The organism is Bradyrhizobium sp. CCBAU 51753, assembly GCF_015291565.1.
Classification (GTDB): Bacteria; Pseudomonadota; Alphaproteobacteria; order Rhizobiales; family Xanthobacteraceae; genus Bradyrhizobium; species Bradyrhizobium ivorense.
The window spans coordinates 7,061,983-7,174,955 of the sequence record NZ_CP030037.1 but is presented as its reverse complement, the minus strand read 5'-3'; the positions used below and the strand labels follow the sequence as shown (position 1 = coordinate 7,174,955).

100 protein-coding genes, 1 tRNA gene and 1 pseudogene (2 of these 102 only partly in view) are annotated in these 112,973 nt (G+C 65.8%); 44 read left to right on the top strand and 58 right to left on the bottom strand.

Going from position 1 to position 112,973, the window contains the following annotated elements; all coding sequences use genetic code 11:
* Positions 1–2,000, top strand: the 3' portion of a protein-coding gene (locus tag XH93_RS32825) for a tetratricopeptide repeat protein (protein ID WP_194470632.1). Its footprint begins 79 nt before the window's first position; 2,000 of the gene's 2,079 nt are visible here — the last part of the coding sequence; its start codon lies beyond the left edge, outside the window; its stop codon occupies positions 1,998–2,000.
* 211 nt (positions 2,001–2,211) lie between these two features.
* Here the strand turns inward: XH93_RS32825 and XH93_RS32820 are convergent, their stop codons facing one another.
* Complete coding sequence (locus XH93_RS32820) at positions 2,212–2,412, bottom strand: cold-shock protein (RefSeq protein ID WP_139485765.1); 201 nt, start codon at positions 2,410–2,412, stop codon at positions 2,212–2,214.
* A gap of 261 nt (positions 2,413–2,673) precedes the next feature.
* Positions 2,674–2,865, bottom strand: a complete 192-nt coding sequence (locus XH93_RS32815) for a hypothetical protein (RefSeq protein ID WP_194470631.1) — start codon at positions 2,863–2,865, stop codon at positions 2,674–2,676.
* Between the two features lie 266 nt (positions 2,866–3,131).
* Between XH93_RS32815 and XH93_RS32810 the strand changes: the two genes are divergently transcribed.
* The 4 genes from XH93_RS32810 (at position 3,132) to XH93_RS32795 (ending at position 10,185) form a co-directional block, all read left to right on the top strand.
* Entirely contained in the window at positions 3,132–4,184 is a 1,053-nt protein-coding gene (locus XH93_RS32810) for a helix-turn-helix domain-containing protein (protein WP_194470630.1), read from the top strand.
* A 351-nt stretch (positions 4,185–4,535) separates the two neighbouring features.
* Positions 4,536–8,762 carry an S-layer family protein gene (locus XH93_RS32805; protein ID WP_194470629.1) on the top strand — a complete coding sequence of 1,409 codons (4,227 nt, stop codon included), beginning with the start codon at positions 4,536–4,538 and terminating at the stop codon, positions 8,760–8,762.
* A 35-nt stretch (positions 8,763–8,797) separates the two neighbouring features.
* On the top strand, positions 8,798–9,334 hold the full coding sequence (locus XH93_RS32800) for an invasion associated locus B family protein (protein WP_194470628.1): 537 nt from the start codon (positions 8,798–8,800) through the stop codon (positions 9,332–9,334).
* 155 nt (positions 9,335–9,489) lie between these two features.
* Positions 9,490–10,185: a hypothetical protein gene (locus XH93_RS32795; RefSeq protein ID WP_194470627.1), complete on the top strand. Its 696-nt coding sequence runs from the start codon at positions 9,490–9,492 to the stop codon at positions 10,183–10,185.
* 401 nt (positions 10,186–10,586) lie between these two features.
* Here the strand turns inward: XH93_RS32795 and XH93_RS32790 are convergent, their stop codons facing one another.
* The 4 genes from XH93_RS32790 to XH93_RS32775 all read right to left on the bottom strand — a co-directional run bounded on the left by XH93_RS32790 (position 10,587) and on the right by XH93_RS32775 (position 14,437).
* A complete protein-coding gene (locus XH93_RS32790; RefSeq protein WP_139485770.1) occupies positions 10,587–10,898 on the bottom strand; it encodes a cytochrome c in 312 nt (103 codons plus the stop codon).
* 10 nt (positions 10,899–10,908) lie between these two features.
* A complete protein-coding gene (locus XH93_RS32785; RefSeq protein ID WP_194470626.1) occupies positions 10,909–12,108 on the bottom strand; it encodes a molybdopterin-dependent oxidoreductase in 1,200 nt (399 codons plus the stop codon).
* A 185-nt stretch (positions 12,109–12,293) separates the two neighbouring features.
* Positions 12,294–12,530: a hypothetical protein gene (locus XH93_RS32780; protein WP_194470625.1), complete on the bottom strand. Its 237-nt coding sequence runs from the start codon at positions 12,528–12,530 to the stop codon at positions 12,294–12,296.
* Positions 12,531–12,700: 170 nt separating this feature from the next.
* Complete coding sequence (locus tag XH93_RS32775) at positions 12,701–14,437, bottom strand: adenylate/guanylate cyclase domain-containing protein (RefSeq protein WP_194470624.1); 1,737 nt, start codon at positions 14,435–14,437, stop codon at positions 12,701–12,703.
* A gap of 216 nt (positions 14,438–14,653) precedes the next feature.
* Between XH93_RS32775 and XH93_RS32770 the strand changes: the two genes are divergently transcribed.
* Positions 14,654–16,189 (top strand): glycosyltransferase family 39 protein, encoded by a 1,536-nt coding sequence (locus tag XH93_RS32770; protein WP_194475412.1) that lies wholly within the window; start codon positions 14,654–14,656, stop codon positions 16,187–16,189.
* 718 nt (positions 16,190–16,907) lie between these two features.
* Here XH93_RS32770 and XH93_RS32765 read toward each other — a convergent pair.
* Complete coding sequence (locus XH93_RS32765; protein ID WP_194470623.1) at positions 16,908–17,945, bottom strand: YcjF family protein; 1,038 nt, start codon at positions 17,943–17,945, stop codon at positions 16,908–16,910.
* Positions 17,942–19,405: a YcjX family protein gene (locus XH93_RS32760; protein ID WP_194470622.1), complete on the bottom strand. Its 1,464-nt coding sequence runs from the start codon at positions 19,403–19,405 to the stop codon at positions 17,942–17,944. Before XH93_RS32760 ends, XH93_RS32765 begins: the two co-directional genes overlap by 4 nt.
* Before the next feature lie 179 nt (positions 19,406–19,584).
* Here XH93_RS32760 and XH93_RS32755 point away from each other — a divergent pair, with 179 nt between their 5' ends.
* Together XH93_RS32755 and XH93_RS32750 are read left to right on the top strand one after the other, a co-directional pair.
* Positions 19,585–20,280: a hemolysin III family protein gene (locus XH93_RS32755; protein WP_194470621.1), complete on the top strand. Its 696-nt coding sequence runs from the start codon at positions 19,585–19,587 to the stop codon at positions 20,278–20,280.
* A gap of 241 nt (positions 20,281–20,521) precedes the next feature.
* Positions 20,522–21,316: an SDR family oxidoreductase gene (locus tag XH93_RS32750; protein ID WP_194470620.1), complete on the top strand. Its 795-nt coding sequence runs from the start codon at positions 20,522–20,524 to the stop codon at positions 21,314–21,316.
* Positions 21,317–22,066: 750 nt separating this feature from the next.
* Here XH93_RS32750 and XH93_RS32745 read toward each other — a convergent pair.
* From XH93_RS32745 to XH93_RS32735, 3 genes are all read right to left on the bottom strand, one after another.
* Complete coding sequence (locus XH93_RS32745; RefSeq protein ID WP_246799359.1) at positions 22,067–24,457, bottom strand: hypothetical protein; 2,391 nt, start codon at positions 24,455–24,457, stop codon at positions 22,067–22,069.
* A 303-nt stretch (positions 24,458–24,760) separates the two neighbouring features.
* Positions 24,761–26,389 carry a benzoylformate decarboxylase gene (gene mdlC / locus XH93_RS32740; protein ID WP_194470619.1) on the bottom strand — a complete coding sequence of 543 codons (1,629 nt, stop codon included), beginning with the start codon at positions 26,387–26,389 and terminating at the stop codon, positions 24,761–24,763.
* Between the two features lie 133 nt (positions 26,390–26,522).
* The gene (locus XH93_RS32735) at positions 26,523–26,714 is read right to left on the bottom strand and encodes a hypothetical protein (protein ID WP_139485778.1); all 192 of its coding nucleotides are present in this window, start codon (positions 26,712–26,714) and stop codon (positions 26,523–26,525) included.
* A 230-nt stretch (positions 26,715–26,944) separates the two neighbouring features.
* Between XH93_RS32735 and XH93_RS32730 the strand changes: the two genes are divergently transcribed.
* A complete protein-coding gene (locus tag XH93_RS32730; protein ID WP_194470618.1) occupies positions 26,945–27,862 on the top strand; it encodes an MBL fold metallo-hydrolase in 918 nt (305 codons plus the stop codon).
* A gap of 49 nt (positions 27,863–27,911) precedes the next feature.
* On the opposite strand, the gene blaBJP is transcribed toward XH93_RS32730, so the two are convergent.
* The 4 genes from blaBJP to XH93_RS32710 form a co-directional block, all read right to left on the bottom strand.
* Complete coding sequence (blaBJP, locus tag XH93_RS32725) at positions 27,912–28,799, bottom strand: BJP family subclass B3 metallo-beta-lactamase (RefSeq protein ID WP_194470617.1); 888 nt, start codon at positions 28,797–28,799, stop codon at positions 27,912–27,914.
* Positions 28,800–28,897: 98 nt separating this feature from the next.
* Positions 28,898–29,950 (bottom strand): histidinol-phosphate transaminase, encoded by a 1,053-nt coding sequence (gene hisC / locus XH93_RS32720; RefSeq protein WP_194470616.1) that lies wholly within the window; start codon positions 29,948–29,950, stop codon positions 28,898–28,900.
* Positions 29,951–30,233: 283 nt separating this feature from the next.
* Complete coding sequence (locus tag XH93_RS32715) at positions 30,234–30,617, bottom strand: tautomerase family protein (RefSeq protein ID WP_194470615.1); 384 nt, start codon at positions 30,615–30,617, stop codon at positions 30,234–30,236.
* Between the two features lie 111 nt (positions 30,618–30,728).
* Complete coding sequence (locus tag XH93_RS32710; protein ID WP_194470614.1) at positions 30,729–31,226, bottom strand: helix-turn-helix domain-containing protein; 498 nt, start codon at positions 31,224–31,226, stop codon at positions 30,729–30,731.
* Positions 31,227–31,340: 114 nt separating this feature from the next.
* Here XH93_RS32710 and XH93_RS32705 point away from each other — a divergent pair, with 114 nt between their 5' ends.
* A complete protein-coding gene (locus tag XH93_RS32705; protein WP_194470613.1) occupies positions 31,341–31,949 on the top strand; it encodes a VOC family protein in 609 nt (202 codons plus the stop codon).
* A 23-nt stretch (positions 31,950–31,972) separates the two neighbouring features.
* A complete protein-coding gene (locus XH93_RS32700; RefSeq protein WP_194470612.1) occupies positions 31,973–32,266 on the top strand; it encodes a putative quinol monooxygenase in 294 nt (97 codons plus the stop codon).
* Here the strand turns inward: XH93_RS32700 and XH93_RS32695 are convergent, their stop codons facing one another.
* The 4 genes from XH93_RS32695 to XH93_RS32680 all read right to left on the bottom strand — a co-directional run bounded on the left by XH93_RS32695 (position 32,267) and on the right by XH93_RS32680 (position 36,404).
* Positions 32,267–33,154, bottom strand: a complete 888-nt coding sequence (locus XH93_RS32695; protein WP_194470611.1) for an MBL fold metallo-hydrolase — start codon at positions 33,152–33,154, stop codon at positions 32,267–32,269.
* An 89-nt stretch (positions 33,155–33,243) separates the two neighbouring features.
* Positions 33,244–34,098: a MaoC family dehydratase N-terminal domain-containing protein gene (locus tag XH93_RS32690; protein ID WP_194470610.1), complete on the bottom strand. Its 855-nt coding sequence runs from the start codon at positions 34,096–34,098 to the stop codon at positions 33,244–33,246.
* A gap of 26 nt (positions 34,099–34,124) precedes the next feature.
* On the bottom strand, positions 34,125–35,225 hold the full coding sequence (locus XH93_RS32685) for a CaiB/BaiF CoA-transferase family protein (protein WP_194470609.1): 1,101 nt from the start codon (positions 35,223–35,225) through the stop codon (positions 34,125–34,127).
* A 9-nt stretch (positions 35,226–35,234) separates the two neighbouring features.
* Positions 35,235–36,404, bottom strand: coding sequence for an acyl-CoA dehydrogenase family protein (locus tag XH93_RS32680; protein ID WP_194470608.1), 1,170 nt, complete (start codon positions 36,402–36,404; stop codon positions 35,235–35,237).
* A gap of 179 nt (positions 36,405–36,583) precedes the next feature.
* Here XH93_RS32680 and XH93_RS32675 point away from each other — a divergent pair, with 179 nt between their 5' ends.
* Entirely contained in the window at positions 36,584–37,507 is a 924-nt protein-coding gene (locus XH93_RS32675) for a LysR substrate-binding domain-containing protein (protein ID WP_194470607.1), read from the top strand.
* A 158-nt stretch (positions 37,508–37,665) separates the two neighbouring features.
* On the opposite strand, the gene XH93_RS32670 is transcribed toward XH93_RS32675, so the two are convergent.
* Positions 37,666–38,259, bottom strand: coding sequence for a thiamine pyrophosphate-dependent enzyme (locus XH93_RS32670; RefSeq protein ID WP_194470606.1), 594 nt, complete (start codon positions 38,257–38,259; stop codon positions 37,666–37,668).
* Positions 38,259–38,816: a thiamine pyrophosphate-binding protein gene (locus XH93_RS32665; protein ID WP_194470605.1), complete on the bottom strand. Its 558-nt coding sequence runs from the start codon at positions 38,814–38,816 to the stop codon at positions 38,259–38,261. Before XH93_RS32665 ends, XH93_RS32670 begins: the two co-directional genes overlap by 1 nt.
* A 391-nt stretch (positions 38,817–39,207) precedes the next feature.
* Here XH93_RS32665 and XH93_RS32660 point away from each other — a divergent pair, with 391 nt between their 5' ends.
* Complete coding sequence (locus XH93_RS32660) at positions 39,208–40,935, top strand: adenylate/guanylate cyclase domain-containing protein (protein WP_194470604.1); 1,728 nt, start codon at positions 39,208–39,210, stop codon at positions 40,933–40,935.
* A 161-nt stretch (positions 40,936–41,096) separates the two neighbouring features.
* The gene (locus XH93_RS32655) at positions 41,097–42,050 is read left to right on the top strand and encodes an ABC transporter substrate-binding protein (RefSeq protein WP_194475410.1); all 954 of its coding nucleotides are present in this window, start codon (positions 41,097–41,099) and stop codon (positions 42,048–42,050) included.
* Between the two features lie 19 nt (positions 42,051–42,069).
* Here the strand turns inward: XH93_RS32655 and XH93_RS32650 are convergent, their stop codons facing one another.
* From XH93_RS32650 to XH93_RS32640, 3 genes are all read right to left on the bottom strand, one after another.
* Positions 42,070–43,917, bottom strand: coding sequence for a bifunctional 2-polyprenyl-6-hydroxyphenol methylase/3-demethylubiquinol 3-O-methyltransferase UbiG (locus XH93_RS32650; protein WP_194470603.1), 1,848 nt, complete (start codon positions 43,915–43,917; stop codon positions 42,070–42,072).
* Between the two features lie 212 nt (positions 43,918–44,129).
* Entirely contained in the window at positions 44,130–44,936 is an 807-nt protein-coding gene (locus XH93_RS32645) for an isocitrate lyase/phosphoenolpyruvate mutase family protein (protein ID WP_194470602.1), read from the bottom strand.
* Between the two features lie 50 nt (positions 44,937–44,986).
* The gene (locus tag XH93_RS32640) at positions 44,987–45,874 is read right to left on the bottom strand and encodes an alpha/beta fold hydrolase (RefSeq protein ID WP_194470601.1); all 888 of its coding nucleotides are present in this window, start codon (positions 45,872–45,874) and stop codon (positions 44,987–44,989) included.
* Positions 45,875–45,969: 95 nt separating this feature from the next.
* Here XH93_RS32640 and XH93_RS32635 point away from each other — a divergent pair, with 95 nt between their 5' ends.
* A complete protein-coding gene (locus XH93_RS32635) occupies positions 45,970–46,479 on the top strand; it encodes a MarR family winged helix-turn-helix transcriptional regulator (protein WP_194470600.1) in 510 nt (169 codons plus the stop codon).
* A 79-nt stretch (positions 46,480–46,558) separates the two neighbouring features.
* A complete protein-coding gene (locus XH93_RS32630) occupies positions 46,559–46,984 on the top strand; it encodes a hypothetical protein (protein ID WP_194470599.1) in 426 nt (141 codons plus the stop codon).
* An 85-nt stretch (positions 46,985–47,069) separates the two neighbouring features.
* Here the strand turns inward: XH93_RS32630 and XH93_RS32625 are convergent, their stop codons facing one another.
* From XH93_RS32625 to XH93_RS32615, 3 genes are all read right to left on the bottom strand, one after another.
* On the bottom strand, positions 47,070–49,316 hold the full coding sequence (locus XH93_RS32625; RefSeq protein WP_194470598.1) for a hypothetical protein: 2,247 nt from the start codon (positions 49,314–49,316) through the stop codon (positions 47,070–47,072).
* A 516-nt stretch (positions 49,317–49,832) separates the two neighbouring features.
* Entirely contained in the window at positions 49,833–51,107 is a 1,275-nt protein-coding gene (locus tag XH93_RS32620; protein WP_194470597.1) for a cytochrome P450, read from the bottom strand.
* Between the two features lie 214 nt (positions 51,108–51,321).
* Positions 51,322–52,593, bottom strand: a complete 1,272-nt coding sequence (locus XH93_RS32615; protein WP_194470596.1) for a cytochrome P450 — start codon at positions 52,591–52,593, stop codon at positions 51,322–51,324.
* Between the two features lie 659 nt (positions 52,594–53,252).
* On the opposite strand from XH93_RS32615, the gene XH93_RS32610 reads away from it, so the two are divergent.
* From XH93_RS32610 to XH93_RS32600, 3 genes are read left to right on the top strand one after another with little or no spacing between them, the layout of a single operon-like run.
* On the top strand, positions 53,253–54,392 hold the full coding sequence (locus XH93_RS32610; RefSeq protein WP_194475409.1) for a DUF898 family protein: 1,140 nt from the start codon (positions 53,253–53,255) through the stop codon (positions 54,390–54,392).
* A gap of 4 nt (positions 54,393–54,396) precedes the next feature.
* Entirely contained in the window at positions 54,397–55,506 is a 1,110-nt protein-coding gene (locus XH93_RS32605) for a M48 family metallopeptidase (RefSeq protein WP_194470595.1), read from the top strand.
* A gap of 37 nt (positions 55,507–55,543) precedes the next feature.
* The gene (locus tag XH93_RS32600) at positions 55,544–55,789 is read left to right on the top strand and encodes a hypothetical protein (RefSeq protein WP_194470594.1); all 246 of its coding nucleotides are present in this window, start codon (positions 55,544–55,546) and stop codon (positions 55,787–55,789) included.
* 368 nt (positions 55,790–56,157) lie between these two features.
* Here the strand turns inward: XH93_RS32600 and XH93_RS32595 are convergent, their stop codons facing one another.
* On the bottom strand, positions 56,158–57,303 hold the full coding sequence (locus tag XH93_RS32595) for an ABC transporter substrate-binding protein (protein ID WP_194470593.1): 1,146 nt from the start codon (positions 57,301–57,303) through the stop codon (positions 56,158–56,160).
* 271 nt (positions 57,304–57,574) lie between these two features.
* Between XH93_RS32595 and XH93_RS32590 the strand changes: the two genes are divergently transcribed.
* Positions 57,575–58,564 carry an alpha/beta fold hydrolase gene (locus XH93_RS32590; RefSeq protein ID WP_194470592.1) on the top strand — a complete coding sequence of 330 codons (990 nt, stop codon included), beginning with the start codon at positions 57,575–57,577 and terminating at the stop codon, positions 58,562–58,564.
* Between the two features lie 201 nt (positions 58,565–58,765).
* On the opposite strand, the gene XH93_RS32585 is transcribed toward XH93_RS32590, so the two are convergent.
* Entirely contained in the window at positions 58,766–59,761 is a 996-nt protein-coding gene (locus XH93_RS32585) for a LysR family transcriptional regulator (protein WP_194470591.1), read from the bottom strand.
* 427 nt (positions 59,762–60,188) lie between these two features.
* Positions 60,189–60,941: a siderophore-interacting protein gene (locus tag XH93_RS32580; protein ID WP_246799357.1), complete on the bottom strand. Its 753-nt coding sequence runs from the start codon at positions 60,939–60,941 to the stop codon at positions 60,189–60,191.
* Between the two features lie 154 nt (positions 60,942–61,095).
* Between XH93_RS32580 and XH93_RS32575 the strand changes: the two genes are divergently transcribed.
* On the top strand, positions 61,096–61,914 hold the full coding sequence (locus XH93_RS32575; protein WP_194470590.1) for a helix-turn-helix domain-containing protein: 819 nt from the start codon (positions 61,096–61,098) through the stop codon (positions 61,912–61,914).
* A 235-nt stretch (positions 61,915–62,149) separates the two neighbouring features.
* Here the strand turns inward: XH93_RS32575 and XH93_RS32570 are convergent, their stop codons facing one another.
* Together XH93_RS32570 and XH93_RS32565 are read right to left on the bottom strand one after the other, a co-directional pair.
* Entirely contained in the window at positions 62,150–62,950 is an 801-nt protein-coding gene (locus tag XH93_RS32570; protein ID WP_194470589.1) for a DUF2927 domain-containing protein, read from the bottom strand.
* A 93-nt stretch (positions 62,951–63,043) separates the two neighbouring features.
* Complete coding sequence (locus XH93_RS32565; protein WP_371814834.1) at positions 63,044–63,613, bottom strand: L,D-transpeptidase; 570 nt, start codon at positions 63,611–63,613, stop codon at positions 63,044–63,046.
* Positions 63,614–63,838: 225 nt separating this feature from the next.
* Between XH93_RS32565 and XH93_RS32560 the strand changes: the two genes are divergently transcribed.
* Together XH93_RS32560 and XH93_RS32555 are read left to right on the top strand one after the other, a co-directional pair.
* Positions 63,839–65,386, top strand: coding sequence for an acetolactate synthase large subunit (locus XH93_RS32560; protein WP_194470588.1), 1,548 nt, complete (start codon positions 63,839–63,841; stop codon positions 65,384–65,386).
* Positions 65,387–65,491: 105 nt separating this feature from the next.
* A complete protein-coding gene (locus XH93_RS32555) occupies positions 65,492–66,028 on the top strand; it encodes a hypothetical protein (RefSeq protein WP_139485812.1) in 537 nt (178 codons plus the stop codon).
* Positions 66,029–66,314: 286 nt separating this feature from the next.
* Here the strand turns inward: XH93_RS32555 and XH93_RS32550 are convergent, their stop codons facing one another.
* Complete coding sequence (locus XH93_RS32550; protein WP_139485813.1) at positions 66,315–66,533, bottom strand: hypothetical protein; 219 nt, start codon at positions 66,531–66,533, stop codon at positions 66,315–66,317.
* A gap of 173 nt (positions 66,534–66,706) precedes the next feature.
* Positions 66,707–67,078: a DUF4118 domain-containing protein gene (locus XH93_RS32545; RefSeq protein ID WP_194470587.1), complete on the bottom strand. Its 372-nt coding sequence runs from the start codon at positions 67,076–67,078 to the stop codon at positions 66,707–66,709.
* Positions 67,079–67,284: 206 nt separating this feature from the next.
* Between XH93_RS32545 and XH93_RS32540 the strand changes: the two genes are divergently transcribed.
* Entirely contained in the window at positions 67,285–67,665 is a 381-nt protein-coding gene (locus XH93_RS32540; RefSeq protein WP_210340409.1) for a hypothetical protein, read from the top strand.
* Between the two features lie 20 nt (positions 67,666–67,685).
* On the opposite strand, the gene XH93_RS32535 is transcribed toward XH93_RS32540, so the two are convergent.
* Both XH93_RS32535 and XH93_RS32530 read right to left on the bottom strand, forming a co-directional pair.
* Complete coding sequence (locus XH93_RS32535) at positions 67,686–68,471, bottom strand: DUF427 domain-containing protein (RefSeq protein WP_194470585.1); 786 nt, start codon at positions 68,469–68,471, stop codon at positions 67,686–67,688.
* Positions 68,472–68,892: 421 nt separating this feature from the next.
* Positions 68,893–69,129, bottom strand: a complete 237-nt coding sequence (locus tag XH93_RS32530) for a hypothetical protein (RefSeq protein ID WP_139485817.1) — start codon at positions 69,127–69,129, stop codon at positions 68,893–68,895.
* Between the two features lie 1,661 nt (positions 69,130–70,790).
* Between XH93_RS32530 and XH93_RS32525 the strand changes: the two genes are divergently transcribed.
* Positions 70,791–70,928: a hypothetical protein gene (locus tag XH93_RS32525; RefSeq protein WP_172627081.1), complete on the top strand. Its 138-nt coding sequence runs from the start codon at positions 70,791–70,793 to the stop codon at positions 70,926–70,928.
* A 431-nt stretch (positions 70,929–71,359) separates the two neighbouring features.
* Here the strand turns inward: XH93_RS32525 and XH93_RS32520 are convergent.
* From XH93_RS32520 to XH93_RS32510, 3 genes are all read right to left on the bottom strand, one after another.
* Positions 71,360–71,434: transfer RNA gene (locus tag XH93_RS32520), tRNA-Val, on the bottom strand.
* Positions 71,435–71,581: 147 nt separating this feature from the next.
* The gene (locus XH93_RS32515; RefSeq protein ID WP_194470584.1) at positions 71,582–72,865 is read right to left on the bottom strand and encodes a hypothetical protein; all 1,284 of its coding nucleotides are present in this window, start codon (positions 72,863–72,865) and stop codon (positions 71,582–71,584) included.
* A gap of 141 nt (positions 72,866–73,006) precedes the next feature.
* Positions 73,007–73,612, bottom strand: coding sequence for a DUF1134 domain-containing protein (locus XH93_RS32510; RefSeq protein ID WP_139864041.1), 606 nt, complete (start codon positions 73,610–73,612; stop codon positions 73,007–73,009).
* Positions 73,613–73,763: 151 nt separating this feature from the next.
* Here XH93_RS32510 and XH93_RS32505 point away from each other — a divergent pair, with 151 nt between their 5' ends.
* The gene (locus XH93_RS32505) at positions 73,764–74,228 is read left to right on the top strand and encodes a YHS domain-containing (seleno)protein (protein WP_194470583.1); all 465 of its coding nucleotides are present in this window, start codon (positions 73,764–73,766) and stop codon (positions 74,226–74,228) included.
* On the opposite strand, the gene cysQ is transcribed toward XH93_RS32505, so the two are convergent.
* Complete coding sequence (gene cysQ, locus XH93_RS32500) at positions 74,229–75,056, bottom strand: 3'(2'),5'-bisphosphate nucleotidase CysQ (RefSeq protein ID WP_194470582.1); 828 nt, start codon at positions 75,054–75,056, stop codon at positions 74,229–74,231.
* A gap of 258 nt (positions 75,057–75,314) precedes the next feature.
* On the opposite strand from cysQ, the gene chpT reads away from it, so the two are divergent.
* From chpT to XH93_RS32470, 6 genes are all read left to right on the top strand, one after another.
* Entirely contained in the window at positions 75,315–75,959 is a 645-nt protein-coding gene (gene chpT, locus XH93_RS32495; RefSeq protein WP_139864044.1) for a histidine phosphotransferase ChpT, read from the top strand.
* 192 nt (positions 75,960–76,151) lie between these two features.
* On the top strand, positions 76,152–78,875 hold the full coding sequence (locus tag XH93_RS32490; protein WP_194470581.1) for a hybrid sensor histidine kinase/response regulator: 2,724 nt from the start codon (positions 76,152–76,154) through the stop codon (positions 78,873–78,875).
* A gap of 77 nt (positions 78,876–78,952) precedes the next feature.
* Complete coding sequence (locus tag XH93_RS32485; protein WP_194470580.1) at positions 78,953–79,423, top strand: chemotaxis protein CheW; 471 nt, start codon at positions 78,953–78,955, stop codon at positions 79,421–79,423.
* A gap of 61 nt (positions 79,424–79,484) precedes the next feature.
* A complete protein-coding gene (locus tag XH93_RS32480; protein WP_139485826.1) occupies positions 79,485–79,850 on the top strand; it encodes a PleD family two-component system response regulator in 366 nt (121 codons plus the stop codon).
* Between the two features lie 76 nt (positions 79,851–79,926).
* Positions 79,927–81,099, top strand: coding sequence for a chemotaxis response regulator protein-glutamate methylesterase (locus XH93_RS32475; RefSeq protein WP_194470579.1), 1,173 nt, complete (start codon positions 79,927–79,929; stop codon positions 81,097–81,099).
* Positions 81,096–81,962 (top strand): protein-glutamate O-methyltransferase CheR, encoded by an 867-nt coding sequence (locus XH93_RS32470; protein ID WP_194470578.1) that lies wholly within the window; start codon positions 81,096–81,098, stop codon positions 81,960–81,962. The genes XH93_RS32475 and XH93_RS32470 overlap by 4 nt, the downstream gene beginning before the upstream one ends.
* Positions 81,963–82,447: 485 nt before the next feature.
* Here the strand turns inward: XH93_RS32470 and XH93_RS32465 are convergent, their stop codons facing one another.
* The 4 genes from XH93_RS32465 to XH93_RS32450 all read right to left on the bottom strand — a co-directional run bounded on the left by XH93_RS32465 (position 82,448) and on the right by XH93_RS32450 (position 84,777).
* Positions 82,448–83,605 (bottom strand): glutathionylspermidine synthase family protein, encoded by a 1,158-nt coding sequence (locus XH93_RS32465; RefSeq protein WP_194470577.1) that lies wholly within the window; start codon positions 83,603–83,605, stop codon positions 82,448–82,450.
* A gap of 24 nt (positions 83,606–83,629) precedes the next feature.
* The gene (locus XH93_RS32460; protein ID WP_194470576.1) at positions 83,630–83,875 is read right to left on the bottom strand and encodes a hypothetical protein; all 246 of its coding nucleotides are present in this window, start codon (positions 83,873–83,875) and stop codon (positions 83,630–83,632) included.
* A 75-nt stretch (positions 83,876–83,950) separates the two neighbouring features.
* Positions 83,951–84,370 carry a hypothetical protein gene (locus tag XH93_RS32455; protein ID WP_194470575.1) on the bottom strand — a complete coding sequence of 140 codons (420 nt, stop codon included), beginning with the start codon at positions 84,368–84,370 and terminating at the stop codon, positions 83,951–83,953.
* A 2-nt stretch (positions 84,371–84,372) separates the two neighbouring features.
* The gene (locus XH93_RS32450) at positions 84,373–84,777 is read right to left on the bottom strand and encodes a DUF350 domain-containing protein (RefSeq protein ID WP_194470574.1); all 405 of its coding nucleotides are present in this window, start codon (positions 84,775–84,777) and stop codon (positions 84,373–84,375) included.
* A 278-nt stretch (positions 84,778–85,055) separates the two neighbouring features.
* Between XH93_RS32450 and XH93_RS32445 the strand changes: the two genes are divergently transcribed.
* The 3 genes and pseudogenes from XH93_RS32445 (at position 85,056) to XH93_RS42540 (ending at position 87,835) form a co-directional block, all read left to right on the top strand.
* Positions 85,056–86,228: a hypothetical protein gene (locus tag XH93_RS32445; protein WP_194470573.1), complete on the top strand. Its 1,173-nt coding sequence runs from the start codon at positions 85,056–85,058 to the stop codon at positions 86,226–86,228.
* A 13-nt stretch (positions 86,229–86,241) separates the two neighbouring features.
* A pseudogene (locus tag XH93_RS42545) lies at positions 86,242–86,640 on the top strand (protease pro-enzyme activation domain-containing protein); the annotation flags it as partial.
* Positions 86,641–87,142: 502 nt separating this feature from the next.
* Positions 87,143–87,835, top strand: coding sequence for a S53 family peptidase (locus XH93_RS42540; RefSeq protein WP_246799356.1), 693 nt, complete (start codon positions 87,143–87,145; stop codon positions 87,833–87,835).
* 64 nt (positions 87,836–87,899) lie between these two features.
* On the opposite strand, the gene ctrA is transcribed toward XH93_RS42540, so the two are convergent.
* Positions 87,900–88,601 carry a response regulator transcription factor CtrA gene (gene ctrA / locus XH93_RS32435; RefSeq protein ID WP_016848562.1) on the bottom strand — a complete coding sequence of 234 codons (702 nt, stop codon included), beginning with the start codon at positions 88,599–88,601 and terminating at the stop codon, positions 87,900–87,902.
* Between the two features lie 366 nt (positions 88,602–88,967).
* Between ctrA and fliI the strand changes: the two genes are divergently transcribed.
* The 4 genes from fliI (at position 88,968) to XH93_RS32415 (ending at position 92,546) form a co-directional block, all read left to right on the top strand.
* Positions 88,968–90,293 (top strand): flagellar protein export ATPase FliI, encoded by a 1,326-nt coding sequence (fliI, locus tag XH93_RS32430; protein ID WP_194470571.1) that lies wholly within the window; start codon positions 88,968–88,970, stop codon positions 90,291–90,293.
* A gap of 109 nt (positions 90,294–90,402) precedes the next feature.
* The gene (gene fliJ / locus XH93_RS32425) at positions 90,403–90,822 is read left to right on the top strand and encodes a flagellar export protein FliJ (protein WP_139863773.1); all 420 of its coding nucleotides are present in this window, start codon (positions 90,403–90,405) and stop codon (positions 90,820–90,822) included.
* A gap of 197 nt (positions 90,823–91,019) precedes the next feature.
* Entirely contained in the window at positions 91,020–91,565 is a 546-nt protein-coding gene (locus tag XH93_RS32420) for a sigma-70 family RNA polymerase sigma factor (RefSeq protein ID WP_139485837.1), read from the top strand.
* A 3-nt stretch (positions 91,566–91,568) separates the two neighbouring features.
* Positions 91,569–92,546 (top strand): anti-sigma factor domain-containing protein, encoded by a 978-nt coding sequence (locus XH93_RS32415; RefSeq protein WP_194470570.1) that lies wholly within the window; start codon positions 91,569–91,571, stop codon positions 92,544–92,546.
* A 263-nt stretch (positions 92,547–92,809) separates the two neighbouring features.
* On the opposite strand, the gene XH93_RS32410 is transcribed toward XH93_RS32415, so the two are convergent.
* The 4 genes from XH93_RS32410 to XH93_RS32395 all read right to left on the bottom strand — a co-directional run bounded on the left by XH93_RS32410 (position 92,810) and on the right by XH93_RS32395 (position 96,342).
* Entirely contained in the window at positions 92,810–93,010 is a 201-nt protein-coding gene (locus XH93_RS32410; protein WP_139485839.1) for a hypothetical protein, read from the bottom strand.
* A 322-nt stretch (positions 93,011–93,332) separates the two neighbouring features.
* Positions 93,333–95,459: a flagellar biosynthesis protein FlhA gene (flhA, locus tag XH93_RS32405; protein WP_194470569.1), complete on the bottom strand. Its 2,127-nt coding sequence runs from the start codon at positions 95,457–95,459 to the stop codon at positions 93,333–93,335.
* Between the two features lie 274 nt (positions 95,460–95,733).
* Positions 95,734–96,030, bottom strand: coding sequence for a hypothetical protein (locus XH93_RS32400; protein ID WP_194470568.1), 297 nt, complete (start codon positions 96,028–96,030; stop codon positions 95,734–95,736).
* Positions 96,031–96,132: 102 nt separating this feature from the next.
* Complete coding sequence (locus tag XH93_RS32395; protein ID WP_172627083.1) at positions 96,133–96,342, bottom strand: hypothetical protein; 210 nt, start codon at positions 96,340–96,342, stop codon at positions 96,133–96,135.
* 247 nt (positions 96,343–96,589) lie between these two features.
* Here XH93_RS32395 and XH93_RS32390 point away from each other — a divergent pair, with 247 nt between their 5' ends.
* Both XH93_RS32390 and XH93_RS32385 read left to right on the top strand, forming a co-directional pair.
* The gene (locus XH93_RS32390; RefSeq protein WP_246799355.1) at positions 96,590–97,048 is read left to right on the top strand and encodes a hypothetical protein; all 459 of its coding nucleotides are present in this window, start codon (positions 96,590–96,592) and stop codon (positions 97,046–97,048) included.
* 122 nt (positions 97,049–97,170) lie between these two features.
* Positions 97,171–98,445: an MFS transporter gene (locus XH93_RS32385; protein ID WP_194470567.1), complete on the top strand. Its 1,275-nt coding sequence runs from the start codon at positions 97,171–97,173 to the stop codon at positions 98,443–98,445.
* Between the two features lie 140 nt (positions 98,446–98,585).
* On the opposite strand, the gene XH93_RS32380 is transcribed toward XH93_RS32385, so the two are convergent.
* The 4 genes from XH93_RS32380 to XH93_RS32365 form a co-directional block, all read right to left on the bottom strand.
* The gene (locus tag XH93_RS32380; protein WP_194470566.1) at positions 98,586–98,990 is read right to left on the bottom strand and encodes a DUF4864 domain-containing protein; all 405 of its coding nucleotides are present in this window, start codon (positions 98,988–98,990) and stop codon (positions 98,586–98,588) included.
* An 82-nt stretch (positions 98,991–99,072) separates the two neighbouring features.
* The gene (locus XH93_RS32375; RefSeq protein ID WP_172627085.1) at positions 99,073–99,234 is read right to left on the bottom strand and encodes a hypothetical protein; all 162 of its coding nucleotides are present in this window, start codon (positions 99,232–99,234) and stop codon (positions 99,073–99,075) included.
* A gap of 54 nt (positions 99,235–99,288) precedes the next feature.
* Entirely contained in the window at positions 99,289–100,824 is a 1,536-nt protein-coding gene (locus XH93_RS32370) for a lysozyme inhibitor LprI family protein (protein WP_194470565.1), read from the bottom strand.
* Between the two features lie 67 nt (positions 100,825–100,891).
* Positions 100,892–101,440: a cupin domain-containing protein gene (locus XH93_RS32365; RefSeq protein WP_194470564.1), complete on the bottom strand. Its 549-nt coding sequence runs from the start codon at positions 101,438–101,440 to the stop codon at positions 100,892–100,894.
* Between the two features lie 149 nt (positions 101,441–101,589).
* Here XH93_RS32365 and XH93_RS32360 point away from each other — a divergent pair, with 149 nt between their 5' ends.
* Together XH93_RS32360 and XH93_RS32355 are read left to right on the top strand one after the other, a co-directional pair.
* On the top strand, positions 101,590–102,918 hold the full coding sequence (locus XH93_RS32360) for an aspartate aminotransferase family protein (protein ID WP_244626796.1): 1,329 nt from the start codon (positions 101,590–101,592) through the stop codon (positions 102,916–102,918).
* A 298-nt stretch (positions 102,919–103,216) separates the two neighbouring features.
* Complete coding sequence (locus tag XH93_RS32355; protein WP_194470563.1) at positions 103,217–104,482, top strand: D-amino acid dehydrogenase; 1,266 nt, start codon at positions 103,217–103,219, stop codon at positions 104,480–104,482.
* 9 nt (positions 104,483–104,491) lie between these two features.
* Here the strand turns inward: XH93_RS32355 and XH93_RS32350 are convergent, their stop codons facing one another.
* Positions 104,492–105,997, bottom strand: coding sequence for an MATE family efflux transporter (locus tag XH93_RS32350; protein ID WP_194470562.1), 1,506 nt, complete (start codon positions 105,995–105,997; stop codon positions 104,492–104,494).
* Between the two features lie 102 nt (positions 105,998–106,099).
* Between XH93_RS32350 and gcvA the strand changes: the two genes are divergently transcribed.
* Positions 106,100–106,978 carry a transcriptional regulator GcvA gene (gcvA, locus tag XH93_RS32345; RefSeq protein WP_194470561.1) on the top strand — a complete coding sequence of 293 codons (879 nt, stop codon included), beginning with the start codon at positions 106,100–106,102 and terminating at the stop codon, positions 106,976–106,978.
* Between the two features lie 398 nt (positions 106,979–107,376).
* Here the strand turns inward: gcvA and uca are convergent, their stop codons facing one another.
* The 4 genes in view from uca to XH93_RS32325 are tightly spaced (at most 3 nt apart) and all read right to left on the bottom strand, a layout consistent with a single transcriptional unit that may run on beyond the window.
* Positions 107,377–110,919 (bottom strand): urea carboxylase, encoded by a 3,543-nt coding sequence (gene uca / locus XH93_RS32340; protein WP_194470560.1) that lies wholly within the window; start codon positions 110,917–110,919, stop codon positions 107,377–107,379.
* Between the two features lie 3 nt (positions 110,920–110,922).
* Entirely contained in the window at positions 110,923–111,540 is a 618-nt protein-coding gene (locus XH93_RS32335) for an urea amidolyase associated protein UAAP2 (protein ID WP_194470559.1), read from the bottom strand.
* The gene (locus XH93_RS32330) at positions 111,537–112,382 is read right to left on the bottom strand and encodes an urea amidolyase associated protein UAAP1 (protein ID WP_194470558.1); all 846 of its coding nucleotides are present in this window, start codon (positions 112,380–112,382) and stop codon (positions 111,537–111,539) included. Before XH93_RS32330 ends, XH93_RS32335 begins: the two co-directional genes overlap by 4 nt.
* Positions 112,379–112,973, bottom strand: partial view of an ABC transporter ATP-binding protein gene (locus XH93_RS32325; protein WP_194470557.1) — the 3' portion only. It continues 239 nt past the right edge of the window; only the last 595 of its 834 coding nucleotides appear in the window; its start codon lies beyond the right edge, outside the window; its stop codon occupies positions 112,379–112,381. Before XH93_RS32325 ends, XH93_RS32330 begins: the two co-directional genes overlap by 4 nt.

The following is a 112,973-nucleotide window of genomic DNA, read 5'->3' as shown; positions in this document are numbered from 1 at the left end:
TGGGTACGGCGTCCGGAGCCCGGGCGGACGATCTCGCAGATTGCAACGGGCCGGTAGCGGACAAGGTCGAGGCGGCCTGCTCGGCGATCATCGGCGACACCGCGCGCCCCGTCGAGGAGCGCACCAAGGCGCTGTCGAGCCGCGCGCGCTTCCATATCGGCCGCGGCAACACCGATCAGGCCTTGAGCGATACCGAGGCCGCGCTGCAGCTCAACCCGCAATTCGTGCAGGCGCTGATCGAGCGCGGCTATCTGCGGCAGCGCAAGGGCAGCCCCGATCAGGCCCGCGCCGATTTCGATCGCGCCATCGAGCTCGAGCCGAAGTCTCCGTTCGGCTACCTCGCGCGCGGCAATCTGCGCGCCGACCAGCGCGCCTGGAGCGATGCGATCGCCGACTACGACCAGGCGATCAACTTGCGGCAGGATCTGCCGGCGGCGCGCGTCGGCCGCGCACGGGCCTATGTCGAGACCGGAAAGCCCGATGAAGCGCTGGCCGACGTCAACGTCGCGCTCGCCGTCAACCCGAATACGCCGAACGCGTTCTACTGGCGCGGCCAGGCCTATCGCCGTAAGGGCGACGTCGATCACGCGATCGAAGATTTTTCGCGCGCGATCGCCCGGGCGCCGCAGACCGAGCGCAACGCCTATTTCAACCGCGCCCAGCTCTACAGCGCCAAGGGCGATTATGCGCGCGCCATCGCCGATTTCGACAAGCTGCTGAGCTTCCTGCCCGACAACAAGGAGATCCAGCAGCAGCGCCAGCAGGCGGTGGCGATGCAGGCCGAACTGGCCAAGGCCGGCACTGCCGCGCCGCCGCCGGCAGCATCCGCACCCGCAGCGCCCGGCGCGCCGGCGGCGCGGCCATCGCGGCCGGCCGCAGCTTCCGCGAACCAGCAGATCGAGCAGGCGAAGCAGCTCATCGCGCAGCACAACTATGCGGCCGCCGTGACCACGCTCAGTCAGGTGCTGTCAGGCGATCCTCGCAACGAAGCGGCGCTGCGGCTGCGCGGCATGGCTTATTCTGTACTCGGCCGCCCCGCCGACGCGCGCAACGATCTCAACGAACTGGTCAAGCTCAGGCCGAACGACGCGCAGCTGTTGGCGCACCGCGCGATCCACGTGGCGGGCATGCGGCTGTTCGACGATGCGATGGCCGATGCGGACCGCGCGCTCGCGCTCGACCCGAACAATGCGCTGGCCTATATCGGCCGCGGCATGGCCAAGGCCGGCGCCGGCAAGGCGCAGGACGCGCTGGCCGACTACGATCGTTCGATCGCGCTCAATGCCAAGGACACGCTGGCCTTCACCGAGCGCGGACTGGCCTATGTCAGCCTGAACCAGATCGACAAGGCGCTGCTCGATTTCGACCAGGCGCTGGCGCTTGCACCGACCAATCTGCTCGCGAAGTCGTGGCGCGGGCTGGAGCTGCTGCTCAAGGGCCGTACCGACGAGGGCATGGCCGATATCAACGCCGTGCTGGAGCGTAACCCCGGCAATCCAACGGCGCAGCTTGGCCACGCGCTGGCAATGTTGACCTCGGCGCAATACGACCGCGCCGTCGCCGCGTTCGACCAGATCGTCGCCAAGGCGCCCAACGATCCGTTCGCGCATGTGCTGCGCGCGCGGGCCTATCTCGGGCTGAAGAAGACCGATGAGGCGATGAAGGACCTCAATCTCGTGCTCGACGCGCGGCCGGATTATCTGGCGGCGCTGACCTTGCGCGGCATCGCCTGGTCGGCGCAGCGCAATTACGACAAGGCGGTCGCGGATCTCGACCGCGCGATCGCGCAGAAGGAGTCGGTGGAGGCGGTGTTCGCCCGCGCCAAGGCCCATGAGGCGCTCAACCACACCGACAAGGCGGCCGAGGATTTCCGCAAGGCGACGCAGCTAGAGCCGGCCAGCGTGTTCGACGTGATGGCGCAGGCGGAGTCACGCCGCAAGCTGCAGGAATATTCGAAGAAGCTGCCGTGCGGCTCCGGCCAGAGCGGCACCTGTCTGTGACGCGCAACGCAGCAGCAAGGCGGCGCGGCTCGGGCGGCTTCGCGCAATGCTGCGCACCGGCACGCCGGCGAGGGCGGCTACAATGAAATCCGGCGTCGTGGCGCGCGGGCGTGGTGCCCGCCCCGCCGAACGTCGCGTTGTCTGGGTTGTTGGCTCGGCCTCACTCCCGAATGGCGTCCGAGAGTGCGCCGTTTGGTCTGGCGCGGCCGCGCTAGACCTTCAGGTTCTCAGCCGATGTCTTGCCGCGATTTGCAATTTCTTCGTACTCGACCGACTGACCTTCGTTGAGCGTCTGAAGACCAGCCTTTTGAACTGCAGAAATATGCACGAAAATGTCCTTGCCGCCCGATGAGGGCTGGATGAATCCGTAACCCTTGGTCGGATTGAACCACTTCACGGTACCTTTGGGCATTCCAGTCGTCTCCGCGGAATCAAAACGAAACAGACCCGCCGGTCCCCGCACAACCGGCGCGTCCGCGCCGCACAGGATAGCAGTTTGAAATAGACTGGATAGATCAAACGACGGTGTGATTTTGCCCGGAACCCCCTGCTTTCGGGCGGTTTGGCGCCGCACTGCCTGTTTCGTGGTCAATTGATGCGCTGCAAAAGCGGACGGCTTCGCGCCGGCCGGCGCCCGGATGCGGCGCGCCCTCGGCTCTTTTCGGTGTCCAACTCAGGCACGCCCGGCGGTGATCGGCGCCGCGTCGCGCGGCCGGAATCGATCCTGCGAAAAGCCGCGCGCGCGACTGCGCGCGGCGGCGATGCGCCAGATCGAGAAAAATTCTCGAAGAATCATCGGAACATGCACGAAACAATTTCGCGGCATGTGTAGGCACGCAACGTCGCCGAATTCGTTGCTGATCAAATCTGGATGTTCCTGCGAACGGGTAGTTTGTTTCTGTGTTTCTCGTCACACTGCGAGATCAAAAAGGTGGGTGCCTCGCGGCGAGGTTCCTGCTCGGACACGACAGGGAACAATGTCCATCGTCAGCAGGATCACGGGGAGCGGCGCAACGGCGCGACGTCCGCGCCGCCGTGGCGTGATTCGTGGCTGGCCAGCGGCGGTTGCTGTCGGCCGGCCAACAACAAGCTGCGGCGGCTGCGCTCGTTCGCGGCGTCAACTGAAGACACATGCAAGACGCACATCAAGAAGACTATCAAGAAGCGGATCACGTCCTGGCACCTCCCGCCGAATATTTGCAACATGCGCCCCTGCCGCGCGAGCCGCGCGACATCAGGGACAGGACCCCGGCGCGGCCGCGGTTCTTCTCGACCCGGCCCTATGAGCCGTCAGAGCAGTTCGACGTCTGGAAGACGCGCATCAGCCGGCTGGTCGAGGTCGGCCCGCCCGAGGACCACGATGTCGCGCAAGGCTTTGCGGTGGAGTACATGACCTGCAACATGGCCGACATCGTGCTGACGTCGGGGTATTTCGCCGCGCAGACCTTTGCGCGGGTGCCGCGCGCCGCGCCGATCGATTATTGGTGGCTTTATCTCGGACGGTCCGGTGAAGCCTGGTTCGAGAGCAGCGACCGCCACCTTCACGCCGGGCCGGGCGCGATGTTCCTGGTCTCGCTGGACAAGGAGTTCCGCGGCCGCATCACCGGCTACGACGGCCAGATCTTCGCTCTGCCGCGCAGCGCGTTCACGGCCGTGGCGGATGAGCTCGACAACGTCCACACCACCATCCTCTCCGGCGGTCTGATCGAGCTGTTGGCCGATCATCTGCGCAATCTGGAAGCGCGGGTGCACGAGATGGAGGCGGATGAGTTCCGCCATGCCGGCCGGGCCACCGCGGCGATGATCGCCGCCTGCATCCAGCCGACCGCGACCAGGCTGGAGCGGGCACAGGGCGCGATCGATTCCGTGCTGTTCGAGCGCGCACGCCTGCACATCGAGAATCACCTCGGCGAATTCGACCTCACCCCGGAACGGGTGGCGCAGGGGCTGCGGATCTCGCGCTCGAATCTCTACCGCGCCTTCGAGAGCGTCGGCGGCGTCGCGCGCTTCATCCAACGCAAGCGCCTGCAGGCGGCCTATGCCGATCTGATCGCGACCGGCAACGCCCAGGTGCAGGAGATCGCCTATCGCCACGGCTTCCGCCTCGCGTCGGATTTCACCCGCGCGTTCCGCCGCGAGTTCGGCATCAGCCCGCGCGAGGCGCGCGAGCGCGCCCGCCTCTGATTCGGGTTTCGGTTGCATCGCGCGGTGGAACCGCAGGTGCACACCGCAAATCGTTCAACTTGTGAGACGCTGTGCCAGCTATTTGGACGGGGTGCTGGGTGACGGCGGCAAATTCGTGGCTATGATTCATCAATATCATGACTCGGGTGTTGTGATGGGGATCGGCAACGGGTGCGTGTTCTTTGATCGTGCCCGTCTCTTTCAATCGTATCGTTGGATGAAGGTGGAAAGTGCCGGCGTGTTGCGCCGCTGCTGTCGCTTGTTCCTGTCTGCGCCTAGCCCGGCTGTGGGGTCGTACAGCCGGCGGCACAATGCTCCGGGGGCATAGGGGCAGACAGTCAGGGGGCGCAAATGCCAACCACGCAGGTTTCAACTCCATCGTCGATCTCGGGACGTCGGGCGGGCTTTGTCCGCAACTGGGTTGAAGATGCCAGTGCGGGTCCACGCGCGCTGCGCCGCCGGCTGATGGCGGTGCTGCGTTCGGCCCACCGTGTCCTTGGCATGAACCGACACCGATTGGGCCTCGGGACGTTGGGAATTGGCGGAACGACCGTTGCGACGACGCTTGGCGCGTTCGCCGTTGTCATAGTCGCCGCCTCGCCCGCAAGCGCTGGAAGTGTGCAGCTTGGCGGTGGAAGTGCGACCGGCACCGATTCCGTAGCGATCGACACCGGATCGGTGGCGAGCGGGCTGCGCGCTATCGCGATTGGTAGTGGAGCATCGGCAGCCGGATTAGATGCCGTTGCCCAAGGCACGGGCACCAGCGCAGCCGCTCAGAACGCCGTCGCGATCGGCTTCCAGTCGATCGCTTCACAGCTCAACTCCGTCTATCTTGGCTCGCGCACGGCTCCGGGAACCGGTGCCCTTGCCACCAGCGCCATCGGCATCGGCACGGATGTGACGGCATCCCAGGTCGACGCCATTGCGCTTGGACGTCAATCCATTTCGTCGGCACAATACGCTGTGGCTCTCGGCCTGAACGCGCAGGCATCGGGCACTGGCGGCGCGATGGCGCTGGGCCAGGGCACGATCTCGAGCGGAACTAATTCGGTCGCGCTCGGCGTTCAATCCAACGCTACCAATGCGGGCGCCAGCGCCCTCGGCACCTTCGCCGTTGCCTCCGGAGCGAACTCTACCGCGCTCGGCGTCAGCTCCTTATCCAGCGGCAACTTTGCGATGTCCGGCGGCTGGGCGTCGGTTGCAAGCGGGGTGCGGGCCGTGACGTATGGCGCGCAGTCGCAGGCAGCCGGGGACTTTTCGGTTGCGCTGGGTACCAATGCCGTCACCAACGGGACAAGCGCGGTTGCGATCGGACAGGGCGCAGGGATCGGCTCGACGGCCGGAAGCTCCGGTTCGGTCTCGGTCGGCATTGGAGCCGGCCAGTCCGTCGGCGGCGTCCAGAACGTCGGCGTCGGCGGCGGCGTCAACACCACGATGCGCGGCGCGGGGTCGGGTGTCACCGGCGCACGCAACGTCGCCATGGGAACCGGCGATGGTACCATTGCCTATGACGGCACGACGTCGGCCGCCGCGGGCAGCCTCGTCACGGGCAACGACAACATCGCGCTCGGCACCAATGCCGGCATTGGCGTTGCCAGCAATGCAACGACCTCGATCGGCTTGAACGCGAACGCGTCGGCAACCAATTCCATAGCCATCGGCACCAGCTCGGTAGCCAATTCGGCCAATGCGGTTGCGATCGGCACCAACACCTTGGCGACCGGCGGCCAGGCGGTCGCGGTCGGCGCCGGCAACGTCGCCAGCGGCAACGGCGCGGTCGCGATCGGCGATCCCAACACCGCGACTGGCAATGGCGCAATCGCGAGCGGCCTCAACAACACCGGCACCGGCGACGGCACGGTTGCGATGGGCAACACCAACATGGTGGGCGGCGGCGGCCAGGCCGTCGGCACGCCCGGCACCCAGGCGCAAGGCGCGGTCGGCATCGGCTTCCAGAACACCGTCACCGGCCAGGGCGCCGTCGGCATCGGCGACCGCAATATCGCCAGCGGCGTCAGCGCCATCGCCATGGGCAGTCAGGCCAACGCTTCGGCCGCCAATGCCATCGCGCTCGGTGGCGGCGCAACCGCGACCAATGCGGGCGCCGTTGCGCTCGGCAACGGCAGCGTCACCGCTGCGGCGGTCGGCACGTCGAATACGGTGATCAACGGCACGACGTATACATTCGCCGGCACCGCGCCGACCTCGACCGTCAGCGTCGGCGCTGTTGGCGTCGAGCGCACCGTCACCAATGTCGCGGCGGGACGGCTCAGCAACTCGTCGACCGATGCGATCAACGGCTCGCAGCTGTTTGCCACCAACCAGGCGGTCGACGGCCTCGCCACCACCGTCAACAACATCACCACCGGCGGCGGCATCAAGTATTTCCACGCCAATTCGGCGCTGGCCGATTCGAATGCCGTGGGCACGGACTCGGTAGCGATCGGTCCGGTCTCGACCGCAACGGGGACCAATGCGGTGTCGGTCGGCAACGGCGCCACCGCGACCAATGCCAACGATGTCGCGCTTGGCGCCGGCAGTCAGACCGCCGCGGCGGTCGGCACGCCCGGCATGACCATTGGCGGCACGGCCTACAGTTTCGCCGGCACGACCCCGACATCGACGGTCAGCGTCGGCGCGGTTGGCGCGGAGCGCACCGTCACCAACGTTGCCGCGGGGCAGGTCTCCCTGACCTCGACCGACGCCGTCAACGGCTCGCAGCTGTTCGCGGCCACCACGGCGATCGACAGCCTCACGACCACCGTCACGAACGGCCTCAGGCACTATTACAGCGTCAATGACGGCGGTACGCCGGCTGCGAACTACGCCAATGACGGGGCGACCGGCGCCAACGCGATGGCCGCCGGCATCGGTGCCTCGGCGACATCGGCGGGATCGACGGCGGTGGGCTTCAACAGCCGGGTCACGGTGGCCGACGGCGTCGCGATCGGCTCGGGTTCGGTATCCGACCGCGCCGTCGCACCGGCCTCCGGCACCATCGGCGGCACCGTCATCCCCTTCAACACCACGGACAAGACGCTGCTCGGCGCGGTGTCGGTCGGCGACTCCACGAACTATCGCCAGATCACCAACGTGGCCGACGGCACGCAGTCGAGCGATGCCGTCACCGTGCGGCAGCTCACCGGCGCGCTGGCGTCGTTCGCGGTCACGCCGATCCAGTATTTCCATGCCAATTCGACGCTGGCGGATTCACTGGCGGTCGGTAACAACTCGGTCGCGGTCGGACCGCAGACCGTGGTCAACGGCGACAACGGCATCGGCATGGGCTTTGGCGCGATCGTGCAGCAGACCGCGCCGGGCGGCATCGCGATCGGCCAGAATTCGCTGGTCAGCTTTGCCGATTCGATTGCGTTCGGCACCAATGCGCAGGCCAACGGCATCCAGTCGGTGTCGATCGGTGCCGGTTCGGTCACCTCCAATCCCACCAGCGTCGCGCTCGGCCCCAACGCCAAGGCGACCGCGCAGGCCGGCGACGTGGCGCTCGGCGCCAACTCGACCACCTCGGCGGTGGTGGCGACATCGAGCACCTCGATCGGCGGCACCACCTACAATTTCGCCGGCACCACCCCGACCTCGACCGTCAGCATCGGCAGCGCGGGTGCCGAGCGCACCCTCACCAATCTGGCCGCGGGGCAGATCAGCGCCACCTCGACCGACGCGATCAACGGCTCGCAGCTCTGGGCCACCAACACCTCGCTCGACAGTCTCTACACGACGGTCAACAACATCACGAGCGGCGGCGGCGGCATCAAATACTTCCACGCCAACTCGACCGCGGCGGATTCCGCCGCGACCGGCGCGGAGAGCGTGGCGGTCGGGCCGCAGGCGGTGGCGAGCGGTGCCAACGCGGTCGCGATGGGCAACGGCTCCGCCGCGTCGGCCGACAATTCGGTTGCGATCGGTGCCGGCGCCCGGGCGACGGCGGCCAACTCGCTGGCGCTCGGCGCCAACGCCACCACCACGGCGAACCTCAGCGATGCCGCCTATACGCCTGTTGTCGGCAAGGCGGTCGCAGGTGTTGCCACGGGCGAAGTGTCGGTCGGCTCGTCCGGAGCCGAGCGCCGCGTCACCAACGTGGCGGCGGGCTCGGCTGCGACCGACGCGGTCAATGTCAGCCAGCTCCAGGCGCTCGCCAACTCGACGATCCACTACGACGGCGACGGCGCCGGCGGCACCACCAACAGGCTGACGCTGAACAGCGGCAACGGTGCGCCCGTGACCGTCAGCAACGTGGCGGCGGGCATCGCCGGCACCGATGCGGTCAACGTCAACCAGCTCAACAGCGCGTTCCAGCAGCTCAACGGCCAGATCGGCGAGGTGCGGCAGGATGCCTGGCGGGCTGCGGCGATCGGCATGGCCGCGGCCTCGCTGCGCTATGACGACCGGCCCGGCAAGGTCAGCGCCTCGGCCGGCGGCGGTGTCTGGCGCAGCCAGGGCGCGCTGGCCTTCGGTCTCGGCTACACCAGCGAGAACGGCCGTCTGCGCAGCAACGCGGCGGCGACCACCGCCGGCGGCGACTGGGGCGTCAGCGCCGGCCTTAGTCTGACGCTCAATTGATCCGGTGTTCGGCGAGACGGCTGGCATGGCTGGCTTTGACGATCTGGAGCTGTGCGGCGGCAAGTGTCGCCGCGCAGCCCGCACCATCAGGCTATGCCGTCAAACCGTCCGACGTGGTGATCCCCGAGGGCGAGACGCTCGGCGACTACCGGCGGATGATCCAGCCGTTCCGGAACTGGACGCTGATCTGCGACGAAAGCCTGAAGTCGAAGCGCCGGGTCTGCAATGTCACGCAATCGATCGTCAACGCGCAGGGCGTGTTGGCCTTCAACTGGTCGCTGGTGGCGACCGCCGACGGCAAGCCGCTGATGGTGATGCGCGTGCCCGCCGCTGTCGGCACCGGCCAGCCGATCGAGCTCGCGATGGGCGACAAGCCGGACCGCATCATCGCGCAGACGGATCGTTGCGATGCCGCCGGATGCTTCGCGACGATTGCGATCGGCGACATGCTGCGGCGGCACATCCGCGCCGCGACGCCATGCCGGGTCAGCTATCCGCTGCCGCAAGGGCAGCCCGTGGTGCTGGAGGCGCCGCTGGAGGGATTGTCGGTCGTGCTGTCGAAGCTGAAATGACGGCGATGCAGGTACGGCCTCTCCACGTCATTGCGAGCGAAGCGAAGCAATCCATCGGTCAGCATATGCGGAGCGATGGATTGCTTCGTCGCTATCGCTCCTCGCAATGACGGGACGGCATGGATCATGGGTATGAGGACAAGGACAAACGACCAATGCAACTGAATCGTACGTTCGTCCTGATCTTCGCCTCGGTGGTTACGGCGCTGGTCGTCGCGGCGTTCAGCGCCGCCGTGGTCGGCTACGCCCAGCAGGCCGCGCCGACGCAGCTGCAGCCGCCGCCCGGCGCACCGCAGCCCGCGAAAAAGCCGGTCGCGGCCAAGCCCCATGCCAAGCCGCAGGCGCAGACCCAGCCGGCTGCCCCGCCGCCCGCCGCTGCTGCCGCCGCCGCGCCGCCGGCCGCGGGGCAGCAGCAAGCCACCGTGTTCGACGACCACGCGCGGCAGGCCAACATCACCACCTGCGCCAGTCTGTTCGGCACGCTCGGCCGCGGCGTCACGGTCAATTCGACCTACACGGCGAAGTCGCAGTGGGATTCCAGGGCCGGCAACGTTCACTCGGTGCAGTCGCTGGTCGCGCTCAGCCAGCCGGCGCCGAACAACACCACCCTGCCGGCGGCCGGCGTCGTGTTCGCGGCGCCGGTCGGATCCGGCTGCGAGGGCAATCTGGTGCGGGTCACGCCGAATCCGCAAAGCTGTTCGGCGGTCGCAGCCGAGCTCGCCAAGCTCAACGGCCAGAGCGGCGCGCTCGGCGAGCTCTCGACCCTGACGCTGCCGAACGGCGCCCAGGTGATGCTGATCCCGGTCGGCAACGCCTGCGTCGCCGTCACCGCGTTGCGGATTGCGGGGTGAGGGTGAGGGGGTGTGAAGCAAGACTCGGGCAGATCATATCGCGAGAATGCGACGTCATGTTTGACCGCGCAGCTGCTGTTTCCCCGTCATCCTGAGGTGCGAGCCTCTTCGGCGAGCCTCGAAGGATGAATCGGCCCGGCTGGTGGCCGTCGATCCTTCGAGGCTCGCAAGAGCTCGCACCTCAGGATGACGGGTCTGACAGCCGCGTCGCGATTCTTTGCGTCGTCCCGGCGTAGGCCGGGACCCATAACCACCGAAGTTCGTTGTTGCGCGATGCTGGGGCCACAGCCCTCTTCAACAACCCAATCCTGTGGTTATGGGTCCCGGCTTTCGCCGGGACGACGGATCGAGAGAGCCGCGCGGTGCGGCTCTAGCCTTGGCGGTAGGAAGACCGCGGCGCCTCAATACGTCGCGGCGAGGTACTCCACGATCTTGCCGACATCGGCGTCGTCGATCGGTGCGCCGTAGACCTTGATCATCTTGGTGACCTCGGCCTGCCAAAAGTCCTTCTTGAACTTCTCGCCCTGCGGCTGGGTCTTGATGTAGTCGGGCGAGTGGCAGGCGGTGCAGTTGTTCTGCACGACCTCAAGGTTGGGACCGGGCTTGAGCGTCGCGGTCTCCTCGGGGAGCGTGTAGTTCACCGGTGCGGCGATGCTTGCGGCGATCGACAGCGTGGCGATCGCGGCGAAGGCGGGGATGAGCTTGCTGATCATGATGCCCTCCTCACGCCGCCGTGACGCGCACGGTTTCGACGACGTTGCGCAGATAACCGGCCGGATTCCACAACGGGTCCATCGGCTGGGTGTCGCCGGCATTGTTGGTGGCGCGCACCTTCAGCTCCGAGGGTCCGGCGGGGAGCTTCACCGGCAATTTCCATTCCCGGAAGGCGTATTTGCCGAGATCCTTGCCGAGCTTGGCCGGGGTCCATGTCTTGCCGCCGTCGGTCGACACCGCGACCTCCTTGATGCCCTTGCCGCCGTCGAAAGCGATGCCGCGCAGCAGGGTGCGGCCGGCCTTCACCTTGGCGCCGTCGGCGACGCTGGTGATGAACGAGCGCACGGTGAAGCGGTTGATCGGGATGGTCGCCTTCGGCGCGGTGCCGGGCTCGACCGCGTTGTTCGGCGTATCCGGAATCCGGTAGGCGGATTTCATCCAGAAGCCGTCGAACACGCTGTCGATCACGGTGATTTCATTGAGGTGCTTGACCCAATAGGTGCCGTAGTAACCGGGCACCACGAGGCGGAGCGGGAAGCCGTTGAGGAACGGCAGGTCCTCGCCGTTCATGCCGTAGGCCAGCATCACCTCGCCGTCGCGCGCGTGGTCGATGTCGAGCGCCTTGACGAAGTCGGGCGTCTTGTCGCTGACCGGCCCGTCCATGCCGTTGAAGGTAACCTGCTTGGCGCCGGCCTGCACGCCGGCCATGTCGAGCACGGCCTTCAGCGGCACGCCGCGCCAGCGCGCGCAGCCCATCGCGCCGTTGCCGAGCTGGCCGCCGGCGACGCGCGGATTGAAGAAGCCGCGGCTGTTGCCGGAGCATTGGTTGACGGCGACGATCTCGGTCGCCTTCATCTTCCGGATCTCGTTCAGCGACAGCTTCAGCGGCTTGTCGACCTTGCCCTTGATCTCCAGCGTGAACTTGTCGGGATCGAGGTTGTAGGGAATGTCGGCGAGGTGGTAGCGCACGAAGAAGGCGTTGTTCGGCGTCAGCGGGCCGTCGTTGAAGATAGCAAACGGCGTCTCGAGCTGCGGCGGGCGGCTGGTCAGGCCGATCATCGGGCGCTTCTGCGGATAGCGCACCAGCGGCCGTTCGCCGTTGCCGAACGGCAGCGTCACCGTGTCGAGCGCCCATGCGCCGCGTGATCCCAGCCCCGTCACCAAAGCGGCCATGCCGGCGCGCTTCATCAAGTCTCGTCGATCGAGCATTCCGCTTCCTCCGAAGCCAATCTATCGCGAGCCGGTCACCACCGGACTCATGCGAGCAAATGTCGCATCGGGGAACCCTGAGTCAATTGATCCTTCGCAGGTCCCACGGCCATCGCATTGCAGCAATGAAAAGCCCCGGCCACAGTGCGTGGCCGGGGCGTTTCGATCGAACCGTCAGGTTTCGATCAGTAGCAGACGTTCACGGTGCGGTAGCGATAGCCGTAGGGCGTCATCACCAGGCGGGTGACGTAGCAGCCGGAGTCGACGAAGCCGACGCCGATGCCGAAGCCCGGACCCCAGTAGTGATGATGATGCGGATGGAAGCCCCAGCCGAACGGCTTGGCGGAGGCGGCGGTCGGCGCCAGCGCGACGGCGCCGAGGGTGGCAACGGTAGCGAGTGCGAGCGTGACTTTGCGGAACATGGTCTTCTCCTTCAGATGCGCGTTGAACTCTGTCGCGGCGCGGTTGCAGTGTTACCCATCGCCGATCTGTCGTGCCCACCAGCCGGCACGTTCGAGATAGCTCGCCGGGCGCGGCTTCAGATGTGCGCCAGGTCACACTGTCAAGTCACACTGGGAGAAGGAGCGGCCGGTCAGGCCGCGACGGCGCGTCGGTTGGCAACCAGCGTCGACAACATGCGGGTCGATTCCACGGCGCGCACCAGCATCGGCTCGTTGCGGCCGCGGATCGCGACCTCCTGCGCGGGCAGGGCGTCCTCGGCGACACCCGCGAGGGCACGCACCTCGTCGGAGATCACGGCTTCGCAGGCAAGGCTCTTGGTCATGTCCTGCAGCCTCGCCGCGACGTTGACGGCATCGCCGAGCGCGGTGAACACCATGTGGTCGCGATAGCCGATGTCGCCGACGATCACCTCGCCGCCGTGGATGCCGATGCCGAAGCGGATCGGCTGGTGCAGATCGTGGCTGAGGAACTGGTTCAGCTCATCGATATTGGCCGCGATCAGCGCCGCCGCGCGCAGCGCCTGGCGGCAGGCCTCTTCGCGGCCGGTGGTAAGCCCGAACAGCGCCAGCATGCCGTCGCCGATGAACTGGTTCGGCCGGCCGCCAGCTTCCAGCACCGCCTGCGACACGGCGCCGAGGAAGCGGTTGACGATGAACACGGTGTCGAACGGCAGCCGCTTCTCGGCGAGCTGGGTCGAGCCGCGCATGTCGACGAACATGCTGACTAGGTAGCGCTCCTGGCCGACCCGCGCCGGATGGTCGGCGTGGGCATTCGCCGACATCGTGTGCGGCAGGAACAGCTGGAAGAAGGTCAGGTCGGCATTCGGCCGCAGCTGGCAGGCCAGCCGGATCGACGGGTCGTCGCTGCCGACCCGGTGCAGCACGAAGGCCTCGCGCGGCGACGGCTCCGGCAGCGCGGCGTGGTCGCCGATGATCCGGATGCGGCAGGTCGAGCAGCGCGCGCGGCCGCCGCAGACGCTGGCATGCGGCACGTTGTAGCGCAGGCTCGCCTCCAGCACGCTCAGCCCCTTCGGCACCCGCAGCGTGCGGCCGTTGCCGTAAGACAGCGCGATCATGCCGCCGCGGCGCTCGAGCAGCGCACGGCCGGCGCGCGCCACCAGCACGAGGCCGAGCAGGCCGAGATAACCGTAGATCAGATAGTCAGTGATGCTGTCGAGCATCTTGCCCTGCGCCGCGGTGCCGAACTTCGCGACCGACAGCTCCTGCTTGCGCCAGTCGGCATCTTCCCAATCGGACATCGTGGCGCGGCCGCCTTGGTAGATGCCAAGCATCGCCAGCGTCGGGATCAGCACCGCGGCGGCAAGCAGCAACGGCGCCGCGCGTTTGAAGAAGGCGCGCATCCGCAGCCAGAAATACAGCCCGATGCAGCCGTGCACCCAGGCGATCACCAGCACCGCGAGCATGGTCCAGAGCCGGTTCGGCGAGGCGATGAAGAACGTGTACAATTCCTGCGGATAGAGTTTTTCGTGCCCGTACAGCGCCTGGCCGAGCCGTACGCCGACGATATGGGCAATGATCAGCATCGGGATGCTCAGCCCGAGTGCGAGCTGCAGCGGCTCGATCGCCTTCCAGCGGAATTCGCGGCGCTGGTACAGCGCCCAGATGCCGAGCGCGGTATGCACCAGGCAGGCGCCGTAGAACAGGATGGCGACCGGGAGAAACTGCCAGAACATGGTGTGGTAGTGGACGCCGATCCCCATCGCGTCGACCGAGATGTTGCCGAGCGCGTGGTTGAGGAAATGGCTGACCAGATAGGCGAACATGATCGCGCCCGAGACGAGGCGGACCTGCCGCAGTCCGACGCCGCGGGCCATGTCCTGCAAATGTTCGCGCGAAGGGGAGGCCATGTGATTCATGATCGGCAAGTCTAGTGCTTAATTCCCGTGGTGAACACCACCGCGGCGCCGGGTGGGCGTGATGGCGGCGGCCGTAACACGTTGACACCCCAGCAAGAGTCGAACAAAAAGCGCGCCGTGACGATAGCCTCCGCCGATAACAACAACGTTAAGCCGCGCCGGTCGCGCGCGCCCGACTGGCGCGGCGTGATCGCCGTGATCGTGGCCATGACCGCGATGCGGCTGGTCTATGCCCACGCGCTCGATCTGCGTACCGACGAGGCCTATTACTGGACCTGGTCGAAGGAGAACGCGCTGTCGTTCCTCGACCATCCGCCGATGATCGCCTGGTTCATCCGCTTCGGCACCGCGATCCTCGGCGACACTAACCTGGGTGTCCGCCTCGGCGGCATCGTGGCGATGCTGGCGACGCAGCTCTTGCTCGCCGACATCGTCCGCCGCGTCACCCACAACAATGTCCGCGCCGTCGTGCTGGCGCTGCTGCTGCCGGAGGCGGCGCTGTATTACGGGCTGCTGATGGCCAAGGTCGCGCCCGACACCGCGCTGATCCCGTTTGCAACTGCGATGCTGTGGTCGCTGGTGCGGCTTGCGCAAAGCGACGACGGACGCTGGTGGCTCGCGGCGGGCCTGTTCGCCGGGCTGGCGCTGTTGTCGAAGTTCACTGCGATCATGCTGCTGCCGGCGGTGCTCGCGTTCGCGCTGGTGCCGGAGTGGCGGTGGCGCTGGCTGCGCAGCCCGTATCCGTACCTCGCGGCGCTGATCGCCGTCGTCGTTTTTGCGCCGGTCATGATCTGGAATGCCCAGCACGACTGGGCCTCGTTCCGCTTCCAGGCGGTGCGCGCCACCGCCGAGCGCGCGTTCACGCTGCGCACCGTCGGCGAGTTCATCGGCATGCAGTTCGGCCTGGTCGGCTTCGTGCTGCTGCCGGTGACGCTGTTCGGCACGGCGCTGACGGCGTGGCGCGGCTATCGTAGCCGCGAGCCGGTCGCGATCTTGCTGTCTTCAGCGGTGCTGGTGCCGTTTCTCTATTTCCTCTGGAAGTCGCTGACGCTGCGGGTCGGCGACACCTGGCCGATGTTTTTGTGGCCGGCCGGCTTTGCCGCCGTCGCCATCAACGTGACGCGAATGCCGTTCGAGGGCTGGTCGGTCGGACTGATCAAATCCACGGTGTTCTGGGCGCGGACCGCGATCTCCACGGGCATCGCTTTCGTCGTCATCGTGTTCCTCTACTACATGTTCGCGCCGTGGAATCTGACCGGCCACACCGATCCGATTGGCGCCGAGGCCGGCTACGACAGGCTGGCCGCGCGCGTCGAAGCGCAGGTGCAGGCGACCGGCGCGACCTGGGTCGCGACCTCCGACTATCGCACCTATGCGATGCTGCGCTGGTTCCTGCGCGGCAAGCTGCCGGTGGTCGAGATCACCGAGCGCGGCCGCTTCCAGGGCTTTGCCGATCCCGGCATGGCGATGATCAAGGGTCACGTCGGCCTCTATGTCGGCCGCGAGCCGGAGAACAATCTGGCGCTGTGGAACGAGACATCAGCGGTGCGCCAGCCGCTCGAGCGCGTCGTGCGCAGCTGGCGCGGCACGGTGATGGATACGTACGCGCTGGAGAGATTGAGCGGCTGGACGCCCGATCTGTCGCCGCCGCCGGACAGTACGTTCTTCCGCTGGCGTGTGCTGGCGTTCGTCTTACCTTCTCCCCTTGTGGGAGAAGGTGGCGCGCATTTGCGCGCCGGATGAGGGGTATCTCACCGCGGGGTCGGTGCTTGTGGAGAGATACCCCTCACCCGAGCGTGCACGTGGCTGACGACGGAGCTGCCCTCTCCCACAAGGGGAGAGGGCGCCATAACTGCCGCCGGCGCTATTCGTTCTCCGCTGGCGCGTGCTGGCGTTCCTCTTACCTTCTCCCCTTGTGGGAGAAGGTGGCAGCCGAAGGCTGCCGGATGAGGGGTATCTCACCGCGGGTTCGGTGCGCGTGGAGAGATACCCCTCACCCGAGCGTGCGCGTGGCTGATGGCGGCGCCGCCCTCTCCCACAAGGGGAGAGGGCACCATAACTGCCGCCGGCGCCATTCGTTCTTCCGCTGGCGCGTGCTGGCCTTCCTCTTACCTTCTCCCCTTGTGGGAGAAGGTGGCGCGCATATGCGCGCCGGATGAGGGGTATCTCACCGCGGGGTCGGTGCTTGTGGAGAGATACCCCTCACCCGAGCGTGCGCGTGGCTGATGGCGGAGCTGCCCTCTCCCACAAGGGGAGAGGGCGCAATCACTGCCGCCGGCGCCATTCGTTCTTCCGCTGGCGCGTGCTGGCCTTCTCCTTCTCCCCGCTTGCGGGGAGAAGGTCGGGATGAGGGGGAGTCTCGGCAGGGATGGTGAGAGACGGACTCGCGGAGACTCCCCCTCACCCGGATCGCATTGGCATGCGATCCGGCCTCTCCCCGCAAGCGGGGCGAGGCTGAGGCCTAGCGCGCGTCGTCTTCCTCCCGCTTGCTCAAAAGGTCCTTCGCGAGATCGGTCAACGCCGGCCGCGGCAGCGCGTTGAAGGGCATCGGGCGCGTCACCTCGATCGCGGCGAGGCCGAGTCTTGCCGTGAGCAGGCCATTGAGCATGCCTTCGCCGAGCCGCTGCGAGAGTTTTGCGGCGATGCCGTGGCCGAGCATCTGCTGGATCAGGCTGTCGCTTGCGGCGATGCCGCCGGTGATGGCGAGGTGCGCGATCACCTGGCGCAGCAGGCTGATCATGCCGAGCGCGCCGGGCCGGCCGCCATAGAGCCGCGCCAGCTGGCGGATCATGCGCAGGCTCGCCACGAATACGAACACCACGTCGATCAGCGCGCGCGGTGAGACCGCGGTGACGACCGAGACGCGCTGCGCCGCCGTCGACACCAGCCGTCGCGCTTCCTGGTCGAGCGGCGTCATCAATTCGCGCTCGGCGAGGCGGATCATGTCGGCGCCGTCGATGATGTCCTCGGTATGGCTCTGCAGCGCGCTGCGGGCGCGGGCGAGCTGCGGGGTGCGGTGCGCGAGTTTCAGCAGGTCGGCGACGACGGCCCGGCTCGCCTTGCGATCATCGCTGATCAGCACCTCGGCCGCACGCAGATGCAGCTTCTCGATGGTCGCAAGCCGCGCCAGGCCGACCAGCTCGCGCGCGGTGATGACGGCGAGCGCCACCGCGGCAATGACCGCAAAGCCGAGCCCGAGAAAGCCGAGGCCTTGATTGCGCGCAAAGAGATCCTCGACCAAATTGATGACGCCGAGCCCGGTGCCGAGCACCACGAGGCCCGCGACCGCGCCCCAGAACAGCGTGCCCCAGCGGAAACCGCGGCGCGTCGGCAGCAGCGGCGCATCCGCCGGCACCGGCAGTTGCGCGGGCTCGGCCTCGGGCACGATCTGGATCGTGCCGCGGGCGAGGCGGCTGGTGTCGTCGGGATCGATCAGCACCACGCCGGGATCGTCGAGCTTGAACGTCGCCGGCCGCCGTGGCGGCGTCTTCTCGTTCATTGCAGTCTGTCTCCGATCAGGAACTGGAGAGCGCGGTCAAGGCGGATGTGAGGCAGCACAGGCTCGGCATCGCCGTTTCGTTCCAGTTTTGGCGGGCGGAAGCGCAGGAAGCGGTAGTCGGCGCCGTCAGCGCCGGCGCTGGCGAGGCCGCGGAATGTCCCTTTGAACAGCTCTTCGGGGTTGTCCGGGAGGTCGCCCGGAAAGGTCGCAACCTCGGTCTCGCCATCGAGTATCTCGCCATTGGCGACCTCGCCCGGCGCCGGCGTGCCGAGGATCGACGGCAGCTTGTCGCGGCCGCGCTGCACCTGGGCCTCGCGGGTGGCGCGCACCGCGGCCAGCGCCACCACGTCGATCGCGGCGCCGGCATATTCGGCGCGCTCGGCGGCCTTGGCCACGATCCGGCGCAGCACCGCTTCGAGCCGGTCGTGGCTCTGGTGATGCAGGTGATCGGCCTTGGTCGCCGCGAACAGGATGCGGTCGATGCGCGGCCGGAAAAGCGTGCTAAGGATCGTGCTGCGGCCGATCCGGAAGCAGTCGAGAATGCCGGCCAGCGCGGCCTCGAGGTCATGCAGCGCCTCGGGCCCGGCATTGAACGCGGCGAGCGCGTCCGCCAGCACGATCTGGCGATCGAGCCGGGCGAAATGATCGCGGAAGAACGGCCGCACCACGACGTCCTTGTAGGCCTCATAGCGCCGCCGCATCATCGCCCACAGCGAGCCGTCGGGCGCGCTGCCGTCGACTGATACGTCGAGCGGCGCAAAGGTCAGCGCCGGTGTGTCGGCGAGGTTGCCCGGCATCAGGAAGCGGCCCGGCGGCAGCAGGCTCATCGCAAAGCGCTCGTCGCGGCAGCCGCGCAGATAGTCGGTGAACAGTTTGGCTTCGGTCAGCGCGGCCTGTTCGTCCGCCTTGGCCTCGGGCTGAAGCGTTGCCAGATGCGCGTGCCACTGCGTCGCGAGGCTGGCGCGCAGCGGCTCGCGCGACAGCGCAAGGCTCTCGGCGGCCCATTGCTCAAAACTCTTGTTCAGCAGCGGCAGGTCGAGCAGCCACTCGCCGGGGTAGTCGACGATATCGAGCGTCAGCGTACGGTCCGCGCCATTTTGCCGCTGGTATTCGATCACGAGCCGCAGCTCGGAAATGTCGGTGGTCGAGTTCGGCCAGCGCCGCTCCTCGACCAGGGTGCGGACGTGGTTCTCATAGGCGAAGCGCGGCACCGCATCGTCAGGTTGCGGTGCAAGATACGCTCGCGCGATCCGTCCCGAGGCGTAAGCCTCGAACACCGGGAAGCGGCCGCCACGCGTCAGGCCGTGCACCAGCGCCGTGATGAACACGGTCTTGCCGGCGCGCGACAAGCCGGTGACGCCGAGCCGCACGGTGGGATTGAAGAAGCCCTCGCCATAGTCGAGCAGCGCCCGCGCCGAGAGCCGGGCTTCCTCGACGATATCTGAGAAACTGGGGGTCATGGAGGGTTAACAAAAACCCGGCAGGAGAGGGCGGAATGAGGCAGGCGGATACCAGCAAGGTGGCGATTATCGGGCCAAAATCAAGCTTCACATTTCCGGCGCCTTTGCAGGCGAGGCATTGAACGCTTCGTCGCTCCAGCGATACCCATCCTAATCGGTCCAGAGGAAAGCGTACTGGCATGACGGTGTTCCGCCTGAAGCAACTCGCCTCGAACTCGATCCACGCGGCCGGCGCCGTGCTCTGGAATTACGACCGTGCCGAGCTGATCGCCGACGGCGTCGTGCATCTCGTCGGCATCTGCTTCGGGCTGATCGCCGCCACCGCGCTGATCGTGCTGACCGCGGTCTATGCCGGCCCGTTCGACGTCGCCGTGGTGTCGGTCTATGTCGCCGGCCTGCTGGCGATGCTGGTGCTGTCGGCGACCTACAATCTCTGGCCGGTGTCGCGCGCGAAATGGGTGCTGCGGCGCTACGATCACTCGGCGATCTATCTGTTGATCGCGGCGACCTATACGCCGTTCATCGTCCAGCTTCGGGACAGCTATGTCGCGATCGCGCTGCTGGTCGGCGTATGGTGCGTGGCGATCGTCGGCATCTGGCTCAAGCTGGCCTATCCCGGCCGCTTCGACCGTCTCTCGGTCGGGCTCTATCTTGCGATGGGCTGGAGCGGCATCATGCTCTACGACGCGGTGGTAAAGGCGCTGCCGGCGATGGCGCTCGGCTTCGTGCTGGCCGGCGGCATTCTCTACAGCCTGGGCGTGATCTTCCACTCCTGGCGCCGGCTGCGCTTCCAGAACGTGATCTGGCACTGCTTCGTGCTGCTCGGGGCCGCCTGCCACTATACCGCCGTGTTCGACGTCGTGCTGGCGAGCTGAGGCCCTCGCCAACCGCGTTGAATGGGCTATCATGCTCCGGATAAGGCCGTTCCGCTCTCTCACCGTCACCCTGAGGAGCCGTGAAGCGGTGTCTCGAAGGGTCGACGGCCACCAGCCGGGCCGTGCATCCTTCGAGGCTCGCCCAGCGGCGCAATTGCGCCGCTAGGCTCGCACCTCAGGATGACGGGACGCGCGGGGTAGGTGAGCAAAGTGCGCAAGCTAACATCTTGGGAGGATGGCCATGCAGGTCGCTGATAAAGTCGTGGTCGTCACCGGCGGTGGCAACGGCATCGGCAAGGCGTTGTGCGAGGCGTTTCATGCTGCAGGCGCGGCCAAGGTCGTGGTGGTCGATCTCGATCACGCGGCGGCCGAGAAGGTCGCAGCCAGCGTCGGCGGCGCCGCATTCAAATGCGACGTCGGGCAGGAGAAGAACGTTCTGCACGTGGTCGAGGCGACCGAGCGGATGTTCGGCCCGATCGCGCTGTTCTGCTCCAACGCCGGCATCGGCGGTGGATTCGATCCGCTGTCGGTCAACGCCGGCGGCACCTCGGATGAGCCGTGGTCGCGGAGCTGGGCGATCCACGTCATGGCGCATGTCTATGCGGCACGACACTTGGTGCCGCGCATGAAGGCGCGCGGCGGCGGCTACTTCCTCAACACCATCTCGGCGGCGGGCCTGCTCTCGCAGGTCGGCAGCCCGGCCTATTCGACCACCAAGCACGCGGCGGTCGGCTTCGCCGAAAACCTCGCGATCTCGCACCGCGCCGACAACATCAAGGTCTCGATCCTCTGTCCGCAGGGCGTCGACACCAACATGCTGCGCTCGATCCCGAAGGGCCCGCAATCCGGCGACGGCGATCTGACCGCGGAGCAGGTCGCGCGGGACGCGCTCAAGGGCATCGAGCAGGAGACGTTTCTGATTCTCCCGCACCCGCAGGTGCTCGGCTACATGCGCAAGAAGACCGAGAATTACGACCGCTGGATCGGCGGCATGGCCAAGATCCAGGCCAAGATGCGCGAGACGCACGGGAAGTGATGGCAGGCGAGGGCGGTGCTTGTTACGTGAGGTGAGCACGCCGGCCAGGCTCCCTCCCCCCTTGCGGGGGAGGGCTGGGGAGAGGGGTGGCCCCGGACGAGAAAAGCGCGAGGAGCCTCGCCTTCGCAATCTCGGCAGCGTGCCGTTGAGATTCACATTGAGAGAGCACGTCGTGTGGTACCCCTCTCCCTAACCCTCCCCCGCAAGGGGGGAGGGAACCCTTCCGCCGGTGCGTCCCTTACGTACGTCGACGCCGTAAGCCTACGACGTCAACGACTCACGTGAGGTGAGGACGCTGGCCAGGCTCCCTCCCCCCTTGCGGGGCAGGGCTATCGCATATGAAAGAAACCCGCGTGGAATCGATAGTTGTGCGAAGGCCGGATCGACCGAAGCTTTTCGGCATTCGCGGTCCGATTCCGATTTGTTCTCCATCCGATTCCAACGACCATCCGAGTCCCGCTCGTGCCACGCCAAGCCAAGTATCGGAAGAGACTCGGGAATTGCCATATGCGATAGCCCTACCTTGCGGGGGAGGGCTGGGGAGAGGGGTAAGCCCCGGACGAGATGATTGATCGAAACGTCTCTCTCTCTCTCAATCTCGACCACGCATCATCGAAAGCAAATCGAGAGAGCGCGCCGTGTGGTACCCCTCTCCCTAACCCTCCCCCGCAAGGGGGGAGGGAACCCTTCCGTCGGTGCGTCCCTTACGTGCGTCTACGCCGTAAGCCTTCGCTACTTCTTCTTGCTCTTCTACTTCTTCTTGCTTTTCTTCGGCTTCGCCGGTTTCTCGCTCAGCTGGCCGCCGATCTGGGCGATGCTGCAGGAGGGCAGGAAGTCTGCCGACGCGCAGATGTCCATCGCCTGCTGCGGCTCGAGCGCGGAGGTGTCGCGCTCCTTGCTCTCGCCGCCGCCGGCGACCCAGGCGCTTTCCCAGAGCACGGCGAGCAGATGCGTGCCGTCCTGCATCGCCGTGATCGTGCCCGCGCCGTACTTGTCCCAGAACATCGCCTTGGTGTCTTTGTGGTTCTTGATCGCGGCCAGATAGTCCCGCACCATGTCGGGCGGCGGCAGCGCCTCGAAGGTCTTGCGCATCAGATCGATGGTCGCCTTGGCGGCATCGAAGCCGCTGCCGATCCGCTCCGGCGCCTCCACGGCCGGCGTCTTGTTGAGGGCGGTGAGGATGTCCCTGCGGTGGGCATTGACCATGCCGTCTTCATAGGCGCTGTGCAGCCCCTGGCCGAGCGGGACGCGCTTGACGTCCGTGGTGCCGTCGCGGTGATGCACGGTGTGACTGGTGGCCTTTTTCGGATCGCCGTCATGCAGGTAGGAGATGTGCAGCGGCTGGCAGGAATCGCCGATGTAGTGGGTGAGCACGCCGGCGGCGCAGACGAAATTGGCCATCTCGTCGTTCTGCACGAACTCGACCATCTTGTCGAAGATCTGCCAGACCCGGAACGGCAGCAGGCCGCGATGCTCCATCGTGATCGGCTTCTGCTCCAGCAGATCCTCGACGCTGGAGTAGAACTCGTTCCACACCTTCGGGTCGATGTTCTTGGCATCCTTGCACAGCGTCAGCAAGTCGACGCCGTCCTCGTCGCGCACCTGGTCCATATCGGCGAAATGGTTCGGGCCCTCGAAGTGCCGCGTGTGGCCCTGATGGCCGTGCTTCCAGAAGAAATCCGGCACGTCGGCCATCGGGATAAAGTCGAGATCACCCATCTTCTTGAAGTCGCTCTTGAGGATGGTGCCGTCGTCATGGCTGATGATGGCGGCGTTGTTGTCCATCAATTCCTTCAGCTTCGGCACGGCCTCGGACAGCGCGCCGCTGACGCGGCTTGCGATGGCAAAATGCCCGACCGCGCCCCAGGTGTCCGGCTGGTCCAGATTCCAGTCTCTGACGACATCGACATCGAGCCGGTCGCAGATCGTGCTGAGGCAGGTGGCCAGCGCATAGGCATGCGGCTGCTGGCTCAGCGCCGAATACAGCCGGTTGGCGCCCCATTGCAGCGCCAGCGGCCGCGGCTTGTCGCTGGCGCCGAGACTGTCGACGCGGCTTGCGCCCTCGCTCGGCTCCAGCAGCCAGAGCGTGCCGGAGTCGCCGGGGACGGTGACGAACGGCGGCGTCGTCGGGGTCTCCTTGGTCGGCGTTCGCGGCCCGATGAAGAAGTCGGAAATGTATTCGAACCCGCCCTTCGACTTGTAGCGATAGAACAGCGCTTGGATCTCGCCGCTGATCCACTGGTTCGACGCGGCGCCATAGCCGCGGACGGTGCGGCCGAGCAGCGCCATCGGGAAATTCGCCGACGACAGGTCGACCATCGGGCCCATCACCGAGCCGTCCTGCAGCTTTGCGGTCCAGGCGTTGGCGTCCTTGATGTCGATCAGCCCGGCGTCCATGTTGACGTAGACCGACTTGCCCGGCCAGCTCGGATAGACGTCGGTAAACGGCACGCGCGTTGCCTGGTGCGATGACGAGGTGCCGATCGGCTGCGCGCGGCCGCCGAGCTGCGACGACAGCACTTCGCCGGTCTCGCCGGTGACGTGACGGTTGGTCAGCGCGTAGGCCTTGTGGCCGTCGGTGACGAGGCAGGCGACGGTCGCGAAATGATTGCGGTTCTGCACGTCGACGAACACCGGATGGCCGCTGCCGATGTTGTTCAGCGGATGCCGCTTCACCGCAGGCGCCTCCGGGCTCACCGGATCCTTCGGCGCCTCGATCACGCAGACCGGCACGCGCCGTCCGTCCGGCAAATACAGCGTCTTCGGCACCGCCTCGTCGGCGTTGTAGCGCCGCCCGCTGCCGAACTCGGTGGCCGCGATCCAGTCGTCGACGAACACCAGCACGGCCGGCCAGGAATAGGACCGCACCTCCGAATTGGTCAGCGTGCGCACGCCCTCGCCGCGAACGATCGGGGTGACGCCGGGCGGCGTGTCCTCCTTGCGGATCCGGTAGTAGCCGATCGCGGTCGCCAGCACCTTGGGATGCCGCATCAGATGCACATGGTACTGCTCGCGCGCGTCGAGCAGATCGAGCATCGAGAGTGCGTCGTATTCGGAACGCTCGGGCGAGTGGGCGCGGCTGGCGGAAGGGGCGGCGGCCGGTGCTGCGGCCTTGGCTGCGACGGTGGTGCTAGGGGGCATGACACTCTCCCAACGGGCAATGAAAATGCGCGGCGGGATTTGACATCACGGCGGGCAACAGGAGTGTGACGCCATCCACAAATTGCGAAAAATGATGGGCTGACCGGGGCGCACTACGCGGCAACTCAGCCCGGAGCGAGAATCGTAATCCCGTCATCCTGAGGTGCGAGCCCAGCAGCGCAATTGCGCTGCTCGGCGAGCCTCGAAGGATGAATCGGCCCGGCTGGTGGCCGTGCATCCTTCGAGGCTCGCCGATGAGGCTCGCACCTCAGGATGACGGATTACAGACCTGCGGGCTCGCCGCTAGCTCTTCTGCGCGTAGAGCAGCGGCACCGCGGAATCCACCATCACCTCGATCAGGCTCGTGCCCGCCGACGACAGGCCGCGCTTGTAGGCCTCAGCGAGCTCGGCCGATTTGGTCACTCGCACCGCATCGCAGCCCATGCCTTGCGCGAGCTTGACGAAATCAATGCCGGGCAGTTCGAGGCCCGGCACGTTGCGCACCTGCATCACCTGGCTGAACGAGCGCATCGCGCCGTAGCCGGAATTGTTGAGCACGACCACGGTCAGCGGCAGCTTGCGTTGCGCTGCGGTCCACAGCGCCTGGATCGAATACATCGCCGAGCCGTCGCCGATCAGGCAGACGGTGCGGCCCTCGCGGCGGCCCAGCGCCATGCCGACCGCGGCCGGCAGGCTGTAGCCCAGCCCGCCGCTCGCCATGGTGTAAAAACTGTCCTGGCCGCGCATCGGCATCGTCTTCTGCATCAGCGGCCGGTGCGAGGGGATTTCCTCGACCAGCGCGTCCTGCGGGCCCATCGCCGCGGCGAGCGCATGCAGCGCGTATTCGGCGGGGATCGAGTCGCCGGCCGCGGGCGCGGGCGGCAGGATGCGGCCGGCCGGCGCGGCGCGCTTGGTCTCGCCCAGCATCTCGAGCAGCACTGAGAGCGCCGGCTTCATGGTCGCGATGATGCTGTGGCCTGCGGGCGTGATCGCCGCAGCGTCGGCATCGTCGGTGATCTGGAAGATCGTGGTGGCGCCATCGAAGATCGCGGCGTGACCCTCTACATGGAAGGTGAACACCGGCGCGCCGATCACGACGACGAGATCATGCTCGCGCAGCGCGTCGGAGAGCTGGCCGGGCGCGGCATGCAGGAAACCGGCAAATTGCGGATGGCGCTCCGGGAATGAGCAGCGCGCCGAGAACGGGCTGACCCAGACCGCGGCCCTTGTCTTCTCGGCGACCTTCACCATCAGGTCGACCGCCTCCGCGCGATCGACGGCGGGGCCGACCACGAGGGCAGGGCGCTTCGCGTCGGCAAGCGCCGCCACCAGCGCCTGCATCGCGGAATGATCCGGGCCGATCTCGCGGCTGACCTGGCGCGCCTCGAGCGGCTGCGTCGCATGCGTCCAGTCGTCGATCGGCACCGAGACGAAGGTCGGCCCGCACGGCGGCTGCATCGCGACGTAATAGGCGCGCGCGATCGCGGCCGGCACGTCCTCGGCGCGGGCCGGCTCGACCGCGAACTTGACATACGGCCGCGGGAATTCGCTGGCGCGCTCGGCGTAGAGGAATGCCTGCAGCGGCATGATCGAGCGCGCCTGTTGGCCTGCCGTGATCACCAGCGGCGTCTGGTTGCGATAGGCGTTGTAGATGTTGCCGAGCGCGTTGCCGACGCCGGCCGCCGAATGCAAATTGACGAAGCCGGCATTGCGTGTCGCCAGCGCGTAGCCGTCGGCCATGCCGACGACGGCGGCTTCCTGCAGGCCGAGCACATAATCGATGTCGTCGGGCCAGTCGCTCAGGAACGGCAGCTCGGTGGAGCCGGGATTGCCGAACACCTTCTTGATGCCCCACGCGCGCAGCAGGCCGAAGGTGGCGTCCTTGACGGTGACGGTCTTGCCTTTCGCGGCGGCGGGTTTGCGGGACGACATCGGGCGCGGGCTCCCATTGCTGGTGTCTTATGGTGTTTTGCCTTCCGCCATTGCGCGGGGAGCACACGCGGAAAAGCAATCCACCTGTCGATGGATTGCCCGATAATGTCAAGCTGCGGGCGCTGCCTGCGCGTTACGCGTCGTTGAGCCCCGCCCCGCGATCCGACAACAGCTTCTGCGCCTTGGGCGTCAACTCGTAGAGATCGCCGTCCATTGCGACGTATCCCTCCTTGATGAGCCTGTCGACCTCGCCTTGCATGTCGTCGGCAAAGGCAATGGACTGGGCGATGTCGCGGAGAACCGCGACCTGTTCGTCTCTAAGCATGGCGTCCTCCGTCTGGGGCGAGGAACGCGCGACGTGCGATTGTGTTCCAGCGCCGGCCGCCGGGGGGCGGGAGCGGCGCCGGGATCGAGCTCTCGCCTTAGCAGCAATCGCTCTGCAACGACGACAATCGCTCTGGGGCAGCGGCGGATCCGGCTCGCTAAAAGTCGAAGCTACCGCCGGCGTGGCGTCGTCGACGCATCCGCAGGGCGGGCGGTCAGGAGGAGACACACATGGACCTCGACAACACTTCACACTCCGCTGGGCACAACCCCGAAGAACTGGTTCCGTCGCGCTACGCGCTGAAGATCGGTGAGATCGACGTGATGGTGGTCAGCGACGGCGTGCTGCCGCTGCCAGGCGCGATGCTGGCCCACAATGCCGATCCGGCCGTCCGGGCGGCATGGCTGAAGGACATGTTCCTGCCGTCGGACGCGTTCGATTGGGCGCTGAACGTGGTCGTGGTGCGCAGCGGTAGCCAGACCATCCTGGTCGACGCCGGGCTCGGCTTCGACCCGCAATTGAACTTGCCGCGGGCCGGGCAATTGACCAAGCGGCTGGAGGCCGCCGGCATCGATCTCGGCTCGGTGACCGACGTGGTGCTGACCCACATGCATATGGACCATGTCGGCGGGCTGATCGTCGACGGCGTGAAGGAGCGGCTGCGTCCGGACCTGCGGATCCATGTCGCGGCCTCCGAGATCGAGTTCTGGGAATCGCCCGATTTCTCCCGCGTCGCCATGCCGCCCGGGTTCCCGGACGCGCTGCGGGCCGCCGCCAAGCGGTTCACGAAGGAATACCAGAACCATCTGCGTACGTTCGATGATGAGCACGAGGTCGCGCCGGGCGTGGTCGTCACGCGCACCGGCGGCCACACCCCCGGGCACAGCGTGGTCCGCGTGGCGTCCGGCGGCGACCGGCTGATGTTCGCCGGCGACGCCGTGTTCACGGTCGGGTTCGAGCATCCCGACTGGTACAACGGCTTTGAGCACGACCCCGCGGAGGCGGCCCGCGTTCGGGTTCGTCTGCTGCAGGAACTGGCAAAGACCCGCAGCCTCCTGGTGGCCACGCACCTGCCGTTCCCGTCGATCGGCCACGTGGCGGTCGACGGCGATGCCTTCCGCTGGGTGCCGGTCTACTGGGACTACTGAGCGCTTGTCACGTAAGGGCCGAAAACGAGGGCGCGCTGTTTGGCGCGCCCTAATTGGCCTTGTGCAGCGCGGCCGTCTGCTTGGCGAACTGCTTGTCGAAATCCTGCTCCAGCCCGCCGACATAGGTCGCGTTCTCGCCGGGCTTGACGAACGGGTTTGCTGCACCGTCCTTCATCTGCGCGCGCTTGGCCTGCATGTCGTAGACCTCCGGATGCGGTCCGAGCAGCACGTCGACCTTCATCGCCTTGACCTTGGCGAAGGTCGATCGGTAGTCGTCGACGATGCCGGAATAGGTCGGGTTGCCGACCAAGCGATTGAGCGCCACCGTTCCGCTGCAGAAGAACAGCACCGTGCGGTCCTGGCCGCCGTCGCTGATGGTCATCTCCCAGCTGGTGCAGCCGGGCGAATGACCGGGCGTCGCATGCGCGATCAGCGTCACGTCGCCGAGCGTCACCTTGTCGCCTTCCTTGACGGTGCGATCGACCTTGACCGGCGGAAAGCCGAGATCGGCGTTCTTCTCGTCGCCGGGATAATAGCCGCCTTCCAGCAACGGCTTGTCGCGCTCGCCGGCGATCAGCTGCGCGCCGGTCTCCTGCTTGATCTCGGCAAAGCCGCCGGTGTGATCGAGGTGGGCGTGGGTGTTGAGGATGATCTTGATGTCGCCGGGCTTGAAGCCGAGTTTTGCGATATTGTCCTTGATCATGCCGGTCGACTGCGGCATCGCGGTGTCCATCAGGATCAGACCCTGCGACGTCTTGATGACGTAGACCGCGATCCCGTCGGTGCCGGCATAATAGATGTTGCCGATCAGGTTGAACGGCTCGAACGGCGCGGTCCATTTCTTCATGACGGTCGCCATGAAGTCCTTCAGCGACTGCGCCTGCGCGCCGGTCGTGATCAGCGCCAGGGCGCACAGTGCGGCTGCGAGCGTTCTCATGATTGCCTCCCCGTTCTTGTTGTTTGTGCACGCGGCGGCACTATGCGTGGCGCCGCTCCCGACCGCAAGCGACGGGCGCGGCGAACCGCCATGCACGATCAGAGCAAGTCACGCAGCAGTGCGATCAGGCGGCCGCATTCATCCTCGGTTCCGACCGTGATGCGCAAGAAATCCTCGATCCGCGGTTTCTTGAAATGCCGCACCAGCACGCCGCGCTCGCGCAGCCGGGCCGCGAGGTCGGCGCCGCGATGCCTGGGATGGCGCGCGAACACGAAATTCGCGTGGGACGGCAGCACCTCGAAGCCAAGCGTGGAAAGGTCATGGGCGAGCGCCTCGCGGCTTGTGATGATGCGCTGGCGCGTCTCCTGAAACCACGCATCGTCCTCGAGCGCCGCGGTCGCGCCGGCGATGGCGAGGCAATCCAGCGGATAGGAGTTGAAACTGTCCTTGACCCGCTCCAGCGCCTCGATCAGCGGCCGCTGCCCGATGGCAAAGCCGACCCGCAGCCCGGCCAGCGCGCGGGACTTGGACAGGGTCTGCACGACCAGCAGATTGTCGTGGCGTGCGACTAGCGGCACGGCGCTCTCGGCGCCGAAATCGACATAGGCCTCGTCGATCACCACCAGCCGGTCCGGACGTTCGGCCACCAGGGCCTCGATTGCGTCGCGCGGCAAGGCGATGCCGGTCGGCGCATTCGGATTGGGCAACAGGACCGCGCTGCATGGCCGTCGATAGTCGGCGAGCGCGATGCGCATCGCGGCGTCGAGCGGCACCTCCTCGTAGCGGACGCCATAGAGACCGCTATAGACCGGGTAGAAGCTGTAGGTGATATCGGGGAACAGCAGCGGCGCGTCGTGCTTCAGCAGCGCCTGGAAGCTATGCGCCAGCACCTCGTCGGAGCCGTTGCCGACGAACACTTCGTCCGGCGCGACGCCATAGCGCGCGGCGATCGTCTCGCGCAGCAATGTGGCGTGCGGGTCGGGGTAGAGCCGCAAACGATCCACCGCGGCGGCGATCGCGGCCAGCGCGCGCTGCGACGGCGGGTAGGGATTCTCGTTGGTATTGAGCTTGACGAGGCCGGCGATCTTCGGCTGTTCGCCGGGCACGTATGGCGACAGATTGTGGACGACCGAACTCCAGAACCGACTCATGATCTCCGACCCGAATGATGCGACCCGACTATGGATCGTATAGGCGATGCCGGGCCGCGATGAAAGTCAGCCTTTGCGCAGGGGGTGTAGCGTTGAGCAGCGGTGCAACACATTCGGTGTCGTCCCGGCGAAGGCCGGGACCCATAACCACAGGGGCGGATTGTTTAAGAGCGCTGTGGCCCCAGCGTCGTGTAACCAAGACGTTCGGTGGTTATGGGTCCCGGCTTTCGCCGGGACGACACTGCGTTTTTGGTGCCGCGCCCAGTCATACATTCACACTCGCTCAGGTCGCGTATTGGGCGATGCCGTGGCCGAACGACCAGTTCTCCATGGCGACCTCGACCAGGTTGATGACGACATCGTCGGCGCGTCCGCCCAGCTGGCTCTGGAAATCGTCCACGATGCGCTTGTAGAACGCCTTCTTCATCTCGACCGTGCGTCCGGCGTTCAGCGTGATCTGGATGAAGACGATGTCGTCGCTGTAGGTGTTGCCGAGATAGCTTTCGGCATAGTTCAGGTCGCCGCGATCGTGCTCGGTAATGATCTGAAACTTGTCGTTTTCGGGCACATTGATCAGGTCGGTCATCGCCTTGTAGACGATCTCGCCGAGGGTCTTGCGGTATTCGGCGGACTTGCCGCGCTTCAGGTCGATGCGAACGAATGGCATGTTGGTCTTCCTTGTTGCGCGGGCCTCGGCCGGACCGGTCCTGCGTGATTGGAAGCGCTGCGAAGGGCGATCGCTTCTGGAGCGTCGTCTCTCGCGCCGGCGCGCGGAATTTCAGCGGCTCGCCTTGAACGCCTCCCATCGCGCGTCGCGCTCTTTCTGGTATTTCGGCGATCGCTCCGCGACCACGTCCGCCCAGTGCAGCGGCTCGCCGCAGCTCTGGCAGACAGGGCCGAGCCCGGTCGGCTTGCCGCAACTGAGATGCGTGTAGTTCATGGAAAGGCCTTCCCTGGGCGACTTGCACCAGGTCTCGCCCCAGGCGCGCAGCGCGAACATGACGGGGAAAAACGCCTCGCCCTTCTTGGTCAGGTGATATTCGTGGCGCAGCGGACGCTTATTGTAGACGCGCCGCGTCACCAGCCCGTCGGCCTCCAGCTTCTTCAGCCGCGCCGCGATCATCTGCGGCGTGCCGCCGGTGTAGGCCTGGATCTCCTCGAAGCGGTGGTTGCGTGCGAACAATTCGCGCAGGATCAGCACCGTCCAGCGGTCGCCGACCACGGCTTCTGCACGAGCGACGGGGCAGAGCGTTTGGTCAGCTGTCTTGTCCTTCATGATCACGGTTTCTTCATTGGGCTTGTTACTATGAATTTCATAGTAACGTGGATATTGTCAAATGCGGATTCAACACGTGCCGTTGCGCGGTCATCACAATCCAGGGAGCGAGCTATGACCACCGAAACCAAGGCAGCGAGCGCTGCGACAGTCGATCTGAAGCTCGAAGTGGTGGTAATTCCCGTCTCGGACATCGATCGGGCCAAACAGTTCTATCAGCATCTGGGCTGGCGGCTCGATGCCGATTTCGTCAGGCCCGACGGCTCGCGCGCCGTTCAGCTCACGCCGCCCGGCTCGCCGGCCTCGATCCATCTCGGCAGCGGCGCACCGTTGCCGCGCTTCCTGATCGTCAACGATATCGAGGCGGCGCGCGCCGAGCTGATCGCGCGCGGCGCCGATGTCAGCGAGGTGTTTCACCGCGGGCCGCAGGGCCCGGTCAGCGGGCCGGACCCGGAGCGGCCGAGCTACGGCTCGCTCGCCACCTTCAACGATCCCGACGGCAATGTCTGGCTGCTGCAGCAGGTGACGCAGCGTCTGCCCGGACGCGTCGACGGCAACAGCACGACCTTCACCTCGTCGGCCGATCTTGCCGCCTCGCTGCGCCGCGCCTCCGCCGCGCATGGCGAGCACGAGAAGCGCACCGGCGGGCACGATGCGAACTGGCCGGACTGGTACGCCGAGTACATCGTCCGCGAGCAGGCCGGCAAGCCGCTGCCCGAGTGAGCTGCCAAGCAGGAGTAACTGGTATGCCCAAGCTCGCAATCATCGCCACCATCGACGTCGCGCCGGGGACGCGCGACAAGGTGCTGCCGCTGTTGATGGCACACCGCACCCGCTCGCTGAAGGACGAGCCGGGCACGCTCGAGTTCAATGTGCTGGTGTCGCGCGACGATGCTGCAAAACTGCTGCTCCACGAAGTCTACCAGGACGAGGCGGCGTTCGAGGCGCATCGCAATGCGCCGTCGATCGCCCAGTTCCGCAAGGAGAGCGCCGAATTCGGCGTCAAGGTTGCCGGGACATGGTGCACGCCGGCTGAGTAGCTACACGTTGGCGTCGAACACCGGCGCGTAGCCGCCGCCCTGCGCGCGGATATGCGCACAACGCCGGCCGCGGAAATGCGCCGGCACCACCAGCCGGCCGCTGTCCGCGGCCTCGGCAAGGATCTTGGTGCGCGTCTCGCGCGCCAACTGCGGGTCGGCGCAGGATGACGTCGACAGGCCGTGCTGGAAGATCTGCAGCGGATTGTGGATCGCATCGCCGCAAAAGATCGCGCGCTGCTGCGCCTGCTCCACCACGAGCCCCATCTGGCCGCCGGTATGGCCCGGCAAAGGGACGAGCCGCAGGCCCGGACCGGGCTCATAGCCGTCGTCGACCAGATCGGCGCGGCCGGCCTCGACGATCGGAATCACGCTCTGCTCGAGCGCGCGGGCATGGATCGGCGGCGCGCGTCCAGCATCGTGCTGCGCCATCCAGTCGGCGAGCTCGCGACGTCCGAACAGATAGCGCGCATTGGGAAAGGTCGGCTCCCAGCGTCCATTGTCACGCTGCGTGTTCCAGCCGACGTGATCGACGTGCAGATGGGTGCAGAACACCAGATCGATCGCGGCAGGATCGACGCCGGCGTGCCGCATGCGGTCGAGGAAGCCGCTGCCGCGCCGCTGGTGCCACCCCGGGATCTCGGGAATGTCCTTGTGGTCGCCGATGCAGCAATCGATCAGCAGGGTTCGTCCGCCGCTTCGCAGCACGAAGCTCTGGATCGCGAACCTGGCGAGACCCCGCGCGAGATCGACGAAGTCGGGCTCCAGCGTGCCGCGATGCGCCGCGATCAGGTCGGGATCGTAGCCCGGGAAGAATTCCGAGAGCGGCGCGATAAAATCGTCATCGTCGACGATGACGTCGACCGTCGTGTCGCCGATCGCAAAGCGCATGACAGCTCCTGTCCCGCAATCCGGTGCTACCCCGAGCGTAGCACGGCGGCGCTACGCTGGCGAATTGCGGGGAGGGAGCCGTCAGGTTCTCACCAGGTCGCTGTGCCCTTCATGGTCGGCTGGCCCTCGGCATTGGCGGTCCACAGCTCCATGGCGCCGTCCTTGTCGTTGGCGTTGATCGAGAACTCGCTGCCCTCGAACAGCGGCTGCACGCCGCGATAGGAAAACTTCTTCGGCGGCTTGCCGCCGCGCAGCTTTGCGGCGAGCTCGACGATGAAGGCGGCCTGCAGCGGGCCGTGGAAGATCAGGCCCGGATAGCCCTCGACCTTGGTGACGTAGTCGCGGTCGTAATGGATGCGGTGGCCGTTGAAGGTCAGCGCGGAATAACGAAACAGCAGCACCGGATCGGAGACGTGGCTCTCGCGATGCTGCGCGGCCGGCGGAGGCGGCGGCGCCTTGGCGGGTGCGGCGGCCGGGGTGCTGGTCATCTCGCGATACACGATGTCCTGCCGCTCGCGGATCGCAACGCCGCGCGAGGTCGTCACCTCGTGATTGACCGAGACGAAGCACAGCGTGCCGGTCGAGCCCGACTTCACCGTGACGTCGGCAATGCGCGAAGTCCGCTTCGCCTCGTCGCCGATCCGCAACGCGTCGAGGAATTCCAGTTCGCCGCCGGCCCACATCCGGCGCGGCAGCGGTACCGGCGGCAGGAAGCCGCCGCGGGTCGGATGGCCGTCCGGGCCGAGCTGCGACATCGGAAACACCGGCTGCGCCAGGCACCAATGCGTGGTCCACGGCGCGGCGTCGCCGGCCTTCGGCTCGCCGATTTCCTGGAACAGCGTCGCGCGCAGCCCCATCACCAGATATTTGGTGACGACGTCGGAGGCCTCCGTGCTGCGGCCGATCCACTGGCGGAGATGATCGAGGTCGATTTTGTCGCTCATGAGATTTTGCCCGAGCAGGAGAAATCTTAAGACCGTTTGATGCGCTCGCCGATCGCGGGCACCTTGCCGTAATGCCTGTCCGCGCCGACCACGATCGCGGCGGGGGCCGGATAGCTGACCTTGCCGTTCGGGGTGTCGACCTCGATGCGGCGCAGATGCGGGTGCTTGGCGAGGTCGTCCATGCTGTTGACCTCGGCGAACGCGATGTCCGCTTCCGCGAGCTTCGCCAGCAGCTGCTCGCGCGTCAGCCGGCCGAAGGCCTCGCCGACGATCCCGTCGGTCAGCGCGCGGTTGCGAACCCGCTCGACCATGTTGGCAAAGCGCGGATCGTCGGGGAGGGTGGGCTGATCGAGCACCTTGGCGCACAGCGTCTTCCACTCGCGCTCGCTCTGGATCGAGATCAGAATCTCCTTGCCGTCCCTGGAGCGGAACACGCCGTAGGGCGCGATCGATGGATGGGCGAGGCCGATACGTTTGGGCGCCTTGCCGTCCTCGGCATTGAGCAGCGGCACCGTGAGCCAGTCGGCCATCACGTCGAACATCGAGATGCGGATGTCGGCGCCTTGGCCGGTGCGACCGCGCCCGATCAGCGCCTCGAGGATCGCGGCATGCGCGGTGGCGCCGGTGGCGACGTCGACGATCGACATGCCGACCCGCGAGGCGCCCTCGGGGCCGCCGGTAATCGAGGCGAGGCCACTCTCGGCCTGAATCAGCAGGTCATAGGCCTTGCGGTCGGCGTAGGGACCGATGTCGCCGTAGCCGGTGATCGTGCACATGATCAGCTTCGGATAGTCCTTGCGCAGCCGCTCGCGCGCAAAGCCGAGCTTGTCCATCGAGCCGGGTTTGAGGTTCTGCAGCAGCACGTCGGCGCCCGCGATCAGGTCTTCAAGCTGCGCGCGGCCTTCCTTGGTGGCGAGATCGACCACCGCGGAATCCTTGCCGCGGTTGAGCCAGACGAAATAGCTGCTCTGGCCCTTCGCCGCGGCGTCATAGCCGCGGGCGAAATCACCCTCGGGCCGTTCGATCTTGATGACATGGGCGCCGGCGTCGGCCAGGCGCGACGAGCAGAACGGCGCGGCAACCGCCTGTTCGACGGCGATGATGGTCAATCCCTCAAGCGGCAGCATGATGCAAACTCAGTAGGAGCGGGGCATGCCGAGCACATGCTCGGCGACGAAGGAGAGGATCAGATTGGTCGAGATCGGCGCCACCTGATAGAGCCGGGTCTCGCGGAATTTGCGCTCGACGTCGTACTCCTCGGCGAAGCCGAAGCCGCCATGGGTCTGCACGCAGGCATTGGCCGCTTCCCAGGAGGCATCCGCCGCCAGCATCTTGGCCATGTTGGCCTCGGCGCCGCAGTCGAGCCCGGCCTCGTATTTGCGGGTGGCTTCCTTCACCATCAGCTCGGCCGCGCGCATCGAGGCGTAGGCCTTCGCGATCGGGAACTGGATGCCTTGATTTTGGCCGATCGGCCGGCCGAACACGCTGCGCTCCTTGGCGTAGTTGGTCGCCTTGGCGATGAACCACTTGGCGTCGCCGATGCATTCGGCGGCGATCAGGATGCGCTCGGCATTCATGCCGGACAGGATGTAGCGGAAGCCTTTGCCTTCGTCGCCGATCAGATTCTCCGCCGGCACCTTCATGTCGGTGAAGAACACCTCGGTCGTGGCGTGGTTCATCATGGTGCGGATCGGGCGAATCTCCAGACCCTTGCCCTTGACCTCGCGCATGTCGACGATGAACACCGACAGACCATCGGTGCGCTTGCGCGACTGCTCCTTTGGCGTGGTGCGTGCCAGCAAAATCATCAGGTCGGAATGTTCGGCGCGGCTGGTCCAGATCTTCTGGCCGTTGACGACGTAGTGGTCGCCGTCGCGGCGCGCTGTGGTCTTCAGCGACGAGGTATCGGTGCCGCTGGTCGGCTCGGTGACGCCGAACGCCTGCAGCCGCAATTCGCCCGTCGCGACCTTCGGCAGATATTTTGCCTTCTGCGCGTCATTGCCGTGCCGCAGCACGGTGCCCATCGTGTACATCTGGGCGTGGCAGCCGCCGCCGTTGCAGCCGGCGCGCTGGATCTCTTCCAGGATCGCCGCCGCCGCCGACAGCTTCAGGCCCGCGCCGCCATATTCCTCCGGGATCAGCACCGAGAGATAGCCAGCCTCGGTCAGCGCATCGACGAACTCCTTCGGATAGGCCATCTGGCGATCGAGCTTGCGCCAGTATTCGCCGGGAAACTGCGCGCAGAGTTTTGCGACGGCGTCGCGGATGTCGGAATGATCGTCGAGCTGCTGTTCGTGTGCGGTCATGGGTTCTTCTTGTCGCGAGGTTGTACTAGAGCGTTTTCGAGCGAAGTGGGTACCGGTTCGCGTGAAGAAAACGCGTCAACACTAGAATCTTGCGGGCTAAGCGCCCGTTGTGGGGCCCCGGTAAACTCCCTATGCTGTTTTGTTATAGCGTATGAACCTGCCTTCCAGGATTGGCAAGTATGGATTTCCGCCAGCTTAGGACCTTTGCGTGTGTCGCGGAACTCGGCAGCCTGAGCAAGGCCTCCGATACGCTGCGGGTCGCGCAACCGGCGCTGAGCCGGCAGATCAAGCTGCTGGAGCACGAGCTGCGCACCGAGCTGTTCACCCGCAACGGCCGCGGCATGGTGCTGACCGATGCCGGCCGCCTGCTGCTGGCGCGCACCAGCGGTATCGTGCGGCAGATCGACCAGATCCGCGACGACATCCAGTCCGCCGGCGGCGCGCCGTCGGGGCGCGTGGTGCTGGGATTGATCCCGACGGTGAGCTGCGTGCTGTCGGCGCGGCTGGCGCGTCGCACCGTGGAGCGCTATCCCGGCATCTCGCTCTGCATCGTCGAAAGCTACAGTGGCCATCTGATCGAGTGGCTGCATCGCGGCGAGATGGATCTCGCCGTGATCTACGGCCCGTCGGTCGATCTGCATCTGGCGGTGCAGAGCCTCGGCCGCGACTCGATCGTCGCAGTCGGCCCGCGCGGCAGCGGGCTGAAGCAGAAGAAGCAGGTCGATATCGGCTGGCTGCTGCGCCAGCGCCTGGTGCTGCCCAGTCATTCGCACGGCCTCCGTGCGCTGATCGAGCACGCAGCCGCGAAGCGCAAGCTCGATATCGACGTCAAGCTCGAGGCGGACTCGTTCCGGGTGCTGACCAGCCTGGTCGAGGAGGGGCTCGGATATACGCTGCTGCCGCCGTCCTCGGTGCGCGCCGAGGTCGCCGACGGCCGGCTCGAGACCGCGCCGCTGGCGCGGCCGGCACCGCGCCGCGAGCTGGCGCTGGCCGCGCCGGTCGAGCATCCCGGCTCCAACGCGATCACGCTGATTGCAAGACTGTTGCGCGACGAGGTCGCCGCGTGCCGCACCGACGGATCCTGGGATATCCAGCTCGCCTGAAGGCAGCTTCGTCGCTTTATCCCCGTCATTGCGAGCCAACGGGTCGGCGCAAAGCGCCGCCCGATGACAGGCTCCGCGAAGCAATCCATCGCGCCGCATGCGCGGAGGCATGGATTGCTTCGTCGCTGTCGCGCCTCGCAATGACGGGACTAGTTTTCTCATCGCACCGCGAAACCGAGATGGCCGCGGAAGCGGTTTTTCAAGTACGTGCCGTCGCGCGGCGGCAGCGCACGCTCGAGCTCGCCGGCTGCGATCCGGATCCGCGCCAGCCGCGGGCCGCCGCTGACGTCGCGCAGGCGCGCGCGGAATGCTTCGATGCCGGCCATGTCAGCGATGTCGCTGACCGTGCCGATGCCGGCGCCGCTCGCGATCACTTCCAGCTTCGCACCCAAGCCCGAATGGCTGGGCTGCATCCCGGTCTCGCCGAACTGGCCGTTGTCGAGCACCGCGATCGAGTGATTGCCGGGCTGCTTGGCGGCGATGGTCAAGAGACTGCCGATTCCCATCAGCTGCTCGCCGTCACCGGTGATGACCAGCACCGGGCGCTTCGGCTGCGCCAGCGCGAGCCCGAGCCCGACCATCGCGGCGCCGCCCATCGCGCCCCAGAGATAGAAATTGCCGGGATGCTCGCCGGCGGCGAACAGATCGTAGGACGAGGAGCCGAGCCCGGAGATCGCGAGCAGGTCGCCGCGCTCAGTGAGCAGCGCCTTCACCGCGGCGCGGCGATCGAGCGTTCCAATTGGCTCTGACATCAGTGCGTCTCCTTCGTCCACTTCTTGCGGCCGATCATCCGCTGCGAGATCAGCACCGCAACCTGCTGGTCGCCGTCATAGGCAAGCGTGGCGGCGGCCGAGATCACCTCCTCGGTATCCTCCGCCTTCTCCAGCCGCAGCACGGTGACGCCCATGATCTCGAACGCCTGCGGCGTCGCCCGGCCCATCGGGATCTGCCAGGGATTGAACTCGGCCCATTCGCCGCGCATCGTCACCAGCGTCAGGAACGGAAAGCGGCAGCTTGCCATCAGCGACAGCATGTTGACGCAATTGCCGACGCCGCTCGATTGCATCAGCAGCACCGCGCGCTCGCCGCCCAGCCAGGCGCCGGCGGACAGCGCCACGCCTTCCTCCTCGGTGGTCAGCACCGTGGTCTTGATTGCGCGATCGGCGTGCGACAGCTTGATCAGCTTGGAATGCCCCGCATCGGGCACATAGGACAGCTGCGCCACGCCAAATTCCTTCAGCGTGCGATAGATCGCGACCGGCCAGTCGGCGCCGGTCGCGTTGTCCTGGTGAACGGCAATTTGGTCCATCTTGGCCTCGGCTAGAGCGTTTTCAAGCGAAGTGGATACCGGTTCGCATGAAGAAAACGCGTCAAACAAAGAATCCGTCTCGATTCCATCGGGGCGGAAAGGCAGCGCAGTGGCGCGGCCTCACGCCGATGGCATAGCGCGTGAGCGGGCGTTACTCTCTTCGCATCTGTTTCGCGCAGCTATGCCGGGATTTTATAGCCCCGCGGAAACGGCGGCAGGGCGAGGTCACGAGGCTGTGTCATTTGGCGGGCTCGGCAGGCAGCCTCATTGCAGCCTAAAACGCGGTTCCCTATGTTTTGCAATGCAGAGTAGCGGCAGCGCCGGCCGGCACAGCAAAGGCGACATTTTTTCGGAATATTGATCGACCCGTCGCTTTTTCAGGTACCAGGGCATGATTGTCCGAGATCGGTTTCGCGGCCTGTTTCCAAAGTATTTCCTCGTGCTCTTCATGGCCGTCGCGGTCCCGCTTGCCATCAATGGCGTCGTCGAGGCCTGGTTCGGTTACCGCGATCAGCGCGCGCGGGTCGACCAACTGCTCGACGCCGAGGCGTCGTCCGCTGCCGCTGAGATCCATAACTTCATCCACGATATTTCCACCCAGCTCGGCTGGCTGGTCCAGCTGCCATGGACCGACGAGGTCGACGAGCGGCGGCGCACCGATGCGCAGCGGCTGCTGCGGCAGGCGCCGGCCATCGTCAGCCTGACATTGCTCGACCACAATGCGCTGGAGCGCCTCCACGTCTCGCGGGTCAGTCTCAATCGCATCGAGAGCCGCACCGACCGGTCGGCCGATCCGGCGCTGGTCGGCGCCCGCGCGACCCAGGTCTGGTTCAGCGACGTCAGCTACAACCGCGGCTCGGAGCCCTATCTGACGGTCGCGGTCGTCGGCAACCGGCCATCGTCCGGCGCGGTCATCGCCGAAGTCAATCTCAAGCTGATCTGGGATGTGATCTCGGCGATCAAGGTGGGCGAGACCGGTCTTGCTTTTGTGCTGGATCGGCCAGGCCGGCTGATCGCGCATCCCGACCTCAGCCTGGTGCTGCGCGGGGCGGAGGAGACGACCTCGCGGCCATTTCGCGCGGTACGCGACGCGATCGGCCCGGGGGCGGACTTTGCGACCAGCCAGGCTGCCGACGGACGCACCGTCGCCGTCAGCGCCGCGCCGGTGGCGGGCCCGGACTGGACCGTGGTGGTGGAGCAGCCGCTCTCCGAAGCCTACGCGCCGATCTATGCCGCCTTGCGGCGCACCGCGACGCTGCTCGCGATGGGCACCATCTTCGCCGGGCTGCTGGCCTATGCCTTGGCGCACCGGATGACGGTGCCGATCAAGCTGCTCGAGGAAGGCACCGAGCGGATCGGCGCCGGCGCCTTCGATCACCGCATTTCGCTGCAGACCGGCGACGAGTTTCAGCGCCTCGCCAACAGCTTCAACAAGATGGCCGGCGGCCTCGCGCTCGCCCAGCAGCATCAGGAGCGCATCGCCAAGCTGAAGCGCTTCCTCGCGCCGCAGGTCGCCGACCTCGTCGACCGCACCGGCGACGACAGCGTGCTGGACGGCCGCCGCACCGACGTCGCCGTGGTGTTCTGCGATCTGCGCGGCTTCACCGCGTTTTCCGCCGGCGTCGCCCCCGAGGAAGTCATGGGCGTGCTGTCGTCCTATTATGAGGTGCTCGGCAGGGCCATTGCGCAATATGAGGCGACGCTGATCAGCTTTTCCGGCGACGGCCTGATGGTGCTGGTCAACGCACCCGTCGCGGTCGAGCAGCCGGCGCTGCGGGCGGTCGACCTCGCGATCGAGATGCAGAAGCGCGTGCAGGAGCTGATCGCCGGCTGGCGAGCGCGCGGCTACCAGATCGGCTTCGGCGTCGGCCTCGCCGGCGGATCGGCGATCGTCGGCCGGATCGGCTACGAGGACCGGCTCGATTACACCGCGATCGGCACCGTGGTGAATCTCGCGGCCCGCCTGTGCGCATCTGCCGCAGACCGAGAAATCCTGCTCGACGTCGAGATCGCCACCAACGTTGGCGGCCAGCGCCCGCTGCACGATATCGGCAATCGACAAATCAAGGGCTTCGACGAGGCAATTCCGGTGTTTGGAATTTCGTTCGGGGCGCTGTAGCCGATGCCGCCGCGCTTATGCCCGGTGCATTGCGTTGGCGACAGGCCGGTCGCGGGATATGCTTCGATCGACGGCAGCGGGTTCGCAAAACAATGACAAGCGCTGATCCCAGTGCAGCAACGTCGCACCGGCGCGCCAGCCGGCGCGACGTCCTGTTGATGATGGCGGCCGCCGCGACCTCGACCACACCCTCGCATGCACAGAAGTCATCGATGCCGGTGATCGGCTATCTCTGCCCGGAATCGCCCGAGCTGTTTGCCAGCCGGCTCAGGGCTTTTCACCAGGGGCTTCGCGAAGCCGGCTTTGTCGAGGGCCGCGATGTCACGATCGATTATCAATGGGCGCATGGGCAATATGCTCGCCTGCCTGCGCTGGCCGGCGAACTGATCGCGCACAATGTCGATCTGGTGGTGGCGCCCGGCGGCGCGCCGGTCGCGCTTGCCGCAAAGGCTGCCGGCGTCACCAAGACCATCGTGTTCGAGATGGGCGGCGATCCCGTTGCGCTCGGTGTGGTCGACAGCCTGTCGCGGCCGGGCGGCAACATCACCGGCGTTTCCAGCCTGAGCGTCGATGTGTCGCCGAAGCGGCTCGAGCTGATGCACGAGCTGTTGCCGGCGGCGACCACATTGGGCGTCGTCGCCAACCCGACCAGTCCGACCGCCGGTTCGCAATTGCAGCGGCTGCGCGCCGCCGCCGAAACTCTCGGCGTCAAGCTGCTGGTGCTGAACGCAAGCAAGGAAGAGGAATTCGACGAGGTCTTCGCTGCCGTGGGCAGGGAGTCGGCCAACGCGCTGGTGTTCTGCTCCGATCCCTATTTTGCCTTTCGCAGCCGCCGATTGGCCGAGCTCGCGATCAAATACGGCGTCCCTGCTATCACCCAGACCCGGGACTTTCCGATGGCCGGCGGCTTGATGAGCTATGGCGGCGATTTCGTGCAGTCGCATCGCCGCGCAGGCATCTATGCCGGCCGGGTGCTCAAGGGCGAGAAGCCGGCCGATCTGCCGGTGCAGCTGGTGACCAAGGTCGAGCTCGTGATCAACCTGAAGACCGCCAAACTGCTCGGCCGCGCGTTCTCGCAGTCGGTGGTCAGCGGCGCGGATGACGTGATCGAATAGGCGGTCCTACGCTGTGTCTTCAGCGCGCGCTCTTGCCCGCCATGAACACATACATGTCCCAGAACGTCTCGGGGTGATCGACCTCGAAGCGGTGCCATTGCTCGAGATCGGTCTCGTCGGCCGTGCCTGACTGCTTGCGGAATTTCTCGAGCACCGTCGGGTCGTCGAACGGTTCGAAACCCTGGAAGGATAGATCATTGTCGTTCAGGAATGCCGCGATCTCCGGGATCGTGAGGCGGTGCTCCATGACGTTGAACAGCAGGTCGCGGCAGCCGCTGACGCTGTAGAAGTCGCGCGCGCCGATCAGCATCGGCCAGTGCTCGGCCTCGCGGAAGATCTCCTGGCGGCATCGTCTGATGTCGTCGGCGGTGGCGCGATAGCCGCGCGCGGCGATGCGGGCGCGGGCATCGACGATGACGCGGCGCGCCAGCTCGCTGTAGAGCCCGATGCGCATTCTGCCGCCCGGCCGCAGCAGCGAGACCAGCACCCGCCAGCCGGCGGTCGGCTCGGCAAGGTGATGCAGCACGCCGACCGATTCGATGTGATCGAAGCTGCGGCCGATCGTCCCCAGCTCCAGAATATCCGCCTGCGCATAGTCGATATTGCGCAAGCCGAGCTCGCGGGTCTTGCGCCGCGCATAGGCGAGGCTGGTCAGGCTGATGTCGACCGCGAGCAGGCGGGCGTTCGGATAGACCTGCGCGATCTGGATCGCGTGCGAGCCGGTGCCGCAGCCCGCGATCAGGATCTCCAGCGCGGCCTGCCGCTCCGCCGTCGGCGCGATCTTGCCGCGCGCCTGATCGGCCGCGAATGCGGTCAGCGGATTGATGGTCCAGCGCGGGTAGGGGTTTTCCTGGTACTGGTGCATCACCTGCACCGAGACGCTGTCCTTGATGGGCGTGAGCGCCGCAATGCGCGCGCGATCGGCCGCTTCCTCGAGCGGCTCGCGAAGCTGCACCCGCAGCAGGCCGGCCACGCTCGCCGGCCAGTCCCGGCGCAGCAGTGTTTCCGCCGTCGGCAGGGCATGCAGCGGAAAATACGCCGCGACCACCGCCAGCGTGAGCGGCGTGATGGTGGCCCCCGACGCCAGGTTCTGCAGCAGCCGATCGCGCAGCGCATCGGCATCGCCGCTTTCCGCCGCGCTCTGCGCATAGGCATATTCGCTGATGAAGCACTGCCGCGCCAGCGCGCAGGCGAAGCCGACGATGTCGTCGTCGACCGCGGCGCGATCCTTGCCCGGCGCGCCTGCCAGCCGCAGCAGCTCGGCGAGCGCATGTCCCAGCAGCAGTTCGAGCTGCATGCTCGGCAGCGTCGTCGCTTCCATCGCGCAGCGCAGGAAAAGATCCTTGGCCAGCGGGGCGATGCTTTCGCCGCCGAACAATTCGGCGGCCGTGATCGCCAGCGGCCACTTGCTCGCAATCCGCCCGACATATCCGGCGATCACGGGGCTTTGCAGGATGAAGGCGAGCGCCTTGTCTTCCATGCCGAGCGCCAGCGCCTTGCTGAAATGCGCGGCCGCCTTGCCGCGTTGACCGAGCGCCTGGTACGAATTGCCGGCATTGTAGTGGCAGGCGGCGTTGACCTCGTCCGCGGCGATCGCCTTCGCGAACAGTTTTGCGGCGCCCCGGTGATCGCCGGAGGCCTGCGCGATCAGGCCGAGCAGGTTCAGGCTCTGCACATGATCAGGCTCGCGCGCAAGAATGTCGCGGCAAATCGCTTGCGCCTCGTGGATGCGGCCCATCGCGCGCAACCGGCTCGCCTCGGCGGCGAGGTCGGCAATGCCGATGCCGGCCGCGAAGGCTGGCGCGTTCGCGCGTCCCGCGGAGGCGCCGCGTTGCTTCTCGGCCGCACGTCGTTCTTTTCGGTTCATGGTCCCGTCAACCGGCCCGAAGTGCTAGCGCCGCCGAACCGCGCACCGAAAAAACGGCGGCGGTCCGGGCGGCGCAATCATCGGGCAGACATAGGGCGGATCAGGATTGCAGCCAAGGATATTCTAGCGGATGGCGGTCGCCTCGATCCGAACGATGGAGCGCGATCGACGCGCGCCGCGCTCACCCGTTTGAGCGTGGTGATTGTCCGCGCTCAGCCGTTCGGTTGCAGGAGCGTGCCGTATTGCCTGCTTGCGGCGACCGTGGCGGCGGCCTGTCCGATCGCCCGCATCGCCGCCATCATCGGCCACGGTCCGAGGCTGATCCGCCGCACGCCGGCGCGAGCGAGATCTGCGATGGCGGGGATGCCCTGCGTCACCATGATGTTGACCGGCAGCGGCGTGCGCTGAACCAGCTGCTCGATCAGCGTGAGGTCGGTGAGGCCGGGGACGAAGATTCCGTCAGCGCCGGCCTCGGCGTAAACCGCTGCGCGCCGTGCCGCTTCCTCCAGGCACTGCTCCGGCGATCCGAACTTCAGCAGGAACGGATCGGTCCGCGCATTGATGAACAGATCAACGCCGAGCTCCTGCGCGGTGTCGCGCACGGCCCTGATCTTGGCTGCGTGCTGCTTCGGATCGACGAGCTGCCGCTGTCCCGCGGACAGCCCGTCTTCGATATTGATGCCGATGGCGCCGGCTTTCACAATCCCGGCCGCCGCCGTCGCGGCCGCCTCCGGCGTGTCGCCATAGCCCGCCTCCAGATCGATCGAGATCGGAACCGAAACCGCTGCCGTCATCCGCGACACCAGGCCGGCCACCATGTCGAACGGAACATGTTCGCCGTCGGCGTAGCCGAGCGCTGCCGCGACCGCCCCGCTGCTGGTCGCGACCGCCGCCGCCGTTTTTGCGATCGCCTTAGCGGTGGCGACGTCCCAGGCATTGAAGAGGACGAGCGGATCGCCCGCCCTGTGAAGACCGCGAAACGTCTCGGCGTATTGCTGCTGCTGTGTCCTGGCGTCCATTGCACGCACTCCTGTTCAGTGAATTTCGATCCTGCGGTCGGCACACGCGTTCAGTCGGGCGCGTGCGTCCTGAACCAGTCCATGATCAGGCCGGTGACTTCGGCCTCGCGCTCGAGGTGCGGGAAGTGGCCGACGCCGGGCAGCACAACGCGCCGATGTGGCCCCTTGAACAGCGGCTCTTCCTGCATTGAATACCGCGCGGTCGGATCGTTGCCGCCATAGATCGTCAATGTCGGCGTGTGCATGTCGTTGATCGGCAGCCGGCCCGCAACGCCCGCATCGACCAGACCGTTGTAGTATTTCAGCGCCGCCTTCATGGTGCCGGGAGCGCTCAGCGTCCGCTTGACCGAGCGCAGATGCTCGTCGTTCTGCAGAGCTGGCGACCACAACTTCCAGAGATAGTCGACGAACGGCAGTCCCTCGATGTTGACGGCCGCGTGGGCGCCGGGCACCGTGAAGAAATAGACATGGAAGACCGATCGAACGGCATCGGGATCGCTCCTGAGACTCGCGATCGTGATCGGGTGCGCGGTGTTCATGACCACCGCGGCCTTGATCGCCGCAGGCGCGGTGGCGAGCGCCTGAAAGGTGGACGTGCCGCCCCAGTCCATGCCGACGACGCGCGCCTGTCCGTCGTCGCTCAGCGCCGCAATCAGCGCTTCCAGATCCTTGCCGAGCTCGATCGGATCGAACACCCCGTTGGCCGGAATCTCGGTCGGCGCATAGCCGCGCAGGAACGGCGCGACCGCGCGATATCCTGCATCGGCAAACGCCTGCAACTGCTTGCGATAGGACCAGGCGTTGTCGGGAAAGCCGTGCATGAACATCACCAGGGGTCCGCTGCCCTGCTCGAGATAGGCGAACCGCACGCCGTTGGCTGTCACATATTTCAGAACCGGCTCGCTGCCGGTGACATCGGAAATTGCCAGTGCGCTCATCGTCGTTTCCTTTTTTATGTGCGTAACGCATATATGCGTAGCGCATATATCCGGTCAAGTTGTTTTTTGTGCGCTGCGCACATATTGTCGGCGGCATGGACACTGAAATCGCCAATTTGCTGGGGGCGCTGTCGCTCGCCGTGATGGACCGGATCGAGCAGGGCGCGCGCGAGGTCATCGGCCGTGGCGGCGAGACGCCTGCGGCGCTGGTCGTCATCGGCTATGGCGAGGGCATGACCAACGAGAAGCTGCGCCGCATCCTCGGCCTGTCGCATTCCGGAACGGTCCGCCTGGTGGACCGTCTGGTGTCGGATCAGCTGGTCGAGCGCCGGCCGGGCGATGACGCCAGGGAGGTCGCGCTGCATCTGACGCCGAAGGGCGCCGCGGCCCGGAAGGAACTGATGGCGTCGCGGATTTCAGCGGTTGCGTCGCTGCTGGACGTGCTGTCGCCGACGGAGACCAAGCGGCTCGGCACGCTGATCCGCGACCTGCTGGTGCGGCAGGATACCAGCGAGATGGATCGCTTCACGATCTGCCGGATGTGCGACGACAGGGTGTGCACGCGCTGCCCGCTGCCGACCACCAAGGGCAAGCGCGCGCGCTAACGCCGATCCATTCCCGTTGGCGGCAGATCATGGACCGCCAAGGGAACCTCACAGGAACGATGCATCGCCGGGCAGCTTGTTGGATGTCATCAACCGCGCAAGGCACCCCTGGATGCCGAATGTCCCCGATCGATCGCTTGCTGTCTGGTGTTTTGCATTTTTGCTTCTTTTGAGTGCTTGCGGCGAGAACAAGCTCGAATGCGATTCCATCGACACGCGCAATGCCGTGCTTCAGAGCGTTGCGGACGACCATCGCAATCCGCTGGTCAACTACGCCGCCAAGGAGTCGACGGCTAAACCGAATCCGGAGAACAGCAAGCCGCTTTACCTTCTCAGTGAGAGAATGGTCACGACCTCGACGAGTCCGGACAAGCGGACGTTGCAATGCAGCGGCGGCATTTCGGTGAGCGTGGGCGACGTGAAAGCCTCGAAGGAAATTGAGTTCACGGTGCAGCGCGCATCGGACGGCAAGATCTCCGTTTCGGTGGTGCCGTTTCAATTCTGACGCCGCGTGGCCGCGGCGCGCTCGCCGCGGCTGATCCAGCGCAATGTCGACAGTTGGCGAAAACGCGCGAGGCGACCTCGCTTCCCTATTCGTCCGATATCCATGACGGCGTCGTCGGAATATTCCATTGCAGGAACACTTCCGCGTAGGAATAGCCCAAGGTCGTGAACAGCAGCGCGTCGAGGTCCTGGCCGAGCGGCTTGCTTTGATCGCTGTCCGACGCGTATTGCAGCAAAGCTCCCTTGTAATTATCGCCCATCGTGTTCCACCACGTGTGTGTCGGGCTGACATAGACCGGTTTGCCCTTGTACGTGTTCCATTGCTGATCGTTGTTGACGACAATGAGATTGATTGCGGTGACGAGCGGCACGAACGCCTGAAGATAGGAATGCACGCACCCGTCGCGATAGGCCTGGAAGGAGCTCGGCACCTCGTTTGAACCCGCTTTGTAGTCGGGCGGATTCGCGGTCCACGTCCCGTTTCGGTAGAGGGCGCCGACCGTCGCCAAAATCCCGCCGTCCCTGGTCGCGGCTGCGGCGTAGGATGTGATCATGTCCTGCGTCGCGGCGAACACCTTGCCCAGATCATTGTCGACCTCTCCGAGCTTGGCGCTGATGTAGTACGCCGGATCGCTCACGCTGATGGAGTAGTCGGTGTTGCGAGACCCGAAGAACGCACACAGCAGGCCGACGACGGCCGCCGCTGCCGAAAACAGGCCCAGTACCGCTGCGCCTTCCGGCGCAGTGACTGCGAGGATCCCGCCGAGGCAAGTGAGCACAGAGCCGGCGCCGCCGGCGGTTACGGAGGCAATATTCAGGGCGTTGACCTGACGGGCGGTGCTGCTGATCAAGGTCGCGGTCGTCGGGATCACGAGCGCGTTTGCGACGTAACTTGCCGCCAGACTTTCGATCTGACTTTGCACGACGACGACTTGCGACATCGCAGACCAGAACGAGGCCGACGACACCAGATCGTTCAACTCGTTTTGCAGGTCGTTTTGAACGCCGCTCCACGCAGCCTTGTTCGAAAAGGTCGGCGGCACCGTCATCGTTGCCAGCGCGGTGACATAATCACCGGCCTGTGCTGCGGACATCTGGCTATATTGCGCCCGGATGTCGTTCGCGGTCGGGCCGCCCTTGATCAGGTCCTGGCTGATCTGGGAGTAGGCGGTGAGCGCGTCGCCGCTGTATGAATGGAGCGGAACGGCCGGCTGATCGAACACGCCGATGCCGACGCGGGTCATCTGCCACACCATGCTGCCGCCGGTATCGTTCAACGCGTAGGAACTCGCGTTCGGCGTCGTCAGCAGCAGGATGTCGGTGGCGGAGAGCGGGATCGCGTCCATGATGGACTGCGTCAGTCCGGCCGGATAAAGTGAGGGGTCGGCGCTGGCGAACGGATCGATCCAGGCGGGGTTGCGGCCGTTGACGGGATAGCTCGGGACCAACAGGGCGACCTCTGACTTCGGCTGCTGAAGATCGTTCGGGTTGAGATCGGAGACCACCTTCCAGACCGCGCCGTCAGGGGTCGTCTTGATCGTGCCGAGGGCAAATCCCGTCTCGATCGTCACCGCGCTTGCCGGGTTGCCCGCCTGGAACTCGACCAGGCTGTAGCCGCCAGCGCTCGCAACCGCCGACAGCACATAGCAGGCGGGAGCCGCTGTGGCATCGGTAACAATACCCTGAACGATTCCGGTTGAGCTGATCTGCTGCAACGAGGTGGTCTTGTTCGTCAGCACGTCGGCAAGCAATACCTGCCAGAGCGAGCCGTCCTGCTTGGTGAACCAGACCGTCTCGCCGATCGACCAAACTCCCTGCGGCTCGATGCCGGAGGTCGGTTGGTAGACCTGCATCATCGGCGGAAAGAATTTGTAGTTCTCGGTCAAGCAGAGCCAGTACAGCCCGTTGCTCGGAGTTGGCGATGTCGCAGACGCGGCGCAGACGAAGTAATGGCCGCCGCTCGCCGGATCGATGACGTAGGTCCATCCGTTGAATGCGGAGAGCTGGCAGTCGTCGGCGAGAGTCTCGAAGACGCCTGCCGCGCCCGAATGCCCGGATAGCGCGACCGGGTTGAGGCTGAAGTCGTACCGCATCCCGGTCGGCGTGCCGCCGTCGTCCAGGACGATGCAAAAATATTGCACGCCGGTCGTCGGATCCGGCGGAGAAACCGCGCTGAACCGTGCGGTGTTGGCGTCCCACGCGCTCATGCCGATATAGGGCAATGAGACCGGCACCGCCGCGGTTTTCAGAATGCGGTTCGGCGTGGCGTTGGTCCACGGGGCTGCTTGCGAATACACATCGAGTGCGGACGGCGTTGCGTGAAGGGATGTCATCGACAGGTTTCCTGGGCGAGTCTGGTTTCGTTGGGAAGCATTGGCACGGGGCCGCAGGCTTGTTACCTGCCGCCCGCACAGCCAAACCGGCCGGCTATATCCCTGATTGCGCCGCAGATGCGTTCAGCCGTGCTTTGCGATCAGGTCGCGAAAGGAGTTGAGGATCTTTTTTTGCGAAGAGCGTGGTGACTTTGTAGGCAGCGCTTGCAGAAAAGCCGGAAGCGTTCGTCGGAAATTATAGATGCATGTCAGGTTGGTTTGCAACTTCATGTTGATGACGTGGTCCCGCGAACGGCGGCAGGGGGCGTTGCTCCCTCGGGCCCCCATAAAAACGATGCTTCGCCGGATCGAAGCGAACGTTGCAATGCAGCGGCGGGATTTCGGTGAGCGTGGGCGACGTGAAAGCTTCGAAGGAGATCGAGTTCACCGTCCAGCGAGCATCGGACGGCAAGATCTCCGTCTCGGTTATGCCCTTTCAATTCTGAGTCGCGCCGCGTGGCCGCGGCGCACGCGCCGTCAGCCCGGGATCCGCACCGGCAGGGTCTCGATGCCGCGCACGAAGCTGGAATAGACCCGCTTCGGCTCGCCGACCACCTCGATGCGGTCGAAGCGCTTCAGCATCTCTTCCCAGACGATTTTGAGCTGCAGCTCGGCGAGCCGCATGCCGACGCAGCGGTGGATGCCGAAGCCGAACGACAGGTGGATGCGCGGCCGGGCGCGGTCGATGATGAACTCGTCGGGCCGGTCGATCACCTCGTCGTCGCGGTTGCCGGAGACGTACCACATCACGACGCGGTCGCCCTTTTTGATCGTCTTGCCGCCGACCTCGGTGTCGACAAGCGCGGTGCGCCGCATATGCGCCAGCGGGGTCTGCCAGCGGATCACCTCGGGCACCATGGTATCGATCAGCGCCGGGTTGTCCTTCAGCTTCTGGAACTGGTCGGGATGCTCGTGCAGCGCCAGCACCGAGCCGCTCATGGTGTTGCGGGTGGTGTCGTTGCCGCCGACGATCAAGAGGATGATGTTGCCCATCAGATTGTCGGGGTCCATGTGCCGCGTGGCGTCGCTATGCGCCATCATCGACAGCAGGTCGTTGCGCGGAGCGGAGTTGACGCGCTCGTTCCACAGCTTTGAGAAATAGGCGTAGCACTCGTCCATCTCGCGGCGGCGCTGCTCCGGCGATTCGACGACGCCGCTCTTCGGCAGCGCGGTCGAGACGTCGGACCAGCGCGTCAGCTTGCGCCGTTCCTCCCAGGGGAAATCGAACAGCGTCGCCAGCATCTGGGTGGTCAGTTCGATCGAGACGCGCTCGACGAAGTTGAAGGTCTCGTTGCGCGGCAGGTTGTCGAGCACGCTCTGCGAACGCGGCCGGATGAGTTTTGCGAGCTCGTCAAGATGCGTCGGGGTGAACATCGGCGACACGGTCTTGCGCTGATGCGCATGCTTCGGCTGGTCCATCGCGATGAAGCTCGGATAGTCGTAGCCCGGCGGCACGTCGCGGATCGAGATCCCGCCGAGCGTCGAATCCGAGGAGAAGATGCCGTGGCTGGTGTCGACATGCATGATGTCGTTGTACTTCACCACCGACCAGTACGGCTCGATCGGCGCGTTGGTGCAGTAATGCACCGGCTCTTCCTTGCGCAGCCGCTCGAACCACGGCCACAGCGTGTCGTTCTGGAACAGTCTTGGCGCGCCGGGATGAAAATCCTGCAGCGGCGTCGCATACGCTTCCTCGCGCGCCTGGCGCAGCAGCTCGGCGCGATCGGCACGGATTGCGGTCTGGACGTTCATCGTAGCTGGCTCCGGTGACGGTTCTCACCTCTCCCGCTTGCGGGGGAGGTCGCATTGCATCGAAGATGCAATGCGGGTGGGGGCTTTCTCCACGCGAAGGCTCCCGCTGGGGTGGCACCCCCACCCCAACCCTCCCCCGCAAGCGGGAGAGGGGGCAGACCTTCGTCGTGGTCACAGTTCGATTTCATTGCACTGCCGGGCTTGTGGCCGCCTCTCACGCGGCGATGCGGACTGGCAGCGTCTCGTAGCCCTTGATGAAGCTTGAATACACCCGTTGCGGCTCCCCGACCACCTCGATGGTGTCGAACCGCTTGAGGATTTCCTCCCAGATGATCTTCAGCTGCAGCTCGGCGAGCCTTAAGCCCACGCAGCGGTGGATGCCGAAGCCGAACGAGATGTGGGTGCGGGGCCGGGCGCGCTCGATGTCGAACTCGTAGGGCCGCTCGATCGCCTCCTCGTCGCGGTTGCCCGAGACGTACCACATCACGACCTTGTCGCCCTTCTTGATCTGGCGTCCGCGGAATTCGTAGTCGGCGAGCGCAGTGCGCCGCATATGCGCGAGCGGGGTCTGCCAGCGGATCACCTCCGGCACGAAACTGTCGATCAGCGCCGGGTTCGCCTTCAGCTTCCTGTACTGCTCCGGATGCTTGCTCAGCGCATAGATGCTGCCGGACAGCGTGTTGCGCGTGGTGTCGTTGCCGCCGACGATGAGCAGGATCAGATTGCCGAGGAAATTCTTCGGGTCCATGTTCCGCGTCGCGTCGGAGTGCGCCATCATCGAGAGCAGGTCGCTCTTCGGCGGCTGGCTCGAACGTTCCTTCCACAGCCGCGCAAAATAGCCGGCGCATTCCATCAGCTCGGCCTGCCGCTCGTCCTCCGTCGCGACAAGGCCGCCGGCGCCGGGCAGGGTGGTTGCGACATCAGACCAGCGCGTCAGCTTGCGGCGGTCTTCCCAGGGGAAGTCGAACAGCACCGCGAGCATCTGGGTGGTCAATTCGATCGAGACCTTGTCGACCCAGTCGAACACCTCGCCGCGCGGCAGATTGTCGAGGCATTCGGTCGAGCGCTTGCGGATGTTGATCGCGAGCTCGTCGAGATGCGTCGGCGTGAACATCGGCGCCACGGTCTTGCGCTGCGCCGAATGGCGCGGCTGGTCCATCGCGATGAAGCTTTCGCGGCGCAGATCCGGCGGCACGTCGCGGATGGTGATGCCGCCGAGCGCGGCGGCGGAGGAGAACACCGAATGGTTGGTCTCGATGTCCATCATGTCGTTGTAGCGGGTCACCGACCAGTACGGCCCGAACATCGAGTCCTTGCAGTAATGCACCGGGTCTTCGCGGCGCAGCCGGTCGAAATACGGCCAGAACGTATCCGATTTGAACAGCTCGGGATCGCCGGGATCGTAATCCGACAACGGCAGCGCATTGGCGCGCTCGCGCGCGGCATCCAGATTGACGTCTTTGACGAGATCGACGGTCCCGTGCATGAGCGGCTCCTCAACCGTTTCAGCAGCCGGGCAATGGGAAGGCAATGCCGGCGCAGATGTTTTATCGAATTACATTCCCATTCGCAGCTTTGCGCAAGGCCTTCGGCGCGCATTTGGCCGCATCGAACCAGTCCAAAGCGGCCAATTCCGGGCGCCATGCGGCGGCAGCGGAGAGCGAGGCTGTTTGAAACAGCGTTTGATTTGGCGTGATCTGCTCGTGAGGGCAGCAAAAGATTTGAGGAGCCGATCAACGAAGAGCGGAGCAAGCGGCACCCCTCTCCCCAACCCTCCCCCGCAAGGGGGGAGGGAGCCCTTTCGGCGTGCTCACCTCACATCGCAATCCGACTCTCAGCATCTAACTTTCGCCTTTGCTCGTAAGGGACGCAGGGTTGAACGGCTCCCTCCCCCCTTGCGGGGGAGGGTTGGGGAGAGGGGTGGCCGCGGGCGATGGCGCCAGTGATAGGCGCCGCGGCATCAACCACACGTCCAACGGCTCACGGATCGACAACGCCCCATCAATGCAAAAGCCACCGCATCCGGCCAAAAAACCGACCGCGCTCTCGACCTCGTGTGAAACCTGGATCACACTCGCAGCGACCAATCTGTGATTTTGATCCGCAGAGATTGCCGCCACGTTCGGAGTTGATCCCGTGAACGAGATGAGCTGGCCCCCGCAGCTGCCGCAGCCGCCGGTTCCGCCGCCGATGCCGGTGGCGTTTTCCGGGAAGCGCAAGGAATTCTTCCATTTGGTCGCCCGCGGCGCCGGGCTCGAGCTGATCACGCTCGGCTTCTACCGGTTCTGGCTCACCACCGACATCCGCCGGCACCTATGGTCGAACACCCAGATTGGCGGCGACGCGCCGGAATATACCGGCCGCGGCAAGGAGCTCCTGATCGGCTTTCTGGTCGCGATCGCGATCCTGGTGCCGATCTATCTCGGCTACTTCCTGATCGGCGTCGAGGCGGAGCACCTCAAAGCGTTCGCCTCGCTGCCGCTGGTCGCGTTCTTCTACATGTTCGGCCAGTTCGCGATCTACCGCGCGCGGCGCTACCGCCTGACGCGCACGGTGTGGCGCGGGGTGCGCTTCTGGATGAGCGGGTCGGGCTGGGTCTATGCGCTCAAGGCCTCGCTGTGGGGCCTGCTGGTCCTGTTCACGCTCGGCCTGGCGCTGCCGTGGCGCGAGGCGGCGCTCGAGCGCTACAAGATGCGGCATTCCTATTACGGCGATCTGCAAGGCGCGTTCGAGGGCCGCGGCTGGGAGTTCTTCAAGCGCGGCTGGTGGCTGTGGCTGCTGATGCCGTTCGCGCTGTACAGCACGATCTTCGCGCCGTTCGTCTGGGCGGCGTTCAAGGCGATCGAGTGGCGCTGGTGGCTGTCGGGCATCCGCTTCGGCGAGGTCAGGCTGGAATCCACCATGCGGCGCAGTGCGCTGATCGGGCTCTACTGGAAGGTGATCGGCTGGGCCGTCCTGCTCGGCACGGTGTTCGCGGCCTACGTTGCGCTCTGCACCGTGCTGGTCGCGAGCATCGACGGCTCGTCGATCGAAGACTTCTTCAAGACCGAGGCGTTCGCCAAGAGCATTCCGCTGCTGGTGCTGCTCGGCATCGGCTATCTCGCCTTCGCGCTCGCGATGAACGTGGTGATGCGGGTCTATCTGATGCGCGACTTCTGGGTCCGCGTGCTGTCGACGACCATCGTGCACAATCTCGAGGCCGCGGCGAGCGTCAGCGCGCGCGGCGAGCTCGCCAATGCGCTCGGCGAAGGCTTTGCCGACGGCCTCGACGTCGGAGGCTTCTAGCGCCATGACGCCGGATGGCGATGCCGCCAACGCCGCGCCCGCGGGCGCCACCTCGGTCTATTTCGACGGCACCTCGAACCGGCGGCGCGCGGTCGCGCCCAAACTGTCCGATGCGCTGGAGATCCGGGAGGATGGCGAAGTCCTGGCGCGCTGGGCCTATGCCGACATCCGCCGCGCCGACAGTCCGTCCGGCCTGCTGCGGCTGAGCTGCATGACCGCGCCGGCGCTGGCGCGGCTCGAGATCCGCGACGAGACGCTCGCCGCCAAGCTGGTCACGCTTTGCCGGCAGCTCGACGACAATCTGCCGAACCGCAAGGGCGTCGCCGCGATCGTCGGCTGGTCGCTGGCGGCCGCGGTGTCGATCGTGCTGGTGGTGCTGTTCGGCGTGCCGCTCGCCGCCGACCGCCTGACGCCGCTGGTGCCCGACAGTTTTGAGCGGCGGCTCGGGGACGTCGCCGCGGCGCAGGTCAAAGTCGTGTTCGACGGCAAGCCGTGCGACAATGCCGCCGGCCAGGCCGCGTTCGAAAAACTGGTCGGCGCGCTGCGGCAGTCCGCGGGGCTCGACAATTCGCTGCAATCGGGCGTGCTGGAAACGTCGGTCGCAAACGCCTTCGCGCTGCCCGGCGGCAAGGTCTATCTGTTCGATGGATTGCTGGCCAAGGCCGAAAGCCCCGACGAGGTCGCGGGCATTCTGGCGCACGAGCTTGGCCATCTTCGCCATCGCGATAGCATGCGTGAATTGATCCACAATGGCGGCACCTCGTTCCTGATCGGGCTGTTGTTCGGCGACATCACCGGCTCCGGCGCGCTGATCTTCGCCTCGCGCTCGCTGGTGACGTCGTCCTATTCGCGCGACGCCGAAACCAATGCCGACAGTTTTGCGATCGAGACCATGCACAGGCTCGGCCGGCCGGCGAAGCCGATGGGCGAACTGATGTTCCGCGTCACCGGCAAGGAAGCCGGCAAGGGGCTGTCGATCGTCTCCAGCCATCCGCTGACCGAGGACCGCCTCGCGCGCATGAGCAAGGCCGACGCCGGCGCCACGCTGAACGGCCCGCCGCTGCTGTCGGCGGCCGAATGGCAGGCGCTGAAGGGCATCTGCGGCAAGGGGTGAGGCAAAGCGTTCGAGGTCGTCGCACGGGAGCGCGCCGATGCCGCGTGACAGCAATTACTGGTTTCCGGCCAAGCGATACGGCTGGGGCTGGGGGCCTCCGGTCCGCTGGCAGGGCTGGGCCGTCATCGCGGGCTTTGCGATTTTGCTCGCCGCCGGGGCCGCGGCGCTGCTGCGGCATTCGCCGGCCGGCTTCATTGGCTATGCGCTGTTACTGACCGTCCTGTTCACCGGTATCTGCTGGTGGAAGGGCGAGCCGCCGCGCTGGCGCTGGGGCGGCGACTAATTTAGAGCGATGAGATTGGGCCGAGCTGGAGCGGCGGCGGAGGATTTACCTCTCCGTTGGGAGAGGTCGGCGCGCAGCGCCGGGTGAGGGGTTACGGTCTCTCGTTGGAGCCGCAGCCCCTCACCCGATTTGCTGCGCAAATCGACCTCTCCCCGTCGGGGAGAGGTGGACCGAATCCGCGGTCAAACCGATTCAACTTAACTAGAGCCCGCTATCGGGTGGATGAGGGGCGCGATTTCGGAATATTGGAAGAATAACCCTGACTTGCCCGACGTGTCAAGCGGCCTTGCCAAGCGCGGCCTTGCCAAAGCGCCGGCAGCCGCCGGCTACTTTGCATGGGGTTGTTTTCGCCATATTGGCGACGCGCGCTATTTCAGCAAGCGGAACTTGCCCTTCTCCACCTTGATCAGGAACGCGGAGCGCTCGTCATAGCCGTTGTGGTCGGTCGGGCTCATCGTCGAGAGGCCGTTGTTGAGATAGACGTCCTTGCCGCGCTCCAGCTCGTCGCGCAGCGCGGCACGGAATTCCGCGGTGCCGGGCTTTGCCACCTTCAGCGCGTTCGGCACCGCCCGCTTGAACAGCGACACGGCGTCCCACAGATGCGCGGCAAAGATATTCGGCTTCGCACCGTTGGCCTTCTCATAGGCCGAGACGAATTCGTCGCGCGCCTGCCGGAACGGATCGCTCTCCGCCAGATCGTCGGCGATGGTGAAGGCCTCGCCGGTGAAGATCGCGCCCTCGACATTGGCGCCGCCGAGCTTGATGAACTCTTCCGAGGCGATGCCGTGGGTCTGAAAGATCTTGCCCTGGTAGCCGCGCTCGCGCAGCGCCTCCTGCGGCAGCACCGCCGGCGTGCCGGCGGAGGCGATGAACACCGCCTCCGGGTTGGTCGCGATCACCTTCAGCGCCTGGCCCATCGCGCTGGTGTCGGAGCGCGCATAGACCTCGTGCGTCGTCACGGTAATGCCGAGCCCGGGCGCGAGTTTTGAGACTTCCTTGTAGTAGCCCTCGCCATAGCCGTCGGAGACGCCGATATAGCCCAGCGTCTTGATGCCGGACTTGGCGATGTATTTCAGGATCGCCGACGCCATCAGATCGTCGTTCGGCACCACCTTGAACGCCCAGCGCCGCTTGTCGTCGATCGGCTGCACGATCGCGGTGGCCGCCGCGAGCGAGATGATCGGCGTCTTGGCCTCATAGGCGACGTCGAGCATCGGCATCGTCACCGGCGTCAGCGAGGAGCCGATCAGGATGTCGACGCCGTCCTGGATCACCAGGCGGCGGGCGTTCTGCGTGCCCTTGGTCGGATCGGATTCGTCGTCGAGCGCAATGTAGGTGACCTTCTCGCCGCCGATCTCCTTGGGCAGCGCGGCGATCGCGCGCATCTGCGGCTGGCCGAGCGCCGAGCCCGGTCCGGAGCCGGACACCACGATGCCGACCTTGATATCGGCATGCGCGCTGGACGCGGCGAGCACCGCGCTCGCGAAGATAAGTCCGGCCATGGCCAGCTTCATTGCAATTCCTCCCCGGAAGTCCTTTGTGTCGTGTGCGGCCGATGATAGCCGACGGGTCGTCAGCTGCGCATCATATTGATTTGGCTGATGCCGTCTGTCCCACGGATTGGGGACATCGGGAGGCGATGTGACGCTGGTTTGACAAGTATCGGCTTACCAAGCGACACGGTGCACGCATGCGACCTGACAGCTTGGCCGGTTCGCGCTAGTCTCTTGCGGGCGATGTCGCGTTCTGCACGCGCGCGACGCGCATAATCCTGCGGAGGCGACCATGGGCAAACCGGCCGAGCGGATCATCAAGAGCAACGGCATCAACCTCAATATCGTCGAGCAGGGCGAGGGCCCGCTGGTCGTGCTCTGTCACGGCTTTCCGGAAAGCTCTTACTCCTGGCGTCACCAGATCGAGGCGCTCGCCGCCGCCGGCTTCCATGCGGTTGCCCCCGATATGCGCGGCTACGGCAAGAGCGACAAGCCCGAGGCGATCGACCAGTACACGATCCTCCATCTCGTCGCTGATCTCGTCGGGCTGCTTGACGGGCTCGAGGCTTCCACCGCCGTCCTGGTCGGCCATGACTGGGGCGCAGGTGTGGTCTGGCAGGCCGCGCGCCTGCGTCCGGATCGTTTTCGCGCGATGGTCAATCTCAGCGTGCCGTATCGGCCGCGCAGCCCGGCGCGCCCGACCAGTCTGATGCCGCAGACCGCCGACGCGCAGTTCTATCAGCTCTATTTCCAGGAGCCGGGCGTCGCCGAGGCCGAGTTCGAGAAGGACCCCCGATTGACCCTGGGGGCGATGCTGTACGGCGGATCCGGCGAAGGCGTCGCCGCGATCCGTGCGATGGGAGCCGCGAGTGGCCGACCGGCCGGCGTCGGCATGGTGCCACGCAGCGGCGGCTGGCTGCCGCCCAGCGCCCCGCCATTGCCGTCATGGCTCAGCGACGCCGAGCTCGAGATCTATGCCGGCGAATTCGCCCGCGGCGGCTTTCGCGGGCCGCTCAACTACTACCGTAACATCGATCGCAACTGGGAGCTGACGGCGGCCTTCGACGGCGTCAAGGTCACGGTACCGGCGCTCTACATCGCCGGCGACCACGACATGGTGGTGGCGTTTCCCGGCGCCGCCGAGCAGATCGCCAACATGAAGCAGCTCGTGCCGCAGCTGCGCGACGTCAAGATGCTGCCCGGCTGCGGTCACTGGACCCAGCAGGAACGCCCCGCCGAGGTCAGCCGCGCGATCATCGAGTTTCTGCACAGCCTCAACTGAACGGCAGCAGGCGTCACTTGACAGGACGGCGATATCACCGCCCATCTGGGCCGCGGTTGAGCCTCACGACTGCGCCGGACCCGCAGTCCAGGATGTGACGATGTTTGGCTCACTAAGTCGTCCCGGCGAACCGCGCTGCTTGCGGCAAGGCGCCGTTATTCTCCCTCTTCCCGTTCTTACGGGGGGCGCCGGGCACGCGCATCAGACGTTCTTCGCTACCTTCCGCGTGCGCGTCGGTCCGGCGCCGGTCACCGCGGGCTTGATGTTCCACGCCGCCCGCACCGCCGCGAAGGCCTGTGCGATCGCGCCTTCGTGGCGGCGCGCGGCGAGGCAGGCGAAGGAAAGGTCGCAGGTGACCTTCACCTTGTCGGCGACCACGAAATGATGCGGCCGCGACAGCCGCGGTGTCAGCACATTGTCGCGCGCCAGGCTGAGGCAGATGCCGGACTCGACGAAGTCGACCATCGACTCCTCCTGATCGGTATAGGCGACGCGTTTCGGCAACGCCCCGAGCGGCGCGAAGATGTCGTCGAGCAGCCGCCGATGGCCGGAATGCGTCGGGGTCGCGATCCAGGGCAAGTCGGCGAGCTCGGCCCAGCCCTTGCCCATCACCCGGTCGCTCCAGCCGATCGGCGCGATCACGCGGTAGTCGTAGCAGAGCAGCGGCGCCAGCTGGTAGCGGCCATCGCCAATGCTGCGCTCGGCATAGCTGTGATGGACAAGCTGGTCCGCCGGCGTGGCGTCGACATAGTAGCCGACGTCGAGCTCGCCGCGGCCGATCTGCGCCAGCACGTCGTCGCTGACGCCATGGCGCAAGAACACTTCGGTGCGCTGCGGTGAGGTGGCGAGGCTGCGCACGAACGGTCCGAGCCTGGTGAATTCAGGATCGAGGATGGTGCCGACGCGCAGCGTGCCGCGCTGCGCTTCCTTCAACTGCTCCGCGGTGGTCCTGAAATCGGACGCCGCCGCCACCGCCTTGTGCGCCAGCGGCAGCAGCGCGGCGCCGGGTTCGGTCAGCGTAAAGCCGTTCGGCGTGCGGTTGAACAGCTGCAGCCCGGTGCTCTCCTCCAGCGCCTTCAGTTGCAGACTGACCGCCGGCTGGGTCAGCCCCAGCACCGTCGCCGCGCGTGACACCGTGCCTTCGCGGGCGACGGTGATGAAGCAACGCAAGGCCTGGGTGCGGGGGAGCTCGCTCATTTGCAGGGCTTATAGCACAGTTTCGCCGGTATATCCGACCGGAACCGTGCGTAGAGGTCACGCCGCCGCGCGGCTGCAACCTCGGGCTGTCAGGCCGGCCGCCACGCGATCACGCCTGAAGTGCGGGCGCGAACCTCGGCCGCGGCCAGGCAGGTCGCGACCGCCTCATAGCCGGGCGCGCCGGAAACCGGCGTGACGGCAACCGGCGGGCTGTGATTGGCCGGGCGAGATGATTGACCGAAGCATCGCTCGTGCAATTCTGATCGCGTGTCGCCGAAGCCAATGTTGAGAGAGCACGCCGAGTGGCCCCCTCTCCCTAACCCTCCCCCGCAAGGGGGGAGGGAACTCTTCCGCCGGTGCGTTCCTCACGTGAGTGAAACGAGAGATGCGGAATACGAACGTGAAGAGAGGCGGCACTGCGAGTGCCCTAATCCAGCCCGCTCTTGCCCGGCGCCCAGTAGGCCTTTGCCCGGATGCGTGACGATGCGACGCCTTTCGCTTTCAGCGCCTGCCGGGCGCGCTGGATCGATGTTGCCTTGCCGGCCAGAATGTACTGCGCGCCGTCGGAGGCGAGCGGCCGCAGGTGGGATTCGATGTCGGTGAGGTGGGCATCTCCGGCGGTGCGTTCGATCAGCACGGCATCGCCCAGTTCGACGATCTGCAGCACCAGGCGCGACTCGGCAAGATCGCTCACTTCAAAGATGAACCGTGTGCGCCGACCACCGAGCGTGTCCTGCAACGCCTTGGCAAGGCCGAAGCAGGTTTCGTCGCCGAACAGCACGCAGGGTTCTGGGATGTCGGACAGGTCGATCGAATGGCGCGGGCCGAGGAAATCGAACGCCTGCTGCGGCCGCAGCGCGCGCATCCATCGGCTGCCCGGCGCATCGCCGTGCAGATAGACCAGGATCCGTGTCGTGCCGTCCTGCACATTCCACGAGATCGGCGTGTAGGTGCGGTTGGTCATGCCGGCGCCGATGCCGATCTGGATCTGCTGGCCCGGTATCCAGGCGGCGGTTTTCAGCGCATCACCCTCGAGCTCGATCAGGCGGAAGTGCCGCGAGAAGGTGTGGATGAAGGACACCCGTCCCGGGCGCAGAAACCAGCGCTTCAACAGACGCGTCAGTTTGCCGTCCTGCGGTTGCGGGCGCGGTTGATGGTCGGTGGATTCGGTGAGCGACAAGGCAGGGCTCCTCTTCGCGTTGGCGAGGGCGACGGCTTGGGATCTCACCGGTTAGGTAAGCTGCAGCGGCATTGGCGCCATTGGGGAGTTCTGACAGAATATTGCGAGATCCTGCCAGCGCGATTGAACCTCTCTAAACTTGGCCGAGCCCGCCATGCCGATGATCACGGACTTCAACAAGCCGTTCACCGATCCGGATACGTTGGCGGCGCCGGTGGTGACGATCGGCGCGACGGTGGTCACGGGCGAGATCGAGCTCGACTTTCACCAGCACCGCAAGGCGCAGCTCATTCTGCTGATGCGCGGCGTCCTGACCTGCGAGCTCGCAGGCGGGCTGTGGATCGTGCCGCCGCGATGCGCGATCTGGATTCCCGGCGGCGTGACACACAGCGTCAAGGCGGCCGGCTCGCTGGAGGGCTACAATGCCTTCATCGAGCCGGCGGTGGCGCCGAACCTGCCGGCGAATTGCTGCACGATCTCGGTGACGCCGCTACTGCGCGAGCTGATGATCCGCTCGGCGAGCTTTCCGCTCGTCTATCCCGAGGGGGGCCCGGAAAGCCATCTCGTCACGCTGCTGCTCGACGAGGTCGCCGCCGCAAGCGTCGGCGAGTTGCATCTGCCGATGCCGGCCGATAGCCGCCTGCGCAAGATCGCCGGCATGATGATGGACAATCCGCGTGATCACGGCACGATGGAGATCTGGGCCCGCCGCGCCGGCATGAGCGAGCGGACGCTGGCGCGCATGATCGTGCAGCAAACCGGCATGACCTTCGGTCGCTGGCGCCAGCAGCTCGACATCATGCTCGCGCTGCGCTGGCTCGCCGACGGCGCCACCGTGCAGCAGGTCGCGATCGACCTCGGCTACGAAAACGCCGGCAGTTTTGTCACCATGTTCAAAAAGGCGCTCGGCACCTCGCCCGGCCGCTACATGGCCGAGCGGCAGGGGTTGGTGTCGGCGAGTCCGCGGGCGTAGGTCGTGGTGGTGAATGAATGCGAAGCTGCGTCTCCAACCCACGCTGTCATCGCCCGGCTCGACCGGGCGATCCAGTGCGCCGCGGCCTCTCGGCTCAAGCATTACGATCTTTGGAATACTGGATCACCCGCCTGCGCGGGTGATGACACCGCTTTTTGACGCGGCGCATGAGTCTCGGCTTTCGCAGGGACGACAGCGGTGGGTGGAGCATCGCGCTCAAGCCGTCGCTACCACCTCACTCCAGATGGTTCACCTTCTTCACCCAGGCACGCACGTCGGTGAGCACGTCGGGGAGCAGGGCGCGGACCTCCTGCACGGTCATGCCGGGCTTGATGCGGGGGTCGTAGAGCAGGTTGAGCAGGTATTGGTCGTAGACGTCGAAATAGCCCATCGAGACGCTGTCGTTGAACATGGTCCACGGCACCGTCGCGGTGTCGTTGATCGGGCCGAGCGACTGCAGCAGCTCCTCATAGGCGCAGTCGAGGAAGACGAAGTCGCCATTGTCGACGGTAAGGATCACGTCGGAATGCTCGATCTCGTAGTTCTCGTTCTTGCGGAAGCCGGACAGGCATTGCGGGTCGAGCGAGGAGCGGATCTCCTTGGCGCGCTCGCGGCCGTAGAAGGTCGTGATGGTGCGATAGAGGTCGCGGTCGCGCACCAGCTTGACCACGACGTTGGCGGCCTCGCTGTCCTCGGTCATCGCGATGTCGAGATGCTGGACCTTGGCGCGGATATCGGCGACCACCTTGGCGAGTTGGGCCTTGCGGTTGGCGAAGCTGCCGTCGGCGAACACCCGCACCGGGCTGTCGTATTTTCTGATGCGATCGACCCGGCCGGCGAGGTGATATTCGGCGCCGAACGCGGTCTTCAGGAATCCTTCGACGATCTCGGTGTCGGTGAACACCTTCTTCTCGTTGCGCTGGCGTGCGACAACGGCTGGCACCTCGCCGGCGGCCGCCGGCACGATGGCATCAGTGCACAGTGCCGCGAGCGAAGCGGCGACGAAGAGCAGGATCGAAGGGCGGGATTGGCGCATTCTGACGACGCTGCCGCAACGCGTGCGGCAGCGCAAGGCGCGATCAGCGGTCATGCCGCATGGCCGTGCCGGGTTCCTTTGAACTCGACGCGATCAGTTCTTCACCACCACGGTGGTGCCGACCGAGACCCGATTGTAGAGGTCGACGACGTCGTCATTGGTCATGCGGAAGCAGCCCGAGGAGACCGCCTGGCCGATCGTCTCCGGCTCGTTCGAGCCGTGGATACGGTACAGCGTCGAGCCGAGATACATCGCCCGCGCGCCGAGCGGGTTCTCGACGCCGCCGTTCATGTGGCGCGGCAGATCGGGGCGGCGACGCAGCATCTGCGACGGCGGCGTCCACGACGGCCATTCCTTCTTCGCGCTGATGCGGTGGGTTCCGCTCCAGCGGAAACCGTCGCGGCCGACGCCGATGCCGTAGCGCAGCGCCTCGCCGCCCGGCAGCACCAGATAGAGCCGGCGCTCGGCGGTATTCACCACGATGGTGCCGGGCGCGTAATTGGTCGGATAGTTGACGGTGGTGCGCGGGATCGAACTTGCCCCGCTGCCGTAATAGGTCGAACCGCCGCCGAAGAAGTCGCGGAAATCAGTACTCTCGGCCAGAGCCTGGCCGGTGCCTGCCAGCACCGTGAGCGCGGCAAACATCAGGGCAATCGGGCGCATCGTCATCGTCCTCGCGAACAATCAAATACCAGGCCAGAAAGGCCATAATCGACGGCCTCGCGCAAGCGACGAAGCCGTGAGCCGTACTACTTTCCGGCAACACGGTTTAAAAAGGCAACACATCGGAAGCGATGGCTGCATTGCCCGGCCAAACCTTTGACGAAGCGAATGAACAATGGTTGATCTGGACCGGTCAGAAGAACATCTCGAAGCGGGAGCGAGGCCATGAACGGTGCGGAAAGCCTGGTGCGGACATTGGTTGCGGGCGGCGTCGACGTCTGCTTCACCAATCCGGGCACCTCGGAGATGCATTTCGTCGCCGCGCTCGACAAGGTCCCCGGCATGCGCTGCGTGCTCGGCCTGTTCGAGGGCGTGGTGACGGGGGCTGCCGACGGCTATTTCCGCATGAAGGGCACGCCCGCCTCGACGCTGCTGCATCTCGGGCCCGGCCTCGCCAACGGCCTTGCCAATCTACACAACGCCAAGAAGGCGCATTCCGGCATCGTCAACATCGTCGGCCAGCACGCGACCTACCACATCGGCTACAACGCGCCGCTGACCTCGGACATCGAGGGCCTGGCGCGGCCGATGTCGTCCTGGGTGCGCACCTCACCGGATGCGAAGTCGGTGGCATCCGACGGCGCCGCCGCGATCGCCGCCGCCAAGAGCGCGCCGCCGCAGATCGCAACCCTGATCCTGCCCGCCGATACCGCATGGAACGAGGCCGACAGCGTCGCCGAGGTGCCGGCCGACACCCAGCGCCCGAGCTATTCGCCGCAGGCGGTCGAGACCGCCGCAAGGGTCCTGCACGGCGATGCCGCGCAGACGCTGCTGCTCGTCACCGGCAGCGCGCTGACCGCGCAGGGGCTGGCGCTGGCCGAGCGCATCGCCGGCAAGACCGGCTGCACCGTGATGGGCCAGACCTATCATCCGCGCATGGCACGCGGCCGCGGCCGCTTCTCGATCAACCGCATCCCCTATGTGATCGAACAGGCGCTGCCGATCCTGCAGAAGTTTCGTCACATCGTGCTGGTCGAGGCCAACGATCCGGTGGCGTTCTTCGCCTACCCGAACAAGCCGAGCATGTTGAAGGCCGAGGGCTGCGAGGTGCATCGCGTGACGTCGTGGGGCGAGAACTCGGTTGCCGCGCTCGAGGCGCTCGCCACGGCGCTGCATGCCACCGCCGCCGACGTCAAGCCGCAGGCATTGCAGGAACTGGTCAAGCCGACCGGCGCGCTCAATCACACCACGATCGCCCAGGCGATCGCCTGTGCGATCCCCGACAACTCCATCATGGTCGATGAATCCGTCACCACCGGACGCGGCTTCTTCCCGCCGACCGCGGCCGCCAGGCCGCACGACTGGCTGCAGAACATGGGCGGGTCGATCGGCTTCTCGACGCCGGTCGCGACCGGCGCGGCGGTGGCCTGTCCGGACCGCAAGGTGATCTGCATGGTCGGCGACGGCAGCGCGATGTACACCATCCAGTCGCTGTGGACGCAGGCGCGCGAGGGCCTCAACGTCGTCACCATCGTGTTCGCCAACCGCATCTATCAAATCCTGCGCGGCGAGTTCGACGGCGTCGGCGCCGGCGAGCCGGGCAAGCGGGCGCAGGACATGCTCAAGATCGACCGGCCGACGCTCGGCTTCGTCGATCTCGCCAGGGGCATGGGCGTGCCGGGCGTTGCGGTCACCACCGCCGACGAGTTCAACAAGGCGCTGGCGGACGCCGTCGCGGAACCGGGGCCGCGGCTGATCGAAGTGCAGATGTAGAGCTTCTCATCTGGCGCACGATCCGAAAGAATGGAGACCGGTTTTCCAACGGATCATGCGCAATGAAATCGGCCGCGGCGGCGGTCTGGTTTGGTCGGAGGCGTCATGCAGACCGAGCTGAACAAGGTGATCGCCGCGCTCGCCGAGTTTTACGCGCAGGAGCATTTCCTGCTGGAGCGCGATCTCGGCGAGCGGACACTCACTCACCGCCTTGCGGTTTACGTCGAGCGGCAATTTTCCGGCTGGCAGGTCGATTGCAACTACGATCGGCTCGGCGAACGCACGCTGCGGCTGCCGCGCGGCTCGATCGTCTCGACCGACGACCATCTCGGCAAGTCGATTTATCCGGACATTGTCGTGCATCAGCGCGACATTCCCAACAATCTGCTCGCGATCGAGCTGCGCAAGGACAGCAATCACCAGCCGATCGAGCACGATCAGCACAAGCTGCAGGCTTTGACCGATCCAAATGTCTGGTTCGCCTATGCGACCGGCCTGCTGCTGACGCTCGCGCGTGACGGCGTGAGCTCTTCCGAGGTCTATGTCGGTGGCGTGAACGAGCGCGTGGTATCGCTGTGGTTTGCCGAGCAGCTGCGTGCGAACTCGCTTGCGGCGAGGCGTGACCACGGCGCGCAGCATTAAGCGTATTGCCGGATCATTACGGTGTTTTGCTGTGATAGCCCGTTTGGATCATGCGCGGCTGGTGCTGTCGCGTCAGAACAGAGTTGCGGCAGGTGGAGCAATTTCTGGGGCTGGTGGTCGTTTTTCAGTACGATCCGATGGCGGTGCGGATTGCCGGTTCTGTAACTTCATTCGCTCCCCCTGCCGCACTTCAATTCGCCGATCCGAGCCGTCGCTCGATCGCAATCCGCACAGCGAAAAGGCCGCCCGTAAGGCGGCCTTTTCTGTGCGTGCGGACGCGCGATTGTTATTGCTTGGTGGCATCCTCGCCGGATTTGGCGCCGGATTTCTTGGCGGTGTTCTTGGCGGTTTTCTTCGCCTTCTTCGGCGCCATCTTGCTCGCCTCGCCCTTCGACATGGTGTCACCGCTCTGCGCCGCTGGCGCGGGGCTGCCGGCCTTGTCTTGCGCTAGTGCGGTGGACGAGACGAAGGCAAGCGCGGTGGCGGCGAGGATCAGAGTTCGCATCGATAGGTCTCCCGTTTGTTGGTGTCCGGCAGGCCTTAACGGGACAGAATGTCGCAGGGTTCCGCTACACGGATCAGCAGTCCGTGAAGTGTATGTGAACGGCGGCGGCCGGCAGCCGTTGCCGGCATCATCGCTGACGGTGCGGGACGGGGGTCGCCGGGGGTGATCCGGGCTTACTTCCGCAGGATGACCAGCGCTTCGCGATAGAGCTGCGAGAAACAGACCAGCAGCGCGCTCGACAGCAGGAACGTCGAAAGCCGGTCATAGTCGGCCGCGGTGGGCCAGCTGAAATCGAAATAGGGCGGCATGAACATCCACCAGACGATCGGAACCGTGACGATGGTGGCAAACGCCCCGGCGGGCGCGCCGCCGAGCAGACCGGCAATCAAAATCGCCGGCACGAAGCCGGCGAAATAGAGCTGCAAGCCGAAGCTTGCGAAGATCTCCTGCATCGCGGCGGCAAGGGCCACGGCCAGCAGGGCCACCACGAACGTCGACCACGACCACGGCCGCAGGCTCAGAATGTAGTCATTGCCCTTACGCATCAAGATTTCCCCGCCCCCGCGAAGTTCCGGGAAGCTATCCGAGCATGCCTGTAAAAAAAAGTCCGTAGGAGTCCGTGGGGTGCGCCTGGCCGGGATCGGCCATCGCACCATTGGCCGCACCGGGGAACCCCGCGGTGGTCAAGCCCCTGCCGCATTGTCGCGCTTATTGCGCTGCGGCAGGGTGATCGAGGGACGACACCATGATGATGGGACTTCTGATCATTCTTCTCACCTTCGGCCTCGGCTACGGCGCCGGATTCGTCGTGCGCGGGATCGTCGCCCGGCGCCGGCGCCGGGCTGCGCGCGGTGAGGGTCGTCCGCAGCAGCGCAAGCCCGTGGCCGCCGCCGGCCGGGACGAGGCCATCAATCTCGAGGGCCTGCTCGTTGCCGCCAATGACGATGTCTCCGGCCGCCGCCGGCAACGGCCGGGCGCCGCGCAGCCGGCCGATCGCCACCCGCGGACCGACGAATTCGACGGCGCCGTCCGCGACCTGCTCGGCGAGCTCCACCGCCGGCCGGAGCAGCCGTCATCGCCCCGGCCGCGCGCCGTGCCGGTGAGCAACGCGCGAGGCCGGTCGGAAAGGTGATTTGAGCGGGATCTCGACGTTCAAGAGAACGGCGTGATCGGTCGATCCTGCAGCACCCCGTCGACGTACAGGTCGACATGCTCATTGTAGAAGCAGAGCAGATTTTCAATCTTCGGACACTCGGGAATTGGCGCCGGATAACTCCACACGATATCCTTGACGAGGTTGTCGCCGACCCGGGCGGACCAGTAGCGCGCGACGCCCTTGTACGGGCATCGTGTCACCGAGTCCGTGGGTTCGAGCAGATCCATGCGCGCGTCGAGCTTCGGGATGTAATAGCGGGTCGGCAGCCCGGTCTCGAACAGCAGGATGGGCCGGCGCGTTTCACCCAGCGTCACGCCGTCAATCTCCACGCGTACATGCCGCGAACTGTGGACGGTGTCGACCCGTGTGTACGGATCTCGGGGATGCACGAAGACCTGCTCATCCTCCTCGAACCACGCGTCCATCTCATTCCAGAAAAAGGTAAGGTGGCCCTCGAGTGCGGCTCGATCATCGGTCGGCTTGACGTAAGCGCGGGCCGCGTTGGGGGCGATGCGATCCCCCACGACCAGGCGCCAGCGAATGGTGTCCGCCCCTTGCTGTGGCTGCTCCAGGTGCTCCATCCGGACGTCCGCAATCGGAAACCAGTAGGCCGGCGGCCGCTTCGTTTCGTAGACGAGGAGAACGTGCTCGCTGTCCGCGATCAGCTTGCCGCCAAAATACGTCCGCACCCGGCGAGGGCTGCGTTCGATGTGTACGCCCTCCTTGAGCCGGGCCCGCGCCTCGGCGGATGGAACGACCGGTCGTGCGAGCGCCTCAGTCATCTCGAAGCTCCTTACGTTTGACCCTTGGATCCCGCGCGGGTGATCTCCGAGCGAGCGATCGTGCCGCAGAGCTGCATCCAGCTCACGGCAGATCCTACCAGATGATGATCGCAGCCGCTTTGGGCCGTTTGCCGCGATTGCTTCAGTCGTGCTGCACTTCTCGCGCCGGTGCGATCGGGAGCCGAATGACATCAGGGCCGCGGCTGGTGATCAGCCGCGTTTTATTCAGTCCGTAAGTGATTGAATGAAGCTGAGGAGGCGGCACAACGACTTCTCGCCGAGCACGCGAAATATTTCACCGTTGAAACGAGCGTGGAAGCTCGGATTGTCTGCGAGCTGGAGTGGGAGGATGATGAACCGCCTAACGTCAAGCGCTGAAGGAAGGCGTATTTGAATGGAAGAGGCCGCCCACTGAGCGGCCTTACTGCTTAGGGGCGCGTGTTTCAAAAATAAATGCGGCCTTGAAAATGGGGCCGGCCCCCGTTCGCACTTCGATTATCACGTCGGTCCGCTCATCCATCGGAGCCGCGTCTTTGGCTATCTCTGCCAAGGTGCGTGCGGCTTCAACCTCCGCCGCCTTCTGATCTGGGAACTCTATGCCCTCTTCGTCGGGGTAGAGCCCGGTCACGTCCCTGATGTCGAAGAAGTAGCGCGCCACTAACGCCTCCATCGGCCGTCACCGCGGGCAACAGCAGAGGCGCGGAGTTCGTTCCTAGGCTCAGCCGGAGAGCCAGCTTCCGAAGCGCGCGGCGAGGAATTCTGTTCACCCACGGAGAACGCCGGATTTAGGCCTCCGGCCTCCACGCCGGGGGCTTCTTATTGGGCAGACAGCACAACGCCGTCCGCTCGGAATACACGCGGACGGCGTTGGCCCTAGCCCCAGGAAGGAGTGCAAAATCCTGACAAGAGTAAGTCTGCACACCGTATGCCAAGGTTCATGTACCAAATCGGCTATCGCGCAGGAGTAATCCGGGTGAGCAGCCTGGATTGACGCATTCTCCCGGTACGATGAAGTCGGCGCTCCCCCGCCGGAGCGCCTTGTGGGGACGGCTCTGGCGCGTTGCCAGCCAGCCCCGGTGGAGCGCCGGGGCCGTTCTTTGAATTAGGGCATCATTTCTGACGCGCATAAGTAATGCAAACTAGCGATCCGAGCGCTAAGGTGGCCGTCATGACCGAGATCGATCACGCCGATGACGTTGAGTACAGCTACATGGTGCTGGTTGCGGCATCCTTCATTGTGCTCGTTCTTGGTTGCGTTGCCTTTCTGGGCGATTGATCGTCTTTTCTCTGCATGACGGACGTCCTTGGCCTCAGCGTGTACCCTCGCTGGGGCCGTTTCTTTTCTTCGGGATGTCCAAATGAACGAGGCCACAAACTGCGCCGGCCTTACACGGGTCTGATTTTCTTTTTCAGCAGCTTACGATTGATCAGTATCTCCGCGCGGCGCTTCGCAAGTTCTGTAAGGCGTGTGCGCACCGTGTGGCTGGTCGTTTCTCCATCGATCTCAATGATGATCTCGAATTGATCGTCGTATACGCGTTTCACGGCGAACGTGACGCCTCTATGGTTGAAGGTGCTCGGCATGCGCGAGAGATAGCAATCGTTGCGCGAAGCTTGCACCGGAATGCTACGGGAAATTGTCCCATTGCAGGAATGGAGCTATGCGAGGCCGCCAGTCTGAGGCGGCCTCGTGCAATCGTTCGTTCGCAAAGTGACGCGGGATTATGATTATCCTGTGTATATAGACTCCGGCGAGTTCCCGGCGCATGCTTTTGCCGCTTGGGTGGACTGCCGTGAAAGAGTACCGCATCTACATTCTTGACGATGACGGGCACATAGACGCGCCGTCAATCAACGTCAGATGCCTCACTGACGATGAGGCTTTGTCGGCTGCGCGCAAGTATCTCCATGAACACGTCGTCGAGGTCTGGTCCGGTAGCAGGCGCGTCGGTCGGTTAGAGCCGAGGAAGTAGTTCAAATTCAAACTGAGGCATACCAGCGCGTGCTGTGAGGCCGGGTCAGCCGTGGAACAAAAAGCCTGTCTGCTGTTGTGGACAGAATCTTTGGAACGGTCTGCCTTTTTCAGCGTCATGAATCCCGTCACCGAAAGGAGTACGGGGAACACGACGTGAGGTCTGCTGAATATCATCTACGCCAAGCAGAGTTGGCCTCCCGGCTAGCTCTAACTGAATCCGACCCAGCCAAAGCCACCGCCCTGCGGGTTCTCGCTTTAGAGCACTACGACAAGGCCGCCAAGGCGGGGTCCCCGCCGGGGCAAGCATCGCGAATACCGGTCCTAAGAGATCAGATGACCTGAATATGGTTGACCTTGATCAAGACGAGGCGGTCGCGTCGGGTGAGCGTATCGACATGACCGAACGCTACGACTGGATTTCCATTGCTTGCTTGATTTCGATCGCGCTCGCGATGGTGGCGACTGCGGCCTTGTTCCTGTAAGAGCTTGGCCGGCCGTGCCGTGGCACAAATCGCACCAGCGGTCGCCCAGCATGAGGAATAGGGTCCCAACCCCAAACGCAGGGGTTGTGTCATGAGAGGTGACCTACCTTTTAGCACGCTCATCGTGGCGCTCGGGCTGAGCCCCATCGCAATCATGGCTATCGCCCTATTGATGTAGGAAACGGAGGCCGCCTCAGTTGGCGGCCTCTAGGCGCTTCTTGTAGGGCCCCTTAAGTGACTTGTGCGGCTCAATGAAATTGTACCAAACGAAATACAGCGCCAGCGCGTGGCGCGCTCAGCGAACGGGAAGCGAACATATTCCACGGATTTTCCACGGGCGTTGCTACTTGGTTCTGCCCATTTCAGCCGATAATTGCAGAATGGACTAACCTCGATTGGCTCCAACAACGCAATGATTTCAGCAGGTTAGATGGTGGACGCACAAGGGATCGAACCTTGGACCTCTCCCGTGTGAAGGGAACGCTCTCCCGCTGAGCTATGCGTCCGGGATTGTGACGTGCGGTGGGCCGCTGGTCGGCGGCCGGTCGAACAAGGCGCTTCGTCAGAGCGTGCGATTTACGAAGTGCCGGGTGGGGGTGTCAAGCCAAGACCTGAGAAACGAGGCCTGCAAAACAACAAGAACCCGTCGGAAATCAGGCGCCCTGCTGGCGGGCGCGGGAGGCGTGGGACTGCAGCGCCCGGATGCGTTCGGCCAGCGTGCCGCCGCCCTCGGGCATTGCGCCGCCGACGGAGCTGCCATTGGCCGGCTTGGCGGCGGTCTTTCCCGGCACGGTCGGCTCGGCCGCCAGCATGGCCTCGATCGCCGAATTTGGGCCCTCGAGCTGGATCGCGAGCTTGGCGACCTCCGCGGCGATGTCGTTGATGCGCTCGCGCAGCAGCGCGTTCTCCATGCGCTCGGTGGCCCAGGAGCTTTCGGCCTGCTGCTGGATCGCGTTGATGTCGCGCTGCAGCTTGCTGCGCTCGTCGCGGGCGATCCGCAGCTGCTCCTCGGCCGCCGCCTTCTCCTGGCGCAGCCTCTCGAGCGCCGGCGACTTGCCGCCGCTCGACGCGGCGATCTCCTCGCGCAGTTCCTGCATGGTCCGCTCGGCGGCGGCGTTGGCCTGCTTGAGCTGGCCGTTCTCGTATTCGCGCTCGGCGAGCAGCTTGCCCTGGGTCACGAGCCGGGTCTCCAGGTCGCTGACGCGGTTGCCGAGCATCTCGGCTTCCTTGACCTGCGCCACCAGCTGGCGGTCGAGATCGGTGACGCGCTGGCTCAAATTCTCGACCTTGCCGCGCGCATCTGTCAGGTCACGCGTGACCGTCTCCGACTGGCTGCGCTCCTGGGCGAGCCGGGCTTCGGTCGCGGCAAAATCCCTGGCGGCATCGCCGACCCGGTTCTTCAGCTCCTCGACCTGGGTCCGCACCGCGACCAGCTCGATCTGGCGGCTGTCGGCGGTCATCGAGCGGTCGTTGAGCGCGGCATTGATCTTGCCGAGCTCGGCCTGCTTGTCGGCGAGCGCCTGCTCGGCGGCGCGCAAGAGCTCGGTCTTGGCGGAAAACTCTTCCTCGGTGGCGCGCAGCTGCTCCTTCATCGCCTTCTCGCGCGCCTCCAGCGCGAAGATGGTGGCGTTCTTCTCGCCAAGCTCGAGCTTCATGCGGTTGATCGCATCGGTCTTCTTGCCGAGCTCGGCGAGCTGGCTCGTGGTCTTGCTCTTGAGCTGGTCGACGCTCATCTCGAGCCGGCGCGCCGACATCGCGAACTCGGCGCGGAGCTGGTCCTTGTCGGCCTGGATCTCGGCCATCGACAGCGGGGTGGCCGCCTCGAGGCGCCGCGTCGTCAGCCGGACCGCGCGGTTGTGCACCAGCGGCACGATCATCAGGCCACACAGCATCGAGATCAGGAAACCGATCGCCGCGTACATGATCGGTTCGATCATGAAGGGTTGCTCCACAGAAGAAGGAATTCGTTAATCACAATGCCACGGCGGGCCGGCCCAAGGCCAGCCCGTTTGCCGCGTTAACGTTGATCGCTAACCGCGCTGGATCGCCTGCCGGCTATCCCCGCGGGGGGCGACGGCCTAGAACGGGTTCCAGGTCGCCCGCGGGGTGTATTTGAGGTAGCCGACATTGGCGCCGAGCCGCAAACCGATGCCGGAGCGGATCGGCACCAGCACGATGTTGTTGGAGGTCAGCGCGGTCATCCCGAAGCCGCCGACGATATAGGCCGAGCCGTCGATGCCGACGAAGCGCTGGTAGATCGCCTGGGTCGAGGGCAGGTTGTAGACCAGTGTCATGGTGCGCGCGCCGTCGCCGCCCCAGTCGAAGCCGACCGACGGGCCCTGCCAGTAGACCCTGAGGTCGCCGGCATTCTTGGTGTAGAGCGTGCCTTCGCCGTAGCGCAGCCCGGCCACGAAGGCGCCGGAGCCTTCCTCGCCGAGCACGTAGCCGTTGGGCAGGCCCCATTGGCTGACCGCGCGCTCGATCACCGAGGCGAGGCCGCGCGAAACGTTGCCGAAGAACTTGTGACCGGCGCCGACGAGCTCGTCGGGCCCGTAAGTATACGGGGTCGGTTCACGCTGTGGCGGCGGATATTGCGGCGGCGGAGGCTGCTGCGCGGACGCCCCCGCCGTCCAGCACATCAGCGCGGCGAAGCCGACCGCGGCAAGGCGTGATGCGAATCTCATTAAGAACCCCTGCTATCGAAATCCGGCGCTGCCCTTAACCAGACGCCAACAAGAACGGCTCTAGGTTGCACTCGGTGTCCCCTCGACTCGGATGTTATCGATATCAACTATGACGGCACAACGGCAGGAAAACTATGGTTGGTGCCGTCGAATGGCCTTTTTCGGCCTGTTGGCGGGCATTTTGGCGGCCGGCTGGCCCGACCCCGCCGCCCGGGCCGCCACCACCGAGCGCGTGGTGACGAACCGCTATTCGGGGTTAGCGATCGAGGGATTCGATCCCGTCGCCTATTTCACCGATGCCGCGGCGAGCCAGGGACGGCCTGAATTCGAGGCCGCCGAAGCCGGCGCGGTCTGGCGCTTCCGCAACGAAGGCAATCGCGCCTCGTTCGTGGCGTATCCGGAAATCTATGGTCCGCAGTTCGGCGGCTACGATCCGACCGACCTGGTGCGCGGCGTCGCCTGCGCCGGCAATCCGCGGTTCTGGGTGATATCAGGGAACAGGCTCTATCTGTTCAATCGGGAGAACAGCCGCGACGCCTTTGCGGCCGATCCGGCGCGCTTCCTGAAAGAGGCCGCCGCGCGCTGGCCCGAGCTGGAAGAAAATCTCGCGCAGTGATCAGGCCACTGCGGCCGGGTCGCCCCAGGCGATGAATTCCGGCACCAGAAAATCCTCGCGGCCAAGTCCGAAATGCAGCGGACCGCCGTTGGCGCCGGTCACCTTGCCGCCGGCCGCGACGACGACCGCGGCACCGGCCGCAACGTCCCATTCGGATGTCGGCGAGAGGCGGGGATAGATATCGACCGCGCCCTCGGCGACGCGGCCGAACTTGACCGCGGATCCCAGCACGGCGCGGACCGCGTTGCCGCGCGCGTCGATAAAGCCTTCGGTGCGCGGATCGCCATGCGAGCGGCTGACCGCCACCGTCCATGGCTGACCGCGCGGCGGACACGGACGGGTCCTGATCGGCACGCTTTGCGTCACAACGCCGTCCTTCAGCGTCAGCCGCTCGGCGCCCTTGCCGACGATGCCGCGCCAGATCAATCCGAGCGCCGGCGCCCCGACGATCCCGAGCAGCGGCGCGCCGTGGGTGACCAGGGCCAGATTGACCGTGAACTCGTCGCGGCCGGCGACGAACTCCTTGGTGCCGTCGAGCGGATCGATCAGGAAAAAACTGTCCTTGTAGGGCGGCTTCGCGAGATGAACGCGCTCCTCCGACAGCAGCGATATCCGCGGCGCCAGCCGGCCCAGCCCCTCCACGATGATGCGGTCGGCGGCGAGATCGGCCTCGGTGACCGGCGAACCGTCGCTCTTGCCGGCAACGTTCATCGTGGAACGGTTGACGGCGAGAATCGCCTGGCCGGCCCGGATCACCAGCTCGGTCAGTGATTCCAGCAGCGCCGCCGCGCTGTCGCAGCCGATCGCCGGCTGCTGGACCTCTTTCATGGCAGTCTCATATCCTGTTCGTCTCTTCCTGACATCTATGATACGATGACAATCGCATCATAGATGTCATCCCCTTGTTTGAGCATGATCTTTCCGGAAAACCGGTTTTCACTTTGCGCTAACGCGGCCGTTCCGGTCTGGATCATGCTTTAGCAGCCCCGCCGCAAGCTGGCAGCATCTGTCTGCGCGGTGTATCAAGCCGACAGGCATGCGTGATTCGCACTCCTCCCGCGGCGTGCGGCTTTCCAGGAACAATCAATGTCTGTCACTTCTCCCGGTCCCGCTCCCGATGCACTCGAACTCGCGGCGCTGTTGTGCTCCCGGGTCTGCCACGATCTCATCAGTCCGGTCGGCGCGATCGTCAACGGGCTCGAGGTCCTTGACGACAATCCGAAGCCGGAAGATCGCGAGTTCGCGCTCGACCTGATCCGCAAGAGTGCGAAGACCGCCTCGGCGCGGCTGCAGTTCTGCCGGCTGGCGTTCGGCGCGGCCGGTTCCTCCGGCGCGCAGATCGACCTCGGCGACGCCCAGACCATGGCGAAGGGCCACATCGAGGACGGCAAGGTCACGCTGACCTGGAATTTGCCGCGGCTGCTGCTGCCAAAAAATCGCGTGAAGCTGCTGCTGAACATGCTGGTGATCGCGCAGCAGACCATCCCGCGCGGCGGCGCACTCACCGTCGATCCGGTCGGCGACGGCGAGACGATGAGCTTCCGCATCACCTCGGCCGGTCTCAATGCCCGCGTGCCGCAGAACATCGTCGACCTGCTCAATGCGACGTCGTCGAACACCGTCGATGCGCATGCGGTGCAGCCGCATTACACGCGGCTGCTCGCGGAAGCCTGCGGGCTGAAGGTGACGCTGACGCTCGACGGCGACAAGGTGATCGTCGCTGCGGCATAAGGCGCATCGGCGGGCACTTTATTAATCAGGGGTTACTAGAGACCGCGCGATTGAATCGCGCGGTCTTATCTCTTTGTTGATCCCGTTCTTTTCCATTTGCTCAACCAAACTTAAACGCTTTGCGGCCAAGCTGGCCGGGTTCCGTCAGGCGCGTCGATGTCGCGCGCCGCTGCGTATTTGAAGGTTGGTTTCATGGACGATCTGTTGCGCGAGTTCCTGACGGAGAGCAGCGAGAGCCTGGACACGGTCGACAACCAGCTGGTGCAGTTCGAGCAGGATCCGAACAACGCCAAGATCCTCGATAACATCTTCCGCCTGGTGCACACCATCAAGGGCACCTGCGGCTTCCTCGGGCTGCCGCGGCTCGAGGCGCTGGCGCATGCCGGCGAGACCTTGATGGGCAAATTCCGCGACGGCATGCCGGTCAGGGCCGAAGCGGTGACGCTGATCCTGTCCTCGATCGACCGCATCAAGGAGATCCTTGCAGGGTTGGAGGCCACCGAGGCCGAGCCGGAGGGCAATGACCGCGACCTGATCGATCAGCTGGAAGCGATGGTCGAGCGCGGCATGGCCGCGATGTCAGCGTCGGCTCTGCCGATCGCGGCTGCTGGGGTTGAGGACGTCCCTGTCGTCGAAGCGCCGTCGATGCAGCCTGATGTCACCGAGGGCACGCTGGTGGTGCAGACGCTGGAGCGTCCGCTGCGTCCGGGCGAGGTCTCGCTCGACGAGCTCGAGCGCGCCTTCCGCGAGACCGAGACCGAAGTGGCCGCGCCGGCGCCCGTCGCCAAGCCGACCGCCGCAGAGCCCGAGGCCGCCAAGAAGCCGGCCCGCAAGGCGGCCGCCGAGAGCGACGTCCAGGAAGGCGACAAGATCGCCAACCAGTCGATCCGGGTCAATGTCGACACCCTCGAGCATCTGATGACGATGGTCTCCGAGCTGGTCTTGACCCGCAACCAGCTCCTGGAAATCTCCCGCCGCAACGAGGACACCGAGTTCAAGGTGCCGCTGCAGCGGCTGTCGAATGTCACCGCCGAGCTGCAGGAGGGCGTCATGAAGACGCGCATGCAGCCGATCGGCAATGCCTGGCAGAAGCTGCCGCGCATCGTCCGCGATCTCAGTGGCGAACTCGGCAAGCAGATCGAGCTCGAGATGCACGGCGCCGACACCGAGCTCGACCGCCAGGTGCTCGATCTGATCAAGGATCCGTTGACGCACATGGTGCGCAACTCCGCCGACCATGGTCTCGAGACCACCGCGGAGCGCGTTGCCGCCGGCAAGCCCGAGCAGGGCACCATTCGCCTAAGCGCCTATCACGAGGGCGGCCACATCATCATCTGCATCGCCGACAATGGCCGCGGGCTCAACACCGAGCGGATCAAGGCCAAGGCGCTCCAGAACGGTCTCGTCACCGAGGCCGAGCTGGAGAAGATGACGGAAGCCCAGATCCACAAGTTCATCTTCGCGCCGGGCTTCTCGACCGCGGCGCAGATCACCTCGGTCTCCGGCCGCGGCGTCGGCATGGACGTGGTGCGCACCAATATCGACCAGATCGGCGGCACCATCGACATCAAGAGCGTGGCCGGCGAGGGCGCCTCCGTCACCATCAAGATCCCGCTGACCCTGGCGATCGTGTCCGCCTTGATCGTGGAAGCCGGCGGCGACCGTTTTGCGATCCCGCAGCTCTCCGTGGTCGAGCTGGTGCGGGCCCGCGCCAACTCCGAGCACCGCATCGAGCGGATCAAGGACACCGCGGTCTTGCGGCTGCGCAACAAGCTGCTGCCGCTGATCCATCTCAAGAAGCTGCTCAAGATCGACGACGGCGCGACCACCACCGACGCCGAGAACGGTTTTATCGTGGTGACGCAGGTCGGCAGCCAGACCTTTGGCATCGTGGTCGACGGCGTGTTCCACACCGAAGAAATCGTGGTCAAGCCGATGTCCACGAAGCTGCGCCACATCGACATGTTCTCCGGCAATACGATTCTGGGCGATGGCGCGGTGATCATGATCATCGACCCCAACGGCATCGTCAAAGCGCTCGGCGCCTCCAGCGCCGCGGCGCATGACCTCGCCGAGGATCACAGCGCGGCGCACGCCAACTCCGGCGAGCAGCTGACCTCGCTGCTCGTGTTCCGCGCCGGCTCGAGCCAGCCCAAGGCGGTGCCGCTCAGCCTGGTCACGCGCCTTGAGGAGATCGCGACCGACAAGATCGAGCTCAGCAACGGTCGCTACATGGTGCAGTACCGCGAGCAGCTGATGCCCTTGGTGCAGATGGCCGGCGTCCAGGTGCAGACCCAGGGCACCCAGCCGATCCTGGTGTTCGCCGACGACGGCCGCTCGATGGGGCTCGTGGTCGACGAGATCATCGACATCGTCGAGGAACGGCTCAACATCGAGGTGGCGGGCTCGCAGGACGGCATTCTGGGCTCGGCCGTGATCAAGGGCCAGGCCACCGAGGTGATCGACGTCGGCCACTTCCTCCCCATGGCGTTTGCCGACTGGTTCTCGCGCAAGGAGATGCGGCCCTCGGCGGGCGCGCAGTCGGTGCTGCTGGTCGACGACTCGGCCTTCTTCCGCAACATGCTGGCGCCGGTCTTGAAGGCCGCGGGCTACCGGGTGCGGACCGCGCCGAGCGCGCAGGAGGGTCTTGCCGCGCTGCGCTCGGGCCAGAGTTTCGATGTGGTGCTGACCGACATCGAGATGCCCGAGATGAACGGCTTCGAGTTCGCCGAGAGCATCCGCTCGGACAACAATCTCAATGCGATGCCGATCATCGCGCTGTCGGCGATGGTGTCGCCGGCGGCGATCGAGCGCGGCCGGCAGGCCGGCTTCCACGACTATGTCGCAAAGTTCGATCGTCCCGGGCTGATCGCGGCGCTGAAGGAGCAGACCGCCGAGATGCGGCGCGCGGCGTAGAGCATGATCCGGAAAAGTGTGAAGCGGTTTTCCGATCAGATCATGCTCAGACAAAGGACTTGAGGGAAACAATATCGATGACCAGCAAGACCGAAGCAGGCGAAGGCGCGATGGCCGAATACGTCACCGCTGTGATCGGCGGGCAGCTGTTCGGGCTGCCGATCTCGCGGGTGCAGGACGTGTTCATGCCGGAGCGGCTGACGCGGGTGCCGCTGTCGTCGGCGGAGATCGCCGGCGTGCTCAATCTGCGCGGCCGCATCGTCACCGTGATCGACATGCGCGCCCGGCTCGGGCTGCCGAAGGCCGAGGACGGCCAGCCGCCGATGGCGGTCGGCGTCGACCAGCGCGGCGAATCCTATGGCCTCTTGATCGACCAGATCGGCGAAGTCTTGCGGCTGCCCGATGCCGGCCGCGAGGACAACCCGGTCAACCTCGATCCGCGCATGGCCAAGCTCGCCGGCGGCGTCCACCGCCTCGACGGCCAGCTCATGGTCGTGCTCGACGTCGATCGCGTGCTCGAACTGGTGCCCGACGCCAAGGCGGCGTGAGCCGGGCGAAGAACTGAAGAACTAGCCATCCCCTCGGGGGATGAGGAAGCAGAGGTCGCAGATGAGAACCTGTCTTGTTGTCGATGACTCAAGCGTCATTCGCAAGGTTGCCCGCCGCATCCTGGAAGGTCTCGATTTCCAGATCACGGAGGCCGAGGACGGTGCCAAGGCGCTCGAAGCCTGCAAGCGCGGAATGCCCGATGCCGTGCTGCTCGACTGGAACATGCCGGTCATGGACGGCTACGAGTTTCTCGGCAATCTCCGCCGTATGCCCGGCGGCGATCAGCCCAAGGTCGTGTTCTGCACCACCGAGAACGACGTCGCGCATATCGCGCGGGCGCTGCATGCCGGCGCCAACGAATACATCATGAAGCCGTTCGACCGGGACATCGTCACTGCGAAGTTCCAGGAAGTCGGTCTGATTTAAATCACCGCTTGATCCGGCGGCAGAAGCCTTCGGCTCAACGGTTGTTGTGCGTAGTGTTTGCGTCGCTGGTGAAGTCATGAGTATTGCGTTGACAAGTGCTGCGTCCCCGACGTCGACCCACACCGACAAAGTGCGGGTGATGGTGGTTGACGACTCCGTCGTCATCCGCGGCATGATCTCGCGCTGGATCGGCGCCGAGCCCGACATGGAGGTCGTGGCTTCGCTGCGCACCGGCCTGGATGCCGTCAACCAGCTCGAGCGGATCAATCCCGACGTCGCGGTGCTCGATATCGAGATGCCCGACCTCGACGGCATCTCGGCGCTGCCACAACTGCTCGCCAAGAAGCGCGACCTCGTCATCATCATGGCGTCGACGCTGACCCGCCGCAACGCGGAGATCAGCATCAAGGCGCTGTCGCTCGGCGCGTCCGACTACATTCCGAAGCCGGAAAGCACCCGCGAGGCGACTGCCGCCGAAACCTTCCGTCACGATCTGATCCAGAAGATCCGCCATCTCGGACCGAGGGCACGGCGCAGCCGGCCACACACCGCGAGCCCGCCGCTCGCGCCGAACCATGACAGGCCGCGTGCCGTGGTTCCGGGCACTGCGCCGGCAACGCCCGCCGCGCCGGCGCAACTCGCGCGCCGTCCGTTCGGGCTGCTGCCGCCGAAGGTGCTGCTGGTCGGTTCCTCGACCGGCGGTCCGCAGGCGCTGATGGCGCTGGTCGCCGAGATCGGATCGGTGATCGATCGCTTCCCGGTGCTGATCACCCAGCACATGCCGCCGACCTTCACCACCATTCTCGCCGAGCATTTGGCGCGCACCAGCAAGCGGCCGGCGCATGAGGCTGTCGACGGCGAGACCATCAAGGCGGGCCAGATCTATCTGGCGCCGGGCGGCCGCCACATGCGCATCGCCCGCCACGGCATCGACGCCGTGATCGCGCTCGACGACGGGCCGCCGATCAACTTCTGCAAGCCCGCGGTCGATCCGATGTTCACCTCCGCGATCGACGTCTGGCAGGGCAGCATCATGTCGGTGATCCTGACCGGCATGGGCTCCGACGGCATGCGCGGCGGCAAGGACATCGTCGCCGCCGGCGGCAGTGTGATCGCGCAGGACGAGGCCACCAGCGTGGTGTGGGGCATGCCTGGTGCTGCGGCCAACGCCGGCATCTGCGCCGCCGTGCTGCCGCTCAACCAGATCGCACCGAAGCTTGTACGCGTGTTTTCGGGAGACCGTTCGTGACGCCGCTGGACTATGAGTATCTGCGTAAGCTGCTGAAAGAGCGTTCCGGCCTCGATCTCTCGGCCGACAAGCAATATCTGGTCGAGAGCCGCCTGGTGCCGCTGGCGCGCCGCTCGAACCTCGCCGGCATTCCCGAACTGGTGCAGAGGATGAAGGGCGGCGCCGAACCGCTGACGTCGGAGGTGGTCGAGGCGATGACCACCAACGAGACCTTCTTCTTCCGCGACAAGATCCCGTTCGACCATTTGAAGGAGTTGCTGCCCGGGCTTGCGCAGGCACGCGCGGCGCGCCGCAGCCTGCGGATCTGGTGCGCGGCCTCGTCGACCGGGCAGGAGCCCTATTCGATCGCGATGCTGCTGAAGGAAATGACCGCGCTGTTCACCGGATGGCGCATCGAGATCGTCGCCACCGACCTGTCGCAGGCGGTGCTGGAGAAGTCCAAGGCCGGTCTGTTCAGCCAGTTCGAGGTGCAGCGCGGCCTGCCGATCCAGATGTTGGTGAAGTATTTTGTGCAGAAGGGCGAGCTCTGGCAGCTCAATGCCGACATCCGCGGCATGGTGCAGCACCGCCAGCTCAATCTGCTGCAGGACCTCTCGCATCTCGGCACCTTCGACGTGATCTTCTGCCGCAATGTGCTGATCTATTTCGACCAGGACACCAAAGCCGGCATCTTCGCCAAGATCGCGCGCATGCTCGAGCCCGACGGCGTGCTGGCGCTGGGCGCGGCGGAGTCGGTGGTGGGCATCACCAATGTGTTCAGGCCGTTTCCGGAGCGCCGCGGCCTCTACCAGCCGAGCAGCGCCGTCGCCCGCGCCGGCGCCGCGCCACACGTGCTGAAGGCGGTGGCCTCGGCCGCGCGGTGAGCAGAGGCGGGGCGGTCACAACTCTCTCCACGTCATTGCGAGCCAACGGGTCGCGCGAATGCGCGCCCGATGACAGGCTTCGCGAAGCAATCCATCGCGCCGTATATTCGGAGCGATGGATTGCTTCGTCGCTTCGCGCCTCGCAATGACGACAGCTAAGAGCGCTAATGCCTATCCCGTCACCCTGAGGTGGCCGCTTCTTCAGCGGCCCTCGAAGGGTCGACGGCCACAGTGGGGCCGATTCATCCTTCGAGGCTCGCCGAAGAGGCTCGCGCCTCAGGATGACGGGTTGATTTGCTCAACTTGCTCGGTGTCATCACCCGCGCATGCGGTGATCCAGTATTCCAGAGGCGGTGGTGATGAACCGAGAGGCCGCGGCGTACTGGATCGCCCGGTCCATGTGCGCAATTGCGCACAGGCCGGGCGATGACAGCGGTGGGTGAGGAAAAAGCTTCACACCTTGTCAGGATGACGGGGAAAGAAGACTACAAAATCGCGTGCGGCAGAAAGCGCGAGGTGTTGCCGGTGATCGGGTTCTCGTCCTCGCGGATCGACAGGCCGCACGGCGTGTGGTCGACCAGCCAGCTGCCGATCACCGGATATTGTCCGGAAAAATTCGGCAGCGGCGCCAGCGCCTGGCGGATGAAACCTTCGGCGCCGTAGGGCCCTTGCTGCTCGACCAGCGTGGTGCCGGCGCTGATCAGGGCGACGTTGGCGCCCTCGCGGGAATAGATCGGCTTGCGCACGAAGGAGGAGCCCAGCGATGCGGCCTGCGGGTCGTCCTCGAAATAGGCCGGCAGCAGATTGGGGTGGTTCGGAAACATCTCCCACAGCAGCGGCAGGATGCCCTTGTTGGACAGGATCGCCTTCCACGGCGGCTCGACCCATTGCGTCGGTGCGGTGGCGAGGTTCTTGCCGAACGCGTCGTGGAACATCCACTCCCAGGGATAGAGCTTGAAGGCGAGCCGGATCGGCCGGTCGTCGAGATCGACGAAGCGGCCGTCGTCGTTGAGCCCGATCTCCTCGATGTCGAGCACCGTCGTCTTCAGGCCGGCCTGGACCGCGGTGTCCTCGAGATAGGCGAGCGTGCCGGCATCTTCGGTATTGCCGGTCATGCCGGTGAGATGCAGCGGATGGGTGGCGCCGAGCGTCTTCCAGGCCTCGATCAGCCGGTCGTGGATCGAGTTGTACTGGTCGGCGCGCTTCGGGATGATGTTGCGCTCGATCGCCTGTTCGAGCCAGGTCCATTGAAACACCGCCGCCTCGAAGATCGAGGTCGGGGTGTCGGCGTTGTATTCGAGCAGCTTTGCCGGGCCGCTGCCGTCGAATTTCAGATCGAGCCGGCCGTACAGGCTCGGCTCCTTGCGCCGCCAGCTCTCGGAGATCAGCGCCCAGAAGGCTTCCGGGATCTTCAGCCGGCGCAGATAGCGCTCATCCTTGACGGCGCGTCCCACTAGCTCGAGGCACATCGCGTCGATCTCGCCGGTCGGCGCCTCGATCGCGCGCTCGATCTCGTCCAGCGTGAAGGCGTAATAGGCGCGCTCGTCCCAATAGCGTTCGCCGTCGATGGTGTGGAAGACGAAGCCGGCGTTCTCGGCGGTGGTCCGCCAGTCGTCGCGCTCGGGGCATGCGATGCGTTGCATGAGGTGGACCGTGTTCGCCGGGAGTTAGCTGCCGCCGTGCGAGGGATCGTCGTCGCCGAAGCGGGCGATCTTGCGCGGCGCGCTGCCGAAGCCGCCGGTGACGGCCTCGCGATTGGGCTTGTGCTTCGTTCCGGCCGCATGGTGGTGGCGACTGCGCGCGTCGGCCGGCGTGACGCCGACCGAGGCCGCGCCGACCGCGATGCTCCCCATCAGCTTCAGCCAGACGCGGCGCGAGCGTTTCATGGCGAGATCCTTCCCGATACGGAGCATGGTCGAGTTTCCTTCAGCTGCGCCTGCCAGGCAAGCGAAAGCGGATCATGCCACGCTCACGTGCCCGGGATTGTGTCAGCCGCCGCTCGAGCCGAACGCATGCGCGAACGAGCCGAAGCCGCCGCGGCTCACCGACGAACTCGAGGACGACGACGAGGATGACGACGAACCGCCAGAGGAGGAATCGCTGCTGAAGAAGCTGCTGCGCGACGAACTCCCGCTGCCGCCTCCGCCATGGCCGCCGGACGACGAACTGCGCGGCGCGCAGTCGGCCGGTTGCGGGGTGACGGGCGCGGTCACGCCCGGCTGCGGCGGCGGGACGGGCTGGCAGGTCTGCCGCGGCATCAGCGCGTAGGCGCCGCCGCCGACCGCGAGCGTGCCCATCACCAGCAGCGCGACATGGTTGGAGCGCTTGACGGGCGGGCCCTGCCGCGGCGGCACCGCCGGCACGGTCGGCCGGCGCTTGCCGAAATTGGGATCGGGTTTGCGCGACATCGTCAGTAGATCATGCAGGCCGCGTTCAGCGCGCCTGCGGCCAGCGAGGACAGTCCGAGCCAGATCGCCGGCGCCAGTTCGCCGGCTGCGATCCGCGCCGACAGGTTCGGCACCGGGATTTTGACAATGAAGAACACGATGATCTGCACGATCAGCGCGATCATGCTCCAGACCATGCAATCGATCACATTGGCGGAATGGGCGATGGCGCTGACCACCGGCAGCACGAAGCCGAGCAGGCTGAGGCCGAGCGCGATCGCGGCGGCCGGATCGTTGTCGCGGATCAGCTGGAATTCGTCATGCGGCGTGACGCGGGTGTAGACGAAGAGGTAGGCGACCACGGCGATCAGCGCCGTGCAGAAATACACCAGAAACGCCGGCAGGCCGGCGAGGGATTGCAGAATCATAAGGTGGCGCCCGAACTACCGCTTGCCGTTGTTCTATAGCCGATTGGTCGCAGATGGCGAAGCGCAGGTTCGATCTCCCCGCCCGTTGGGGCTGCGGACGCCGCGCGCCTCAAATGCTGCCCGGGCTGTGAGCCGCTTCACACGATAATCTGGAATCGTCATCTATACGAAATACAACCTGTGGTGAAATGCCGTCGGCTTGGCGACCGCCCGGCCACGCCCGGCCGGTCGACACTTGGCACGGCAAGCCCAACCCGGGGATTTCGAGGAGGACGACGATGAGAATACTGGTCAATGCCGCACTCGGCTGCGCCTTGTGCCTGCTTCCCGTTGTGCAGGCCGCGGCGCAATCAACGCCCAACCCGGCGATGAATGCGCCGGATCAGCTTGCCTGGCAGTTCTTCATCCAGGTGAACACCCGCGCCGGCGGCAGCAACGCCCTGTTCGAGACCTGGGCCAGCGACACCGACACGTTCAAGATGAATCCCGAGTTTCCGGCGACGGCGGCGCCGCTGGCGCTGCGTGAGCCCGCGGTGCCGGCGCTGGGACGGCTGGCGCTGCAGCGGGCGGGCAAGCTGCTTCCGGCAGTCCCGCCCGGCAAGGGCGTGCTGGAGGAGTCGCGGCGCAACAAGGACTCGTTCGACTTCATCGTCCAGAACAACCTGTACAAGGTGTCAGGCCTGCGCGCCGCCTTCGGCAAGACCATCTCATTTCCGGTCGGCGCGATGGAGGTCAAGGCAAACTGGATGTTGGTGACCGACATTCCCGAATTCAGCGGCGGCAGGGTGACGCTCGCCGATGTGCCAAAGGTGTATCACGTCAATACCGGCGCCGACGGCAAGCAATATGCCTTCGTCGCCATGCACATCATCTCCAAGGCGGTTCCGAACTGGACGTGGGCGACGTTCGAACACAAGTTCAATCCAGCGCGATGCGACATCATCGGCTGCCGGGATTCGTTCGGCGCGCAGACCAATCCGGTGCTGCCCAATGCGCAGCCGAACCAGGGCTATCCCGATTGCGTCAAGACTCCGGCGCTGCAGGCCATGATATCATCCGCCGACTGGGATCCGGCGTTTGCCAATTATTGCCTGAAGGGGTCGCAGACCGACTTCACGGACGCCACCGGGCTTGACATCCGTGTCGGCAATTCGGTCACCGAGAGCGGCTTCGTCGATCAATCCTCCTGCATCACCTGTCACGGCCGCGCGGCCTGGGACAGCAAGGGCACAGCGACCTCCTTCGCAGGGTTCGACGACAATGGTGCACCGCTCGGCCCGATCCAGCCGAGCTGGTACTGGAGCTTCTCCAGCCAGCCGCCGATCTTCCAGGGCATGAGCGGCCTGACGCAGATCGCGACCTCGGCCGACTTCGTCTGGTCGATCCCGTTCTGCGTGGTCGACGATACGCAGACCCCGCCGGTGCTCAACCGGAACTGCCAGGGCAAATGAGCGGTCGCGACCGGTGACGGGCCAAACGATAGAACTCGCCGGCAGCTATCGCGCCGCGCCGCCCGGCGCGACCGATGTCGGCGAGGTCGATCCCGACGAGCGCATCGTCCTGACCGTCTACCTGAAGCGGCGCACGCCCGACACCTTCGAGCCGGGCTGCGCCGAAGACCTCGCGCGGCTGTCGAAACCGGTCACGCGGCGCGCTCTGGCGGCGCAGCGCCGCCGCACCCACGCCCGCGCCGCCGCCCGCATCAAGAAGCTGGCGGCGAAGTTTCACGTCACGGTGCTCGAGATCGACCTGTCGCGGCGCATCGTCGTGCTGGAGGCCACGGCACGAACGCTGACGGAGGTGCTCGGCGCGACGCTTCGCATCTACGATGACGGCCGCAGCCGCTTCCGCGCCCGCGTCGGCTCCCTGGTGGTGCCAAAGGAGATCGCGCCATGGACTCGTGCCATCCTCGGCTTCGACCAGCGGCCGGTGTCGAGGCCGCAGCCGCGGTTGCGCGCACTCGCCGGTGCCGGTGCGGGTGCCGGACTATGGCCGACGGAAGTTGCAGCGCTCTACGGCATTCCGCTCGATCGCGACGTCTCGAAAGTCTGTGTCGGCATCATCGCGCTCGGCGGCGGTTACCTCGCCAGCGATCTGGCGCAGGCGCTGGCCGCCACGGGGCGCGCTGCGCCCAAGGTGATCGATCAGCCGGTCACGATCGGTGTGCCGCCCGGTGGCAACGCTGCGCCTGGCAATCAATTCGGCGGCGGCACGGTGTCGGACCAGGAGATCGCGCTTGATCTGCAGATCCTGGCAAGCCTGCTGCCGGGTGCGCGGATCGTGGTCTATTTTCGCCGGCAATACCATTCAGAGCCTGGTCGGCGCGATCAACCAGGCGATCTTCGACGCGGTCAACCGGCCGCAGGTGCTGTCGGTCAGTTGGGGCAGTGCGGAAATGTTCTGGAGCGCGTCCGCGCGCGACGCGATGCAGGGCGTGCTGGCCGACGCCAAGCGATTGAATGTCACGGTCCTGTTCGCCGCCGGCGACGAGCTCGCGACCGGAGGCCTGACCGACGGCAATGCGCATGTCTGGTTCCCCGCATCGAGCCCCTATGCGCTCAGCTGTGGCGGCACGCAGCCGGCCACCGCGGGACTGAATGAGGAAGTCGTCTGGAACGAGGGGGGCACCGGCACCGGTGGCGGGATCAGCGACGTCTTTCCGGTGCCGGCCTATCAATCCGGTCTGGCGCTGCCGCCCTCGGTCAATGATGGCGCGGTGCGGCGCGGCGTTCCCGACGTCGCCGCGGCTGCGGCCGGAACGCCGGGCTACCGCATCGTTCTCAACGGCAGTGTAATGATCAAGGACGGCACCAGCGCGGTCGCGCCGCTGTGGGCCGGGCTGATCGCGATCGCCAATGCCGGGCGCGACTTGCCGATCGGCTTCGTCAATTCCGCGCTCTACTCCAATGCGGCGCTGTTCAGGCAGATCGAACATGGCAACAACCGGGTGGACGGCAAGGGCTACGATGCAGGCCGCGGCTGGAACGCGTGCACCGGATTGGGCGTGCCGAAAGGCGCCGATCTGGTTGCAGCCCTGGGCGCGATCCCCGTGGCGTGACCATCACAAACAAAAACCCCGCCGGTGAGGGCGGGGTTCAGGTCGGGAGGATTGCACCGGAGGATCAGGCGGGGATGCGCTCGTCGGCCTCGTGCGGCTCGCGCAGCACGTAGCCGCGGCCCCACACGGTCTCGATGAAGTTGCGGCCCTCGGAGGCGTTGGCGAGCTTCTTGCGCAGCTTGCAGATGAAGACGTCGATGATCTTCAGCTCCGGCTCGTCCATGCCGCCGTAGAGGTGATTGAGGAACATTTCCTTGGTGAGCGTGGTGCCCTTGCGCAGCGAGAGCAGCTCCAGCATCTGGTATTCCTTGCCGGTCAGATGCACGCGCTGACCGCCGACCTCGACCGTCTTGGTGTCGAGATTGACCACGAGGTCGCCGGTCTGGATCACCGACTGGGCGTGACCCTTGGAACGGCGCACGATGGCGTGGATGCGGGCGACCAGCTCATCCTTGTGGAAGGGTTTGGTCATGTAGTCGTCGGCGCCGACGCCGAGACCTTTGACCTTGTCCTCGATGCCGGCGAGGCCGGAGAGGATCAGAATGGGAGTCTTGATCTTCGACACCCGAAGCTGCTTGAGCACGTCGTAGCCGGACATGTCGGGCAGATTGAGGTCGAGCAGGATGATGTCGTAATCGTAGAGTTTGCCGAGATCGACGCCTTCTTCACCGAGGTCCGTCGTGTAGACGTTAAAACTCTCGGATTTGAGCATCAGCTCGATCGACTGCGCGACGGCGCTGTCATCTTCAATCAGCAAAACGCGCATGCCAGTCCCCTTTAGTCGCCGCTCCGGGCGTCAGGTCGGCCGCACTTGCGGCACTCACAAAACGCCTTTGACAACTGATTCGGATCCTGACGAGCTATGGTTAACAAAAACTGATTCCTCCACGCAAGCTCTAACCGTGCAATTTTTGTCGAATCGCCCTAAGATATTGCGTAGAAGAAGCTTTTCCTACCCGCGCTCGTTCAGATTCCAGATTAAGAGCCGGGCCTAACCGACTCTCGCGACTCGCCCTTCTTCTGATGGGCAAGCGACCTCAGTCACCAAAGACAGTGACGCAATGATTAATGATGCGGGTAAACACGAAGTTAAGCGGCCGGGCCAAAATCGCGGAAACTTAAGGTTTTCGCAATGAAGGCCCTCGCGGAACAGATTACCGACATCGACGGCGTCAATATTTATGGCCGCGTGGTCGGCGTCCGCGGGCTGATGGTGGAGATCGCAGGTCCCATTCACGCGATGTCGGTCGGCGCCCGCATCGTAATCGAAGTCGGCGGCGGCCGCGTCATCCCGGCCGAGGTGATCGGCTTCTCCGGTGAGAACGCGGTGGTGATGCCGTTCGGCGGCCTCGAGGGTGTGCGGCGCGGCTGCCGCGCCGTGATCGCCAATGCGGCGAGCCAGGTGCGGCCATCGCCGGCCTGGCTCGGCCGCGTCGTCAACGCGATGGGCGAGCCGATCGACGGCAAGGGCCCGTTGCCGCAGGGCGCCTCGCCGATGCCCTACCGCAATCTGCCGCCGCCGGCGCATTCGCGCCGGCGCGTCGGGCCGCCGCTCGATCTCGGCGTGCGCGGGCTCAATACTTTCCTGACCTGCTGCCGCGGCCAGCGGCTCGGCATCTTCGCCGGCTCCGGCGTCGGCAAGTCGGTGCTGCTGTCGATGCTGGCGCGCAACGTCGATGCCGCGATCTCGGTGATCGGTCTGATCGGCGAACGCGGCCGCGAGGTGCAGGAGTTTTTGCAGGAAGATCTCGGCGAGGAGGGGCTGAAGCGCTCCGTCGTCGTGGTCGCGACCTCGGACGAGCCGGCGCTGATGCGGCGCCAGGCGGCCTATCTGACGCTGTCGATCGCTGAGTATTTTCGCGACGAGGACCAGGACGTGCTGTGCCTGATGGACTCGGTGACGCGCTTTGCGATGGCGCAGCGCGAGATCGGTCTGTCGGCTGGCGAGCCGCCGACCGCCAAGGGCTACACCCCGACCGTGTTCACCGAGCTGCCGAAGCTTTTGGAGCGGGCCGGGCCGGGCACGAGCGCCGGCACCATCACCGCGATCTTCACGGTGCTGGTCGACGGCGACGATCACAACGAGCCGATCGCGGACGCGGTGCGCGGCATCCTCGACGGCCATATCGTGATGCAGCGCTCGATCGCCGAGCGCGGCCGCTATCCGGCGATCAACATTCTCAAGTCGGTCTCGCGCACCATGCCGAAGTCGGCCGATCCCAATTTCCTGCCCTTCATCAACAAGGCCCGCCAGGTGATGGCGACCTATGCCGACATGGAGGAATTGATCCGGCTCGGCGCCTACCGGCCGGGTTCCAGCACCGAGGTCGACGAGGCGATCCGGCTGCACGAGCCGCTGGAGGCGTTCCTGCGCCAGGGCAAGGACGAGGCCAGCGGCCTCGCCGAGGGCTACCAGCAACTCGCTCAAATCCTTTCGGGTTTGGAAACGGAACGCTAACTTTGTCAGGCCATCATCGGCGCCACACCATTAGCGAAGCCGGCGGGGCCCAGCGGGGAGCCGGCTCTGTCCCGCGTTCAGTTTCGGGACTTCTGGGGAGTATGAGTCGATGAAGTCACGTGAAACGCTGATCCGCCTGAAGAAGTTTCAGGTCGATGAAAAGCGCCGCCGGGTCACCCAGATCGAAGGCATGATCGCCGACTTCCACCGCATGTCGGTGGAGCTCGAGCGCGAGATCCAGGTCGAGCAGGAGCGCGCCGGGATCAACGATCCCACCCATTTCGCCTATCCGACCTACGCCAAGGCGGCGATCCAGCGCCGCGAGAACCTGACCCGTTCCGCCGACGAATTGCGCGTCCAGCTCGAGGACGCCAAGGCGCTGCTGGCGGAAGCGTTCGAGGAATTGAAGAAGGTCGAGCTGCTCGACGAGCGCGACCAGGCGCGCGAGCGCGCCGAGGAGAGCGCCCGCGAGCAGGCCGACATGGACTCGATCGGGTTGATGCGCGCCCGTCTCGGCGTCATCGCCTGACGCGCTTCATCCACTGCCGACCACATCCGAGCCCGGGCCCTTGGCCCGGGTTTTTCGTTTTGAGGATGTCCACAACGGGGGCCACTGGTGGACCGTGGTGTCCCGAAATATGCTACGACCGGATCAGGTCTGGCGACCTGGCGATCGGCAGCGGTTGGAAATGAGGCGACGGGGGACGCGGGTTTTGGGGGCGCAAGATGCTGACGCCAGCTGAGCTGGTCTGGCTGATCGCCGCCGTCGCAAAGGGGGATCAGGCCGCCTTTGAGCGGCTCTACGCCGCGACCCGCGCGAAACTCTTTGGCGTCGTGCTCCGTATCTTGCGCAGGCAAGACCTCGCCGAGGAGGTCCTCCAGGAGGCCTACGTCAAGATCTGGAACAGCGCCGGACAGTTCAATCCAGCCCTGGCTTCCCCGATCACGTGGATGGCGTCGATCGCGCGCAACCGCGCCATCGACGTGGTGCGCAAGCGTGGCGAGGTCTCGCTGGAGGAGGAGCCGGCGGCCATGGAAGTCGCCGCGGATTCGCCCGATCCGCTGGCGCGACGGGAGATGACGGAAGAGTTGAAGCGATTGCTGGAATGTGTCGGCCGGCTGGAGCCGGATCGCCAGAAGCTCGTGCTGCTCGCCTATTACAACGGCTGGAGCCGCGAGCAGCTCGCCGCAAAGTTCGAGACGCCGGTCAATACGGTGAAGACCTGGCTGCGCCGCAGCCTGATGGATATCCGGGAGTGTCTTGGACTCTGAGTGATGGCCCTTAGCGAAGACCATATCGCGCTCGCGTCGGAATATGCGCTCGGCACGCTCGATGCCGGGGAGCGCGCCCAGGTCGAGAGCATGATCGCCGACGACGCCGAGTTCGCCGGCGTCGTGCAGGCGTGGGAGTTCAGGCTGGCTTCGCTGAACCAGATGGTCGGCGCGGTCGAGCCGCGCCCGGTGGTGTGGGACAACATCAAGGCCGCGCTCGGCCATTCCACCGAGCCGCAGGCGCCGCCGGTGCTGCCCGAGCAGCAGGCGCCGCCAGCGCTCCTGGAGCAGCAAGTGCCGTCGGTATTGCTGGAGCAGCAGGTGCCGCTCGTGCTGCAAGAAACGCCGCCACCCGCGCCGCCGTCGCCTCAGCCGCAGTTCGATCTCGACGAGATCAGGCAGGCCATCGGCGACGGCAACGTCATCGAACTCTCGACCCGCGTGAAGCGCTGGCGCCGCATCGCCTCGGTGGCGAGTGCGATCGCGGCGGCGCTGCTGGTGACGCTGAGCCTGCAGGTCTTGCAGCCCGATGCCCTGCCGAACGCGCTGCGGCCGAAGCCGCGCATCCAGACCGTGGAGGTGAAGGTGCCGGCGCCGGCGCTGACGCCGTCGTCGCAATATGTCGCGCTGCTGCAGGGACCGGCCGGCGGCCCGGCCTTCATCATGACCATCGACGGCGCGACGAAAAACTTTACCGTCCGCAAGGTCGGCGCCACCTCCGAGCCCGGCAAGAGTTTTGAGCTCTGGCTGATCTCCGACAAGCTGCCGCAGCCGCGCTCGCTCGGCGTGATCGGCGCCGGCGATTTCACCGCGCGCCCGGTGCTGTCGGGTTACGATCCCGACGTGATCAACGGCGCCACCTATGCGGTGACCGTCGAGCAGGCCGGCGGCTCGCCGACCGGCCAGCCGACCTCGGCGCCGATCTTCACCGGCAAGCTGATCGAGACGGTGCCGCCCGCATCGGACGCGCCGCCGCGGTAAAATTCTTTCCGTCATTGCGAGCGCAGCGAAGCAATCCATTGTCACCGAGAACGCGGAAAGATGGATTGCTTCGCTGCGCTCGCAATGACGTGGATAGCGCTCGATGTCGTACCGCACAAAAAGAAAACGCCCGTGGGGAGCGGGCGTTTTCAACAGTCAACTTGGGGGTAGTTGGGGGTCTTAAATATCCACGTAGCGACTTTGGGGGGCTGTAAAGAGACTACGTGAATTCCGTGAAACTCTCCTGTTTGCGAGCCTGCCGATCAACGGACCAGCGAGTTGCTCGAGCTTGTGATTGCAACCGGCTTGCCGGCCTTCATGACACGCGCCGTCTGGGTGTAACCCTCATCCGACGAGTTGTGCACCGCGATGCCGAAGCCGGCGACCAGGATACCAGCGGTCAGGGCAACCACGACGATCTTCAGATGCGTCATGCGATCTGCGCTATAGATCGAGTGGTTCATGGAAGTCTCCTGCCGCCTTCCTGCTCTTCGGAGATTTGTCGGTCGGCTGGGCCGGCCGGTTCAAAATCTCTCGCCCCGCTAACGTAGGATTCTCCGATTCCGTTCCCAAGAGGCCATCACAAGGCCGTGATGAGACGTGATCCGTTGCGATCAAAAGTGCCCCTTAGGGGCGTCCATTTCACATTAACATCCAGTAATATCAATCGCTTGTTCGAGCGGTGGAGTGCCAGATCCCAGATAGGGCCGTTCCGGACGGTTCCACAACAAATCAGTTGCCTGTGACGCAAAAGCACGCCGCGAAAAGCGGCTGATTTGCCTCCACTTAGACGCTGCCGACCGTCTTCAGCCGGGCGCGCGGATGGATCTCGGCCTGCGACAAAACGGTGGTCTGCGAGCGGAACCGTTCAACCAGCGAGCGAACGAAAGGACGGATCGCGGCCGACGTCACCAGCACCGGGGCCTCGCCTTCGCGCGCCGCCTGCTCGAAGGCGTTGCGGACCGCGGTCATGAACTCCGAGAGTTTTGAGGGTTGCATCGCCAGGCTGCGGTCGTCGCCCTGGCCCACGATCGACTCGGCAAACGCCTGCTCCCAGCGCGCTGACAGCGCGATCAGCGGCAGATAGCCGTTCGGCGAGGTGTTTTGCGCGCAGATCTGCCGCGCCAGCCGGGCCCGGACGTGCTCGACCATGGTCGCCGGATTGCGCGAGAACGCCAGCGCGTCGGCGATGCCCTCGAGGATGGTCGAGAGGTCGCGGATCGAGATGCGCTCGGCGAGCAGCAGCTGCAGCACGCGCTGGATGCCCGAGATCGTGACCTGGCCCGGAACGATGTCCTTGATCAGCTCGCCCTGTTCCTTCGGCAAGTCCCTCAGCAGCTTCTGCACCTCGCCGTAGGACAATAGGTCCGCCATGTTGGTCTTGAGCAGCTCGGTCAGATGCGTCGACAGCACCGTGGCGGCGTCGACCACGGTGTAGCCCTTCAGCGCGGCCTCCTCCTTCAGGCCGGCATCGACCCAGGTCGCCGGCAGGCCGAAAGTCGGCTCCAGCGTGTTGATGCCGGGCAGCTGCACCTGGTTGCCGGCGGGGTCCATGACCATGAACTGGCTCGGCCAGATCCGTCCCGTACCGGCATCGACCTCCTTGATCTTGATTGCGTAGCTGTTGGCCTCGAGCTGGACATTGTCGAGGATGCGCACCGCCGGCATCACAAATCCCATCTCGACCGCGAGCGAGCGGCGCAGTGCCTTGATCTGCTCGGTGAGGCGGTCGGTGCCGTCGGGGCCGTTGACCAGCGGCAGCAGCGCGTAGCCGAGCTCGATCTTGAGGTCGTCGATCTTCAGCGCGGCCGAGATCGGCTCCTCGGCGCTGGCCGCGGCCGCGGCGGCGGCGGGGGCTGCAGCGGCGGCGGCCTCGGCGGCCTTCGCCACCCGCTTCTGCTTGCGCGCGCTCCAGGCCAGCGCGGCGGCGCCGGAGCCGAGCGCCAGGAACGGCAGCGTCGGAATGCCCGGCAGCAGCGCCAGCACCAGCATGACGCCGGCCGACATGCCGAGCGCCTGCGGGTAGCCGGAGAGCTGGCGCATCAGCGCCTTGTCGGCGGCGCCGGTGATGCCGGCCTTGGAGACGAGCAGGCCCGCGGCGGTCGAGACGATCAGCGCCGGCACCTGGGTGACAAGGCCGTCGCCGACGGTCAGCACGGTGTAGGTGCGGGCGGCTTCGCTGAAGGAGAGGCCCTGCTGGGCGACGCCGATGATGATGCCGCCGACGATGTTGATGCCGACGATCAGAAGGCCGGCAATGGCGTCGCCGCGGACGAACTTCGAGGCACCGTCCATGGCGCCGAAGAAGCCGCTTTCGTCCTCCAGCGCCTTGCGGCGCTCCTTGGCGGTCTTCTCGTCGATCAGGCCGGCGGAGAGATCGGCATCGATCGCCATCTGCTTGCCGGGCATCGAGTCGAGCTGGAAGCGCGCCGCGACCTCGGCGATGCGGCCCGAACCCTTGGTGATGACCACGAAGTTCACGATCACCAGGATCGCGAACACGATGATGCCGATCACGAAATTGCCGCCCATCACGAAGTTGCCGAAGGCTTCGATGACGTGGCCGGCCGCCGCCGTGCCCTCGTGGCCGTGGCTCAGGATCAGCCGGGTCGAGGCCATGTTCAGCGACAGCCGCAGCATGGTCGAGATCAGCAGGATGGTCGGAAACGAGGAGAATTCCAGCGGCGCCTGGATGAACAGCGAGGTCATCAGGATCAGGATCGAGACGATGATCGAGACCGCCAGGAACAGGTCGAGCACGATCGAGGGCAGCGGCAGGATCAGCACCACCAGGATGGTGAGGACGCCGACCGCGAGCGCAATGTCGCCGCGTTTGAGGATGTCGCCGATTTCGGCGAGGCTCGGCAGTCCGTTCTTGCCCGCCGTGCCCTGACCCGCTGTGACGTCGACCATGGTAGCCGTATCCCCCCGCGACTGGCGGCTGCGAGCGCCAAACGTCTGCGCGGCGGCCGAAGGGCCGCCGTTTCGAAAGTGAGGCACCGCGCTGGCGTCCACGGGGATCTCCACCCGCTAGTCGCGACCGACGACACTCGACTTCACTGGGCAATTCTTGCCGGGTGTATGGTTAGCAAAGGGTTAATAAGCGCCCTCTCAAGGCCGCGCGGGGACGTCGCGGGCGCCGGGCACGCGGGATTCCCCGTCGGCTGTGGGGGCGGGGTAGCGGCCTCTATCTCAGCGCACCGAGCACGGCGCCCGATGCGGCGATGATGCCGAGCGTGATGACGCTGGCGCGCCACAGCAATTGCTGCCGGGCGGCGCGGCGCTCGTGGAAGGCCAGCCAGTCGTGGACAAAGCCGGCGGGGATGTCGAACACCACCGCCGACTTGTTGCGATGGTGCGTCTCATGCTCGCAGTACATCGTCCGGACCGTCGGCACACCCAGCCGCTCGAGCTCGCAGTGCCACTCCCAGGCATGCTTGCCGTTCGTCCAGCGATTTTCGAAAGGGACAACGTGTGATTCCATGACGAGCCTCCTGGCTCACCTGAACCCACGTGACCATTCTAGCCCAAGATGCGAACCGGCGCGAGATCGGTGTCGGCCGCCCTTGCGGCAATCACGACGCCGCTAATTGGCGGGCCGCATCCATCTGCGCCAATGCGTCGGCTGGATGTCGAGATGCCTGCTGCCGGCCTGGTCGACCCATTCGGCGCCGTCGCGGTGGCAGGGGAACATGAGCGCGTGGACCATGCCGTCATAATCGAGGACACAGACCTCGAGCTCGCGGTCCGACGGGGCTGACGCAACGGGTAACCACTCTGCTGACGACGAATGCATGATGACCCTCCGACAGGTTGCGCTTCGATCCTCATACTTTGCGAACTGCGCGCCATCCGGCGGGATGATAGAACCGGATGGCGGGCCGCCAGTGTGAACCGGCTCGCATTGTAGCAGTTTCTTCGTCAGCATGGATCACGGATCGACGGCCGATATTCCCGGGGCCGGCGGAACGCGGCGCGGATTGAACTTGTCGGCCCGGCGCCCGACCAAATGCAAACCGAACGACCTTCGTCAGGGATGCTGGATGCCAAACCCGATGCGCCGCACCATCGCATGGACAAGAAAGCACGGGCTCGTGACGCCGGGACTTGCCGCGGCGATCTTGGCTTGTGTTGCGACCGCCGCAGCCGCGAAGCCGCCCGGCGCCGAGGCCGTGATGATCCGCATGATCGCCTGCGACGGCGAGGGCGTCCGGATGGAGGTCTATCTGCCGCTATCGGTCGATCGCCATATGCGGGGCGGACAATCGGTGATCGGCTACTACACGCTCGATCTGACTGACGTGAACAAGGGCAAGCCGCTTGAGCCGGTGCGCGTCACCCTGAGCACCGACGAGAAGACCGTGACCGTCGATCAGTACCTCCGCGGCCTGCCGCCGACCCGCATTCCGGTCGCCGGCGGCACCGTCGACTTCGACCAGCGGTTCGCAAAGCACGCGAAGTGCGGCCCGTTCCAGTCGCAGGATCCGAATTTCGGCAATTAGGTGCGCGGTCTCGCGACCTCCCCATGCCGTCGTCCCGGAAGCGCGTCCCGGCGCTACTGCATGCCTAATCTCTCGGCATGTGGCTTGACCCGTAGGCGAAAGCCGACGAAGTTCGCGCCGCCGTGGATACTTATTCTAAATACTCCCCCCGATACGCCCAGTTTATTCCCGACTCGCGCCGGGCATGGCTGCGGCTTGCCGTTGCCGTGGTCATCGGTTCGCTCGGCAGCGTCGGCATGTGGTCCGTCGTCGTGGTGTTGCCGGTGGTGCAAACCGACTTCGGCGCCACCCGCGGCACCGCCTCGCTCGCCTTCACCATGGTGATGCTCGGTTTCGGCATCGGCCAGGTGGTGACCGGCAAGATTAGCGACCGCTACGGCATCGTCGCCGCGATCGGCGTCGGCATCGGCATTCTGGGTCTCGGTTATGTCGGCGCCGGCTACGCGCCGTCGATCTGGGCCTTCAACCTGCTGCATTTCGCCATCGGCCTGTCGTCGGCCGCGACCTTCGGCCCCCTGATGGCGGAGGCCTCGCACTGGTTCGAGCGCTACCGGGGGCTCGCGGTCACGATCGCGGCGAGCGGCAACTATGTCGGCGGTACGATCTGGCCGCCGCTGGTCAATTTCGGCATGCAGAGTTTTGGCTGGCGCTCGACCCATATCGCGATCGGCATCTTCACCGCCGTGACGATGGCGCTCGCGCTCGTGGCGTTGCGCCTGTTGATGGGCGCGGCTGTCAGGCGCAGCCATGCCAACGCAGCGCCACCGCGGGTCGACTTGCGGCTCTCCACCAACGCGCTGACTGCGATCCTGGCGCTGGCCTCGATCTCCTGCTGCGTGGCGATGTCGATGCCGCAGGTCCACATCGTCGCCTATTGCGGCGACCTCGGCTACGGCGTGGCGCGCGGCGCCGAGATGCTGTCGCTGATGCTCGGCTTCGGCATCATCAGCCGGATCGGCTCGGGCTACCTCGCCGACAAGATCGGCGGCCTGCGCACGCTCTTGATCGGTTCGATCGCGCAGGGCGCGGCGCTGCTGTTCTATCTGTTCTTCGACAGCCTGACCTCGCTCTACATCATCTCGGCGATGTTCGGCCTGTTCCAGGGCGGCATCGTGCCGAGCTACGCGATCATCGTGCGCGAGGCGATGCCGGCGTCGGAAGCCGCGACCCGGATCGGCATCGTGATCTTCGCCTCGGTGTTCGGCATGTCGTTCGGCGGCTGGATCTCAGGCGTGATCTTCGACGCCACCGGCTCCTACGCCGCCGCCTTCGCCAATGGCCTCGCCTGGAACCTGCTCAATGTCAGCATCGTGCTGCTGCTGTTGATGCGCGCGCGGCAGCGGCGGCTCACCTCTCCCTTGGGAGAGGCATCGGCCGCGTTTCGCGGCCGTCCTTAGTGACGCCGAAGCGAAGCTTCGGCTATGGCGTAGCGCCGGGTGAGGGGTTACGGTCTCTCATTGGAGCTGGCGGCCCTCACCCGATTTGCTGCGCAAATCGACCTCTCCCCGTCGGGGAGAGGTGGACCGAACCCGAGCAGTCACACCGCCTGGCCGGCCTTGCGCAGCGTGCAGCCGGTGATCTTCAGACTGCCGTCGGCCTGCCGCTCCAGCGTGTAGAGCGCTTGCCAGGCCTCGCCATTGGCATCGACGATGTCGACGCGCTGCGCGATCCAGTCGCCCTCGGTCCTCGCCTCGCCGAACTCGAAACTGCGGTGGCGATAGACCGGGGCGTAGCTCTGCTGCACCATCGACATGAAGATGTCGGCCTGCGGAAAGATCTGCCGGATTGCCGGCGCGGCGTAGGAATAGGCGGCCGCGGCATCGTCGCGGCCGAAGGCCTGCTCCTGCGCCCGGATCACCTCTTGCGCTGCGGTCACATCGGCGGCCGCCGCCGGCATGATCAGGGCGAAGAGAAGCACGGTGATGAGGGCGAGCGCGCGCATGCGGGACTCCAGCTCGGATACCTGCAGATGCGCAGCATATCATAGGCCGGTTTCCGCGGCCTCCAGGGCCAAGCGGGGCGGCCTAAAAATCCCAGCGGCAATGGATCGACGGCGGCCAGAACTCGGTCGAGCAGGCTTTGGGCGACAGCCAGTTCACGAAGAAGATGCAGCCGTACAGGATTGCCGCCGATACGAAAATCGACGTGATGAGCTGCCGTTTGGGCTTGGCGGGCGCATCGTGCATGGCCCTGATTAGTCGCCCCGAGCCGCCTGCCGGTTCGAAGGCGGCCCGCGCCGGTCAGCGGATCGAGCCCTTGAAGCGGTCGATGTCAGGGGAGGGACGCGCGGGAAACAGCCGGGCGGTCGAGGAGACGTCGAGCCGGCGCCGGCACTTCTGCTCGTCGGCGTCCCTGTTGTCGCTGCCGTCCTTGTTGCTGTAGCGCTTCCTGGCGAACACATCGTCCTGCCGGTTGACGATCAGCATGCTGCCGTCACGCTCCAGCGTGTCGGGGTTCTTGCGCGCCTCGTCGGAGCGGAAGGTGCCGCGCACGATCTTGCCGGTCATCTCGTAATCGCAGCCGGCCTTCCAGTCGCCCTGGTCCCACTTCCAGCCGGTGGCCTTCACGGTGCCGTCGCTGTCGGTCGTCACCTTGATGATGGCGTTGTAGGCGAGCCAGATCCCGGTGATGCCGCTGCGCTTGTCGTCAAAGCCTTCGAGCAGCGCCAGCCGCTCGCGCTGCAGGGCGTCGACATGGTCGCGGGCATCGACGGTGGCGTGGATCTGCGAGGTGGTCTTTTCCCAGGCCGGATGCAGGAATTCCGGATATTGCTCGGTCTGGCTCTTCACCCAGTGACGCTGGTCGTCGATCAGCGCGCGCCGCGTCGCTTCGTCGAGCCGCGGCTGCAGCGCTTTCCAGGCGCGGTTCAGCCTGATGTCGTTGTCGGCGAGATCGGGGTCGGCGCAGATTTCCTCGTCGGTCGCGGTCTCCGGCCTGGTGCAATCGAACGTCGGGGTGACGAAGGCAGTGGTCGCCTTGTCGGACGTTGCCTCCTTGCCGGCGCCAAAATAGCTGCCGGTGATCTGCGCCATCGAATCGCAATCGCTCAGGCCGGCCCAGTCGTCGTCGCCATCGCTCCCGACGATGCGCAGCGTGTCGCCCTGGCGGCGCATCCTCAGCGACGGCGGCTTCGCGGGCTTGCTGCGGGCATCGGCGCTTGCAGGCTTCTCCGCCTCCTTGTCGGCGAGCACGGGTCCCGCGAGCCAGCCTGTCGCCGCGGGCTTCAGCAGCGCGCCGAACCTGCAGCCGCGGTGCCGGTTGCTGCCGTAGTCGGATTGCAGCTCGACCGCGACGCGATAGGCGCCGTCGTCGGCCGGCGAGACGCTGATCTTGCCGAAGGCGTTGATCCATTGGCCGGCAAGGCCCGGGCGGCCAAAACCGTCGGCGATGCCGTCAAGCGCCGCGATGCGCCGGCGCAGCGTCTCGGCAAAATTCTGCCTGAGCTCGTCCTCGTCGGCCTGGGTCATCGTGTCGGCGGCCTCCTGGATCATCTCGTTGAACCAGGCCTGGTCGCGCTTCAGCAGCGGCTTGATGTTGGGCGGCGTCTTTGCCAGCGCGGCATCGAACGCCTTGTCGATCTGTCCGATCTGCATGTCGTAGCCGGCCTTCTTGCAGTCGGCCGTCTTGATGCGGTCGCTGTCGGTATCGCCGCACAGCCTGATCGCGGTCGGTGCGCTGCTCGAGGCGCGCAGATAGTCGTCCAGCGCCAGCGACGGGCGGGGGAGCAGGACCGTGATGGCCGCGGCGAGGGCGGCAAACCGTAGCGAGCCGGACATGGAGATGATCCGCGGGCCGCGCCATGCAGCCCCTTGCGGCTTGGGTCGCACGCCGCGCCCGCCGGGTTCAAAACGACGGCGGCGTGCAGGCCGAGATCACCTCGCAGGCCTTGGCGCCGATGCAGCGGAAGCGGTGCGGGCGGCGGCTCTCGAAATAATAGGCGTCGCCGGCGTTGAGCACCCGCCGCTCGTCGTCGACGGTGACCTCGAGCCGGCCGGAGACCACGATGCCGCCTTCCTCGCCCTCGTGCTGCAGCGGCACCCGCCCGGTGTCGCTGCCGGGCTCGTAGCGCTCCTTGAGGATCTGCAGGGCACGGCCGAACAGATTGTCGCCGACCTGCATGTAGGAGATCGGCTTCTTGCCGATCTCGGTGAGTTCCTCGGCACGGTAGAATGCCTTGCGCGGCCGCTCCGGCTCGATCGCGAAGAATTCCGCCAGTCCCATCGGGACGCCGTCGAGGATGCGCTTCAGCGCCCCCACCGACGGGTTCATCTGGTTGGATTCGATCAGCGAGATCGTCGAATTGGTCACCCCGGAGCGCTTGGCGAGCTCGCGCTGCGACAGCTTGGCGCGCGCACGGATGAATCGCAGCCGTCCGCCGATATCGACGCTCATGACAAATCCCTGTTGCAGGTGTTGCGGATCGAACAAATCTTGGCAGACCGCCTCAATCAGATCAATGGCTTGCGCTGCGACAGAAAAGGACTTGTTGAGTGATGGGAAGCGTGGTCCGACTATAGGAAACTCATAATGGAGCGCCCGCCGTGACCGTTCATCAGATTCCGAACACCATCAAGACCGACTCGTTCTGGATGCCCTTCACGGCCAACCGGCAGTTCAAGAAAGCGCCGCGGCTGTTCTCCTCCGCCAAGGGCATGTACTACACCGCGGTCGACGGCCGGCAGGTGATCGACGGCTCCGCCGGGCTGTGGTGCGTCAATGCCGGACACGGCCGCCCGCAGATCGCGGCCGCGGTCGAGCGCCAGCTCTCGACGCTGGATTTCGCGCCGTCCTTCAACATGGGCCATCCGCTGGCGTTCGATTTCGCCGAGCGCCTTGCCGAGATCGCGCCGAAGGGGATGGACCGCATCTTCTTCACCAATTCCGGCTCTGAATCGGTCGACACCGCGCTGAAGATCGCGTTGGCCTACCACCGCGCCAACGGCCAGGCGACCCGCACCCGCCTGATCGGCCGCGAGCGCGGCTATCACGGCGTCGGCTTCGGCGGCTTGTCGGTCGGCGGCATGGTCGCCAACCGCCGCCAGTTCGCGACCCATCTGCCCGGCGTCGATCACATCCGCCACACCCACGATCTCGCCCGCAACGCCTTCGCCAAGGACCAGCCGGATCATGGCGCCGAGCTCGCCGACGACGTCGAGCGCATGGTGGCGCTGCACGGCGCCGACACCATCGCCGCGGTGATCGTTGAGCCGGTGCCGGGTTCCACCGCGGTGCTGCCGCCGCCGAAGGGCTATCTGCAGCGGCTGCGCGAGCTCTGCACCAAGCACGGCATCCTCCTGATCATGGACGAGGTCATCACCGGCTTCGGCCGCCTCGGCACGCCGTTCGCCGCCAATTTCTTCGGCGTGACGCCGGACATGATGACCACCGCCAAGGGCATCACCAATGGCAGCGTGCCCTGCGGCGCGGTGTTCGCGAAGCGCGAGATCTATGACGGGCTGATGGTCGGTCCTGATAACGCTATGGAGCTGTTCCACGGCTACACCTATTCGGCGCATCCGGTGGCCTGCGCGGCCGGCCTTGCCACGCTCGACATCTACAAGGACGAGGGCCTTCTGACCCGCGGCGCGCAGTTCGCGGAGTACTTCCGCGACGGCCTGCACTCGCTGAAGGGCCTGCCGAACGTCATCGACATCCGCAATCTCGGCCTGATGGGCGCGATCGAAGTTAAGCCGCGCGACGGCGCGGTCGGCGCGCGCGGCTACGACCTGATGGTCGACTGCTTCAACAACGGGCTCTATTTGCGCATGAGCGGCGACTCGCTCGCGGTGTCGCCGCCCTTGATCGTCGAGAAGAAGCACATCGACGACATGGTCTCGATCCTCGGCGATGCCATCAAGCGCGTGGCCTGATAATTGCTAGGGCTTAAGTGCCGAAGCTGATGAAACTACGTCGAGGTGTGGCGGCAAGGAAAACTGCGTCCCCTCTCCCGCTTGCGGGGGAGGGTTAGGGTGGGGGCTCTCTCCACGAGTCGTATCGTGGAGAGAGCCCCCACCCGGATCCCGCAAGCGGGAGAGGTGCACGGATCCTGCGGCAGCATCGAGTCAATCCAACATCGAGCTTCAGCTCGATACAAATTGCTGTCGCCGCTGCGGAGCAGGATGGTTTCGCAGCGGCGATAGCGTTTTTTGCTGCAGGATGTGAGGAAAAGTGCAGGTCCTAGTTCTCGGCAGTGGCGTGATCGGCGTCACCTCGGCCTATTATCTCGCGCGCGCCGGCCATGACGTCACGGTGATCGATCGCCAGCCGCGGCCCGCGCTGGAAACCTCCTTTGCCAATGCCGGTGAAGTGTCGCCCGGCTACTCCTCGCCCTGGGCCGGCCCCGGCGTGCCGGTGAAGGCGGTGAAGTGGCTGTTGATGAAGCACGGCCCGCTGGTGATCCGCCCCAAGCTCGATCCGGTGATGTGGTGGTGGCTGCTCAAGATGCTGCGCAACTGCACCTCGGCGCGCTATGCCGTCAACAAGAGCCGGATGATTCCGATTGCGGAATACAGCCGCGACTGCCTGCAGGCGCTGCGCGGCGAGATCGGCATCAAATACGACGAGCGCGCCCGCGGCACGCTGCAGCTGTTCCGCTACCAGGCGCAGCTCGACGGCACCGCCGAGGACATCGCCGTGCTGAAGCAATATGGCGTGCCCTACGAGGTGCTCGACCGCGACGGCTGCATCGCCGCCGAACCGGCACTGGCGCTGGTCAAGGACAAGGTCGCCGGCGGCTTGCGCCTGCCGCACGACGAGACCGGCGACTGCCACATGTTCACCCAGGCGCTGGCGCTCGAAGCCGAGAAGCTCGGCGTGCGCTTCCAGTTCAATGTCGGCATCGACGGCCTGAACGCAGATACGACGCGCATCACCGGCGTTGCGACCAGCGCCGGCGTGATGACCGCCGACGCCTACGTCCTCGCGCTCGGCAGCTATTCGCCGCAGCTGGTGCGGCCGCTCGGCATCTCGCTGCCGGTCTATCCGGTGAAGGGCTATTCGATCACGGTGCCGATCAAGGACGCGGCCGGTGCGCCGGAATCCACCGTGATGGACGAGAGCTACAAGGTTGCGATCACCCGGCTCGGCGACCGCATCCGGGTCGGCGGCACCGCGGAGATCTCCGGCTATTCGAAGAAGCTCTACGCGGCGCGACGCGCCACGCTGGATCATTCGCTGACCGACATGTTTCCGCGCGGCGGCGATCTCGCCAGGGCCACCTTCTGGTGCGGCCTGCGGCCGATGACCCCCGACGGTCCGCCGGTGATCGGCAAGACGCGCTACGCCAATCTGCATCTCAACACCGGCCACGGCACGCTCGGCTGGACCATGGCCTGCGGCTCGGGCCGCGTGCTGGCCGACATGCTCTCCGGCAAGACGCCCGAGATCGACACCAAGGAACTGTCGATCACGCGCTACGATCACCGCTTCGGCTGAGGCGGTGCGTTACTCGTAGCCGGAACGGCGCAGCAATGCGGGCAGGGCGAACAGGCCGAACACCACCATGCCGACCGCCACCGCGGCGAAATTCCAGGTGACGTCGGCCTTCAGCCACGCCACGGCAAGACCGCCGAGCACCGCGATCGCGGCACGCAGCAGCGCGGCGAGCACCGAGGCTTCCATGCGGCGCGTCGCCTGCCCGGCGCAGTACAGCACATAGCCGAGTCCGAAGAAGCCGAAGAATGGCCCGACGCGATGCAGATACGCCGCGCCGACCTGCAGCACTGCGGGGTCGCGGCTGAACAGTCCAATCCAGGCCTCGGGGAAAGCGGCTGCCGCAAGCCCGATCGTTTCGGTCAGCGCGCATGCCATCGCGATGCCGATCCACGACGTCTTCACGGCGCGGTCGATCAGGCCGGCGCCGAGATTGGCACTGATCACGATGCCGACCGGGCCGCCGATGCCGTAGGCCAGCGGCACCAGCAGAAACTCGAGCCGCGAGCCGGCGCCGTAGCCGGCGAGCGCCTCGACGCCGCCGAGCGCGACATAGGCGGTGACGATCGCGAGCGTCAGATTGGTGGTGGCTGATACCACCGCCGACATGCCGCCGACGCGGAGAATGGCGAGCGCCGGCGCCAGCGTCAGCCGCGGCACGCGCAGCGACGGCTTGAGCGCGCCGAAGCCGCCCCAGAGGTAGACGGCGTAAGCCAGCGTTCCCAGCGTGTAATAGGCCAGCATCGCGACGGCGCCGCCGGCGGCGCCGAGCCCTCCATAGCCGAAGCCGCCGAAGATCAGCAGCGGCGACAGCGGAATCAGGATCAGCGCGCCGCTGCACACCACGATCACCGGCACCAGCAGATTGCCGGTGCCGCGCACCACTGCCATCAGCAAATTGAACAGCCAGATCGGAATCGCGCCGGCAAAGATGATGAACGAATAGGACAGCGCGATCGCCAGCGGTTGTCCGGAAAGCCCCATCGCGGCATAAAGGCTCGGGCCGAATGCCAGCATCACTGCGGTCGTCACCACGCCAAGCGGGACGCCGATCGCGACCGCGTACCAGGCATACGCGCTGGCGTCTCCGGCCCGGCCGGTGCCGAGCGCGCGCGCCACCGTGGTGACGAAGCCGCCGCCGATCGCGCCCTGCGCGATCGCCACCACCAGCGACGCCAGCGGAAACACCGGCGCTACGCCGGCCAGCGCGTCGACGCCGATGCGCGACACGAAATAGACTTCCAGCAATCCGATCAGGATCTGCACCAGCATCACGGTGGCGTTGGGCAGCGCAAGCCGCAGGATCAGCGGCGCGATCGGATGCTCCAGCAGCATGCGGGTGCGGGCGTCGAGGTCTGCGGCCGGCTTGCGGGATGGCGCGTTCGTGTTGCGCGGAGGATTCGTGTTGGCCGGCGTCGCGGTCGCGCAAGCCCGGCTGCTCGCGCGGGACTCGCCGCAGGCGTTGTCGACTTGCGGCTGCGCGTCGGTTCGGCGCAACAATACTACGGTCGCGTTCATCGCTGATGCTCCATCTCGGCACCTGTCCGACTACGCCCGGCGCCGCCGCGGCGCGAACGATATGATTTGACAGCACTTGTTAGCGTTCCTAACAATTGCCTGATGGCACCGTTACCGCCGCTGGAAACCTTGCGGGTGTTCGAGGTGGCCTGCCGCCACGGCAGCTACTCGGAGGCGGCGCGCGAGCTTAACGTCACCCACAGCGCGGTGAGCCAGCGCATCCGCCAGCTTGAAGAGGACCTCGGCCTGACGCTGTTCGAGCGGCAGGGCAACCGGATGATGCCGACGCCGGCCGCGCTTCGATTGCAGGCCGGCGTCAAGGGCGCGTTCTCGGAACTGGGCGCCGCGCTCGGCAGCCTGCAGACCCGCCGGAGAGATGCCGAACTCACCGTCAGCCTGCTGCCTGTGATGGCGGCGCGCTGGCTGGTGCCGCGGCTGTCGCGTTTCACCGCGCGGTTTCCCAACATCAATCTCCACATCAAGAGCGGCCAGCCGCTGGCCAACTTCAAATCCGACGGCGTCGATATCGCGATCCGGTTCGGCACCGGCGACTGGAAGGGGCTGCGCGCCATCAAGCTGCTCGACGAGGCGTTCTTTCCAGTGTGCAGCCCCAGCCTAAACGGCGGCCGGCTGCCGAAGGATCCGGTCGCGATGCTGGCGGGGCCGCTGCTGATCGATCGCAATCTGTCATGGCGCGCCTGGTTCAAATCCGCTGGGCTTACGCTCGATCGCGACATCGCCGGCACCTCCTTCACCGATAGCAACGCGCTGATGGAGGCCGCGGTGATGGGGCAGGGCATCGCGCTCGGGCGAAAGTCGTTCACGCGCTCGGACATCCTGGCCGGCAGACTGGTGCGGCTGTCCGACCACAGCCTGCGCGTAGCCTATTGTCATTACGCGGTTTACCCGGTTGCGTCGGAGTCCAACCCGGCGCTGCGCGCGTTCCGCGACTGGCTGATCGAGGAGGCGCAGCGTGGCTGACGCGCGATGAGATCGGCTGAATCAGGCGGACCGCAGGCTCGCTTCGCCTCTCCCGCTTGCGGGGGAGGCCGGATCGCATCGCAGATGTGATCCGGGTGGGGGCTATTTCCGCGATACGATTCGTCGAGAGACCCCCACCCCAACCCTCCCCCGCAAGCGGGAGAGGGGGCCGACTGCAATGCCGGCAATACTGCGATCCCATAGCGACAAGCTTGGGGATGAGGGGTTTATACAATTTCGGAATATTGGAAGAATATCCCTGACTTGCCCGACATGTCAAGCACCTGGTCGACAGCACCTGGTCGAATAGCTGCCTGATCGCACACCCGACTACCGCCGTCGGCTACTTTGCATGGGGTTGTTTTTCGGCATTTGGGGGCACCCCCTCGCGACGGCGACTATGCCGGCTCGATCAACGCCACGACGTCGCCGGCGCGCAGGGTCTGGCCGGGCTTGACCGGCAGCGACGTGATGCGGCCGGCGGCGGGTGATTGCACGCTGATCTCCATCTTCATGGACTCGATGATCGCCAGCACATCGCCCGGCGCGACCGTTGAGCCTTCCTCGACCAGGATCTTCCAGATGTTGCCCGGCACCTCCGAAAAGGCGCCGAGATGGCCGTCGGGAATGCCGGTCGCGCTCGCCGCCGCATCGATCGATTCGGCCGGCGCCTCGTCGAGCTTCATCTCGCGCCAGCGCTGGCGTTCGGCATCGAATGCGGCCTGCTGCGTCGCCTTGAACGCCGCGATCGACGGCCGCGCCCCGGCCAGGGATTTTGCAACCTCGGCGTAGCTGAACTCGCCGTCCTCGATCCTGACGTCATATTGCCCGTGCGGGAATGCAGCGCGGGCGTCGAGCAGTTCGTCGGCATCGACCGGGAAGAAGCGGATCTGATCGAAGAAGCGCAGTAGCCACGGATGGCCCGGCTTGAACGCCGGTGTCGTGCGCCAGCTGTTCCACACCTGAATGGTGCGCCCGAACAGCTGGTAGCCGCCCGGTCCTTCCATGCCGTAGATGCACATATAGGCGCCGCCGATGCCGACCGCGTTCTCCGGCGTCCAGGTTCGCGCCGGGTTGTATTTCGTGGTCACCAGCCGATGCCGCGGGTCGATCGGCGTCGCCACCGGCGCGCCGAGATAGACGTCGCCGAGGCCGAGCACGAGGTAGCTGGCGTCGAACACGATGCGGCGGACGTCGTCTTCGCTGGCGAGCCCGTTGATGCGGCGGATGAACTCGATGTTCGAGGGACACCACGGCGCATCCGGCCGCACCAGCTCCTGATACTTGCGCATCGCAAGCTCGGCCTGCGGGTCCTTCCAGGACAGCGGCAGATGGACGATGCGGCTCGGCACGCGCATCGCATCGACCGGCGGCAACTCCTGCTCGACGCTGCGCAGCGCGTCGAGCAGTTTCCGCCGCGACAGCGACGTGCCGTCATAGTGGATCTGCAGCGAGCGGATGCCGGGCGTCAGATCGATCAGGCCCGGCAGTTTTGCCGCCTCCAGCGCCTGCGCCAGCACGTGCACGCGCAGCCGCAGCGCGATGTCGAGCTCCATCGGGCCATACTCGACCAGCAGATTGTCGTCGCCGGCGCGGCGGTAGACCACCGGGATAGGGCCGTCGTCGTTGCGTCCGACGATAGCCGAGCCGAGATCGGACGCGCGCAGCACGGTGGGACCGGCAATCGGATCGTCACGCCGCGCGGCGACGAAGCGCACGGTGTCGCCGGGCTTGAGCTGCCCGATCTTCCAGAGCTCGTCGCGCGCGACCACGGCCGGGCAGACGAAACCGCCGAGGCTCGGTCCGTCAGGACCGAGGATGATCGGCATGTCGCCGGTGAAATCGATCGAGCCGACCGCATAGGCGTTGTCGTGGATGTTCGACGGATGCAGCCCGGCCTCGCCGCCGTCTGCGCGCGCCCAGCGCGGCTTCGGGCCGATCAGCCGCACGCCGGTGCGCGCGCTGTTGAAATGCACCTCGTAGCTCGCCGAGAACAACGTTTCGATGTCCTCGTCGAGAAAGAAGTCCGGCGCGCCGTGCGGGCCGTAGACGACACCGATCTCCCATGCGCGCGCAAGCTGCGGCCGTTCGCTCTCAGCGATCCGTTGCGGCGCGGCGAGGCCGGGCCGTTCGGCCCCGACATGCAGCACGTCGCCCGCCTTCAGCGCGCCGGTGGCGTGGCCGCCGAATGCGCCCAGCGTGAACACGGCCCGCGACCCCAGCACCTCCGGCACGTCGAAGCCGCCGCGAACGGCGAGATAGCTGCGTTGCCCGGGACCGTGAATGCTGCCGATCGCGAGCGTCTGTCCCGCACGCACCGTGACCGGCTCGTCGAACGCGACCTCGGCGCCGTCGAGCGACGCCTTCATGCGCGCGCCCGACAGCGCCACCGTCGCATCGGTGTTGAAGCGCAGCGTCGGGCCGTTGACGGTCAGCTCCAGCGCGGTCGTCGTTTCCGGATTTCCGACTGCGCGGTTGGCGAGACGGAACGAGCGCTCGTCCATCGGCCCGCTCGGCGGCACGCCGACATGCCAGAGATGCAGGCGGCCGGGCAATTCCTGAATGCCGCTCTGCGCACCCGGCGCGACGACGTCGATCGTGCGCGGGCGATAGCTGAATTCGCCGAGCACAGAGGTCGCGACCTTGCCGCTGCGAAACACCTCGGACGCTGCGATCGCGCGCAGATAGGCGAGGTTGGTCTCGATGCCTGCGACGACGGTGTCGTCGAGCGCCTTGGTCAGCCGCGCGATTGCATCGTCGCGGGTGTCGCCGGCAACGATGATCTTGGCCAGCATCGGATCGTAGAACGGCGACACCTCGGTGCCGGTCTCGATCCAGCCGTCGATCCGCGCCTCCGGTGAAAACACCACGGAGGTCAGCCGCCCGGCGCTCGGGCGGAAGCCTGCGCCGGGATTTTCGGCGTAAAGTCGCACCTCGATCGCCGCGCCCTTCGGCGAGAGGTCGCCAGCCTGGCCCAGCACATCCTCGCCTGCGGCCTGCCGGATCATCCATTCGACGAGGTCGACGCCAAAAACCTGCTCGGTCACGGGGTGCTCGACCTGCAGGCGGGTGTTGACCTCGAGGAAGTAGAAGTCTTCACGCGCGACGTCGTAGATGAACTCGACGGTGCCGGCCGACTCGTACGACACGGCCTTGCCGAGTGCCACCGCGGCGGCATGCAGCCGCTGCCTGATCTCGGCGGACAACCCAGGCGCGGGGGTTTCCTCAAAAACTTTCTGGTTGCGCCGTTGCAGCGAGCAGTCGCGCTCGCCGAGCGCCACTACGTCGCCCCTGCCGTTGCCGAAGATCTGCACCTCGATGTGACGCGCGGTGGCGACGAACCGCTCGAGATAGACCCGGGCGTCGCCAAAACTGGCGCGCGCGGTGCGCTGCACCGATTCGAAACGCTCGCGCAGCGTCGCCGCGTCATGGCAGAGCTGCATGCCGATGCCGCCGCCGCCGGCGGTGCTCTTCAGCATCACGGGATAGCCGATCGTCTCCGCCTGCAGCAATGCCTCGTCGATGGTCTCGAGCAGGCCGGAGCCCGGCAGCAGCGGCACGCCGCTGGCTTCGGCAATGGCGCGGGCCTTGTGCTTGAGCCCGAAGGCGTCGAGATGCTCCGGCCGCGGCCCGATGAAGGCGATGCCGTGCTCGGCGAGCCGCTCGGCAAAACGGCGGTTCTCCGAGAGAAAGCCGTAACCGGGATGCACGGCCTGCGCCCCCGTCGCAAGACAGGCCGCCATGATCGCGTCGACGCTGAGATAGCTCTCGGCGGCCGGCGCCGGGCCGATCCGCACCGCCTCATCGGCCTCGAGCACAGGGGAGGTGAAGCGGTCGGCATCGGAATAGACCGCGACCGAACCGATGCCCATCCGCCGCAATGTTCTGCCGATCCGCCCGGCGATCTCGCCCCGGTTGGCAATCAGGACCTTGCTGAACATGCCTCACGACTCCGGCGCGAAGATCGTGACCTGCACCGGCGTCGGGAAGAAGCCATTGCAGGGGTTGTTGATCTGCGGGCAGTTGGAGATCAGGCAGAGCACGTCCATCTCCGCGACCAGCTCGATGGTATCGCCGGGCTTGGAGACGCCGTCGACCACGGTGAAGTTGCCGGCGGGATCGATCGGCACGTTCATGAAGAAGTTGAGGTTGGGCACGATGTCGCGCTTCGACAGGCCGTATTTTGCGGCTTCGAGCACGAAGTTCTCGCGGCAGGCATGCTGGTAGCGGGTCTGGTGGCCGAACCGCACGGTGTTGCTTTCGCAGGAGCAGGCGCCGGCCGAGGTGTCGTGCAGGCCGCAGCTGTCGGCCACCACGCGCAGCATCACGCGTCCTTCGTTCGACATGATCCTGGTGCCGAGTCCGACATAGGCCGAGCCCTGCGCGCGCAGCGTATCCTGGCCGCTGTAGCGCTCGCCAAAATCGTCGGCGCAGTAGAACAGGGTGTCGACGGCCTGCTGGCCGTGGGTATCCGTGATCCGCAGCGTTTGCCCCTTGCGGATGATGGCCGACCACGGCTTGCGCGCGGCAATCTCGACGTCGAGGATGATGCGCTTGCTCATCGCACGGCTCCTTCGCTGGGCTGGCCGAGATACATCGCGTTGTTCTCGAAGGCGCGAACCGCTTCCGCGGTCGCGGTGCGGCACAGATCGTCGGCAGCAGGCGCGGGCGCCCGATAACGCACGATCCCGACGTCCGCCTGCGGATAGGTGTTCGCGGGATCGAGCGGATGCGGACAGTTGGACAGCGCGACCAGCAGATCCATCTCAGCGCGCAGGTCGACGAAGTCGCCCTTCTGTCGGCGCTGTTCGGACCAGATGAACTTGCCGTCGGCATCGATCGCAACCGGCGCGAAGAAGCTGACGCAGGGATGCACGTCGCGGCGGTCGAGCCCGAGCTTGCTTGCTGCGAGGATGAAATTGTCGCGGGTGTTGCGGAACGCGCCGTCGCCGTACTTCGCCGCGTTGGTCGCGGCGGTCGAGCCGCCGACCACCGCATCATGCGCGGCGCTGGTGTCCTCGGTGATGCCGAGCAGCGCGCGTCCCATATCCGAGAGCAGCACGCGGCCCTTCTGCAGCCGCGCCGCCCACTGCACCTTGATGGTGTCCGCGTGATTCAGCCGCTCCGAGGGATCGACGGCATTCCAGGCCAACAGGGCGACGCATGATGTTCCCGACGTGTTGACGATACGCAAGGCGTCGCCGCGGTCGAGGCGCGTCGTCCAGTACCAACCTGCTGGAATTTTCTCGCGGTGAATGACCGCCCTGGCGTCAATCGGCGCGGCGTCGCGCTGGGTCGGCGCCGGCAGTGCGCGCGGTGCGTGCTCCTGTCCCGCCGCCTTCAATTCGTTGTATCGCCGCGTATGCGCCGCGACCTCGGCCTTCTGTTCCTCGGTGAGGATCATGACTGCTCCTTCAAGACAAGGGCGCCGGGTCGTCCCGGCTGATGCTCCTTGCTTGACCGGGTCGTCCCGGCCGGAGCTGGATTGGTGTCCTGCCGCGCGTCTGCAAAACGGCGCGGAAAGATCTCGAGGTCGCGCGACACGGTCGCGCCATAGCGTTCGCGTTCTTCCGGCCGGTTACGGTGCCGCTCCAGCGCGATCACGCGGGTGGCGAGGCCAAAGGCTTCGCTGAGGTCGTGCGTCACCATCACGACCGTCAGATGGGTCTCGTTCCAGAGGCGCTTCATCAACAGATGGATGTCGGCGCGGATGCCCGGATCGAGCGCGCCGAACGGCTCGTCGAGCAGCAGGATCTTTGGGCCGCGCATGATCGCCTGCGCCAGCGCGAGCCGCTGCTGCATGCCGCCCGACAGCGCCGACGGATATTTGTTCTCCTGGCCGGCGAGCCCGACCTCGGCCAGCAGCGCCATGGCCTCGTCTCTGGCCGCGCGCCGCGCCGCGCCGAACAGGCGGCCGATCAGTTTCGAGTCGCGCAGTTCGCGGCCGAGCATGACGTTCTGCAACACGGTCAGATGCGGAAACACCGAGTAGCGC

Coding starts and splice junctions, on each gene's coding strand:
- XH93_RS32820 (WP_139485765.1), bottom strand. CDS start 2,412: ATGCCCAAAGGTACCGTGAAGTGGTTCAATCCGACCAAGGGTTACGGA.
- XH93_RS32810 (WP_194470630.1), top strand. CDS start 3,132: ATGCAAGACGCACATCAAGAAGACTATCAAGAAGCGGATCACGTCCTG.
- XH93_RS32805 (WP_194470629.1), top strand. CDS start 4,536: ATGCCAACCACGCAGGTTTCAACTCCATCGTCGATCTCGGGACGTCGG.
- XH93_RS32795 (WP_194470627.1), top strand. CDS start 9,490: ATGCAACTGAATCGTACGTTCGTCCTGATCTTCGCCTCGGTGGTTACG.
- XH93_RS32790 (WP_139485770.1), bottom strand. CDS start 10,898: ATGATCAGCAAGCTCATCCCCGCCTTCGCCGCGATCGCCACGCTGTCG.
- XH93_RS32785 (WP_194470626.1), bottom strand. CDS start 12,108: ATGCTCGATCGACGAGACTTGATGAAGCGCGCCGGCATGGCCGCTTTG.
- XH93_RS32780 (WP_194470625.1), bottom strand. CDS start 12,530: ATGTTCCGCAAAGTCACGCTCGCACTCGCTACCGTTGCCACCCTCGGC.
- XH93_RS32775 (WP_194470624.1), bottom strand. CDS start 14,437: ATGGCCTCCCCTTCGCGCGAACATTTGCAGGACATGGCCCGCGGCGTC.
- XH93_RS32770 (WP_194475412.1), top strand. CDS start 14,654: ATGACCGCGATGCGGCTGGTCTATGCCCACGCGCTCGATCTGCGTACC.
- XH93_RS32765 (WP_194470623.1), bottom strand. CDS start 17,945: ATGAACGAGAAGACGCCGCCACGGCGGCCGGCGACGTTCAAGCTCGAC.
- XH93_RS32760 (WP_194470622.1), bottom strand. CDS start 19,405: ATGACCCCCAGTTTCTCAGATATCGTCGAGGAAGCCCGGCTCTCGGCG.
- XH93_RS32755 (WP_194470621.1), top strand. CDS start 19,585: ATGACGGTGTTCCGCCTGAAGCAACTCGCCTCGAACTCGATCCACGCG.
- XH93_RS32750 (WP_194470620.1), top strand. CDS start 20,522: ATGCAGGTCGCTGATAAAGTCGTGGTCGTCACCGGCGGTGGCAACGGC.
- XH93_RS32745 (WP_246799359.1), bottom strand. CDS start 24,457: ATGCCCCCTAGCACCACCGTCGCAGCCAAGGCCGCAGCACCGGCCGCC.
- mdlC (WP_194470619.1), bottom strand. CDS start 26,389: ATGTCGTCCCGCAAACCCGCCGCCGCGAAAGGCAAGACCGTCACCGTC.
- XH93_RS32735 (WP_139485778.1), bottom strand. CDS start 26,714: ATGCTTAGAGACGAACAGGTCGCGGTTCTCCGCGACATCGCCCAGTCC.
- XH93_RS32730 (WP_194470618.1), top strand. CDS start 26,945: ATGGACCTCGACAACACTTCACACTCCGCTGGGCACAACCCCGAAGAA.
- blaBJP (WP_194470617.1), bottom strand. CDS start 28,799: ATGAGAACGCTCGCAGCCGCACTGTGCGCCCTGGCGCTGATCACGACC.
- hisC (WP_194470616.1), bottom strand. CDS start 29,950: ATGAGTCGGTTCTGGAGTTCGGTCGTCCACAATCTGTCGCCATACGTG.
- XH93_RS32715 (WP_194470615.1), bottom strand. CDS start 30,617: ATGCCATTCGTTCGCATCGACCTGAAGCGCGGCAAGTCCGCCGAATAC.
- XH93_RS32710 (WP_194470614.1), bottom strand. CDS start 31,226: ATGAAGGACAAGACAGCTGACCAAACGCTCTGCCCCGTCGCTCGTGCA.
- XH93_RS32705 (WP_194470613.1), top strand. CDS start 31,341: ATGACCACCGAAACCAAGGCAGCGAGCGCTGCGACAGTCGATCTGAAG.
- XH93_RS32700 (WP_194470612.1), top strand. CDS start 31,973: ATGCCCAAGCTCGCAATCATCGCCACCATCGACGTCGCGCCGGGGACG.
- XH93_RS32695 (WP_194470611.1), bottom strand. CDS start 33,154: ATGCGCTTTGCGATCGGCGACACGACGGTCGACGTCATCGTCGACGAT.
- XH93_RS32690 (WP_194470610.1), bottom strand. CDS start 34,098: ATGAGCGACAAAATCGACCTCGATCATCTCCGCCAGTGGATCGGCCGC.
- XH93_RS32685 (WP_194470609.1), bottom strand. CDS start 35,225: ATGCTGCCGCTTGAGGGATTGACCATCATCGCCGTCGAACAGGCGGTT.
- XH93_RS32680 (WP_194470608.1), bottom strand. CDS start 36,404: ATGACCGCACACGAACAGCAGCTCGACGATCATTCCGACATCCGCGAC.
- XH93_RS32675 (WP_194470607.1), top strand. CDS start 36,584: ATGGATTTCCGCCAGCTTAGGACCTTTGCGTGTGTCGCGGAACTCGGC.
- XH93_RS32670 (WP_194470606.1), bottom strand. CDS start 38,259: ATGTCAGAGCCAATTGGAACGCTCGATCGCCGCGCCGCGGTGAAGGCG.
- XH93_RS32665 (WP_194470605.1), bottom strand. CDS start 38,816: ATGGACCAAATTGCCGTTCACCAGGACAACGCGACCGGCGCCGACTGG.
- XH93_RS32660 (WP_194470604.1), top strand. CDS start 39,208: ATGATTGTCCGAGATCGGTTTCGCGGCCTGTTTCCAAAGTATTTCCTC.
- XH93_RS32655 (WP_194475410.1), top strand. CDS start 41,097: ATGGCGGCCGCCGCGACCTCGACCACACCCTCGCATGCACAGAAGTCA.
- XH93_RS32650 (WP_194470603.1), bottom strand. CDS start 43,917: ATGAACCGAAAAGAACGACGTGCGGCCGAGAAGCAACGCGGCGCCTCC.
- XH93_RS32645 (WP_194470602.1), bottom strand. CDS start 44,936: ATGGACGCCAGGACACAGCAGCAGCAATACGCCGAGACGTTTCGCGGT.
- XH93_RS32640 (WP_194470601.1), bottom strand. CDS start 45,874: ATGAGCGCACTGGCAATTTCCGATGTCACCGGCAGCGAGCCGGTTCTG.
- XH93_RS32635 (WP_194470600.1), top strand. CDS start 45,970: ATGGACACTGAAATCGCCAATTTGCTGGGGGCGCTGTCGCTCGCCGTG.
- XH93_RS32625 (WP_194470598.1), bottom strand. CDS start 49,316: ATGACATCCCTTCACGCAACGCCGTCCGCACTCGATGTGTATTCGCAA.
- XH93_RS32620 (WP_194470597.1), bottom strand. CDS start 51,107: ATGAACGTCCAGACCGCAATCCGTGCCGATCGCGCCGAGCTGCTGCGC.
- XH93_RS32615 (WP_194470596.1), bottom strand. CDS start 52,593: ATGCACGGGACCGTCGATCTCGTCAAAGACGTCAATCTGGATGCCGCG.
- XH93_RS32610 (WP_194475409.1), top strand. CDS start 53,253: ATGAGCTGGCCCCCGCAGCTGCCGCAGCCGCCGGTTCCGCCGCCGATG.
- XH93_RS32605 (WP_194470595.1), top strand. CDS start 54,397: ATGACGCCGGATGGCGATGCCGCCAACGCCGCGCCCGCGGGCGCCACC.
- XH93_RS32600 (WP_194470594.1), top strand. CDS start 55,544: ATGCCGCGTGACAGCAATTACTGGTTTCCGGCCAAGCGATACGGCTGG.
- XH93_RS32595 (WP_194470593.1), bottom strand. CDS start 57,303: ATGAAGCTGGCCATGGCCGGACTTATCTTCGCGAGCGCGGTGCTCGCC.
- XH93_RS32590 (WP_194470592.1), top strand. CDS start 57,575: ATGGGCAAACCGGCCGAGCGGATCATCAAGAGCAACGGCATCAACCTC.
- XH93_RS32585 (WP_194470591.1), bottom strand. CDS start 59,761: ATGAGCGAGCTCCCCCGCACCCAGGCCTTGCGTTGCTTCATCACCGTC.
- XH93_RS32575 (WP_194470590.1), top strand. CDS start 61,096: ATGCCGATGATCACGGACTTCAACAAGCCGTTCACCGATCCGGATACG.
- XH93_RS32570 (WP_194470589.1), bottom strand. CDS start 62,950: ATGCGCCAATCCCGCCCTTCGATCCTGCTCTTCGTCGCCGCTTCGCTC.
- XH93_RS32565 (WP_371814834.1), bottom strand. CDS start 63,613: ATGCGCCCGATTGCCCTGATGTTTGCCGCGCTCACGGTGCTGGCAGGC.
- XH93_RS32560 (WP_194470588.1), top strand. CDS start 63,839: ATGAACGGTGCGGAAAGCCTGGTGCGGACATTGGTTGCGGGCGGCGTC.
- XH93_RS32555 (WP_139485812.1), top strand. CDS start 65,492: ATGCAGACCGAGCTGAACAAGGTGATCGCCGCGCTCGCCGAGTTTTAC.
- XH93_RS32550 (WP_139485813.1), bottom strand. CDS start 66,533: ATGCGAACTCTGATCCTCGCCGCCACCGCGCTTGCCTTCGTCTCGTCC.
- XH93_RS32545 (WP_194470587.1), bottom strand. CDS start 67,078: ATGCGTAAGGGCAATGACTACATTCTGAGCCTGCGGCCGTGGTCGTGG.
- XH93_RS32540 (WP_210340409.1), top strand. CDS start 67,285: ATGGGACTTCTGATCATTCTTCTCACCTTCGGCCTCGGCTACGGCGCC.
- XH93_RS32535 (WP_194470585.1), bottom strand. CDS start 68,471: ATGACTGAGGCGCTCGCACGACCGGTCGTTCCATCCGCCGAGGCGCGG.
- XH93_RS32525 (WP_172627081.1), top strand. CDS start 70,791: ATGGTTGACCTTGATCAAGACGAGGCGGTCGCGTCGGGTGAGCGTATC.
- XH93_RS32515 (WP_194470584.1), bottom strand. CDS start 72,865: ATGATCGAACCGATCATGTACGCGGCGATCGGTTTCCTGATCTCGATG.
- XH93_RS32510 (WP_139864041.1), bottom strand. CDS start 73,612: ATGAGATTCGCATCACGCCTTGCCGCGGTCGGCTTCGCCGCGCTGATG.
- XH93_RS32505 (WP_194470583.1), top strand. CDS start 73,764: ATGGCCTTTTTCGGCCTGTTGGCGGGCATTTTGGCGGCCGGCTGGCCC.
- cysQ (WP_194470582.1), bottom strand. CDS start 75,056: ATGAAAGAGGTCCAGCAGCCGGCGATCGGCTGCGACAGCGCGGCGGCG.
- chpT (WP_139864044.1), top strand. CDS start 75,315: ATGTCTGTCACTTCTCCCGGTCCCGCTCCCGATGCACTCGAACTCGCG.
- XH93_RS32490 (WP_194470581.1), top strand. CDS start 76,152: ATGGACGATCTGTTGCGCGAGTTCCTGACGGAGAGCAGCGAGAGCCTG.
- XH93_RS32485 (WP_194470580.1), top strand. CDS start 78,953: ATGACCAGCAAGACCGAAGCAGGCGAAGGCGCGATGGCCGAATACGTC.
- XH93_RS32480 (WP_139485826.1), top strand. CDS start 79,485: ATGAGAACCTGTCTTGTTGTCGATGACTCAAGCGTCATTCGCAAGGTT.
- XH93_RS32475 (WP_194470579.1), top strand. CDS start 79,927: ATGAGTATTGCGTTGACAAGTGCTGCGTCCCCGACGTCGACCCACACC.
- XH93_RS32465 (WP_194470577.1), bottom strand. CDS start 83,605: ATGCAACGCATCGCATGCCCCGAGCGCGACGACTGGCGGACCACCGCC.
- XH93_RS32460 (WP_194470576.1), bottom strand. CDS start 83,875: ATGCTCCGTATCGGGAAGGATCTCGCCATGAAACGCTCGCGCCGCGTC.
- XH93_RS32455 (WP_194470575.1), bottom strand. CDS start 84,370: ATGTCGCGCAAACCCGATCCCAATTTCGGCAAGCGCCGGCCGACCGTG.
- XH93_RS32450 (WP_194470574.1), bottom strand. CDS start 84,777: ATGATTCTGCAATCCCTCGCCGGCCTGCCGGCGTTTCTGGTGTATTTC.
- XH93_RS32445 (WP_194470573.1), top strand. CDS start 85,056: ATGAGAATACTGGTCAATGCCGCACTCGGCTGCGCCTTGTGCCTGCTT.
- ctrA (WP_016848562.1), bottom strand. CDS start 88,601: ATGCGCGTTTTGCTGATTGAAGATGACAGCGCCGTCGCGCAGTCGATC.
- fliI (WP_194470571.1), top strand. CDS start 88,968: ATGAAGGCCCTCGCGGAACAGATTACCGACATCGACGGCGTCAATATT.
- fliJ (WP_139863773.1), top strand. CDS start 90,403: ATGAAGTCACGTGAAACGCTGATCCGCCTGAAGAAGTTTCAGGTCGAT.
- XH93_RS32420 (WP_139485837.1), top strand. CDS start 91,020: ATGCTGACGCCAGCTGAGCTGGTCTGGCTGATCGCCGCCGTCGCAAAG.
- XH93_RS32415 (WP_194470570.1), top strand. CDS start 91,569: ATGGCCCTTAGCGAAGACCATATCGCGCTCGCGTCGGAATATGCGCTC.
- XH93_RS32410 (WP_139485839.1), bottom strand. CDS start 93,010: ATGAACCACTCGATCTATAGCGCAGATCGCATGACGCATCTGAAGATC.
- flhA (WP_194470569.1), bottom strand. CDS start 95,459: ATGGTCGACGTCACAGCGGGTCAGGGCACGGCGGGCAAGAACGGACTG.
- XH93_RS32400 (WP_194470568.1), bottom strand. CDS start 96,030: ATGGAATCACACGTTGTCCCTTTCGAAAATCGCTGGACGAACGGCAAG.
- XH93_RS32395 (WP_172627083.1), bottom strand. CDS start 96,342: ATGCATTCGTCGTCAGCAGAGTGGTTACCCGTTGCGTCAGCCCCGTCG.
- XH93_RS32390 (WP_246799355.1), top strand. CDS start 96,590: ATGCCAAACCCGATGCGCCGCACCATCGCATGGACAAGAAAGCACGGG.
- XH93_RS32380 (WP_194470566.1), bottom strand. CDS start 98,990: ATGCGCGCGCTCGCCCTCATCACCGTGCTTCTCTTCGCCCTGATCATG.
- XH93_RS32375 (WP_172627085.1), bottom strand. CDS start 99,234: ATGCACGATGCGCCCGCCAAGCCCAAACGGCAGCTCATCACGTCGATT.
- XH93_RS32370 (WP_194470565.1), bottom strand. CDS start 100,824: ATGTCCGGCTCGCTACGGTTTGCCGCCCTCGCCGCGGCCATCACGGTC.
- XH93_RS32365 (WP_194470564.1), bottom strand. CDS start 101,440: ATGAGCGTCGATATCGGCGGACGGCTGCGATTCATCCGTGCGCGCGCC.
- XH93_RS32350 (WP_194470562.1), bottom strand. CDS start 105,997: ATGAACGCGACCGTAGTATTGTTGCGCCGAACCGACGCGCAGCCGCAA.
- gcvA (WP_194470561.1), top strand. CDS start 106,100: ATGGCACCGTTACCGCCGCTGGAAACCTTGCGGGTGTTCGAGGTGGCC.
- uca (WP_194470560.1), bottom strand. CDS start 110,919: ATGTTCAGCAAGGTCCTGATTGCCAACCGGGGCGAGATCGCCGGGCGG.
- XH93_RS32335 (WP_194470559.1), bottom strand. CDS start 111,540: ATGAGCAAGCGCATCATCCTCGACGTCGAGATTGCCGCGCGCAAGCCG.
- XH93_RS32330 (WP_194470558.1), bottom strand. CDS start 112,382: ATGATCCTCACCGAGGAACAGAAGGCCGAGGTCGCGGCGCATACGCGG.